Here is a 115,343-nt window from a genome sequence, read left to right on the forward strand (position 1 = left end):
ATCAACCGAAATTTTAGGTGCTACCATTATCTTCTCCGGTGCAGTAACCATGTTTTCAACAATCTCGATTGGTTTCTCTAAAGGGATCTGATCGGTAATGGATAATAATTTTTCATTTTTACGAACAGTGGCCGACGAAAACACAATGAGTAAGGCAAACAGGGGAATAAAAATTCCATACTTCATAATAGCGATCTTTTTAGACCGCTCTTTATGAAGCATGAAAATTCTTTTTTTGATCAATGATTTATCTAAAAAGCCATTGGTTAAGGTATTTGGTGAAATACCAAACGACTTACTTAATAATAACATGGCATATTCAGCTTTATCACCCTGAAATTCGGCGGCTAGTTCATCAGCTAAAAACTCGTGGATATTTTTAATGGCTTTTTTATAAAGGTATATAACCGGGTTTAACCAGGTAATAATGCCTATGATTTCGAAAAACAAAATATCTGCTGTATGCCATTGTTTGATGTGTGCTTCTTCATGAATATCAATCACATCCATTTGTGGTAATTCCTGATCAATTACTTTTTTGCCAAAAAAGGAGAAAGCTGAACCAGCTTTATTTACATTAATGAGTTTTTTAACTGCAAATAAGTTAAATACCAATCTACCTAAGAAGAACAAAATACCTGCGCAATAAATATAAACGAATGCATTTCCCCAGTTAAAACCGGTATTATGCTCTGTTACAATTGTTGCCTGTGCTAATACGGCTTCCCAATTAACTGAAGTATAAACCTGTTGCGCCGCTTTCTGCTCCGTTAGCCATTCTAAACGGATAAAAGGTATGCATAACGACAAAACTCCCGCAGCCACTAAATAAATGCGGTTTAAAGTGAAGTAGGTCTCCTTATCTAACAGTAATTTGTAAAAACCGAAAAAAACAATTAAGTATAAGTTCACCTGTAATAGGTAGTGGGCAAAACTCATTTTGGCTTATGTTTAATTTTGTTAATCATTTTTAAAATTTCATCAACATCACTTAAATCCAGTTTTTCTTCTTTAACGAAGAAAGAGAACATACTCTCTACCGAATTCTCGAAGTAATTGCCCAGCAGTTTTTCTGTTGCATGGCGTTTATATTCTTCTCTGCTGATTAACGGATGATATTGGTGGGCCTTACCGAAGGCTTCGTGGCCAATAAAACCTTTGGTTTCTAAAATTCTAATAATGGTTGATACCGTATTGTAGGCAGGTTTAGGGAGGGGTAGCTCATCAATCACTTCTTTGACGAATGCTTTTTCCAATTGCCATAAAACCTGCATAATCTGTTCTTCGGCTTTGGTTAAATCTTTAATTTCCATAATAGTTAATAATAATAAGGATGATAGCAAATAAATTGCCTTAACTAAAGTTAAAACTAATTAGTTAGTTATCCAAATTTTATTTAATAAATTATCAGAAAAAATTAATGCGCGAAATCCTTTGTTCTGCTTTAGGACTTTTCTCAGCAAAAAGCAATAAGACTTTATTATTTAATTTGTTGTATTACAGTGTTTTGTGTTGCTTTGTTGTGGGGGAGCTTAGATCGTGATCAGGTTGTTTTTGATACCATATACCACTAATCCGGTGCGCGATTTAATATTCAGTTTGGCAAAAAGAGATTCGCGATAGTTATCTACAGTGCGCGGACTAACATTCATGAGGTCTGCAATTTCCTTATAAGTAAGTTCTGTGCTGCAATATTGTAAAAATGTAAGTTCCCTTGCGGTGAATACAGGCTTTTGATCGCTGTCTTTCAGTGCCACCAAAAGTCTTCCCGATACCAGTTCGTTTACATAAAAGCCTTTATCTACAATTACTTTAATGGCAGTTAGCAGATCGGATGGTGTTGATTCTTTAAGCATGTATCCTCCGGCGCCTGCTTTAAGCATTCCAATAATCGCTTTTTCATCTTCAAGCATACTTAAGGCAAGCACATGTACATGCGGATGATTTGTTTTAACCCATTTGGTTGCTGCAAAGCCGTCCATTACAGGCATATTGATGTCCATTAGTACCAGTTGAACCTGCTGATGGTTGTTCATTTTGGCCTGGAGATCTAATCCGTTTACCGCCTCAAACGTTATATTTATTTCATCAAATTCTTCCAATAGACTTGCCAATCCGGAACGGAAAAGCGTGTGATCATCAACAATAGCGATAGAAATACTTTGTTCTTGCATACAATTAAGGGTATGGAACTTCTATTGAGATGGAAGTGCCCTCGCCTGGAGCCGAATTTAATATTAATTTTCCATTGATCATCTCAATTCTTTTATAAATAGAATTTAAGCCCATCCCTGATTTTTTTGATTTAATTTCTTCAGGCTCAAAACCAACTCCATTTTCTGCAATTCTCAGGTATAAAATATTGTCTGCCAGGTGTGAATCGATCTGGATACAGGTTGCCTGGGCATGTTTGATGATATTATTGATAACTTCCTGTAATAAACGAAGAATGATCAAATCCTTATCTGGTGATGCAATTTGCAGATCAACAAGCAGGTTGTTAATCTTTAATTCATAAGTACCAGCTTTATTCAACCAGTTAATTTCCTGATCGATGGCATGGCCAAGGCCATTTTCGACCAGCTGCTCTCCATGTAATAGTTTAGCCAACTCCCTTAGTTCTTTAATGGATTTATTAACAAGTGCCAATGAATTGTCGATTTTCTTCCTGGCTTTTTCGCCATCATTTAAGTTTACAGAATTTAAGGTGAGTGTGGTAAGGCTGAGTAACTGGCCAACGTTATCATGTAATTCTGTGGCGATACTCTGCATGGTTTGGTCTTGTACTTCAACCCGGGTTTGAAGCATTTCGGACTCAAATTTTTGCTGCATATTCTGTTTTTCCAATACATGATTCTTTTTATGCCGATTGTACGATCGGATGTATAAAATCAAAAACACAGGTACAAGCAGGAATATTAGTGTTGAAATGGCAACTAAGATTGCAATTTTTGCTGTTTCATTCTGCATATAAAGGAATATAACCAAAAACTATATAAAATAAGGTTTAATACGATGTAAATACAATATCTTAAGGTATAATAACTTATAATCTTAACGGTAAACAATCCATCAAAGATGTTCGACATGGTGCTACCAAAGTAGTAAAATAAAACGCCTGTTACCCACCAAAATTGGGGATGTGTTTTGATCTCGATAAAGTGTTCGTCTTTTAACAATAAATAATAATAGTACAGACAATAAAGTGTGAAAAGGACCGACATCACACTAATGGTAATCGTATTTAGATCGGTAAAGGGATGGGTGATAAAAAAGCTAAAGTATAATAAGTACACAATACCCGAACCTATAATAAATATAGGTTTGGGATTGGTATACTCTTTTAAGCAATGGTAAAGGCCATATAATATTGTGCTGATTTCAAAAAATATAAAAATATTAAAGAGCCATAAATTGTGTATACTTCTTATTGCAAAATAAGTCACTGCTTCTTCAGTAACCAATGCAACGGCCAAATAACAGGTAATTACTTTCCCAAAGGCATTTTTATCTTTCCATATTGTAGCAATGGCAACTATTAAGCAGATCAGCTCTGCTATAAATATAGAAGATAAATACCTCATTATTTATAAATCTGTTCCTCCACACATATCAGGGCAGCCCTGCCCTCGGTTTCCAATATCATCAAGATTATCCTGGTGTTCGTCGTCATTGCTTTCAGCTGGAGTAGTTGGAACCAGTAATAAGGTGTTTCTACCTGTAGATCCACTTTTTACACCTTCAGGCAAAACATCGGTATATTGCGCAAAATAAAGCCTTAACCCATCATATTTTCCTTCGCTCATTGCTTTTGCAATTTCTAAGATCTGTTCTGCCGGAAACCATACTGCTTTGGTGAAAGATTGTGGAAACTTTCTTGCTTCTACGGCATAGGCATCAACCATGGCCTGCGCAACCTTCTTATCGATAGGTTCCGAATTTAATTTTTGACTCATAAATTTATTGTTTGATTTTCTCTAAAAATCGATAATAATTCGGAGTAAAGCAACATTTAGATTAATTAAGCGAGAATCCAATTCTAAACTGATGTTTTATTTCAAAATTTAGATTGAATCAAAGCCAAATTGGATAAAAAAAATGAGCCCAACTTTGAATCGGGCTCATGAATTATTGTATTCTTTCTCTCTTAAAGTGGATAGCTGCCAAATATTATGTTTAAATTGTTATAACATCCATTCCACTAACAGTCATTGATGGTGGGCAAATGTCTCCTCTATTTTCTAGGTATACTTGGTTTTTTGTGGATTTAAATGTAAAAGCAGTAGTTGCTTTCAGCTTGTTGGTTTTAGGTGTAGATTCAAAATAATCGGTTTTGGGAATTCCATCGACGTTTTTCGTAATTGAAAAAATAAGAGTGTCTAAGTTTTTATAGTTTTCTGGCACTTTCTTGCCATATGGAAGTTCATTGATCTGACTAATTATTTCTTCATTATATCTTCCAAAATGGATTCTTAATCCATCACCGCCGTGTTCAATAATGTTTTGCGCTAATTGAAGAATTTGACTAGCAGGGAACCAAGCAGATTCTGTATAACTACCTCGTGGTAGAACTTGGTTGTTTTTATATGCCGCTGTCATTTGCTTAGCAATGTCTAATGTAAGTGAATTAGAGACTCCTTCCTCTAATTTTTCATTTGATTTGATTAATTCACTAGAAATTCCTTCTATTTCAATCAGGTCTTTTCTCAACAACTGATTCGTTTGGTTTTCCACTTCATCAGTCAGAGCATTGGTTTCAAGTTCTTTTATCATAATTTAAAAATTTAAGTTATTCATAAATTTATATAATTCAACTGAATTTACCTAATCCTAAAATAATCAAAAATACCGTAAAAATACCCTTTTATTTAGGGTTTTTTGTGCTAACACCCAATTACGGCCTACCACTACTTTTGGTATACAATAGCAACTCAATAATTTGTTATTGTAAACAATGAATACGGTCTATCCTATGAAAACAAATATTTTGGACTTATTTTAAAATAAGTCTGTTTTTATCAAGGCTTGATTATTAGAAACATTAACCATTTAATTCTTTCAAAATGATAAATAATATCCTACTACAGGAAAATCATAGTTCGATTAGCGAAAGGGAGGTCGAAATTGTACACCTGTTATCAATGGGTTACAACAGTAAAGAAATTGGTGAAATGCTTTTTATCAGCGAGCATACAGTTAATACGCACCGGAGAAATATGGTAAGAAAACTTGATCTTAAAAATTCTTACCAATTAATTGTTTGGGCGTTTAAAGAAAGAATATTATCTCTTTAGAGATTTTAAAATATACCATAACCTCTCACTTTTAAACAATATAGCCTGCTATTTGATACTAAAGTCAAATCAGCAGGCTTTTGTTTATACTGTATTTTGGTTTAAGGTCTTGCGGGTTGTGGGGCAGGTAGTTCTTTTCTTGGAATCTGTCCCTCGCGCTGCGAAGTATTATAAACAAAAGAAGCAATAATGGTTGCTGCTTGTTTTAAATCATCCTCAACAAGTCTATCATAAGTATCCATATTGCTATGGTGGGTACGGGTATTGTAATCGGCAGGATCCTGAATAAATTGGAAACCCGGGATGCCTATTGCATCAAAGGCCTGGTGGTCAGTACCGCCTGTGTTATTGATCGTGATGGTGGTTGCGCCAAGATCGTTAAATGGGGTTAACCAACTTTGGAAAATCGGACCAGCCGCTGCATTGCCTTGTAAATAAACACCGCGGATTTTTCCTGTTCCGTTATCGAGGTTGTAATAAGCTGATATTTTTTTCTGATCTGGCGTTAATACCATAGTTTTCGGATCGCCAAAGTGTTTTGCTACATAACCCCTTGAGCCAAATAAACCTTGCTCTTCTGAGCTCCAAAGTGCAATACGGATGGTGCGCTTTGGTTTAAAATCTATCGCTTTTAAAATACGCATGGCTTCCATCATTACCGTAGAACCTGCCGCATTATCTGTTGCACCAGTTGCCGCATGCCACGAATCGAAGTGCCCGCCAATCATTACCACTTCATCTTTTAGTTTTTTATCTGTCCCAGGTATTTCGGCAATTACGTTATACCCTTGAGTATCCTGGTCGTAAAAAGAGGTTTTGATATCGGCTTCAACTTCTACAGGCTTGCCAGCGCGTAAAAGGCGCAATATATGCAAGTAATCTTCTGCTGCAACTTCAAGTTCAGGTGATACTGGTTTTGCGTCTAAAGCATAAGAAGCACCGTTGCTGGTGAAAAAGGTCCCCTGTCCTCCACGGGCATAAGTTAAAATTAAACCTACTTTCTCTTCAACCAACATGGCACTCATTGCCGCACGGATTTCGCGCATTTTCGCCATCTGCGCCATTCTATCGGCCATTGGTCCCCCGGCCGGGCGTTGTCTTGGGCCTGCAGTTTGAGGTTTTGCTGCGGCCATTTGTGCCAATGTAGTATCGGCATAGCGCGAAAAATCAGGTTTAATGCCACTGGTAAGTGGGGTGCCCTGATCCATCATAATGATTTTTCCGGCCAATTTACCTTTATATTTCGCTAAATCGGCAACACTATCGGCCTTGATTAAAATGACCTGCGATTTGATCGGGCCATTTGTGCCAGGTGTCCATGCTTTAGGAGCGGCAATAATGGCGTGATAGTAAGGTAGTGTGGTGGCTGCATAGTATTTATCAATCTGCCAGCCTTTTCCGAAAGTTCCCCATGCTTCGAGGTGCGCATTTTTTAATCCCCAATCGGTTAGTTGTTTCACTGCCCAATCTTGTGCTTTTTTTAATCCCGGAGAGTTTGATAAGCGGGGACCGCTTACATCTGTTAAATTAAAAGCAATATCCATTGCCTTCGAATTTTCTAAACCTTCCTTTCTTATTTTTTGTACTACAGCTGCATCAGGGGTGTCTTGTGCAAGCGCTGAAAAGCACAGGCCAAAGACCAATGCCGTGATTGTAAATCTTTTGATCATTTTATGAATAATTTGGTGGTTGATTTGATCTAAATTACACTTTAAACCACTTCAAATTATTATCCAATGAGATTTTTACATGATTACCTTATCTAAGACAAGAAATTTACAGATTGATACTATTTTATACTCTTTTTGGTTACGATAAAATAGCCTATAATGAAAAGAATAGCCGCATAAATTAAACTTGTCCATATTTCCTGCGTAAAAACCGGAAAATCCAGCGGATCGCCTCCTTTTTTTACCCTGGTCATTTTTAAAGCCAAGGCAGGTAGTGAATAAGGAATCAGATAGGCGTATTTCCAGCCTACATTTGCCGTAATAATGCCCATTATAGTTCCAACAAAACCAATGCCCATCGGTTTAAGAAAATCGCCCCATATCAAACTCAGGATAAACTGTAGCGATAAAATGCCTAATGATGACAGGAAAAGTTTAGCATAAGAGTTGATGAGGATGTTTTGTGGGTTATATTGATTGAAATTATATTTTGGCACCAAAACTTGTAGTAAATGGCCAAAAGCAAAGGTTAAGGAAGCAAAAAGGAATAAACAGATAAATATTAAAAATATTGCATAAAGGTATTTCGCGGCATAAATCGAAAATTTATTTAAAGGCTGAGCAAATAACATTTTCCAGGTATCGTTTTTATGTTCGATATTATTAACTGAAAAAGCCATAAATATGACGTAAAACGGCATGACCAAAAAGCCCATTACGCCTAGTGCTGCACCACTATACTGTGCCCACAATATCATGGGAGGATAATGATTGGCGAGAACTTTTTCGGAACTGGAATAAAAACCAAAAGTGATTAAGCCGCATATGATCAGCGGTAACAATATCGCTGCCCAGAAAGCCAGGGTCTTTCTTGATTTGTAAAATTCTGAAACTAAGGAAATATAAAGAGCGTGCATGTTAGTTTGTTTTAGTAATATCAAGGAATAAGTTTTCAAGATCTTTTCGTTGCTGATAAAGACTGCTCACTGTAAAACCGTTTTGAATGAGTAAAGTATTTAACTCGCCGCTATTTTGCGATGAAGTAAATGGTATAGTAATTACCCTATCGGTTTTTGCCGCAATTTCGTAGCCCGACTTTGTTAAAAAGGAACTTGCACTTTCAATCTTGTCTACCTCGATTTCGAGCATAGGTTTACTCAGTAAATGAAGTTCGTTAATCGTGCCCTGAAATAATAATTGCCCCTTGTTTATAATACCAACATGAGTTGCTGTTCTTTCTATTTCTGCCAATAAGTGGCTTGAAACCAATATTGTTTTTTGATGTTTTGTGGCTAAATCGATCATCAGATTTCGAATCTCAATGATGCCATTTGGATCTAAGCCATTAGTAGGCTCATCCAGTAGTAATAATTCCGGGTCTGAAATTAATGCCTGAGCAATGCCCAGCCGTTGTTTCATGCCTAATGAATATTTATTGGCTTTTTTATTGGCTGCCTCAGTTAAGCCCACCAGGGCCAGCATTTCATCAGCCTTATTTTTTTTAATACCCAGTAGAATACAGCGGTTAATCAGGTTTTCTTTCCCCGTTAAATGACCATAAATGGCCGGTTGTTCTACTAAAGCGCCTATACGTTTAAGGGTCGCTATGCGGTTACTGTTTATTTCTTTACCAAATATAAAAACCTGATCGGATGGCGACTTCAGCAGGTTCAGCAGGATTTTTATGGTGGTTGTTTTTCCAGCCCCATTGGGGCCTAAGAAACCATATATACTGCCTTTTGGTACTTGTAAGGAAAGATCTTTTACAATAACCTGGTTGCCGAAGTTAAAGTTTAAACCTACTGTTTCGATAGCGTAATTACCCATAGTTCTATTTGAAAATAGCACTAACTTGTTTCACAACAGAACCAGATGTTTTGGTTGGTTTTACAACTATTTCTGCATCATTCTGATTGGTGTTAACGGTAAGGGTTAAGATAATCATCATAAATACAGGTAATAATAAAAGTAAAAATGGTGATGTGTTTGCTAACTTTTTCATGATCGATAGTTTTATTTGAGAGGCTGTGAAGTGATCATCAGCCATTACTGCTTGATTGTTTAAGTTGATTGCTGATGATGTTTTCATTTTGTTTTCGTTTTGATGATTCAAAGAAACTCAAGAAAATCAACCTGCTAAAATCTATTATACCAAGTGTTCAAGATTCTAGATCAACAGACATTTTTGGCGTTTGTCGATAAAATTTGCCTATTGGGCCGTTGGTAGAAAAAAAATGCCCGTTGGTAGATTGTGTAAGTAAATCGATAAAACTTTATTTATTTTGGATGCATGAAGTTGATATGCGTCTATTGAACGGATATCTGCTCCATAACCATTTAATATATTTCTAATGAAACAGAGTAAAGGGCCTTTAATATTACATGCTATTTTTTGGACAATTATCTTAATGATTATCGTTGGTGGCAATATATTCGATACCACCAAGCATACGATGAAAGATTATTTTATTAGCTATGTGGTTTATGGTATAATCAATATTTCTATTTTCTACATTAACTATATCTTTTTAATTCCTTCGTTAATCAAAAAGAGAAAAAAATACCTCATATATGTTTTAGCATTCTTATTATTGATTGCCGTATCGGTTGTTGCTAAAACCGCCATCGCAGTATTGTATCCAGATGATGTATTGACTACGGTAAGTGCCAAAGGAAAACGAATGGAAATACCTGTTCACAACTTTGTGATTCTGGTTACATTTTTATCGGGTTTTTTCTTAATCTGTAGCTGCATTATCAAATTTACGATCGATTGGTTTGCAAGCGAAAGGATTCAACGTAACTTAGAAAGTGAGCGCCGTGAAATGGAACTTCAGTTTTTAAAGTCGCAGTTAAACCCTCATTTTCTTTTTAACTCGCTTAATAATATCTATTCCCTGGCTTATCAGAAATCAGACAAAACCGCCGATGCCATTATGAAGCTTTCGGAGATTATGCGCTACATGATTTACGAGAGCAATACGCCAACCGTAGCGTTAAGCAAAGAAGTAGATTATTTAACCAGTTATATCGAGCTGCAGAAAATAAGATTTAAAGATGGTGCCTATATCGAACTTACCTTAAACGGCGAAATTGATAATCAAAAAATTGTGCCCCTGATGTTGATTTCGTTTGTAGAAAATGCTTTTAAACATGGTGTGGTGAATGATCCGGCCGAGCCTATTAAAATCAATATCATTGCCAACCAGAAGATTTTGCATTTTAGTGTAGTTAATAAAAAGAACCAGCAGAATAAAGATGCTCAGGGGGGAGTTGGTTTAACCAATGTAGAACGACGATTACAATTGGTTTATCCTGATAGATATAAATTAAATGTTGTAAATTCGGCTACTCATTATACCTGTGAACTGATGATTGACATATAATCCAAAAACCGGATATAAAAATCATTAATTAAAATAATAACCTAAAATGAACCTAAACTGTATTGTTGTTGATGATGAGCCTTTAGCGCTTGATATTTTACAGGATTATATTTCGAAAGTACCTTTTTTAACCATGGTTAAAAGGTGCGAAAACCCAATTGAGGCTTTGCAGATTGTTCAGGGCGGAGGGATTGATCTTGTGTTTTTAGATATTCAAATGCCTGAGCTAACCGGAATCCAGTTTTTAAAAATTGCAGGCAGTAAATGCCACTATATATTAACTACCGCTTACCCGCAATATGCTTTAGAAAGTTACGACCTTAATGTATCGGATTATTTGTTAAAGCCAATTGCATTCGACCGTTTTTATAAAGCGGTAGAAAAAGTACACAATCAGGTAAAACCAGTTGAGGCGCCAGCAAGTGTAGCACAACCCATCGTTACACCTGCACCATTTTCTGGCTCGCCAAATCCTGTTCAAGATTATATTTTCGTAAAAACTGAGCATAAGATTCAAAAGATCTATTTGCACAATATTCTATTTATCGAAGGTTTGAAGGACTACATTTCGATATTTACGAAAGATGAGCGTGTAATTACGCTACAGAGTATGAAGAAAATGGAAGAAGCCTTACCTCAAGGTCAGTTTATCCGGGTGCACAAATCTTATATTGTGGCTGTTGATAAAATTGAAAGTATCGAGCGTAGCCGCATTACCATCAACCAAAAAATTATCCCTGTTGGCGATACCTATCGTGATGAATTTTTCAGGGTGATCGGGAATAAGAATATTTAGGGAATAGGTAAGATGTAAAATGGGTGATGGAAGGTTAAGCGTTTAGCATTCACCGATAACCAATTCTAACGATTAATCGGTTAACCTTACAGTGTAGCAGGCTGTGCCATTGGCTGGCCTAAAACTTTCCTGATTTCGTTTTCTACTTCCAATGTAATCTCATTTGGTGTTTTTACGCATGGTTCAATTGGCTTTAAAACCGTCCATTTTAAGGCATTTCCTGTGGTTAAGGGAAACATGCCAAAGCGAACAATTTTCCACGAATTTTCTATAGCGACCGGAACTACCAGCGCATTGGGTACTACTTTTAATATGGTAGCGATGCCTCCAAACTGGAATGTTTTCAATTGACCGTCTTTCGACCGCGTTCCTTCTGGGAAAATAACAGTGCTCCAATTATTCTCTTTCATCCTACGGCCCAGTTTGATGATTTCGGAAATCGCCTGCTTGTTGTCTTTCCGGTTAATGTTTGCTCCACCGCCAAGGCGCAGGTTAATGGATATAGATGGAATGCCTTTGGTAAGCTCAATTTTCGAGATGAATTTTGCGCTGTGTTTTCTTAAAAACCAAATTAACGAAGGTATATCGTACATACTTTGGTGGTTAGCGGCAAAAATAATAGGCCTGTCTGTAGGTAAATCGTATTCATTCTTAAAACTGATCGAATTGAACAGAAAAATCTGGCAATAGGTTAGGAAAAAGTTGAGGATATCTACCGAAACTTTATGCGCCTTATAACCAAAAAACTTATAACAGATCCATTGGACAGGATGGAAAATGCAAAGCATTAATCCAAAGAAAATATAAAAAACAGGGGTTAAAATATATCCGAAAAGCTTGCTCATCTTGTTGATTGAATAGGTGGCAAAGATAATAATAAATTATTCTGGTTTAATTACCTCGAAAACAATAAGAGTATATAACAAATTGTACAGGGTTTAAAGCTGTAGACATATTTTTGGTGTCGTTACGATAGTAGTGGAGGAATCTTTAAAATTGATTTAATATTTATGCACTGAAAGATTTCTCGACTACGCTGCACTGCGCTCGAAATGACGGAATCTTAATATATTATTCTACAATTCACCATTCAACATCATCAGTTTGGCTTTTAAGATTGCAGCTACGCTCATCGAATCGGTAATTTCTCCATTCAGAACCATTTGATAGGCTTCATCAAAAGGCAATTTTTTAACCACAAGTTCCTCTGTTTCTTCAGGCATGGCAATGCCTTGTAGGAGATCGGTAGCTATATAGATAATGCTTAATTCGTCGCTTACCGAATTAGAAAGGTGCATTCTTTGTATCTCTTTCCAGTTTCGGGCACTCATGCCTGTTTCTTCTAACAATTCACGCCGAGCACTTTCCAATGGTGCTTCATGAAACGGCCCGCCACCTTCTGGAATTTCCCAGCTATATAGGTTAATTGGGTATCGGTATTGACCAACCAACCAGGTATTATAATTTTCATCCAAAGGAAGGATGCCAATAGCGAGATTTTTAAAATGAACCGTGCCGTAAATCCCTTGTCCGCCAGACGGATTGATTACCTGATGTTCGGTTAAACGAATCCAGTTGTTGTCGTATTTTACCTCGCTCTCTAGTGTTTTCCAGGGGTTAATCTCTTCCATGCCGCAAGATAACAAATATGATTTATTACTGTGGTTTTACAGCTGGGGGCGGAGGAGGGATTTTATTTACAGTAATTTTAGTAAAACGGTAATTCAGACTAAAGGTGAAGTTTTGGGTGTTGTTTGTCGAATAATTCTCCAGTCTGAAATTCTGCCCTTCATTGTAAAAGGTATTGGTTCTGTTCCCTAAAATATCATTTATCGTGATGCGAAGGTTTAACCGGTTACCAAAAAAGACTTTCCGTGCCGAGAAATTAGATGTCATTGAACCTTTGTTCCGGCCCTGGGCATTGGTGTTGTTGGCATAATTTAAGTTCGATTCAAAGGCGGTTTTAAGTGGTAATTGCATCGATAAGCCTATTGCTCCTCTAAAACTCAGACCATCCCGATTTAACGAACTGTTTAACTGTGATTTATAATTACTCTGGATCACACTGAAATTTCCATTGGCCGATATCTTATTGGTAGGGCGATAATTTCCAATTAAGATAAGCGATAGTGAATGATTAGTTCCCACATTATCATAAGTGCTTTCAGATCTCGCGGTATTGGAGCCCGGAATTAAGGTAACCGTGCGGTAACGCTCTATAACACCTTGACTGGTTGAATAAGAGAGCCGTGGATTAAACGACCATTTCTGGCCAAAAGCCCCAAAATTAATATCAAACTGGTGGGTATAAGCCGGCGATAAATTAGGATTTCCGTAGGAAATATTTAGCGTATCAACATTGTTTACCTGAGGATTTAAGGTGTTTTCCCTTGGACGGTTAACACGGATACTATAAGTGGCGCCAATATTATATCGTTTGCGGTAAAACCGGTTTAAAGATACATTAGGAAAAACACTCAAATAGGGTTTCACATTGTAATTCTGACCAGTAGATAAATCGAAAGCTACATCGGTAAGTTCTGCTCTAACGCCTGTTTTAACACCCCAGCCTACTTTTCGGTAGTTATAAGATGCGTATGCTGCAGCAATATTTTCATTGTATAAAAACTGATTCGATAATTTGTTATTACGCACAAACTGTTGCGTTGCAAAATTAAAATTCTCGATCAGGAGATCATTGTCGTTCTCTCTGTAATTAAATGCCAGGCCTGCCTCAATGCGATCGCGTTTGTTGAATATTGGTTTTTCGTAATCTAAGGTTGCGTTTAAGCCCCTGTTCCCGGTATTGTTATTGTTTTGCTGTAAAGTTGGGGCCGATGTGCTGGGTTGGGCATAAGTGGTGCTGTAATCCCTAAAATCAATGCTTTTGTTGGTGTTGAAGTTTAGACCTAAAGATATTTTACCTCCACTGGTATCGGTCTGGAGATCGTAATCGGCATTAAAAACAAAGTTATTGCTGTTGCCTTTGCCCGTATTATGCTGGTTGCGTAAACGGTTTTCTATCTTTTCTTCGCTTAAATAATGAAGGTCGGCGGTAGAATTTGAATTCGAATTGTTGAGGTTGTAATTGGTTGATAACCGTAAACTTTGCTTTGGACTAATGGTCCAGTCTAAGCCCATTCTAAAATTTCCACCGTTGTTATGGTTGCGGTAAGCGCCATACTGGTCATAATAGAAAGTTGTATCAGGGAAAAAGTTTTCGCGGAAATTATGACTATCACCTTTGCCAACATTATAACGGTATGCTGCACTTCCGTTTATGGCATAAGATTTTCCTCGGTAAGAAGCATTTGCATTGGTATTGCCATTGCCTTGCAAGCCGCTCGAAATGCCAACATTTCCATTAAAACCAACTTTGAAGCCTTTTTTCATCACAATATTGATGATGCCTTCGCCATCTCCGCTGTATTTTGATGGTGGATTGGTCAGGACTTCTATCTTATCAATGGCATCAGAGGGAAGCACATTCAGCAGGTCGGCAATGTTGGAGGTCATATAGTCTGAGGGCTTGCCATCAATAAAAATTCTGGTATTTCTTTTTCCGGCAATGGTTGCATTGCCATCAATATCTACCTGTACCATGGGTACATTTTTTAGTACATCTGTTGCCGTACTGCCTTCGGCCAATAGTGTTGAACCCACATTGTAAGTAACGCCATCGGCACCAAATTCGATAGGTGGTTTCTGAACGGTAATGGTTACCTCCTGCAGAGAATTTTGATCAGAACTTAATTTTAATGCGCCAAGGTTTTTATCGAAATCTTTTTCTGTGATGGCTATTCCATTTACTTTTAACGGCGCATAACCCACAAAACTTACCCTAATACTATAATTCCCGGTTTTTAGATTTTTAATGCTAAAATGGCCGTCCTCATCTGTAGCGGATGTAACTACAGGTTGTTCAGATCCATCAATATAAACAGATATGACGGCCGATGGTATGGATAACCCACCAACTTCTTCAACCACTTTTCCGCTGATTACGCCTTTTTCTACAGCAAACGCCGCAATGGCGTTGAGTAAAATTAATAAGGTAAAGCAAAGCTTGGGTAAAAGTTTTTCCAATATCCGATTAGTTAAAAAAAGGTGCTTAGCAATATTTTTCTAAGCACCTTGGTTATTAAAATGATCCCTCATCAGGACGGTTATCCTGCTGATCGTCTTTCTTCTTTTTAGCACCCGTAAATGTTGTTTTTCCAAACCGGTAAGAGAAGGTTAAGTTACCCATTGTTCCCTGCATCTGTCGTTCAAAATCAACAATAGTTGCTTTGTCTTCTGTGGTCATGCTCCATCTTCTGGTGTTAAATACATCCCGAACATTGAAGCTTAAAGATGCTTTTTTGTTTGGGAAATCGTATTTGGCTCCACCATCAATGCCGTACATGGCGTTGCGTTTTCCCTGTGCCATTACTTCTGGTGCACGGTAATCGCCGCGTAATTGTAATGAAACATCTTTAACAACCGTTAAATTAGCCGTTATGTTGGCATTCCAGCTAAATCCACTGCTCGATGCAATATCAAATCTCGCATCTCCGGCAAATTTTGCCTGGTATAAGTTTACATTGGTGGTAAAATTTAAAGCTTTAATCAGATCAAAACGGCCAATCAATTCTACCCCGCTGTTAATCTGGTGTGATAAGTTTTGAGGGGTTGACGTAATGATCCCGTTAACTGGCGTACTTCTTACCCTTTGAATGACATCATTGGTTTGACGGAAATATAAACTCGATGTTAAGGTTACTTTTTTCCAGTATTTGCTATAACCCAATTCGAAAGAGTGCACATCCTCAGGCAATAAATTTGGGTTACCACCTCTGTAGTTTAAAGGATCTGAAACGTCTAAAAATGGATTGGTATCCCAGGGACGAGGGCGGTTTACGCGGCGGGTATAACTCAATTGAAGCTGATTATCGCCCTTTAGTTTTTGTGTTAAGAAAACACTTGGATATAACCTTTTGTAGTGGATATTTCCTTCTGCAGTAGTTAATACATTGTTTGTATAACCTTCCAAGTGGGTGTCTAAACGCGCATCTTCAGCCCTTAAACCCAATTGGTAACCAAAATCTTTAATCTGGTTTTGGTAGTTTAAATAAAGTGCATGCACCTGATCTTTGCTATCGAAACCATTAATCAACTTGTTGTTACGTACATAAACCTCCGTATTGGTTGGAATTGAATCGGCATATTGATCGTTATTTCCTAAGCGGATCTGACTGCGGTAACCTACTTCAACTTTACCCGCTTTACCAACAGGTAATGCATAATCAGTCTGGATGTTGTAATTGGTGTTATCGCCTGTATTAAAAACCCGTTGTAAACTTAAAGTTTCATCAATCGGCACGCCATTTCGGTTCGTGGTATTGGTGCTGTAAGTCTGGTCGTTGTTATTTGTTCCGTGCGAATAGCCAAAGTTGAACGTTAACTCCTCTTTAGGCTTACTAAACTTCTGAACGTAATCTAAATTCAAATCATAACTTTTTCCGTAACCATCATTATTATTGGTTCTGTTGCTCAATAAAACTGGCGACTGGTTTGAATTTAATTGTCTGATGTCAAGCAACTCATTCCGCTCATTTTCCCTCGAGTTAAAACCGCCCGATAAGCTAACGACGCTTTTTGGTGCCAGATAATAATCTAGCCCCGCTTTGGCATTGTGCCCCTTATCATTAGAGGTAGAAACCGTATTCTGATTGGCGAAAGCTGTTGAGCTGGTTGGTGTTTTGTATGTGATGTCTTGAAAACCACCGCCCACACGGTTGCCGTAACGGTAGCCATAATTGCCATAAAGGTTAACTTTGCTATTCTGAAAGCTTAAGTTGGTGTTGGCATTATAGTTATCGCGGTTACCTGCAGTTAGTGCAACTGAACCGTTAAAACCAAGTTTTGTGTTTTTCTTCAATACAATGTTGATGATGCCTGATTGCCCTTCAGCATCATATTTAGCTGATGGGTTAGTAATTACCTCCACACTTTCGATAGAGCTGGCTGGGATTGATTGAAGAATCTGCGCTACATTACCGCCGGCAATTAAAGATGGTTTTCCATCAATTAATACTTTAACGCCTGTAGAGCCACGTAAACTCACATTACCATCCATATCGGTAGAAACAGAAGGAACATTCTGCAATAAATCGCTGGCTGAGCCACCTTCGCTGATTACGCTCTGGTCTACCGCGAAAATCTTTTTGTCGATACCCATTTGCATCGCCTGTTTCTGGCCTGTTACGGTAATTTCACTCAGCACATTTCCTTTTGCAGGATTCATTTTAATCTCGCCGAAGTTTAAGGTGCCGGTTGCAGCGGTAATGGCAACATTATCCCTAACCATGGTTTGGTAGCCTACAAAGCTTATTTTAAAGGTAAAGTTTCCGGTAGGGATATCGGCCATTACAAAAGCACCGTTAACATCCGTTTGCACAATTTTTGCATTTTTGGCCGTAGCCTTATCAATTAAAATTGCAGTAGCAAATGGAATGGTTTCTTGTGTTTTTGCATCTTTAAGTATTCCGGTAATTTTTGCTTTTCCACTTGTTTGTGCGAAAAGGTTAAATGATAAGCTTAAAAGTAAAAGGGTGATCTGTATTGTTCTCGATTGTAAAAGTCTCATTAAAAAATAAAATTTCGTATGTTTTTATAAAGGGAGACAAAGTAACGGCAACTTAGTTTAATTAAGGAGCCGTAACTATTTTATTACAGCCATTTTATAGTAATATTTTTGTGGGTAATGCACAGTTGACAGCTAACAATTTGCGGTTTTCAGTTTTGCGGAAACAATAAAAGAATATTACAATTGAACAATCAGCAAAATGTTACTTTTGTTCATTATGAATAAGATATTAATTGTTGATGATTTACACCCTGCATTTAAAGAGCAGGCTATTGCCATGGGCTACGAGGTTGATGATGAACCACAAATCACCCGTCAACAAACATTAGATAAAATTAAAGATTATACCGGTATTGCTGTCCGGACAAAATTTAGGATCGATGCCGAAATTTTTGCTGCAGCCCCAAATTTAAAATTTGTGGCCAGGGCAGGAGCAGGCCTGGATAATATCGATGATAAAATCGCTTTTGAAAGAAATATCGAACTGATTAACGCACCCGAAGGCAATTGCGATGCCGTTGGCGAACATGCTACCGGTTTACTGTTATCATTGATGAACAACTTCCGTAGGGCCGATATCGAAATCAGAAATGGCGTATGGGATAGGGAAGGTAACCGTGGCTACGAATTGAAAGGCAAAAAGGTTGGGATTATTGGTTATGGTTTTATGGGACAAAGTTTTGCAAAGAAGCTGGCGGGTTTCGAGGTTGATGTAATGGCCTATGATAAATACAAAACCGGCTTTTCTGATGCTTTTGCCCGCGAGGTAAGCATGGAAGAAATTGTGAAACACAGCGATGTGCTGAGTTTGCATATTCCCTTAACCGCCGAAACCAAACAGATGGTTGATGATGAGTATTTCTATCATTTTAAAAAGCCCATTTTCTTTATCAATACGGCAAGGGGTGAAATTGTAAATACACCGGCAGTGTTGAATGCCATTAAAAGCGGAAAGATTTTAGGTGCCGGACTGGATGTATTGCAAACAGAAAAATTCCCGGCCCTGGGTGAACAAGCTTGGTACAATGAACTTAAAAACAACGACAAAGTGATTTTAACGCCACATGTTGGCGGCTGGACATTCGATTCGTACCGTAAAATTTCGGAGGTTTTGGCCGAGAAGTTAAGCGGGCTTAGTTTCGATTGAGCATAATGCTGAATTATTTTGGTTTTGGAAAGCAAGGGCACTGCTAGTAGTCAAGGTTCTGTCCTGCTTTCCATTACTTCCGATGAAGAATCGGAATCATTACAATCAGGTTTATATTTTGCGGTTGCAACCTGCAAACCCTAAAATGAACTACTGTATCTGCCATCTAGCCCCGGGTGAAGCGTTACCCTGCAGGGCTGAGGTACGAAGCCCAAAGTGTATTAGCGAAACACGGGAGCCAATTCATTTTCTTGTACTGGCAATGCGCTCAAAAATAAAAGTTAATCGCTATTTAAACTTAATTTTTATAGTCTTGGGCCTAAAAAAAAGGTATAAATCTCAATTTTATTTTCTTAAATTGGCTATACAATCTAACCAATTTTATCATGCCGAAAGATCATTTATATTCAACTACAGTTACTTGGACAGGCAATAAAGGCTCAGGTACAATGGATTACCGTTCGTACGATCGCGATTATGTAATTTCAGTAAAAGGAAAAGCCGATATTTCCGGATCGTCTGATTCAGCTTTTCTGGGCGATAAATCTAAATATAATCCTGAAGATCTGTTGCTGGCATCTATATCAAGCTGCCATATGCTCTGGTATTTACATTTATGCTCTAAAAACGAAATTGTAGTAATCGATTATAAGGATGAGGCTGTAGGCACCATGGAAGAATCGGCCGATGGCAGTGGCAGGTTTAGAGAAGTTACGCTACATCCCCAGGTTTTAATAGCTGATAAAGCACATTACGAACTGGCAGCATCGCTGCATCACGAAGCCAATAAAATGTGTTTTATTGCCAATTCGTTAAATTTTCCGGTTAAACACGAACCGGTTCTCAGTTATTAGTTAACAGTTTTCAGTTGGTCGTCATATCGAACGGCCACTTATTTCATTACCCCTTATCGTCCTCGTTTGTAACGAGGATGCAGGAGAATGGCGATTTTATCGCCATATGTATGCTTAATCGCATTACAAATGCGGATCTCGGTAATCCCCGTTGCAAACGGGGACTATAAAGCTTGTCGCTTACAATAACAGTTTTCAGCTGGCCGTTTACAGAACTGCCAACTGAAAATTGCGAACTGTCAACTATTTAGCTGACCAAACATTATCTTTTGGTGTAGCATCCATGTAAATGCCGTTATCCAAACTGATCGATTTTACTTTTTTAGTGGTATTAAGCGTTACATTCACTTCTTTTTGGTTTGCCTTCCAAACTGCTGGTGTTTTGTGGATGGTGTCTGTTTTTCCATCGCTATACGTAACCACCACATTAAATGGAATGGCAAAACCGCCAACATTTTTAATGGTTACGGTCGATTTTTCTTGAGCTGGCGTTACTTTGGTAATGGCTAAATCGAGGTAGTTGTTGGTGAAGAACCAATTCTGGAAAAACCAGTTTAAATTTTGTCCGGATCCTGCATTCATCGAGTTAAAATAATCCCATGGAATAGGGTGTTTGCCATTCCAATTGCTCATATAGTTATGTAGTGCTTTTTTGAATAAGTCATCTCCTAACATATCTTTAAGCGCCAAATAAGATAGTGAAGCTTTTCCGTAAGAGTTATTCCCATAACCTGCACCCGAAACCTGGTCAGACATCGAAATAACCGGCTGGTCTTCTTCTGTAGATTTATCGTTAATGTATTTGTTTACCCTGAAACTTTTGTAAAATTTATCGGCGGCTTCTTTTCCATGTTCTGCAATGCCGATTAAATATTCGAATGTGGTGGCCCAGCCTTCATCCATATAAGCATAACGGGTTTCGTTAATGCCCATGTAAAAAGGAAAGTATGTATGCGCCACCTCATGGTCTTGAACCAATTGTGCGAACACCGGATCACCAAATTGAGAATCGTTAACCATCATAGGGTACTCCATATCGGCAAAACCTTGAAAAGCAATGGTTTTTACATAAGGATAGGGAATGCCGGGCCAATTGTTCGAGAACCAATCCAATGCATTAAGGTTGTATTTAACCGAGTTGATAAAATCTGTTCCGGTAGTTGGGTTGTAGGCAGCCTGTGCACTTGCACGGCGGTTGGTTTTTTTATCTACAATTACACTTGCTCCGTCCCAAACATAGTGGTTGCTCAGTGCAAAGGTGACATCCGTAATGTGTTTTACTGCAAATTTCCAGGTGTTCCAGTCTTTTTGCTGCGTTACTTTGCCGTCTTTCATTTCCTGCTCGGTAGCGATGTGGATGACTTCATCACCATTATACGATTTTTTTAAACGGGCAGAAATTTCAGGCTGTAACACTTCATCAGGGTTCAGAAAATCGCCGGTTGCATAAACCACATAGTTTTTAGGGGCTTTAATAGCGAATTCATAATCGTTAAAGTCGTTATAAAACTCAGCCCTATCGGTGTGTGGGATGCGGTCCCAGCCGTTATAATCATCATACACCGATATGCGCGGATAGCTATAAGCCACAAAAAAGGAGTTTGGATCAATCTGCCCCTCGCGACCGCTTTCTTTTGATAAGGGGTAATCCCACTCAATTTTAACAGTGATTTTCGATTTTGGTAACAAAGGTTTGTTCAACTTTACGTTTCCTACTGTTCCCCAATCTTTGCTGTCTACCTGATAAGTTTCGCCATCAACCGAAAAGGAGATGATGTTTAGACCTGTGCTTAAAAAGCCTTCACTTACCGCACCACCTCTTGGCGAAGTGGGTTTATGTAAGTTGTTTACAAAACGGATAGCCAGGGTTTTTAAGGTATCGGAACTGTTGTTGCTGTATAAAATTTCTTCTTTACCGCTCACCACTTTGGTTTCGGCATCTACCTTAATATCCATGTTGTATTTACCATGGTTTTGCCAATAATTGGGGCCAGGTTTTCCATTCATCGCACGCGTGCCCTTGGTATATGCTGCTTTAATATTTCGGGGCATATAAAGCTCTTGGGCAGAAACGGCATAAGCACCCAAACCAATGAGCAGGGCAATAGAGAATAACTTTTTCATTTTTACGAATAATTTTAGCTAAAATATAACTAATGCTTGAATTTTGGATAAGTGTATAAATGAATGTTACCATTGTGGTGATTCTGGCATATTATATAGCCTGATTTAGCTTTAACGATTGAATGAGCGCCTGATTAATTGAAAAAGCTTAATTTTTCATCATTTTAAGGGGTTAATTGAAGTTCCGAATTGATAGTTGGAAGTCATAAAAGCTTAAAATCTTGGTCACTTCTTAATTTTTTATTTGCTTTTGTAATTTCCACATTTTATCTTCGTTATAATTGAAGCAAGACTATGTAGCAAACCAACTATATAGTCTTGTTTGTTTTTTATAGCGTTTGAATAAAATTAATAGAGCAATGACAGAGGTAACATACTACACCCAAGAGGGGTTAGATAAATTAAAAGAGGAAGTTCATTATTTAACAACCACCGGTCGTCAGCTAATATCTAAAGCAATTGCAGAAGCAAGGGATAAAGGTGATTTATCGGAGAATGCAGAGTACGATGCTGCCAAAGAAGCACAAGGTTTGCATGAAGCAAAAATTTCAAAATTAAAGAATACCTTGGCAAACGCACGTTTAATTGATGAGTCTAAATTAGACTTATCGAAAGTACTTGCCTTATCGATTGTTAAAATAAAAAATGTTAAAAACGGCGCAACCATGACTTACCAGTTGGTAGCCGAAACAGAAGCCGATTTAAAAACAGGAAAAATTTCTGTTAAATCGCCAATTGCACAAGGTTTGTTAGGTAAATCGGTTGGCGAATTTGCCGAAATCGAAGTGCCGGCAGGTAAAATGCAGTTCGAAGTTTTAGAGATATCAAGATAAGGTAGAAGGCGGAGGGTTTAAGGCTTAAGGTCTGTTCTCCGCTCTAAATCCTAAACCTTACACCCTACACCTTTAACCCTATACCTTAATGACTATCTTTTCAAAAATTGTTGCTGGCGAAATCCCTGCACATGTTGTTGCTGAAACTGTAGAATATTTAGCCTTTTTAGATGTTCAGCCTTTAACAGCAGGCCATGTTCTGGTTATTCCGAAAATTGAGACTGATTATATTTTCGATATGGATGAAGATCTGTATGTGGGTTTGTGGATGTTTGCCAAAATTGTAGCGAAAGGTGTTAAAATAGCTTTCCCCTGCAAAAAAGTGGGCGTTTCGGTAATTGGACTGGAAGTGCCGCATGCACATATTCATTTAATCCCGATGAATAATGTAAGCGATATGAATTTCAGTAAAGAAAAACTGAAGCCAACAAACGAAGAACTGGCTGAGGCTGCCGAAAAAATTAAGCAAGCCTTACTGGAAGTATAAAAAGGGCCGGCTGTGAAAACACCAGCCGACCATTCTACCCGCCTAACCCAAATATTTTTACGGCGCCGGAGCAACTGTAGCATTTAGCTGTAATACCGGCCAGGTTAAGCCTAGCCCCTTTCCGATTACGATGCCGAGGTTATCTCCTCTTTTTACATCTGATATCCAGTAATACAAAGGCCATCCCTTATAGGTTAATTGTTTTTTGTTGATGGTGGCTACGGTAATTACGCCTACATCAGCTTTTACTATCGCTGACGGAACGTTAAGGACTTCAGATTCGTACACCGGCCAAATACCTTCTTGTGTTGCACTCTTGGTATAAGTATTTACACCATTTTTATCTGGCGCAAAAGCATACAAAGTACGTCCTTTGTTATCAGTTAAGTAAATGGTTTTGCCGTCACCAACTGCATAGGTGCTGGTATAATTGATATTGTTCGCTGTCAGTTGTGCATTGGCCAGCATTAATGAATAATCGGGTTTAGCTACAAACCAGATTCCAGCAACACCATCCCCTTTAATTTCGCCTGCTGCAGCATCATTTGCATAATAATAAAGCGGATAACCACGATAAGTACTTTGTTTACGTCCATCGGCACGGGTAACTTCACCAACTTCGGCCTTGTTCAGGTTTAAATCTGTACTGGCATCGGCAGAATAATAAAGTGGCCAGGTGGTTTCGCAACCACCGGTACAGGTTGGCGTACCGGCAGCATCAGAGGCAAAAAAGTATAAAGTTTTGCCATCTTTATCGGTTAATACTGATCCGAATTTAGCATCGGCTGCCAGTTGAATTCCCTTTTTGTTAGATGCAGGAGGCGTTGTCGGTTCATCTGAACTATTTTTTTTGCAGGCACTAAATACCATGGCCACACACAATACAGCCAATAGGTTTCTTTTTAAGTAGATTAGCATAAGATTTTTTTGTTTTTAGTTTTAACTTTAATCATTAATATGCCCGTATTACGCCATCAGGTTGTAAATGGTTGCTTGCAGAAACGAGAATTTTAGCCAAACCGAACGAATCATAATTATTTTAAAAAAAAATATTTTTTTTAGGCAACCTTTTGTAAATCCTCATCGTAATGTGTTTTGAAAGGAGAACTTGTGACCGCTAACCGCGACAGAGAAGATATTATTATACAAAAGCATATTCAGGGCTGCATTAGAAATGAAAGGGATAGTCAAAAAGCGCTATACAAACATTTCTATAGCTTTGCTATGGGTATTTGTTTGCGTTATGCAAACGATCGGTTGGATGCTGCGGGAATACTGAACGACGGCTTTTTTAAAGCTTTTAAAAACATCACTAAATACGAACCTAGCAAGGCTTTTTTGCCCTGGCTTGGTCGTATAATAACCAATACAGCTATCGACTATTATCGTGCTAATCTGAAATTTGCTGATCACGTAGATATTCTGGATCATGAAAATATTGCGCAGGTAAGTTCTGTGTACGATAAGTTAGCTTACCATGATTTACTGGCATTGGTGCAAAAGTTAAGCGCGGGTTACCGTACCGTTTTTAATCTTTTTGCCATTGATGGATATACACATGAAGAAATTGCCGAAATGCTGGGGATATCGGTAGGTACATCAAAGTCGAACCTGTTTAAGGCCAGGCAAAAATTACAGGAAATGTTAAAAGCTACAGAGGCGACAACTTACCAGGTAAGGAATTCGGAAGTAGATAGGAACCTTTTACAGGTAAGGTTAAACACAAATATGCAATGAAAGAGGGAAAAGATATAGATAAATTATTTAAGGATGGGTTGGAAAATCCCGATCTTCCTTTTAATGATTTAGATTGGGATAATCTGGAGGAGAGATTGCATCCAGCACCAAAAAGGAGGGTAGTGCCGCTGATTTGGTTAACGGCTGTGGCTGGGATAGCCGCAATGTTACTGGTGGTGTTTTTATTGGCTAAGCCAAATGGCGATCAACCTAAAAACAATCCGCTGGTGAAAACAGATACAAAAATTAACAATAAAGAGCATAACAAACCTATAGAGGATAAGGGAGATTTAATCAAGAAACCAACAGAAAATAATACTTCTTCCGGGAATGGTGAAGGAAGTTTATTGGCCGGGAATAAAGAAAATAATAAAGATACGAATGATGATAAAGTGGCTGAAACAAGCCAGGTTAATGCTGGTTTTTCTAAAGTTTTGGAGAGTAGTTATATCCATCAGAACCTTTTAGCCAATACCTTATATAATCCACAAATAAGCATTCAAACTAAACGAGTAGAATTAGAACAACAAAATCTGGTAGCTGCCCTTCCGCAAAGAAAACCGGAGAAAATGCCAACGCCATTGGTTAGGAAGACGCCAAGGTTTGTTTTAAGTATCCTGGCCGCACCCGATTTAACCAGTGTGCAAAATTCAGGTAAAAGTAGCTTTAGTGGCGGTTTTGGTGTAGAAGCTACGCTTTTCTTAACCCGGAAATTAAGTGTTACGACCGGCGCAGTTTATGCCAAGAAAATTTACGATTCAGATTTTAGCCAGTATAACCCTAACACCAATTATGTTTTTAAGGTAGATCCGGCAAATATCCACGCCAATTGCGATGTAATCGATATTCCAATCAATGTGAACTATAAGGTTTTTGATGGCCGTAGAAATTCGGTTTCGCTAAGCACAGGTTTATCCAGTTATTTAATGCTGAAGGAAAAATACAGTTATTCTTATAACGGAGCTTATCAGGGCCCTCAAAGTTTCGAAGTAAAAAACCAGAATCAGCACTATTTAGGTGTAGCTAATGTTGGGGTGGAGTTTCAACACAAAATAAATAATAATTTAAGCATCAGCGCTAAACCTTTTATGAAAATCCCTTTAACGGATATAGGTTATGGAAACTCTAAATTATCATCTACAGGTGTGGCTGTTTCGGTAAATATGAACCTGTTCAGAAAGAATTAATGTTTAATGTTGCGAATGGGGTCGGGCAGGGGTACAAAGCCTGTTTCGCCGGGAACCGGTTTAAAGCTTTGCTCCAGCCATTTAGTTTTGGCTTTTTCAATCAATTCCTTGTCTGATGCAACAAAATTCCAGTAAATAAAACGTTCTTCAGGAAAAGCTTCACCACCGAATATGTAAACCGTGGTGTTTTCGTGCATGGTAAATTCGCAGAGTTTGGCATCGTTGGCAATTAAAATTAAACGCGGTTCAAAAATATTCCCTTCACTTTCAATCGCACCTTCTAAAATATAAAGTGCACTTTCGCCAAACAGGTAATCGCCAATGTTTAACTTTTGCTGCTTAGTGCTTTTTAACTCTAAAAAATATAAGGGACTGTACACCGGAACCGGAGATTTATAACCAAAAGCTTCTCCGGCGATTAATTTAAAATCAACACCATCTTGTGTCCAGCCTGGAATGTCTGCCCCCTCTACGTGGCAAAATTCAGGTTCCATTTGTTCTAAATCTTTAGGTAAGGCTACCCAGATCTGTAAGCCATGGAGCATTTTGTCGCTATGACGGAGGTATTCAGGAGTTCTTTCTGAATGTACGATACCGCTGCCCGAGGTCATCCAGTTTACCTGTCCGGGTTTAATCACAATATCCGAACCCAAACTGTCTTTGTGTGTAATTTCGCCCTCGAACAAAAAGGTTAAGGTTGATAAGCCAATATGCGGGTGTGGTGGAACATCGAGGTTTTCATGATCGCTCAACGCGGCAGGACCCATGTGGTCGATAAAGGAAAAAGGACCAACCATGCGTTTCTCTCTGAAAGGCAGTAATCTGCCAACCATAAAATTGCCAATATTTGCAGGCCTTTCTTCGATAATGAGTTTAATGTTCGACATGGGATAATCAATTTTTTGATGACGTGAATTTAAGGAAAAAAATGCTAAAGCAGATGGTTTGGTAATATCTGTTGGCGCGAAAAACTAGTTTGTTTTTGGAAAGCAATAACAGAAGCTTTTAGGTTGTTGTTTTTCCGCTCCCGCTTCTCCCGACTTCATCTCGGGATTTGCTTTGATCGGGTTTAGGTGGCTAGGGCAATGCTACTGTCAGAAGTGAAATAAACCCGACCGACAGCGTTATCCTGATTTTTTCTATCAGGATTAAGCAAAGGGCGGGGCTGGAACAACCGAAGTAATACGGGTACTGCTTTTCAAACTATCAAGAAAATTTCCGTGCCCTCTGTGCTTCCGTGGCAGAAAATTTATTCCTAAACTGAGTTCTATGGTAACATCTGATGTCACGGGAAGATCTCTTCATTTCGTCGCGCTTCAGTAGAGATGACGGAATTATTGTAACAAAAAAGCATCCCTTTCGAGATGCCTTTCTAAACTTAAAAAGAAAAATTAAGATTTTTATACCAGTTCCATTAAAGCCTCTTTGCTAAAGCCTTTTAATTCTTCTGTGCGGTTATATTTAATTTTTTCTACCCAGTTCGGGTCTGCTAAAAGCGGACGGCCAACTGCTACTAAATCGAAATCACCGCGATCCATTCTGCGTACCAGTTCTTCCAATGAGCTAGGTTGTGAACTTTGACCAGCAAATGCGCCAAAGAAATCGCCATCCAAACCAACAGAACCTACTGAAATTGTTGCTTTTCCGGTTACTTTTTTGGCCCAACCGGCAAAATTTAAGTCAGAACCTTCAAATTCAGGTTCCCAGAAACGGCGTTGCGAACAATGGAAAATATCGATTCCGGCTTCGGCTAATGGGGTTAACCATTGCTCCATTTCCTGTTCGTTTTTAGCCAGTTTGAAATCGTAAGCAGCAGGTTTAAACTGCGATAGACGTATAATTAAGGCGAAGTCTTCACCAACTCTTTTGCGTACTTCCTTAATTACTTCAACACCAAAACGGGTACGCTCTGCTAAAGTTTTGCCACCATAAATGTCGGTACGGTTATTTGTACCCTCCCAGAAAAACTGATCAATCAGGTATTGGTGTGCACCATGTATTTCAACCGTATCAAAACCCAAAGCTTTAGCGTCGGCTGCTGCCTGGCCAAAAGCTGCAATGGTATCAGCAATGGCTGCATCGGTCATCGGTACGCCATTTTCAAAACCTGGTTTGTTTAGGCTTGATGGACCTTCGAAAGGTGTGCCTGGTAGCCAACCCGATGCATGGTTATCCATAATGCCCTGGTGCCAGATCTGCGGACCCATTTTACCGCCAGCCTGGTGTACACTTTTAATTACGTTTTCCCAGCCTGCTAAAGCTTCGGTACCGTAAAAATGTGGAATATTAGGATCTGCAGAAGATGATGGACGGTTAATTACGGTTCCTTCTGATAAAATTAAACCCACTTCACCAGCTGCTCTCTTTGCGTAATAGGCGGCAACTTCGGGAGTTGGTACGCCACCAGGAGAAAATGAACGCGTCATTGGCGCCATTACGATTCTATTTTTGATATTTAATGTTTTAAGGCTAAAAGGCCTGAATAAACTATCTGTGTTCATATGTTTCTAAATTATAATTCGGTATTGATGATTTCGCTTAATTTTTCTAAGCCTTCTTTATTGCGTTTGTAATAAGTCCATTGACCTAAGCGTGTTGAACTGATTAAATCAGCACGTTGTAAAATAGACAGGTATTCGGAAATGGTACTTTGCGACAGTCCGCTTTTAAGCTGAATTTGCCCAACGCAAACACCAACATTTTCAAAATCGGCATTGGGTTGTTCCGGAAAATGTATTTCTGGCGCTTTTAACCAGCCTAAAATCTGTAAACGTGTTTTGTTCGAAAGTGCTTTAAATATTTCTACCTGATCCATGGCACAAATGTATATCGACTTTTCCCGATATGCCAATTAAAAGAATAAAGTTTACAATTGCATGTAAAACTTAGCGATAAGTAAAATGAATGATGTTATGAGCGGAAAGATTTTTGTTGAATATTATTATCGATTTTAGAGAAGGGGCGTCATTCCCGCGCAGGCGGGGATCTTAATGCAGCATACAAAACCTAGATCGTGATCATGTCTTCTGTGCTTCCGTGGTTAAGATTAACCTTAGAGAAAAAATGGCCAAAAAAGAACGGGGATAAATCATACCGACCTATCCCCGTCATCTAAATTAACGCTCTCATATATATAAACAACCAAAAAGGTGATTTATTATATTTGATGTAAAATATTTTTTTATTTTTTTGCTGCAGGCTTTTTTGTGGCTGCTTTTGCTTTCTTTTCCGCTACTGGAGTCTCTTCAATCGCTTCCACTTTTTTCTTTGCAGGTGCTTTGGCTTTTTTAACTTCTACAGTCGGTTCTTCAATTTCTTCAGCTTTCTTTTTAGCAGGTGTTTTTGCTTTTTTTACTTCGGCAGGTGCTTCTTCAGCTACAACTTCTTTCTTCTTAGCCGGAGCTTTCGCTTTTTTAACTTCCGTAACCGGAGCTTCAGCAACAGGTTCTTCTTTAACTGCTACTGCTTTCGGCGCATGGTCTTGTTGCAGGTAGTTGGCCAGGATCTGTCGTAAATATACCTCTGGTTTAGGCATATTGATGATGGTTCCAGGTTCTTTATCCTGAGATTGCTTGATGTAAGCCGATTTAATTTTGCCCCAATCTTTAGAGTAAAGTCTGATAAACATCTCTACAAATTGTTCGTCTGTATATTTTTTAGGCAACCTACCCAGCACTGCCTGAATTTTTTCTTCTTTTTTATGTAATACCGCCATCGATTTTATTTTGTACAAAGATAGCCGAATTTTATCATTATCAGTTTTTTGCTTTTTTCGGTAAAAATGGATGGTACAGGCGATTAGATTTAGTGATTAAATTGGCGTACTCATTTCTACTTCAACCGATTCGGTTCGCCTGTTTTTAACTAACCTTTCGCGATGTTTTAGTCCCCAATCCCTTAATTCATCAATTACTCTTTCAAGTGATTCGCTGTAAGGGGTAAGCTCGTAAGTTACCGTAACCGGAGTGGTAGAAAATACCTTGCGGATTACAAATTCATTTAATTCCAGATCTTTAAGTTCTTTCGATAATATTTTGGGCGTAATTTCTCCAAGCGATTTCTGGATTTCATTAAAACGCTGCGGTCCTTCCTGTAAAGAAATAATCAAAGGGAGTTTCCACTTGCCATTTAACACATAGAGTGCATCTTTTACCGCATTTAAACTTGCAGTACAGGTTTCCTTATTTCGGTGTTCTTTTCTTGGGCCCATGGTACAAAGGTATAAGCTTTCGTAAAGGATAGCACTATCCTTTGGGATACTAGTATCTTTTAGATAGTAAAACTACATAAGTTTGCATCAAAAAAATAATATGAAAACAAAAACAATCAAAATTATTTATTGGATATCAACCGCTTTAGTTTCGTTAATGATGACTTTTTCGGCCTACTCGTATCTGACCAATGAAACCATTAAACAAGGTTTTCATCACCTTGGCTTTCCTGATTATTTCAGGGTAGAATTAGCCATTGCCAAAATTTTAGGTGCTGTTGTATTATTGTTACCGATAAAAGGGTTATGGAAAGAATGGGCATATGCCGGTTTCGCATTTACATTTATTTCGGCATTTATCGCACATACGGCATCGGGCGATCCGATCAATAACCGCGTTGGTCCGCTTGTATTTTTAATTGTGTTATTGCTGTCGTATTTTACCTTTCACAAAGCGAAAACAGCATCCGTTTAGATGAAACATTGAAATTTTTAAGCGCTTATAAAACGATTTAGCTGTGTTTGCAACAAATTAATTGATAAAGACGGATCTTCCGTCTTTTTATTTTAATTTAGGTTACTATGCGCATATTTACCCAATATTCTGGCCTGTTTTTAATCTTTATTGTAGCTGCTTTAAGCGCTTTTACCGATAGATCCAAGCACAAGAAAGCCGCTGATAAAAGACCTAATATCATTGTCATCCTTGCCGATGATCTGGGGTTTTCTGATATCGGCTGTTATGGCGGAGAAATTAAAACACCAAATATCGATTACCTGGCTAGCCAGGGTATCCGTTTTAAAAATTTTTATAATACCTCACGTTGTTGTCCAACACGTGCCGCCTTATTAACAGGGCTTTATAACCACAATGCTGGCATTGGTGAAATGACTACCGACCGTGGTGTAGCAGGATACCGTGGTGCCATTACAAAAAATACAGTAACATTGGCAGAGGTTTTAAAAGATGCGGGATATAGAACGGCAATGTCGGGTAAATGGCATGTTGCAAATACCATAGAACAACCTACACCGCAAGCGCAGTTAGATTGGCTAAACCATAAAACATCTTTTCCTTTGTTTTCTCCAATTGATCAATACCCAACCAGCAGAGGCTTTGAGAAATTCTTCGGAACACTTTGGGGCGTGGTCGACTTTTTTGATCCATTTAGTTTGGTAAGTGGTACAACGCCGATTAAAGATGTACCTAAAGATTACTACCATACAGATGCCATTAACGATACCGCCGCAACTTACATCCGTGAATTTAGCAAAGTTGATCAGCCATTTTTTCTCTATGTAGCTGAAAATGCGCCGCACTGGCCATTGCAGGCAAAACCAGAGGATATCGCGAAATATAAAGATACCTATAAAGTTGGGTGGGATGCCATTCGCGAGGCGAGGTATAAGCGAATGGTTGCGATGGGATTAATCGATCCTAAAACAGCTCCTTTATCTCCACGCAAATCGACTGTGAAATGGGAAGTTAATCCTACAAAGGCATTTGATGAAATGGCGATGGCTGTACACGCAGCAATGATTGACCGGATGGACCAGGGCATTGGGCGGATTATTAAAGCCCTAAAAGAAACCAATCAATTGGATAATACTTTGATTGTATTTTTGAGTGATAATGGTGCAAGCCCTGAAGATGCGATGCGCTATGGGCCAGGTTTCGACCGTCCAAGTGAAACGAGGGCTGGCGAAAAAATTGCTTACCCCATTTATAAGAAAGTAATGCCGGGTCCGCAAACCAGTTATACCTCAATCGGCCCAATCTGGGCAAATGTAGCCAATACGCCCTATCAACTGGCAAAAGCACAATCGTACGAAGGTGGTGTGCATACGCCGATGATCGCCTTCTGGCCAAAAGGTATCGCTGCCCAAAAAGGCAGTTATAGCAATCAGGTAGGGCATGTCATGGATTTTATGAGCACTTTTGTCGAACTTGCCAACGCGAAGTACCCCGCCAGCTATAAGGGTAATACCATTAAACCAATGCAAGGCATGAGTTTGGTGCCTGCTTTAAAAGGAAGGGTATCAAACGGACACGAAATCTTATTTAACGAACATTTTAACGCCAGTTTTGTGCGCTCGGGCGATTGGAAAATGGTTAATCTTTCTGGCGATTCTACCTGGCATCTCTATAACATCAAAAATGATCAGACCGAATTGAACGATGTTGCTGCTCAGCATCCTGATAAGGTAAAAGAGCTGAATGCAAAATGGCAAAGCTGGGCAAAGGAAAACCATGTACTACCTAAGAAATAAATTAAAGTTGATCATCCTTGCCTGAAGGCTTTTTTATCAACTGCTTGCCCGGATTCTTGAGTAGGTAGACATCAATAATTACTTTTTCCAGTCTTTTTGCATTTTTTTATAGGCTTTCTTACTAATTTTTGATTTCTTCTTAGACCTCGACTTCCCTTTCTTCTTTCGGGCATTAATATTGTTTACCAATGAATTTTTAACACCGAGCTTATTCTTTTTTCCGCTTTTCTTTTTCTTTTTTTTATTTTTTCCTTTTTTCTTTTCTTTCGCCATAACGCAGGTATTTACTAATTAATTAACAGCAGATTGTAATAAAAGTTCTGATAAACCAGTTGAGCTTTTTAACAAAGTAAATTGAGCCTTAAAGCAAAGCGCTGACTTGGTTATCAACCTACCTTTGATTCATAAAATATAGAAAAAATGAAAAAAGTTTGGTTTATAACAGGAAGTTCCCGTGGATTGGGTCGCGACCTAACCGCACAGGTATTGGCAAAAGGTGATTTGGTTGCTGCAACAGCAAGAAATACCGATGCCTTAAAAGATTTGGTTAAAGAATATCCGGATCAGATTTTTCCGCTTACTTTAGATGTGACCGATTACGATCAGGTACATTTGGCGGTAGAATCGGCTGTAGCCCATTTTGGTAAAATAGATGTTTTGGTTAATAATGCCGGCTTTGGTATTGTTGGTGCAGCAGAAGCTTTTACTGAAGAGCAGGTACGCAGCCAGTTGGAAACAAATTTATATGCACCGATCGAAATTACGAGAGCGGTATTGCCATTTATGCGCAAGCAACGTTCGGGCAGAATTCTTCAAATCAGCTCAATAGGCGGGCGGGTAGGTAATGCCGGAGTAAGTATTTACCAGGCAGCAAAATTTGGGTTAAGCGGCTTTAGTGAAGCCCTGGCAAAAGAGGTAGTGGATTTAGGGATTTATGTAACCTGTGTAGAACCTGGTGGTTTTCGTACCGATTGGGCTGGTGCCTCAATGTCATATGCACCTCGCGTTGAGGGCTATGAATCTACCGTAGAAAAACGCTCAGATTTTTTCCAAAGTGGTCACTTCATACCGATGGGCGACCCGCAAAAAGCAGCGAAAGCTATGCTGGCACTGGTAGAAAACGATGAGCCGCCGGTACACCTGGTATTTGGAAGTGAAGCCATTGGCATGCTTAAACATGCTGATGCTGCCAGAACTGCCGAAATGGAGAAGTGGATGGAGGTAAGTTTATCAACAGATCATGATGAGGCGGAGAATTTCCTGGCAACAGACCTGGGTAAATCTTTTACAAAGGGATAATTTGGTACGTCATTCCCGTGTCGACAGGAATGATAACCTTTCACCATAAATCCATAAATTTGATCAAGATGTCAAATCAAGAGAAACGTCCCAATATCCTGTATTCCTGTTATGCCCAGAAAAGTAGCGAGGGCGAACAGTTTATTCCCAATCATTCGCTGGGTTTGGTTATTGCAGGAACATCAGAAATTTTTATCGGAGGGGAGAAGTTTGTGTTTTCGGATGGCGATTTTCGTTTTTTCAGGCGGAATCAATTAGCCCGGTATACCAAATATCCACCAGTTGGGGGAGAGTTTAAATCCATCAGCATCAACATTGATCAGGATATTTTGCACAGCATCAGCAATGAATATGATCTGCACCTGCAAAAGCCCAATCACGATCTTAAAGGTTTGGCACTTGAAGCAAACAGTTTGCTGAAGAATTATATTGATTCGATATGGCCGTATTTAGACGGAAATAATGGATTTAACCAGGCTTTAATCGATTTGAAAGTTAAAGAGGCGGTAATGATTTTACTGCAAACCAACCCAATATTAAAAGATGTGCTTTTTGATTTTTCGGAACCCGGAAAAATAGACCTGGAAGCCTATATGAATGCCAATTATAAGTTCAATGTAGATATAAGCCGTTTTGCTTACTTAACCGGAAGAAGTTTGGCTACGTTTAAAAGAGATTTTGAGAAGATTTTTAACCTTTCGCCTAACCGCTGGCTGCAGAAAAAACGCTTGAATGATGCTTATTATCTCCTAACCGAAAAAGGCTGGAAATCATCAGACGTATACCTGGAAGTTGGTTTTAAAGACCTGTCTCACTTTTCTTTTGCCTTTAAAAAAGCTTATGGCACGGCGCCTTCAAAGATTGGTGTGTAGTACGCTGTTTTCCAATATAAAAGAGGTTGTGTGATAAAGATGATTTTACCTCAGATGCTGTTATGTTGAGCCTGTCGAAACACCTTAAGGAGTAACTTAAAAGGCCCTTCGACAGGCTCAGGGTGAGAATCTATATCTATGATATAACCTCTTTAAAAATTTAATTTCGTTATTAAACCTTTTTTGGAGGAAGATCGAAGGCTATTGCCTCGTGTTCGAAATGGCCGTTATGTGCACCGTCGCAAAAAGGCTTATTTTTTGATAAACCACAACGGCAGATCGAAAGTACTTCTCTGCCCTGTAAGCCATAAGTATTTCCGTTTCTATCTACAATTTCGAAATCGCCCTCAATTTTAACAGAGCCGTTATTGTTAATGGTAAGTTTTGTTTTAGACATGTATGTGTTAGTTTAGTGCAAAACTAAAACATAGAAACCGCAATTTTTGCTCAGTTTTCTATTTAGAAACATTCTCTTCTTAACCTAAGCCTCTTTTTTGATGACGTAGGCAATCATGTCTGTTCTGATTTCAAATCCCAGTTTATGGTAGAGTTTAATGGCTCCTTCATTATCATTTCTAACGTGCAGAAAGGGTATTTCTGAGCGGAGCAGGATCCGTTTAATCTGTTCCTGTAAAATCTTAAAGGCATAACCCTTGCCTAAGTGATCAGGATGGGTACAAACTGCACTTATTTCGCGGTAAGGACTAGGGTGAAACCGGTGCCCCGCCATAGCAGCCAATTTCCCATCCACAAATATGCCCGTGTAATTGCTAAGGTTAATGGTTTTGGCCAGAAAAGGTCCTGGTTTGGTTAACTCCACAAGATCGAGCATTTCTGTAACATGGTCTACATCAAGATCAGTTATTTCCGTTGCATCTGCTATTGGCATTTCCTTGCCCCGGAAAATAAATTGGAACATGTCGATATGGGTTAGTAACCTCCATTGCTTCGGTATTTCGACCGGTGTTTTGGAGAAAAACACGAAAAGGCTATTCGGAGCGCTGATCTGATATAGGGTGTTCAGATTCTCCTGCGAATTATCTTTTAAGCCGGCAAATGCGGTGATATCTTCATGATAATATTTTACCTCATCACGGCCTTTTGCAACAGGGCTATGACCAGATGTTAAGGCATAATAAATTGGATTATCCAATAGGTGTTCCATTGGTCAAAGATATTAAAAGCTAAATCAGACGAGGGTAATTTTTGGAACGATTCATCCAAAATACGCCTGGTCGCGCAACTATTGGTTTAAAAAAGTTTCCACCAAATGTGCCGTCATCTCAATCGTTTTGTCGCTTACATCCGGATTAAGGTTTTCGCCAATCATAGCGCCATGCACACCAGGTAAAATAACCAGTTGCGCATTTGCAATTAATCTCGACATTTTTACCACATGTTCTGGCCTGATCACATCCCGATCGGCCACCATTAAAAGCGCATCGGAAGTAATTCCCCTCAGATCATCATCGCTCAGGTCGGTAAAATCGAGCATGCGCTGTTTATCCTTCTCGAACATCGTTTGCAGTGCATTTTGATCTGGGTTTACGGCTAAAAAAGCTGTTTTAAGCGGCTCCGGCATATGATCGATGGTGGCATCTCCAAAGCCATTATAAAAGCCTTCAATTAAACCTTCCCGTTGGTAATTGGCCGAAATAACAATGATTTTATTCACCACTGCGGGATGATGTGCTGCGATATGCAAAGTGGTTGTTCCGCCGTTACTAAAACCCAGAAAATTGGCTTTTGCTATTTTTAACTGATTTAATAAAGTGGCCACATCCTTTGCATCCTGTTCAAAAGATTCAGCCTGGTCACGGTCGCTGGTGCGCCCATGGGCCTGAAGTTCAACTGCTAAAACCTGACCGGATTTTGCCAAATGCGGAATAAGTCTGCCAAAGGTAGATTGAATGGTAGAACCACCGCCATGTATTAGTACAAGCGGGATTTCTCCCTCGCCGTAAATTTCATAATACATGTTAATGCCATTTACCTTTTCATGTCCTGCTTTTTTATATGTTTCCATCGGTCTCGGTTTAAATTTTTGCTATACAAATCTAAATAAGCTATCTGAAAATAAGGTGCTGATAACAGACAAATTTAGGGGGATTTGAGCCAGGTGGAATCTTACTTTCTGAGCTTTTTTGCTTTTTTGATGTAGGCACCTAAAAATTGGTCAATACCAGTTGCCGCATATCCCAATAACCGGGAGTTTTCGCCCAGCTCAGAAGAAACTATGGTTGTTTTTTCTCTAATTTGCGTCATGCAATAAGTGTTTATGGCCTGTTGCATGGGTAAGGTGATATATTGTTTGGCCCCGGCAATTTTGCCGCTTAAAATAATCAGTTCGGGATTGAATAACTGGATTAGCACAGCTATTCCTTTGCCCATGTGCGTGCCAACATTGGAGAGCAGCTGAATAGCGTATTGGTCACCTTTATTCGCGGCCTTAATAATCAAAGCGGGTTCAATTCTTTCGAGTTCTTCGTTAGAAAGTTTATTTAGCATCGAGTTTTTACCCGATAATATCCCTTCTTTTGCCATTTCTGATAAGGCGTTTCCCGATGCAATGGTTTCGAGGCAGCCATGTTTCCCGCAGTAACAAAGAGCGCCATTCTCTACAAAAGGCATGTGGCCCAATTCGCCTGAAAAGCCACAGGTACCTTGCCTCAGCTTCCCATCCATTATAATGCCTAAACCCACGCCCCAATCCATTAACAATACGAGTACATTTTTTTTGCCCTTCGCCATTCCGTGCGTAAACTCAGCCATTGATGAGCCATTCACATCATTTTGGATTACTACAGGCATATTTAGCATTTTTTCAAATGCAGCAGTTAAAGGTATGTTTTCGCCATCGCTTAAGAAATAACTGTAGTTTTCTCCTTTTTCCGCATCGATTAAGCCCGGCATACCAACACTACAGCCAATAAACTGTTCACGCTGAATGCCTGCAGATTTTAGAATATCCTGAAGGTGGCTGTGTAAAATATTGAAGAAATCGGTCCTGCTTTTTGAAATGGGTACCAAAACCGTTTTAACATCGAGCACAAAATTATAGTTGTTATCGATGATGGCTATTTTAGTATGAAATAATTCAATATCGATACAGAGAATCAGAATCTTTTTATCCTTTAAACGGTATAGATCGGGCTTTCGTCCGCCAATGGATAAACCATAACCCTTTTTTTCTACCCAGCCTTCGTCAATTAAACCAATCAGAAGTTTCAATATACTCGGGGTACTCATTTCCATGATTTCGCATAAAGTAGAAACTGATGAGGCCCCTAAATTGAAAAGATATTTGATGAGCTTGTGTTTTTGAATAAACTGTTTATCGCTGGTGTTTGATGTTAGGTTATTTAATAGATTAAGATTCATGTCGTTAATTGCACTATTTTGATAAATATAGATAACTTCTATTAAAATTTTATTAAAGTTTTTTTAATTCGTAAAGAAATCAACGATGTTTTGTCTTTATAATAATTTCTTATTAACATTAACCTTGTAATTTTAATCTAACCAAATCGATAAACCAGATGTTCCGGCACCCTAATGCTTTTGGAACCAAACTATCGTATAAGTTTTTTTTACAACACCAATAAACAAATGAAAACTAAAGAAGAACCACAAAAAGACCAGAACACCAGACGCGATTTTATCAAAAAAACTGCAATTGGCCTGGCAGCATTTACCATTGTCCCTAGGTATGTATTGGGTGGGCAAGGCTATCTTGCCCCAAGCGATAAATTAACCAAAGCCGTAATCGGTGTCGGCGGAATGGGTAGAGGCCATTTTGGCTACGAGGGTACCCAGGTTGTAGCCATATGTGATGTAGATCAGAACCACCTTAAGCTAGCGGCATCAATGTTAGATAAAGGCGTAAAAACATTTAGCGATTATAGAGAACTTATACAATTACCTGAAGTCGATATTGTACACATTGCTACCCCGCCTCACTGGCATGGTATAATGGCAGTAGATGCGGCAAATGCAGGAAAAGATATCTGGTGCGAAAAACCAATGACCCATACCATAGGCGAAGGAAAACGAGTGGTAGAAGCGGTAAAACAACATGGTAGAATGTTTAGGTTAAATACCTGGTTTAGGTTTAAAGATACTTTTTACGGAATGGGTACAACTGTAAAACCGATTAAAAAACTGGTTGATAGCGGCATGTTGGGCTGGCCATTAAAAGTAACCGTAAGTAAACATACCGGCTACGACTGGAAGTTTTATTGGGTGGGCAAAGATCATTTAGAGCCTCAGCCCGTACCACCGGAATTAGATTATAATGCATGGTTAGGTCCTGCACCCTATAAACCTTACAATGCCCACCGGGTTCACCAGACTTTTAGAGGTTACTGGGATTATGATGGTGGTGGATTAAGTGATATGGGACAACATTATATCGACCCGATACAATATTTTCTGGGTAAGGATGATACCAACCCGATTTCTGTTGAGGTTGATGCGCCACAACAACATACCGATGCGGTAGGCATTTGGCGCAGAATTACCTATACCTATGCCGATGGCTGCCAGATTATTCTGGATGGTGAAGGTAAAGATGCCAATGTACCTTATATAGAAGGACCAAAAGGTAAATTATATCCGGGTTTTAAATCCGACATCCCTGATCTCGAACGTAAACTGGCGCAATTCCCTGATCCTGATCCGGAGATTGTAGAATTTTCAGAATCGGTAAGAACGAGGAAAAAATTCGCTTTAAATGAAGAGAACGGACACCGTTCATGCAACATTGTAAATATTGGTTTGGCTGCATTAAGATTGGGAAGATCGCTAAAATTCGACCCGGTTAAGCAAGAATTCGTAGATGATGAGGCGGCTAACAGATTGATTAATCCCGTAATGCGTGCACCATTTTCTATTTAAAACATCCCAAAATACGACGATCATGAATAAAAAAATATTATTGGTGCTGTTAACCATTGTAATGCTTTCCAATGCATTATTTACGGTAACGGCCCTGGCTCAGGATAAAAAAGACGAAAGAACGACCACCACACGTATTGCCGATTTACTGGCTCAATTACCAGCCAGAGATGCTGCCCAACTGGAACGTAACATGAAAGAAGTGGCCGATTTAGGTGAGGAAGGATACGTAACCTTAATTAGTGGTTTAACCGCTTCAGCAAAAGGAAATAACGCGCTTATTGAGTACGCCGTAGGCGGTTTTACGGCCTACGCTACAAAAAATGGCCAACAGAACTTAAGGACTATGGCTGTTAGTGCCTATTGCAAATCGCTGGCTAAACTATCCGATAAACAGAATAAAGCATTTATCATCAGTCAGTTCGATTTAGTAGGAAATGATGCTGCGGTATCTTGTTTAACAGATTACTTAACTGACGAGCAATTGGCAGATGAATCATCGAGAGCACTAGCCAAAATTGGTACGGCTTCTGCTACAAATGCATTAATTAGTGGCTTGAGTAAAGCCAACGGTCAGGCCAAAATTGCTATTGTAGAAGCATTGGGGCATACTAATGCTAAAACAGCATCAACCGCTATTGCGCCATTGGCTACCGGAACAGATAAAGCATTAACCAAAGTAAGTTTGTATGCTTTGGCCAATATTGGCGATGCATCTGCTAAAGAAATTTTGGTAAAAGCTGCTGAACAAGCAGGTTATAAATACGACCAAACCAATGCGGTTGCAGCATTATTGGTGTATGCACAAAAGACCCTGGCAACAGATAAAAGCGGAGCAGAAACGATAGCTAAAACAATATTAGAAAAAGCAACAGCTGATGATCAGGTAAATGAACGCATTGCGGTCTTAAAATTACTTTCTGCAGCACAAATCGATCAACAGGTTTTGTTAGCTGCCATGGCTGACAAACAATTCGAATATCGTGCAGCGGCGGTTAAATTTGCCGCTGATGGTGTAAATGATACCAATAGTGCAGCCTGGGTAAACCAGTTAAAAAAGGTGGATGCCCCAACTCAGGTTTCTATTTTAGATATGCTGGCGAATAGTAAAGCAAAATCTGCATTGCCGGCCGTACTCAAATTAATTAAAAGTGACGATCAGCAGGTAAAACTGGCTGCAATTAATACAGCCGTAAAACTAGGCCAGGAAGAGGTTATAGACGACCTGTTGAAGTTAATGAGCAAAGGAGATGCTGCAGATATTGCTGGCATTGCTAATGGTATTTTAAGAATAAAAGGCGAAAGCGTAGCCACTAAAGTTGGCGCTTATCTTCCGAAAGCTAAACCAGAAGTTCAGGTTGCTTTGATTAATATTTTAGCTGCCCGTGCCGCAACAAGCCAAACTGAAGTAATTTATGCTGCATTAAACAGTAAAAAACCTGAAGTGAGAAAGGCAGCATTTCTTTCTTTAAAAGATGTTGCAGCAGCGGAAAATAAAGTACAATTATTTGATCTTTTAAATAAAACCACCGATGCCACAGAACTAACTGCTGTACAAGATGCCATTATTGCTTCGGTAAAAGGATCAGCAGATAAAGAGGCGCAAACCAATGCTATCCTTCAGCAAATGGGTAATACACCTGCTGATAAAAAAGTGCTGTTTTATAAGGTGCTGGGTAGTTTGGGCGGGCAGACGTCGTTAAAGTCGGTATCAGAAGCTTATGCCACAGGTGACGATGCGACCAAAAAAGCTGCAATCGAAGCGCTTTCTTCATGGTCGGATGCAGGCTCAACGGATGCATTGATTAACATTGCCCGTACGACGACCAATCCAGACTTTTTGAACCAGGCGATTGTGGGTTACTTAACTTTGGTAAGGAATACAAAGTATCCTGCCGAGCAGCGTTTACTACTCTTACGCAACGCAATGGCAGTGGCCAAAACCCCTGCACAACAACAGCAGATCCTTAAAGATACCGAACAGGCCAAATGTTTTAATGCCATCGTATTTGCAGGTCAGTATTTAGATAATGCTACTTTACAACAGGCTGCGGCCAATGCGGTGATGAACATTACCATGGCCGGAACCTACAACGGCGACATTGTAAAAGGCCTGTTAAATAAAACCATTGCTGTAATTACCGGAGGCGATGCAGGTTATCAGAAAGAGGGTATGCGTAAGTATATTTCTGAAATGAAAGCCGGCGAAGGCTTTGTTCAGGTTTTTAATGGCAAAGATTTATCGGGCTGGAAAGGACTTGTGGCCGATCCGATCAAAAGATCTAAAATGGATGAAAAAACTTTGGCCGAAGCACAAACAAAAGCTGATGCCGAAGCAAAAGAAAGCTGGAAAGTAATTAACGGCGAACTGCAGTTTCAGAGTCATGGCAATAACCTGGCTACTGTTAAAAAGTATGGCGATTTTGAAATGCTGGTAGATTGGAAAATCATCGACGATAAAAAAGGAGAAGGCGATGCAGGCATTTACCTGCGCGGTACACCACAGGTACAAATTTGGGATCTGGCCCGTACAAAAGTGGGTGCTCAGGTAGGTTCTGGTGGTTTGTATAATAACCAGACGAACGAAAGTAAGCCACTTAAAGTAGCCGATAATAAGTTAGACGAGTGGAATACCTTCAGAATCTTAATGAAAGGCGACCGCGTTACCGTTTATCTGAACGGACAATTGGTTACCGACAATGTAATTTTAGAAAATTACTGGAACAGAAATTTGCCAATCTTTGCTGAAGAGCAGATTGAATTACAGGCACATGGATCGCCTGTAGCTTACCGCGATATCTACATCAAAGAAATTCCCCGTCCAAAACCTTTTGAGCTGAGTGCACAAGAGAAAAAAGAAGGATACAAAGTATTATTCGATGGAACCAACATGCATAGCTGGACAGGTAATACCACCGATTATGTAATTGAAGATGGAAATATCGCCATTCGACCTAAACCAGGAAAAGGATCAGGTGGTAATTTATTCACTAAAGAAGAATTCAGCGATTTCGTTTACCGTTTCGAATTTCAGTTAACCCCGGGTGCAAATAACGGTTTAGGAATCAGAGCACCTTTAGAAGGCGATGCAGCTTATGTGGGTATGGAATTGCAGATACTGGATAATGATGCGCCAATTTATAAAGACCTGAAAGTGTACCAGTACCATGGTTCGGTTTATGGTACTATCCCGGCCAAAAGAGGATTTTTAAAACCTACAGGCGAGTGGAACTACGAAGAGGTAATTGCAAAAGGATCGAAGATTAAAGTGATCTTAAACGGCACCGTAATTTTAGATGGCGATATCGAACCCTTTAAGAAAAACGGAACGCCAGACCATAAAGAACATCCGGGTTTATCACGTGAAAGCGGACATATCGGCTTCCTGGGCCATGGTTCTCCTGTGCAGTTCCGTAACATCAGGATTAAAGACCTGAGCAAGAAAGCGACAGATCAGAAAGAAACAGATGTAAAAGCTGCGGGTAAAAAGAAATAAGTTAAATTAGCATCATAACAAGTTAATAATGATAGAAGATAAGGCAAATTCGAAAACCGAAAATTCGAGAAGAAACTTTATTAAAACAACAGCACTTGCCGCCGCTGGATTTATGATCGTACCCCGCCATGTATTGGGTGGGCCGGGTTTTCTGGCACCAAGCGATCGTTTGCAATTGGCTGGTATAGGCGCAGGTGGCAAAGGAGAGAGCGATATTGCCAGTATTGTTAGGGGAGGGAAAACTGATGTTGCTTTTTTATGCGATGTAGATGATAGAAGGGCGGCAAATTCTTTAAAAAACTTCCCAAAGGCAAAATATTATAAAGATTACCGTGAGTTATTGGATAAAGAAGGTAAAAACATTGATGCCGTAACGGTATCCACGCCCGATCATACCCATGCGCAAATTGCCATGGCTGCTATGCAGTTAGGCAAACACGTGTATGTTCAAAAACCTTTAACGCACGATATTTATGAAGCCAGGATGTTAACCGAAGCGGCAAACCGCTATAAAGTGGTTACGCAGATGGGTAATCAAGGTGCTTCGGGAGATGGGGTAAGAAGACTTCAGGAATGGTACGATGCAGGCAGGATAGGTAAAGTACATACCGTTTACTGCTGGACTAACCGGCCTGTATGGCCGCAGGGTATTTCGTGGCCAACGGGTAAGGCCGAAATACCAAAAGAACTCGATTGGGATTTGTGGTTAGGTAGTGCACCATACAAAGAATATGTAAATAAACTGGTTCCCTTCAACTGGAGGGGATGGTGGGATTACGGTACCGGTGCCATTGGCGATATGGGCTGCCACTTAGTAGAGCCTCCTTTTAGGGTATTGGGTTTAGATACACCCATCAGTGTAGAATGCAGCGTGGGCAGCGTGTACGTAGATGAATTTAAACGTGCCTATTTACCGGAAAGTTGTCCGCCATCAAGCCATGTTATTTTAACTTTTGCCAAAACGCCAAAAACCAAACATGAGGTTCAGGTGCATTGGATGGACGGTGGAATCAAGCCCGAGCGTCCGGAAGAATTAGGTCCTAATGAAAGTTTTGGCGATAACGGGGTGCTTTTTATTGGTACCAAAGGTAAAATGATCTGCGAAACCTATGGCAAAAATCCAAAGTTACTGCCACTGTCGCGTAATGAATCAGATAAAACGAAAATCACTATTCCACGTATCGCTAATCAGGAAGAAGGCCACTATACTCAATTTGCCGAAGCTGCCATTGCCGGTTACGGGAAAATGGAACTGAGTTCGCCATTTGAAATCGCCGGGCCACTTACTGAAACTTTATTGATTGCCAATCTGGCCATTAGAGGAACAGATGTACAGCGCAGAGATGCAGCGGGTAAAATCAGTTACCCGGGCAGAGATATCAAAATGCTTTGGGATAAAGTAAAAATGAAGGTGACCAATTTTGATGAGGTAAACCAGTTTGTGAAACGCGAATACCGCAAAGGTTGGACTTTAGGCGTTTAATTTTGAAAGCCATTACTTTCAACTTTGAAACTTTCAACCTTAAAACGGTACAACTTTAACTGTATGTCGACAGGAAATAAGAATTTAAAAGTATTAGTGGTAGGCTGTGGCAATATGGGTGCTTCCCATGCCACAGCTTATCATACCTTACCAGGTTTTGAAATATGCGGCTTGGTTTCGACGGGTAAAAGCAAAGAAAAACTTAATGAAAAATTAGGTGGACAATATGATTTGTATACTGATTTTTACGAGGCGCTCGAAATAACCAAGCCCGATGCCGTTTGCATCTCTACCTATCCCGATACACACGAAGCTTATGCTATCAAATCTTTCGAAAGCGGTTGTCATGTGTTTATCGAAAAACCATTGGCTGATAGTGTAGCAGGTGCAATAAAGGTAGCAGAAGCCGCAAAAAAAGCAAACAAAAAGTTGCTCGTAGGATATATTCTCCGCTACCATCCATCCTGGGAAAAATTTACTGAGCTGGCTCAGGAAATGGGAAAACCTTTAGTCATGCGCATGAATCTGAACCAACAGAGCCATGGGCCTAAATGGACGGTACACCGTAACCTGATGAAAAGTTTAAGTCCTATTGTAGATTGTGCCGTACATTACATCGATATCATGTGCCAGATGACCCGATCGAAACCTGTACAGGTGAGTGCCATTGGAGCAAGACTGACTGACGATATTCCCGAGTGGAATTATAATTATGGCCAATTGCAGATCCGTTTTGAAGATGGTTCTGTCGGATGGTACGAAGCTGGCTGGGGCCCAATGGTAAGCGATAATGCTTTTTTTATTAAAGATGTTTTTGGCCCGAAGGGATCCGTTTCCATCACGGCTAAAAAAGCAGGTGCTGCAGGGAACTCTGATAACATTGATGCACATACCAAAACCGAATCGATTAAAATACATCATGCCGATTTAGACGAACATGACGAATTCAGCAAAGCCGATGAGTGGGTAGACCTTACTGATGAACCCGATCATCAGGAATTATGCAACCGTGAACAAAGGTATTTCTTAAAAGCAATTACAGAAGATATCGATTTAACCAATGCCACTGACGACGCTGTAAACAGCCTGAAGATTGCTTTTGCCTGTGATGAATCGGTGAAAACTGGAGAAATGATCCGACTGGAATAATACTTAAAATATTCTTGGCTGCGCTACTTTGTGTTATTGTGTAATCTGCTGTTAATTATCATTTTATTTATGTATTTCCGTCCAGCTAGGCCATAGCACCTTATCCTCGTTTCACTCAAGGCCGGCCTAACAAATTTTTCGGGCTCCACTGGACTAGCCGTACCACTAGCTTCGAAAGAAAAATTTTCAGCCGGTGTTTTTTGTTTCTTTTTGACACCAAAAAGAAAGAGCCCATCGGCGGCGGAGAGCCGAGGCAAGGATGAGCCATGGGCAAAAATCAATTAAATACTCCACTCTTATTGAGTTTTACCCAATAAAATTCCCTTCGAAATAACGAAATTATTGCGTGTGTATCTTCAAAAGGTATTCCCCAAGTCTATCCATATTTTCCTTTAACCCCTCCTCCGCTTTATGCACTTTAACTATCGTTTCGCGCATCTCTGCGGTATCGAATAACATTGTCCAGTTTATCCGGCTATCTTCAACCTGTGCTTCAAAAAGAACTGTTGTAAAGAAATGTGGGTTAAAATGTTCGAACACAATTTTTTTAAGTGGAATAATCTCTTTAAAAATACTGCGGTTAGCATAGTCTTTACCATCAGGTCCATGTAAAGTCAGTTTCCATTCACCGCCCGCCTGCAAATCCATTTTATGGATGGTCGCACTAAAGCCTTTTGGCCCCCACCAGTTTTTAAGGTGATCGGGTTTAGTCCAAACCTCCCAAAGCAATTGAATATTTGCTTTGAAAGCTCCCTTAATCTGCATCGATCTGTTTTCTGTTTTTTCCATTACAGCAATTTTTTACTCTGATCATCTAAGTTAAAAAATATTGCACAGACATTAACGCAGTATGTGCGTGGGTATTTCTCACTTATTTTTAATCTAAATTGCTTTGATTCAGATTTGTTTTTTTTATATAATTACAAAATGAAATTTAAACTATTAATTCTCTCAATTCTTGTTTCTTCGTCTATTCAGGCACAAACAAATTTGAACCCAGGTTGGGAATATTTTTTTAAAAACAACCGGACAGCAGCACGCGATTTTTTCACTAAGGCAGCACTTAAACCCACATTTTCTGATGAAGCGAATGTTGCGCTATCTATGATGACAGAAATGGATCGGCCGGCCAATGAAGGTTTTAACTACCTAAATAAATTATCCAATACTTCTAAAAACCCACAGTCATACCTAGTTGCACTTTGGAGCGATTTACCTAATAATGCTTCGAGGATAAAAACGGCGGAGCAATTGGAGTTTTATAAAAAACTGGCAACACGAAAAGATGTTGATGGTACCATTAATGCATTGGCTTACGCATCATTAGGTTCGCATTTCGAAGAAAAAAAACAATATACCGAAGCCGATAAGTATTTCAATAAAATAGGTGAAATCGAAAATTGGTTAATCACGGGCGAATATGAAAATATTTCGACCAGTGGTTTCGATAAACCTTATGATGATATTATAGCCCACCCGGAACTTAATTATGTTTTTACCGGTAAAAAGAACCGCAAATTTAGCTGGAGAACGGTGCCTTATGTAAGACATGATAAATGGTTCGATTTTACCTATTATAACACTTACGAAAATGCATTACAGTTTGCCCAAACTTTTGTTAATGCACCCGCAAGTACCACCGCACAATTAAGAATTGGCGTATCCGGATCGGTAAAGGTTTGGGTAAACGATCAGCTTTTAATCAGTGAGTCTGAAGAAAGAAATAACGACCTTGATGCCTACATCGTACCGGTTAAATTAAACCAGGGCTACAACCGCGTTTTGGTGCAGATAGGCGAGAGTTATGCTGGCCGATCGAATTTTATGCTGCGGTTAACTGATGCCAACGGAACGCCATTAAACAATCTTTCTACTACGAGCACGCCGCAGACATATTCAAAAGAAACAAGTCCGGTTCCTGCGCAGCTAAAACCAGTTGGCTTTAAATATTTCGAAGATGCCCTAAAAGCAAAACCACAAAGCTATCTAAATCAGTTAATGATGGCTAAGCTTTATTTGCGTTTGGGAAATGTGTTCGATGCAAGATTGATCCTGGAGAAACTTAAAAAACGTTTTCCTGAAAGCACCTATCTCAACCTGATGATGATAGAACTGTTTGTTAAAGCCGATAACAGAACCGGTATTGAAACACTCAGGGAAGAAATTAAAACACACGATCCGGAATGTTCTTTAGCTTTGGAACTTGTATACACGGAGCACTTTCAACAGAATGATTATGTGCGTGCAAAGGAAGTTCTTGCTAAACTGGAGAAAATTTACGGAGAGGATGAAGCTGTGCTGCTGAAAAAACTCAATATACTCGGTCAGGAGAAAAAGCAACCTGAAATTATAGCTTTAGTGGAGAAAATTTATCCTCAATATTTAAGTTCAGCTGATATTGTCAATTTAAAATACCTGATTGAAGTACAGATCAGGAAGAACCCTAAAGCGATTGATATTTTGCAGAAATATATTGATGAGAATAACGATTACAAAGCAGCTAAATATGTAGCAAAGTTACATTTAGATAAAGGGGAAACCGACGCCGGTATTGATATTTACAAAAAGGAATTAGCGAACGATCCGGTAGGATTTGCAATCTACACTGACCTTGCAAGTATTTATTATCAGTTGCAACAATACGATGAGGCAGAAAAATTATATTTAAAAGTACTCGAAATTGATCCTAACAATGCATTTGTATATTCTCAGTTAGGTACGCTCTACAATGCAAATAAACAGAAGGAGAAAAGTGTTAAAGCGTACGAAAAGAGCTTACAGATTAACCCTAATAATTACACGGTTATCCAGTTGTTAAGAACACTTCAGGATAAAAAAGCCGTATTCGATTATTTCGACAAACCCGATGTTAAAACCCTGGTGAGCAAGGCGCCGTCTAAAACCGAATATCCTGATGGGCAGGTTGTGGTTTTAAATAATGAAGTGCAGAAAGTTGTATACGAAAATGGCGGATCGGAAGAGAAGCACTTTTTTACAGCAAAAATATTAACCCAAAAAGGACTGGAAAGCTTTAAAGAATATTCGATTTCATACAACAACGATCAGAATTATGCTGTAGAAATAGCGGAGGTGATAAAAGCAAACGGAACAAAAGTTCCTGCCGAAACCAATAACAACGAATTGGTGTTTACAAACCTCGAAATTGGCGATGTGATTAATATCCGTTACAAAATCGAAAATTTCCATGTTGGGGCAATGTCTACTCACTTCTGGGACTCTTTCTATTTTAGCGATGGTTTAGATAACCTTAACATTAAATACTCACTGTTAATCCACCGTGATAAAGCCTTTAAATATGTTTTTTCACAACAGGATATTGCGCCGGTTAAAACAGCGAAAGATGAGTTTGACCTGTATGTATGGGAAAAGAATAAACAGGAAGCTTTGAGGTATGAGGATAAAATGCCTCCAATGGATGATGTAACCAATATGCTTTATTTATCATCTATACCCGACTGGAAATTTATTGCAGATTGGTACGACAATATTGCATCGGCTAAAGCGCGGAGCAGTTATGAAATAAAAACAGTAGTAAACGACTTGTTTGCCGGTAAAAGTAATTTGGATGATTTAACCAAAATCAAGATGATTTATAATTACATCATTACCAACATCGCATACAGTTCAGTATCGTTCAGGCAAAGTGGTATTATTCCTCAAAATCCATCAACGGTTATTAACACCAGAATTGGCGATTGTAAAGATGTATCTACGCTTTTTGTGAGTATGTGTAAGGAGGCTGGAATTACAGCAACGCTGGCTTTGGCTAATACCAGAGATCGCGGACAAAATACGCTATTGTTGCCTAGTATCGAATTTAACCACTGTATCGCCAAATCTACCATCGGAGGGAAAGATTACTGGGTTGAGCTCACTTCCGGTACCTTGCCTTTTAATACTTTCAGCAATACATTTTTGGGTTCTAATATCCTCGAAATTAATAAAACAAGCACAGCGTTGGCCAAGTTTAATCCGGGTATAAGAGGAAGAAATATGATGGGCTACAAAACCGAGGTTAAACTGGAAAATGCCGACATGACGGTTAAAGAGACCAATTGGAATACGGGATCAATGTCTAGCTATATCAGAAGTGTTTTTAACGATTTGAGCAGTGCAGATCAAATCAAGAAAATGAAAGAGGACCTAACCAGTATTTATCCTGAAAACGAGATTTATAACCTTAGTTTTACCAACCTCAATACCTCAAAATCGAGTTCAGATACTGTTGGAACAGCCTGTTCATATAAATTGCTCAACGTAAGTAAAAGTGTAGCGGGCATGTCGATATTCTCTATTCCATGGTCAAACAAGTCTTATGCAACAGCCTTGCAGGTGGTTGCACCGCGGAAATTTGGTATCGATCTTACCCAGCTTTTTGGTGTAGATGAGTCTAATCAGGAACTATCATTAGAACTTCCGACCGGAAAAGCAATGGTTCAGCCTTTTAAAGCTGTTCAACTGAGTAATGATTTTGTCGATTTTAAACTCGAAAGTGTACAGCAGGGGAATAAACTTGTTTTAAAACGGACTTTTGCACTAAAGAAAGATTATGTTCCTTTAGATAAGATCGATCAGTTTAAAGCTTTTTATAAAGAAATGGCCGACGCCGATGATCAGCAACTGGCCATGAAATAAAATGAGCTATTTGTAATTCACTTCGAATTTGTCACGTTAAGCTTGCCGAAATGCTCTTTAAGATGTTTAAAACAGGTCCTTCGGCAAGCTATTGTGACAGATCACAAAAAAGGTCGTCATTGCGAGGAGGAATCCCGAATGTTCGGGAAAGCAATCTTTCAAGCCCATGTTCCTTGCCATAAAGATTGCTTCCCCGAAAGTCATCATCGTGTGCACACATCTTTGTTAGCGTGTATTTTTTGACATATTCTAAAGGCGATCGTCATGCTGAACTTGTTTCAGCATCTTTTTTGCTATTAAAAACATTATAGCCCAAAAAGAACTATCGTTTACGCACAAGTATTAATTTTTTCCGCTCTCTGCCGCGGGGCATGGTAGTTTTTCGCAGATCATGCTGTTTTTATTTGTGCTCAAGTCCCGATTTTCATCGGGGTTGGAGCGCCAAAGTACCCAAAGCGCTTTGTCAATCCGGCAAGGTGGCTTCTCACTGCCCTAGGCTCATCAAAAAAACAGCGGCACTTCGTTTAATCAGGAATTGTTTTTATTTCTTTAGCCTGATTGAGCCCTTCGGGTTTTGTGTTCAATACCTTTTAAAAGCTGAGAATCATGATTATTGAACACAAACCACTGCGTTTAAGGTTTGGTAGTGCTATTTGTTCTATTCCGCAAATGTTTTTTTTGATTTTTCTGCCACTTTGGATTGAAGAAGTTCTTCGGCAAAGCCTGAACTTTATTAATGTTGGTTAGCAAAAATGCCTAAAAAAACCAAATCAGAAGATCTGCCCACACGATAACAAAAGTTCGGGACAGACAGTCGGCTGAAAAGTCCTTCCCGCAATGACGATTCCTCACAGTCTATCACTGCAAAAAAATTATACCTCTTTATTTTTTTCTCTTATTTCTATATGCTTTAGGCGACATCCCCATTTGACGTTTAAAAAAGCGGGAAAAATAAAACGGATCACTCATGCCAATTTCTGTTGTGATCTCTTTTATGCGCATAGGAGTAAACATCAAATACTGACAGGCTTTTTGTAGTTTAAGGTGATTTACATATTCCATAGGCGGGTACCCTGTTTTTTGCTTGAACAAAAAAGATAAATGAGAAGCAGAAATATTTAAATCAGTGGCCATCTGCGTTAATGATAATGTTTGCTGAATATTATTCGTCATATAATCAATCGCTCTGTTTACAATACCCAGGTCCTGGTTAGTTTTGTCGATATCGAACTTATTTTGGTAGGCAAAGCTTCCTAAAAAGTGATAGAAGCAAAGGCTGGAATACTCCATGTTTTCGACACTGTAACCACGCTCAAGCTGATGGTATATCGTGTCGAATAGTGCTATTCTTTTTTCAGAATAATGGATAAATTCTTTGCCGTTATTTAGTCTTAAACTGATGTCATTTACGATAGAATCGGCATTTTGGCCGGTAAAGTGTGCCCAATAAATAGTCCATGGATTATTTCCAACGGTACCATAAACATGTTCGGTGCCTTTAGGGATGATGAAAAAATTATTGGGTTCTATCTCATAAACTTTTTTGTCTATTTTAACCGTTCCCCGCCCTTCTGTACAGTAAATAAGGATATGTTCATTTGTGCCATTTGCCCTTTTTCGGTAATGAAAACGTGCTTTAGGGTAATAACCTATACTGCTTACACACATGCTGTTGATTACACTGTTGCTTGCGCAAGTTTTGGATAGTATTTTTTTTGGCACTATTACGGCCTTTTGCCCCTCAAAACCATCATTTTTTTTTATCATTCTATTTTTTTACAAGAAAGTAAGAAAATCCATTATTATCCTCAATCCGTGCATTGAAATGTTACCGCGGTATACTGATGTTTGTGTATGTTTTGTATTTATCAATAACCAAATATATGCACACAATGTCTCAAAGCAAATTTAATACGGCTTACATCACTTTCATCTCCTTACTTGCGGCAGGCGGGGGCTATTTATTTGGCTTCGATTTCGCCGTAATATCAGGCAGTTTACCCTTTTTAGAGAAACAATTTCAGCTTACCCCTTACTGGGAAGGTTTTGCAACCGGCAGTTTAGCTTTAGGCGCCATGGTAGGCTGTTTGATTGCCGGTTATGTGTCTGATGCGTATGGACGTAAGCCGGGGTTAATGATTGCAGCATTTGTGTTTTTAGCTTCGTCCTTAGCGATGGCTATGGCGCCAAACCGTGATTTTTTTATTGTTTCCAGGTTTTTTTCCGGCATAGGGGTTGGCATGGCGTCGATGTTATCGCCGATGTATATCGCCGAATTGGCGCCTCCAAAATTTAGAGGCCGTCTGGTTGCCATTAATCAGTTAACGATTGTTTTGGGGATATTGATTACGAATCTGATCAATTATACGTTAAGAAATACTGGCGAAGATGCCTGGCGCTGGATGTTTGGGCTTGGGGCAATCCCTTCAGGTATCTTTCTTATAGGCATTTCAATACTCCCTGAAAGTCCGAGGTGGCTGGTACAAAAAGGTAAAAACGAAAAAGCACTTAAAGTTTTAAATAAGATCGGAAATCATGAATTTGCTGCCGATGCTTTAAAAAATATAGAGCAAACCTTGCAACGCAAATCCAATGTGGAGCATGAGAGTATATTCAATAAAATGTATTTCCCTGCAGTGATGATCGGTATCGGTCTGGCTATTTTTCAGCAGTTCTGTGGCATTAATACCGTTTTTAATTACGCACCTAAATTGTTTGAAAGCATAGGTACCTCGCAGGATGACCAGCTTCTACAAACAGTGTTTATTGGAGCGGTAAATGTGATATTCACGATTTCGGCCATGTTTTTAGTCGATAAAATAGGAAGAAAACCATTAATGCTGATCGGGGCAGGTGGTTTGGCCGTTTTGTATGTGCTCATCTCTCAGTTGTTGGCATCTGGCTCTACCATGGTTTCCTGGTTTTTATTGAGTGCCATTGGCGTTTATGCCGTTTCGCTTGCACCGGTTACCTGGGTGCTCATTTCGGAGATATTTCCAAACAAAGTCCGTGTAAAAGCCACTACCTGGGCTATACTATGTTTATGGGGTGCATATTTTGTGCTTGTATTTACCTTTCCAATTTTATTCGATTGGCTCAAAGAAAGTATTTTTTACATCTATGCAGCGATCTGCACTTTAGGCTGTATTGGGATCTGGAAATTTGTTAAAGAAACCAAAGGAAAAACCCTCGAAGAAATCGAAGATATACAGATAGTACATTAAACCTGGTTTACAATAAAATAATTACCGCACTCAACAAACCATGCAGATTAAACCTGCAATGCAATAATATTACTATTTACGATTAACACTTTATATACAATATGGAAGTAAAAGCCTGGGAAGAAAAAGTAATTATCCCTACCTATAAAACGAGCGGGCCAGACAAGAATCCAATGTTTCTTGAAAAGAGAATTTATCAGGGAAGTAGCGGCACGGTTTATCCGCACGCTGTAATAGACCAGGTATATGATGAAAAGGTAGATCAGGAATATCTTGCTGTTTTTCTGGAAAACGATTTTATTAAAATCATGATTTTGCCAGAACTGGGTGGACGCATTCAGATGGCCTACGATAAAACAAATGATTATCATTTTGTTTATTACAACCAGGTTATAAAACCAGCGCTTGTGGGTTTAACTGGTCCCTGGATATCGGGAGGAATAGAGTTTAACTGGCCCCAGCATCACCGTCCCAGCACTTTCGATCCTATAGATTTTACGATTGAAGCACACGCCGACGGGAGCAAAACCGTTTGGGTAAGTGAAATTGAAAAAATGTTCCATACCAAAGGGATGGCTGGTTTCAAATTGTATCCCGAAAGTGCTTACCTCGAAATTACCGGTAAACTTTATAACAGAACGACATTACCGCAAACTTTTTTGTGGTGGGCAAATCCGGCGGTTGCAGTTGATGAACATTATCAATCTGTTTTTCCGCCAGATGTAACAGCCGTTTACGATCATGGAAAAAGAGATGTCTCACTTTTTCCGATAGCTAAGGGGACTTACTATAAAAAAGATTACGCACCAGGTACCGATATTTCATGGTACAAAAATATACCTGTGCCTACCTCATTTATGGCCGTAGGTTCTGATTTCGATTTTGTTGGCGGCTATCACCATCAAAAACAAGCAGGAATTTTACACATTGCCAATCACCATATTTCGCCGGGTAAAAAACAGTGGACCTGGGGATCTGGTAACTTTGGACAAATGTGGGATAAACATTTAACGGATGAAGATGGACCCTATATCGAAATAATGACAGGCGTTTATACCGATAATCAGCCAGATTTTTCGTGGATTATGCCCAATCAGGAAATAACTTTTACCCAATATTTTCTGCCTTACAAAGAAATCGGTTACGTTAAAAATGCTACAAAAGATGCCTTAGTTAACTTAACATTTAACGGCGACACCGCAAATGTTAAAGTTTATGCTACAGCCATTCAGGATCAGGCCAATATTACCTTGAAGTTAAAAGGACAAATCCTTTTTAGCAGCCAGGAGAACCTATCACCACTTAAAGCTTTCGAAACCACCATTAAACTGCCCGAAAACTATGTTGAACAAGATATAGAATTGATGGTCAGTAATTCGGCAGGGGAAAAATTAGTGGTTTATTCGCCAATAGCGGTAAAGGATGTAGATGTTTCGCCAGAAGCAGCCAAACCCTTAGTGGCGCCTAAGGCGATGAAAACGAATGAAGAACTTTACATGGCCGGACTTCATTTAGAGCAGTACAGACACGCCACCTATTCGGCCAAGGACTATTATGAAGAAGCGCTGAAACGGGATGATACCGATATCAGAAATAACAATGCATTAGGCTTATATTATTTTAGAAGAGGGCAATTTGCCGTTTCTGAAAAGTATTTTCAAAGTGCAGTTAACACCTTAACCAGGCATAATCCAAATCCTTACGATGGTGAACCCTTATATCATTTAGGATTGAGCCTGTTATATCAGGATAAGCTTAACGATGCTTATGATAAGTTTTACAAAGCAGCCTGGAATGTAGCACAGCAAGACAACGCTTATCTGCAGTTAGCCAAAATAGAAACCATTAGAAATAATTGGAATGAGGCCCTGCAATTGGTAGATCGGGCCCTGATCCGTAATGCACATGGTTTTAAAGCAAGGCACTTAAAAACATTGCTGTTACGCAAATTGCAAAGATTCGACGACGCGGCGAAACTAGCCGCCGAAACGTTGTCGATTGACCATTTTGATTTCGGTTCTATCTATGAATTATCTTTAATCCATCAGCAAAACCCTGCTGAAAGCCAGAAATGGGTAGAGATTTTAAAAGAAAGATTAAGAGATAATGCACATAGCTATATTGAAATCGCCATCGATTATGCGGCCTGTGGCAGGTATGAAGAAGCAATTGCTTTATTGCTGTTATGCGAAAATAAAGAGCAGCAACCTTTATACTTTTATTACCTGGCTAACTATAACGCCCGATTGGGTAATAGAGAAAAAGCTCATCAGTATCTGTCGAAAGGCTTTGAACTGGGGCCGGATAAAGTATTCCCCAATCGCTTAGAGGATATTGAAATCTTAAAATTTGTGACCAAAGAAAATCCGCAGGATGATAAGGCATTTTATTATCTCGGCAATTTATGGTACGATAAAAGGCAATACGAAGAAGCCATAAACTGCTGGAATGCGTCGGTAAGTATAAATCCCGATTTTGCCTCAGTAAACCGTAATTTAAGTATCGCTTATTATAATCGGGATAACAATGAAGAGAAAGCATTGTCTTTCATGGAGAAAGCATTTTTTAACGACCCCACAGACGCCAGGGTATTGTTGGAATTGGATCAGCTGCATAAAAGATTAAATTATTCCATTTCTTACAGATTGACTTTTCTGGAAAAATATAAAGCACTCCTATTAAACAGGGATGACCTGTACCTGGAATACCTTACGTTAAAAAATCTTAACGGAGATTTAGATGAAGCCTTAGCCTTATTAACCAGCCGTAAATTTCATCCATGGGAAGGTGGAGAAGGTAAAGTAAGTCAGCAGTATGTTTTTGCAAAAGTAGGTTTAGCAAAAATGGCCATTACACAAGACGATTACACTGGGGCGATAAAATTACTGAATGATGCGACTGTATATCCTGAGAATTTAGGCGAAGGCAAGCTGTACGGTACCAGAGAAAACGATATTGATTATTGGCTGGGCGTAGCATACCGTCATTTAGGTGATCAAAAAAATGCAGAAGCATATTTTACCAGTGCAAGTGCAGGCGATATGGAGCCAACTGCGGCTATATTTTACAATGATGCACAACCCGATGCCATATTTTACCAGGGATTGGCCTACCGTGAGCTGAAGAATAATCTTGCTGCAAATGAAAAGTTTAACAGCTTAATCGATTATGGAAAACGCCATATGGATGACAACATTAAGCTGGATTATTTTGCCGTATCCTTACCCGATCTGATGATTTTTGATGATGACCTGAACAAACGCAACAAAGTGCATTGCCTGTACATGGCCGCATTAGGATATACTGGCCTGGAAGAAAACAACCTTGCAGAACAAAGTATAAATGAAATATTGATGCTGGATAACGGACATCTGGGTGTAAGGGCAATAACCAATCACACCAATTCAGTTAAAAACTGATCTTATATATTACAAACCAAAGCATCATGAGCATACTTTCCACAAAAAGGAATGGTAAATGTTCATGATGGCTTAAAACCATAAAAAACAACAGATAAAAAATGAAAAGATATTTTCATATAAAAGGGTTTTTGATTTTTATAATTTTCATCTTTCTCCACTTAAATAGTAGCGCCCAGCATATCATTTCATTAGCCGGTAAATGGTCTTTTGAGTTAGATCCCGATAGCTTAGGTTACAAACAAAACTGGTCAAAAAAAGTACTCCAAAAGTCGATACAACTACCCGGCACTACCGATGAGGCTGGATATGGAACAGTTACCAAAGGTTCTGATTATGGAATACTTACCCGTGCACATAAATATGTCGGACCAGCCTGGTATCAAAAAAAAATAACCATTCCTGCGGCATGGAACAATAAAAAGGTTAACCTTTTTTTAGAACGTGTTTTATGGGAAAGTAAAGTATATGTTGATGGCAGGGAGGTTTCAGCCCTATCACCATTATATATTGCACACCAACATGCTTTGGGTAGGCTAAGCAAAGGTGTACATACCATTACCATCTGTGTCAATAATGATATGGTTCATAATATTGGCGATAAAGGCCACGGCTATTCAGAATATACGCAAAGTATCTGGAATGGGGTGGTAGGCCGTATCGAGCTGCAAAAACAGGAAGATGTTGCCATTCATACGGTTAAAACTTATCCCGATCTTTCGGCAAAAAGCCTGCGGTTAGAGGCCTTGATCAACAACTCGCTGCAAAAGAAAATGCCACTCATCCTTACAGCTACCCTAAAAGATCAAAAAACAGGGAAGGTAATCCGTACGCAGCAACAGCAGGTAGTGGCAAAACCTGGCCAAGCGAAATACGATATGGTTCTTGATCAATTAAAAGGAGTTAATGCCTGGGATGAATTTGACCCTGCTTTATATCAGGTTGCCCTGCAAATTAAAAATGGCATTTCGGCTGCACCCTGGACTGATGTAATCGGATTTAGAAAATTAAGCACCACGGCACATAAAATTTTAGTAAACGACAAAGTTTCATACATCAGGGGGAATTTGGATTGTGTACACTTTCCGCTAACCGGTTATCCCTCTACCAATGATAAAGATTGGGAAAAGATTTTTCAAAAGTACAAAGACTATGGCCTGAATACCGTGCGTTTTCACTCCTGGTGCCCGCCTGAAGCTGCCTTCAGGGTTGCCGATAGAATGGGTATTTACATACAGGCGGAAGTCCTGTGGATCGATTGGTGGATGTCTAAACCCAATCCAGACCGCCCGGAAATGGACACGAAAGGTTTTCCACAGGGTTTAGGGAAAAACCCAAGTGCCGATAAATTTGTACAGGAAGAAATGAAGCGTATAGTAGATACTTATGGCAATCATCCATCTTTCCTTTTCTTCTGTATTGGTAATGAACTCGGAAATTCTGATTTTACAGTAATGCAGGAATGGATTAAAAAAGTAAAACAAGAAGATCCACGTCGCTTATATGCTGTTTCTACGGCCAGAAAAATCACTCCGGTTGACGATTATATGGTTACCCACAATATCCCCGGCGTAGGTGGAACCTATGGTAACAGCATCAATAAAACCGATGCCGATTTAGAAAAGAATTACAGCAAGGCAACTATTCCCATCATTGCACACGAGGTGGGGCAGTATCCTGTTTATCCGGAATGGAAAGAAATTGATAAATACAAAGGCGTTTTAAAAGCACGTAACCTCGAAGGTTTTAAAGAAATGGCGCAAAAAAATGGCATTGCAAGTCAGGATGCCGATTTTCATCAAGCCAGTGGCGCTTTGCAACAATTGTTATATAAAAATTTAATAGAGAATGTACTGCTTGCACCATCGAGTGCTGGTTTTCAGCTGCTGAGCATGCAGGATTACCAGGGACAGGGTGAGGCTTTAATCGGTTGGTTAGATGCTTTCTGGGAGGATAAGGGGATAGCCGATCCTAAAGTATTCAGGCAACATTCAAACGCCGTTGTACCATTAATCCGCATTAACAGTTTTACATTTACGCAAAGCGATACCATCAAATTATCAATGGAGGTGGCCAATTATTTCAAACAAGATATTGGTGCAAAACTGAACTGGCAATTAACGGATGATGGTGGAAATGTAATTAAAAGTGGTACAGCTTCAACAGATCGTTTTCCACAGGGCACATTAACTGCGGCCGGACAGTTGACCATCGCCTGTAACAGCTTTCCTGCGCAAGCAAAAAAATATATGTTCAGCCTGCAGCTGGCGGGCACAGAATACCGCAATTCATGGCCTTTGTATGTATTTCCAAAAACGCCTGAAATCATAGGTCATAATACTGTTTATGTAGCTTCCGAATGGGATAATAAAGTTGATAGTGTTTTAAATAATGGTGGTAAAGTATTACTTCTGGCCAGCAAACTGGGCACCAAGAATACAGCTAAACCAGTTTCTTTTACACCACTTTTTTGGTCGAGTAGTTTTTTCCCTGGACAGGGAAATGAAACTTTAGGTTCACTGATTAATACCCAAAGTGAAGCCTTTAAAAATTTCCCAACTGATGGTTTTGCCAGTTGGCAATGGTATAAAGCGGGCAGTGGCGCAAAATACTTCGATCTATCGGCAATGCCCGAAACCTTTAAGCCATTGGTACAGCCCATTTCCGATTTTCATTACAATAAAAAGCTGGGCAGTATATTCGAAACCAAAGTAGGCACAGGTAAACTGCTGGTTTGTGGTTACGATTTCACCAAAAAAGAAAATGCCTATTTACAGCAACTCAGGTATAGTTTAACGAATTATATGCAGAGCAATGCGTTTAATCCAGGCCAGGCACTTCCAGTTGAAAAACTTAAGGTCATACTGGCAAAAGTGCCGACAGCAGAAAATCAGAGTTTATTGCCCGATCAGTTTAAAAATGCCATTCTTTATTTAAACGCCGGAAAAAAAGCAAGTACAGCTAAAAGCGACTGGAATAATACGCTGGATGAAGTTGTGGTAAACAAAGGCTTTACGTATGAAGTAAGTGGTGCTAAGGTTTCGAAAGAGAATGAAAAGGGCAGCTGGTCGTCAAGACGGATGAATATTAATATTGCTCCGCCAAATGGAATAAAAGGTTACATCTACCTGCATTTCACCAACCCAAATGCTTCAAAAACATCCGGCATCGTTTCTTTAGAAGGCAGGGAATTGGCCATTGGTGAAATACCAGCTACGGGCAAATGGATAAAAGTATTTATGATGAGGGAAGATACTAACGATGGAAAGTTAAATATAAACGTAACTGCCGAAGGTGGCGCCAGTATTGAAATAGATCAACTGGTCGTGGTACCAGAAGATTAGTTGCCCTTGATATAACTAAAGAACCGATTACTAAATATATTTTTAGATGAAGAAATTATGGTTTGCCTGTTTTTTTCAACTTCTCCTCATCTCAGGCGTGGTTGGACAAGGCAAAAACAAAACTGCAATTGATGAAGCGCAAATAGATCTTGCCGGAACCTGGTTGTTCCGAATGGATTCTCTTAAAGTTGGGGAACAGGAAAAATGGTACAGCAAGCCTGCTCCATTTTTTCAACAAAAAATACAATTGCCCGGTACTACTGATGATGCCGGTTTAGGAAATCCCCTACAATTGAAACCTGAGCTTAAGCGCGCTGTAATGTTGCATTTGTGGCGTAAATTTTCATATGTTGGGGCAGCCTGGTACCAAAAAGAAGTAAATATTCCTGTATCCTGGAATAATAAACAAATATCCCTGCTGTTAGAAAGAGTAATCTGGCAAACGGATGTATGGGTTGATGGAAAAAGCGTGAATGTACAGGGTGAAAGTCTTAGTGCACCACATGAGTTTGATTTATCAGCTTTTTTAAAACCAGGAAAACATACCATTACCATTAGGATCGATAACAGTAAGAAATTCGATATTGGCGATGGACATGCTTATTCAGCCGAAACACAGATTATTTGGAATGGTGTAATCGGGCAGCTACAGCTGATTTCCAGACCAAGCATTTATATTAAAAATGTACAGGTTTTTACTGAAGAAAAATTAAAAAGGATAAAAGTTGTCAGCGAGATTGAGAATAAGTCTGGTAAAAAAATTACTTCAACCCTCCATTTAACAACCATAAGCAATCAGGTTAAATTTAACAATGCACCTGTTCCGGTATTGCTGAAACCCGGTATAAATACGGTGGTGAATTATGTGGCCATTCAATCGGCCATTAAAAAATGGGATGAATTTAATCCATCATTATATAAGCTAAATGCAACGGTAAAATATGGCACTACAATACATAGCACAAGTACCAGTTTTGCTTTTAGAACATTGAGCAGTAAGGGCTCACAACTGCTCATCAATGATCGGCCTTTGTTTTTAAGGGGAACCTTAGAATGCAATATTTTTCCATTAACCGGGTATCCGCCAATGGAAAAAGCAGGGTGGAAAAAAGTTTTCGAAAGTGCAAAGGCATATGGCTTAAACCATCTCCGTTTTCATAGCTGGTGCCCACCTGAAGCAGCTTTTAGTGCGGCTGATGAAATGGGTTTTTACCTGCAGATCGAATTACCCGCATGGTCGCTTAAAATAGGAACCGATAAATTGGCTGACGATTTTTTCGATAGGGAAGCCAGTAGGATCATCAGGTATTATGGTAACCACCCATCGTTCTGTTTTTGGAGTATGGGCAACGAAATGCAAGGCAACATGAAATGGTTAAGTGATGAGGTTGTTAAATTAAAAGCGCAAGACCAGCGGAGGATGTATACCACTACTTCCTACACCTTTGAGCGGGGATTTGGCGATTGGCCGGTAACAGCTGATGATTATTTTATTACACAACGAACCAAAAAAGGATGGGTACGGGGACAAGGAATTTTTGACGTTGAAGCACCTTCTTTTAACAAAGATTATGCTAAATCGGTAGATAGTTTGCCCGTTCCACTCATCACCCATGAGATTGGACAATATGCTGTGTATCCCAATATCAATGAAATTTCTAAATATACCGGTGTACTTGCTCCATTAAACTTTATGGCCATTAAAGATGATCTGGAAAAGAAAAAAATGGTTTCGCTAGCTGGTGATTTTACAAATGCCAGTGGGAAGCTTGCCGTACTCCTTTACAAAGAAGAAATTGAACGGGCGCTTAAAACCAAAGGAGTAAGTGGATTTCAATTGTTAGACCTACACGATTTTCCGGGACAAGGAACTGCACTGGTGGGTATCCTTGATGCATTTTGGGAAAGTAAAGGTTTAATTAAACCAGAAGATTTTAGGAAATTCTGTGCGCCAGTTGTGCCACTGATCAGATTTGAAAAGGCAACTTACACCAATGATGAAACCTTTAAAGCTAAAATCGAGGTGGCTAATTTTGGCGCGGCTCCCTTAAAAAATGCAAACATAATCTGGCAGATTAAAGGCGATCATAACATGCTGGTTGCATCGGGTAAAATAAGCGGTACAAATATTAATCTGGGAAATAGTTCCGTTGTAGGAGAGATTAATGCTGTTTTAACTAAAGTAGATCGGGCACAAAAATTAACGGTACATGTAAGCATTGAAAATACGCGATATAGCAACAATTGGAATATCTGGGTGTACCCTCAAAAAGTGGAAACAGTAGTTAGAGATGTTATTTTTACTACCGATTACCAGGAGGCTGCAGATGCTTTAGCACAAGGGAAAAAGGTGTTGTTAAATCCAGCTAAAGAAAAAATAAATGGTGTTGAAGGTAAATTTGTACAGGTTTTTTGGAGCCCGGTTCACTTTCCTAATCAGCCGGGTACGATGGGTTTGTTGATCAACCCTCAACATCCTGCTTTTGAAAACTTCCCTACTGATAATCATACAGACTGGCAATGGTGGGACCTTTGCAAAAAATCAACAACGTTGGAGCTCGATAGTATAGGTTTAGCGCCTTCGGCCATTGTGCTGCGAAATATTGATAATTTTTTTAAAAATAGAAATATGGCCAGCATAGTTGAAGCCAAGGTTGGCAATGGTAAGTTATTGCTCTGTACAATGGATATCAATACCAATATCGCCAATAGGCCAGTCGCCAGGCAGTTAAAATACAGCCTGTTGAGGTATATGGAAAGTGATAAATTTAATCCAGTGACCGTATTAGAAAAAGAGCGTTTTAAAAGAATAGAAAAATTGCCAAAGCAAAAATAGTATTAAGAAGAAACGTGTTTAACGGTTATTCGCTGCCTTTTTCCGCCAGAGCCAAATTAAGAAGCCTGTAATGGGGAGTGAAGCCGTAATTAATCCAGCGAAAAACACAAGAAGTTTGCCCCAGAATCCAAAAATACTTCCGGTGTGCAGATCGTAATTAAGTGCTTTTACTTTATCTAATGCAGGTAGGGAAGAAAATGATTTCCCCTTTAATAATAATTTACCGCTGTAGCGATCAAATCTATATTGAACTTTCTGATGGATTCGCTGAGGATCAAGATAAGCTGAAACGTTAACTGTTCCTCCTTTGGTAACCGGAAGATTATAAAGGAGGTAGGAGGCCTCCTTACTCAGCGATTTGGTATTTGAAAGAATAAGGTGATTTGGCGTTGGTCCGGCCAATGATGTGGTATCTGAAAAAATCTTTACTTTTTTGTCGGATACCAGATCAAACGACCACATCAGGCCGGTAAGCGAAATGATTAACAATATTAAAAAAGCATAAAACCCGAAAACCTGGTGCAGATCGTAATTCAGGCGCTTTGCTTTCGCATCCCATTTTACCTGAAGCTTTTGTTTCCAGAAATTTATTTTCCATTTCTTTGGCCACCAGAGTACAATGCCCGAAAGGAGCAATATCACAAAACAAACTACCGACCAACGGATGATAAAATGACCAACAACATCTCCAAGCAGCAAAGTACGATGAATGGAAAGCACCACATTGAAAAACTCCTTGTTGGCGTCTTCATGAAATACAATTTGTGCGGTGTAGGGATTTAGGTATACTTTTTCAAAATATTTCTCTGCTTTGTATGCCCTGAACATGTAGGTTCTATCCGGCGATTGCTGTATTTCTACCCTGGATATTTTTTTAAGCCCACCGAACTTTTTTTGTGCAACAAACAAAAGCTGATCGAATGATTGTTTTTTTGCGCCATGGGGAATATCTACATATAATCTGTCATGATACAGAACAGCTTTTAATTCATCAGAAAACGAATAAATAGCGCCTGTTAAACCGATTACAAACACCACTAGCCCGGATGAAAGTCCGAGCCAGAGGTGTAATAGGTAGATGATTTTTTTAAAACCTGTACGAAACATTGGCAACAAAAGCTCTTGGCATCTGGGCACTCAATACACCCTGGCCGGTAAAGTACAATTGATTAGTAAGATTATCCACCTTAAATCCCAGACGATATTTTCCGGTGTCATAAAATGCGGTTGCATTCATCATCACATACGATGGAAGCGTGAATATCCCGGTTACAGCAGAATTAGAGGTTAAATGTTTGCCTACATAATTTGTGCCCAATCCAAGCCCCAATCCTTTAAGCTCTCCTGAAGGAAGAACATAACTGATCCAGCTATTAATTAAGGTGGCAGGACCAGCAGAAGCTGGTCTTCTGCCTTCGAGCGCGACAGTAGCTTTGGTCAGTTTACTGTCGTTGTAACTATATCCGGCAATAATATTTAATCCCTTTAACGGATTGGCGATCAGTTCTAATTCGACACCTTTACTCCGCTGCGTGCCATTTTGAACCGTAATATTATAAGTTGTTCCACCTACAATCAGGTCCTCGTTGCGGGTTAGGTTATCCACTTTAATATCATATACGCTGGCAGTGAAGCTTAACAAACCATTAAACAGATCGGTTTTTACTCCTGCCTCAAACTGATTAGCATGCTGCGGTTTAAATGTACCCGATACACCAGCGCCTTCAGGCTGTGTAACGGGTGCTACGTTTGCAAAACCGTTCATATAATTTCCAAAAACAGATACCTGATCTTTGATTACATGATAAACTAAACCTAACTTTGGCGATACAGCCGTTTGCATGTATTTGCTATTGGTAACAATGGTATTGGTGGCCTGGTTCAATGTACCTCTGTTCTGGAAACGATCAACACGTAAGCTTAACATGGCCAGTAAACGGTTGGTAATATTCAGTACATCCGAAGCATAAGCGCTATAGATATTGCTCTTTCCAATGTTCTTAGTTGGTGCTGCCGTACTTGCTGCTAATCTGGCCTCAACAGCCGCTCTCGAAAGTTTTACATAATTCGGATCTGATGGATTTAATCCACTTACGTTATCAAATACCAGGTATGGCGAATTGTTATTGTTTATCGTTTGGTTAAGGTAATCGAGACCAACAATTAATCTATTTCGAAGCCCCAGTATCTTAAAATCTCCGATAAAATTCTGCTGGATATCACTCGCGGTATTTGTCGAGTTTTGAAGACTGATATTCCGTTCTAACATTTCATCGCTGGTAGCACCTCTGATAAATTCATATTGGTAAAAGCCATCCGATTTTCTGGAATTGCTAGAATAAATGGTTTGTGAGCGCCATTGATCTGAGATCTGGTAGTTTATTTGTGCCTTAATGTTTACGGTTGGGTTTTTCATGGTCAGATCGTTCGAGTTGTAAGATCTTTTCCAATCAAAATTTAATTCTTCCGGTGTGGTGGCAATAAACTTTCTTACCCTGTTTAAAAAGATTGTTGATGAACTGGTTGCCTCTGTTTGATAGAAACCAGCGTTAAGGCTGAGTGTTAAACGGTTCGATGCACGGTATTCTACCGCAGGGGCAAAAAATGTTGTCCTTCTAAAACCAGCATCCTGAAAGCTGCCCTGGTATTGGTAAGCTGCGTTCATCCTAAATAATAACTTCGAATTCTTTTTAGCTGGTCCGTAAACGTCGGCTGTTATTCTGTTCAGTCCGAAGCTTCCGGTAAGATAAGATATCTCTCCACCTGCCGTATCAATGGGCTTTTTGGTTACAATATTGATGAGGCCACCAAACGATACCACTGCGCCGCCAAAAAGTGTTCCTGACGGACCCTTAATCAGCTCAACCCGTTCGATATTGGATGGATCGATTTCACCATTGGTTTGCGATGGTAACCCATCAACCAATGCAGCTTCGGTTCTAAAACCTCTCATACTATAATACGATGCACCATCAGTATTAATGCCCCTCGATCCCTGAATTTTATAAACCCCGGGAGAATTTTTAAGCGCATAGCTGAAATCCGTAATCATTTGTTCGTTTAACAAGGTTTTTGGGATGGTGGTATAAACCTGAGGGTTATCTAAATTTGCCAAAGGCATTTTTGCTGCCGTAGTGGTTTTTTTTACCGAAAATCTATTGGTTTCACCGCCATTAATCACTACCTCATCCAATTCTGAATGGCTTTCGCGTAAAGTAAAATCTGCGCTAACTTTCGTGCCGGCTTTGATGTTGATTTCTCTGCTCTGACTTTCTAAGCCAATATAGCTAACAAAAAGTGTATGTGCGCCTTCTGGTATATCACGAAACCGGTAATTCCCATCAGCGTCAACAATCGTAGTGCGTAAGCGATCGAGACTAACACTTACAAATTGGGCAGGTTTTCCTTCTGCAGTAATTACCTTACCACGAACTTCGCCCTTAGCCTGTTGTTTAATGGTAATGTCTTTCCCGCTAGCCGTAAAGGTCAGTCCGGTTTTTTTAGCTAATTCGATCAGGATTTCGTTAACCGATAAAGCTGATGGTGATAAGGTAATGGTTTTGTCCAGCTCAGTATTGAGATCACTGTAGATAAAATTCAGGCCTGCCTTTTTTTCAAGTTGTTCGAGTGCGGCACGTAATTTTAGTGTTCGTGGAGAAATGTTTACAGTTGCCTGCTGAGCAAAACTGTTGCTCGAGAGCAGGAGGCATAGCAAAATACAAAAGGCTGAGAGAACAGACTTTAAATTCATAAATTTGTAATTGATCATTGATTGTGAGAATTGATGGTAATTTTAACTACCGGGGTGTTGACGCACTTCCGGTAGTTTCTTGTTTAATTTTTATTTATAGACTTCAATATATTTTCCTGAATTTTTAAAGCGATAATCAGAAGCCCGCTCCATAAGTTGTAGCACTCTGCTTATAGACTGTTCTCCAAACTTTCCGCTAATGGGTTTATCAAGTTGGCAGCTGATTTTGAATTTAAATCCATATCGGTTCTCGAGCGTCTCCAGTACCTCGGGCATAGGTGTATCATTAAAACGGATCGTACCGGTTTTCCATGCTGTTACCCCACTGGTATCTACCTGAGTAATGCTTAAAAGATGTTGATTGTGTTTATTGAAAGTTAAACTTTCTCCTGGTTTTAGGATACTCAGCGCACCATTTTTCGGTTGGAAACTAATCTTGCCCTGGGTAAGGGTAACCTCAAGAACAGGTGCTGATTTTAGATTGCGCACATTAAACCTCGTTCCAAGGACCTTAATTTCACTGTTGGCGCTATTTAAGATAAAGGCTTGTGCGGAATTATGTCGGATAATAAAGAAGGCTTCACCAGAAAATAGCGTTACATTTCTTGTGGTTTTGTCGAATTTACTGGGGTAAGAAATTTTACTTCCTGGTTGAAGTTCTACTTTGCTGCTGTCGGGCAGGGTAATGGTACTGGGTTGCCCAAACGGGGCATTAAATACTATATTTTGCGTCTGGTGTTTCTGCTGGTTAAAGAAGAAAAATCCAGATGCCAGCGCAATACTAGCGGCTATCGATCCATAGATCAGCCATTTGAAATTGATTTTTCTTTGAATCGGCTTTAGGTGAGGCTGAATGGCTGAATAAATCTCCGCCTGAATACGCTCATCCTCAATTTTTGATCCTTCAGGGAATTGCTCGTCGGCAAGCCATAACTCAACCTGTTTTTGCTCCGAAGGACTGCATTTGCCTTTAGCATACCTTTCCAGTAAGTCGGCATCGATATCTTCCATACCTATATCTACCCTTAAGATGGGATTACCCTACGCGAAATCTGAAAAATATTTTATTTGAGGATGATTGGATACTTTAAGCAGGGTTGAGAACTGCCCTAAACTCCTTAAGTACACGCGAAATATGTTTTTCAACCGTTTTTACAGCTATTCCCAATTCTGATGCAATTTCTTTATAACTCAGCTGCTGTTCTCTGCTCAGTAGAAAGATGCTTTTAGTTGGTTCTGTGAGGTTTGATATAAACACTTCAAGTTCTCCTGAAAGTTCTTTATCAAGCAGCATCGCCTCCGGATTGTATCGTAAAGCTTCAATCTCGCTGCCAAAGTTTACATCCGTAATTTCTTCCTGTTGTTTCTTGTTCCTGAAAAAATTAAGAATCTGATATTTGGTACACCGGGCAAGATATTTGGATGCTTCCACCTCATTTTCAAATGTGATTTCCCTTTTCCAGATGGATAAGAATATATCCTGACAGATATCTTTGGCGATTACCTCGTCGCCACATTTTGATAGCGCTAACCCATAAACATTGCCCCAATGTAGATTAAAGAAATCGATAAATTGCTGGTTGTTCATATCTGTTTGGAGGATATGCGGCAAATATAAGCTTATTTAGACTTGTTACAAATAGTGGCTGTGTTTTTATTTGAATGTTGGCAAAGATTATACCCATTGCTATTTCATGGAGCAAAAAAAAGCACCAATCTTTATCAGATTGATGCTTTTCGTAGCCCGTAGGGGAATCGAACCCCTGTTTCCAGAATGAAAATCTGGCGTCCTCACCCCTAGACGAACGGGCCATTTTCAGTATTTTAATTTCCAGTTATCATTTGCAATTAAAACTGCCAATTGATAACGACCAACTGAATTGGTAGCGGGGACACGACTCGAACGTGCGACCTTCGGGTTATGAGCCCGACGAGCTACCAACTGCTCCACCCCGCACTCTATGTTGTCATTTTAACCTTCGGGTTATGAGCTCAGCGAGCGTACTCCCGAAGTTTCGGGACTCCACCCCGCACTCTCATGTATTTTTAAGGAATACCAACCTTCAATTTTGCAGTGTTGAAACTGATAAAAAAAACTGCTCAGCTCTTGTAGCGGTTTCGTAGCCCGTAGGGGAATCGAACCCCTGTTTCCAGAATGAAAATCTGGCGTCCTCACCCCTAGACGAACGGGCCATTTTCAGCATTTTAATTTCCAGTTTACAATGTGCAATTAAAACTGCCAATTGTAAACCACCAACTGAATTGGTAGCGGGGACACGACTCGAACGTGCGACCTTCGGGTTATGAGCCCGACGAGCTACCAACTGCTCCACCCCGCACTCTATACAACTCGTTTTTTTCTTTGAATTAAATCCTTAACTCTGTTTCCGAATTGGAATGCAAAGATATAATTCGTTTCTTTGTGCTGCAAATTTTTTTTAAAAAATATTTTAATGGCGCATAAAGCAGGTTTTGTTAGTATAATAGGTAAACCAAATGTAGGTAAATCTACCCTCATGAATGTGCTTGTAGGCGAGCGACTTAGCATTATAACTCCTAAGGCACAAACCACAAGACACCGCATTTTAGGGATCGTAAATGAAGAAGAATATCAGATCGTTTTCTCTGATACTCCGGGTATAATTAAGCCAAAATACAGTTTACAAGAGAGTATGATGAGCTTTGTTAACGGATCTTTGACTGATGCGGACGTACTTTTATTCGTAACCGACATTAATGAAGAGCATGATGAGGAAGACGTTCTGGAAAAAATTCTGAACCGTAATATCCCAACAATTGTACTCATCAATAAAATCGATAAAGCATTACAGGAACAGGTTGACGAGAAGATTGCCTACTGGCAGGAGAAGCTAAATCCGGTTGCTATTTATGCCATTTCGGCTTTACATAAACACAATGTCGACGGATTATTGGACCGCGTACTGGAAATGTTGCCAGAACATCCACCATATTATGATAAAGAAGATTTAACCGATCGCTCAGAACGTTTCTTCGTTTCTGAGATTATTCGTGAAAAAATCTTCCTTAATTATCAGAAAGAAATTCCTTACAGTACCGAGGTCATTGTGAAGAGTTTTAAAGAAGAAGAAATGAAAAACGGTAAAGGTGCCATGATCAGGATTACTGCAGAAATTGTGGTAGAACGCGATTCGCAAAAGAACATTTTAATCGGTACGGGCGGGAGTATGTTGAAAAAGGTGGGTACCGAGGCACGTTTAGAAATCGAGAAGTTTTTAGATAGCAAGGTTTTCCTGGAAATGTTTGTTAAAGTAATCCCTGACTGGAGAAGCAAAAAGAATTATTTAAAAAGCTTCGGTTACGATAATTAATTTCGAATTTTAGGAGATGAAGAAAAGTTTAACGTTTCTCTTGCTGTTGATCGGTACAACAGTTTTTGCCCAGGAATCAAACAATGGTAAAAAATTGTGGGCAAAATCTATCCTGAATGAAAAAGCACCGGATTTGGTTGTGGAAAAGTGGATTTCGAAACAGCCCGATACCAAAGGCAAGTTTGTCTTAATCGATTTTTGGGCAACCTGGTGCGGGCCATGCCGGGCATATATCCCTACATTAAACGATATTCAAAAGAAATATGCTGATAAAATGGTAATTATTGGTGTTTCTGATGAAGCAGCAGAAAAAGTAGAAGCTTTTAGTAATCCTAAAATCAACTATTTTGAAGCTATTGATACGAAGGGAACGGTAAAAGACTCACTTCAGGTTAAAGGTATTCCGCATGCTATTTTAATTGATCCGAAAGGAATAGTAAGGTGGGAGGGTTTCCCATTATTGCAGGGAAATCAATTAACCGAAGAAGTCATAAAAGGACTTTTAGAGAAGTATAAAAATTAATATTAATAGAGGTTACGAAAAATAACCGTACCTTTGCAGCCCGAAATAAATCGGTTAGTAGTTGATAGTCAATGGCTGATAGCCAAATAGTTTGAGCAGCTTGCCTAAACACCACGACCATTAACTATAAGCCATTAACTATCAAAAGAACACCCATGAGTAATATTATAGCCATCGTAGGCAGGCCAAACGTAGGCAAGAGCACCCTTTTTAATAGACTAACAGAAAGCCGTAAGGCCATTGTAGATGATATGAGCGGCGTAACCCGCGATAGGCACTATGGTGTGGGCGAATGGATAGATAAACAATTTACCGTAATCGATACGGGTGGTTACGTAGCCAACTCAGAAGATGTTTACGAAGCCGCAATCCGCGAGCAGGTAATGATCGCCATCGAAGAAGCCAGTGTTTTGGTTTTTATGGTCGATGTAACTACAGGCATTACCGATTTAGATGATGATATTGCGCAGGTATTGCGCAGAAGTAACAAACCGGTTTTTGTTTGTGCAAATAAAGTAGATAATACCGCTTTATACAATGAAATCCATACTTTTTATGGTTTTGGACTAGGCGAAGTATATCCATTGTCATCCATGACAGGTTCTGGAACAGGAGAGTTATTGGATGAAATTGTTAAAAATTTCGAAGATATTGCGGAAGAGGAAAACCAGCTGCCTAAAATTACCATTGCAGGTCGTCCTAACGTGGGTAAGTCTTCTTTGGTTAATGCATTAATTGGTAAAGAACGTAATATTGTTACCGCAAATGCAGGTACAACCCGCGATTCGATTAAAATCCATTATAACCAGTTCGGTCATGAATTTATGTTGATCGATACCGCCGGATTACGTAAAAAAACAAAGGTTAAAGAAAACTTAGAGTTTTATTCGGTTATGCGTACCATTAAAGCTTTAGAAGAGGCTGATGTGGTAGTATTAATGATTGATGCGGTAGAAGGAATCGAAAGTCAGGATATTAATATTTTCCACCTGGCCGAGAAGAACAAAAAAGGGATCGTAATTCTGGTTAACAAATGGGATTTAATTGAAAAAAATACCCAGACCATGAAAGCTTTCGAGGAGCAGATTCATGAGCGTATCCGCCCGTTTACCGATGTGCCGATCATTTTCACATCTGTATTAAACAAACAACGTATTTTCAAAGCCATTGAAGCGGCTTTAGAAGTTTATAAAAACCGGAGCAAGAAAATTCCTACATCTAAATTAAATGATGTGATGTTGCCATTGATCGAGAAATTCCCGCCACCGGCATTAAAAGGAAAACACATTAAGATTAAATACATCACACAAATTAATGCCACTTCGCCAATGTTTGCCTTTTTCTGCAACTTGCCTCAGTACATTAAAGATCCGTATAAACGTTTCATTGAGAATAAATTAAGGGAAAACTTTGATTTTTCCGGTGCACCAATCCAGATTTATTTCAGACAGAAATAAGGTAAGGTTGAAGGTTTAAAGGTGGAAGGCGTAAGGTCAATATACCTACAAATCAACGTATTTAAAACAGGGCTGTTTCTTTGAGAAATAGCCCTGTTTTTGTTTGCTTGTCAAGATTTGTAATCTCGTCGCAGGGTGTTGTGGATTTTGAAATCCACCAAAAGCCAGGATTTGTCCATCCCGGCTAACAGATAAAAATTTACCCTTACCTTTGCCTCATGCAATTACAAGTTCTAAATAGCCAGACAACTGATATCGATACCATTTTCCAATTTTATGATATGGCTATAGCTCATCAAAAGAAAGTGTTTAACAAACACTGGCAAGGCTTTAGCAGGGAAATGGTACAGGCCGAAATTGATGAAAACCGTCAATATAAAATTCTGGTAGATGGCTTAGTGGCCTGTGTATTTGCTGTTACCTTTAACGATAGCTTGATTTGGGGTGATCGCGACCACGATGCAATTTATATCCATCGGATTGTAACCCATCCCGAATTTAGAGGTTATTCTTTTGTGAAAGAGATTATCAAATGGACCAAAGATTACGCAGCAAAAAACAACATTAAATTTATCAGAATGGATACCTGGGCCGACAATGAAAAACTGCTCGAATATTATACGGGTTGCGGTTTTGATTATGTTGGTGTAGTAACCATGGAAAAAACTGATGGATTACCAAAACACTATGAAGGAATTAGTTTAAGTCTGTTTGAGATTGTGCTATAAAAACTGGAATTTTTATAAAGCAATCGTCTTGCTGAAATAAACGATCCTCATGCTGAACTTGTTTCAGCATCTCTCATGTAAAAAAATAACCTTTGGGTAGATCCTGAAATAAATTCAGGATGTTGGTAAAATTTACCTCAATTCAATTTTCCAGCTTAACATATCATCAACTTCTCCAATATGGGTAAAGTTGTTTTTTTCCAATATAGAATAAGAGGCTACATTATCTTTCGTGGTGGCCGCAAAAACAGATTTTACCTTGGGCTGCTCCTTTGCCCATTCTATTATCCTGCCAACGGCTTCAGTCATAAATCCTTTTCCTCTAAATTCTTCGTAGGTACCATAACCAATTTCGATTTCGCCATTGGGATCGGGCTCACCAACAAAACAGATATCGCCTACCATTCTATGATCGGGTTTGGATATAATCGTCCATAAAGTATGGTACAGGTAATCTTTATCCTTATCGAAAACGTTAGGTAAAATGGTTTGTTCCAGCGCATCGTGAAGAGAAGGCGAAATGTTTTTCTTTGTTGGCAAAAGGCCTAACTCCTGTTCAAGGGAATGATCATCTTTAATATATTTTAAGAGCTGATTGTGTGTTAAGGGTTTTAAAATGAGGCGTTGTGTTTCTATCATTATTGAGATTGTTAGACAGACTAATATAATACTTTGAGTTTTGAATAACCAAAATTTTAGAACAAGCTTTTGTTAAAAAACGATGTCCTGGATTTATTAAAAATGAGGGGCGAAATTAATAAACCTTTATTACCTGGCCTGTTACAATACCCAGCACGCTTTTCTCGTAGGCTTTGACTACTTTATCCATGGTAACTGGAATTTCGCCGGGAAATGAATCGAAATAAGCGGGCGAATCTTCAACCACATTAGGGCTGATGGCGTTTAAACGAACCCCGTTTTTAAGTTCCGGAGCAGCCGCGAGGACAAAAGAATTTAACCCTCCATTTACTGCGCTTAGTGCGGCGCCTGCTGCAACCGGATGATCGGCCAATATGCCCGATGTTAGCGTAAATGAGCCACCTTTATTAATGTAGTGCTGACCGATAAGCACCAGGTTAACCTGCCCCAATAGTTTATCCAGCAGGCCACGCTTAAATACTTCCCCTGTCATTTCACTTACAGGTGCAAAAGGACCTTTTCCGCTGGTACTAATCAGTGCATCGAAAGGACCTATCTGCTCAAACATGGCTTTAATCGATGCTTCATTGGTAATATCTACCTGAACATCGCCCTTGGTATTTCCTACGCGGATTATCTCATGTTTTTGCGCAAAAGCTTCGGCTACTTTTTTGCCCAGTGTACCTGTTGCGCCTACAATTATTATTTTCATATAAAGCAGTTTAATGTGCGAATACTAATTTAGCATCGTTATTAAACATCAGCTTTATTAAAATGTTTGTATAACAGGTTAATCCTGCAACATCATTTCAGCTTTAAGATCAGCAATTAAAAGATCGATATGTGATTGCATGACGTTTGGCATACAGATGATATGCGAATGTCCCTGTTCTGCTGCCAGCTGCCATTTTTTACAGATGTTTGCAGATGGGGTAGGGAAGTTCACGGTGATGGCATTTACATTCCGCCAGGCTGCAATACCAATCGCTTTAAGTTTGTTTTCTGTATAAGCTGCTGTTGCCAAACTGTGCATCGCCCTGCTTTTTAATCCTGCTAAGCCCAAGCGTTTAATGCTGTGCCATAGAAATAAGGGACTATGGCCATTTCTGGATCCGGTAATGGTGGTATCAACACTTCCGATATAAGCTACTGAACGGGCAATGCGGTCACGGTTCGATTTTTTGGCCACCACCACTCCGCAAGGCATCGGCGAGCCGAAAAACTTGTGACCACTAATGGCAATGCTGTCTGCACCATCTTCAAAGTCGAATGCTGGTCTTGGCTCAATTAAGGCACTGTACGTGCCAGACAGTGCCGCATCGGCGTGAATATAATAATGTTGGATAGCCAGTTTTTTTAAAATGCTTTTAATTTTGGCCACATCATCACGCGCTTCGGTCATGGTGGTGCCAATATTGGCCATAATAATAACAGGCATATGGCGGTTCATCCTGATGGTGTGTTCAAGGTCTTCGTAATCGATTTCTCCGTTTTCCTGTGTGCGGATCACGATGTTCGACATATTGAGTAGATGCAGGTTTTTTTGAACGCTATAATGTGTAGCTTCAGAATAATAAACCATTCCTTTAGGATGTAATTCGCGGGCGAGGTATAAGCCATATAGATTGCCTTCTGAGCCACCATTGGTTACATAACCCCACCAATTATCAGCAGGGGCACGGAAAAGTTCGGCAAAAAACTGCACGACTTCTTTTTCCAGTTCACGAGAGCCTACGCCATAGGTTGAAGTAACAAAAGGATCGCCCAGGTTGTTCATCGGATATTTTAAAAAATCGGATAATGCCTGATAGTCGAAGTCTTTTGAAACAGGATAACCTAAAAATAAATCGGTCTGTTCCTTAACCTTTTCTAATAGATCATTTAATACCTGTTGATCCTTTTCCTGTAATTTGCTCGCTTCCATAAAAAATATGATTTACGGGCAAAATTAACAAAACAAAATATAGTATTATGGTTAGTGTTTAATTAAGAATATTATGTTGTATTATTTGGTTTGGTCGAAATTAAAATTTAATTCTAGCTATGCATTTATCCTCCATGAAATATAAAATATGGCTACTGAAGGTTAAGGAGTGCTTGCCTTACCGCATTGTCGGTCTGGTTTGCTGCCTTGTAGTAGCCCACATCGCCCAGGTAATAGCGACAAAGCAAAGCTTTAAGGTCGTTTAAGATCACATTTTTCGAATTGTATAACTGGAAACGATCTATTGTTACATTTTTGCGTTGTAGAAACCCGATAAAGTCTTTAAAGTCGTTATCGTTCATGGTAAAAATATTGATGTTCTGCTCTACAAAACTGGCGCTGTACTTATTGGTGAGGACATTAAATACATAATCAGAAAGTACTTTCTTGCTCACCAGGTTACTGTAAAACTTATTGTAGCCTGTTGTATCTAATTTCACAAATACATCTGGCTGGATACCACCAATGGGCTTAATTTTTCTGCCAGGCTGAACATTTACGCCTTCAGCTTTCTCAATAGAATCCTGAAAAGAGGTACGGTCTCCGGTAAGCTCTCCATCCATCATGCGTTCGTCTAATTCATGTTTGTAGGCATCATAACCTTTCTTGTACGATTTTTGAATGCTACGGCCGGATGGGGTATAATATCTCGCGATGGTTAAGTTCAGCGCTGAGCCATCGCCAAAGGCAAATTGTTCCTGTACCAAACCTTTACCAAAAGAGCGGCGGCCAACTATAATCCCGCGCCCCAAATCCTGAATGGCCCCAGCTACAATTTCGCTGGCAGATGCGGTATTTTCATTAATCAACACCGCCAGTTTACCATTTTGAAAAGCACCTGTTCCGGTAGAGAAATAATCGGTACGTGGTTCGTGTTTGCCCTGTGTATACACGATAAGTTTATTCTCTGCTAAAAACTGGTCGGCCAAACCTGTAGCTGCGGTAAAATAACCACCGCCATTATCACGTAAATCAAGAATCAGTTTTTTCATGCCCCTTGCTTTCAGGTTATTGGCTGCAGCAGAGAAATCGTTATCGGTATTGGCGCCAAATTTACTAATCCGCACATAACCTGTTTCGTTATTGATCATGTAGGCGGCATCAATGCTACTGATGTTTACTTTTCCACGGGTAACCATAATGCGGTTACTTTGCGGAGCGCCCGGGTGTAAAAGGACTACACTCACACCAGTACCTGATCTACCTTTAAAACGACCGGTAAGTTGATCTTTGGGCAGGTTTCGTCCGCTTACTACAGCCGTATCAATACTCAGGATTTTATCGCCCAATTTAATGCCCGCTTGGTAAGCCGGTCCGTCTTTAACCACACCGGTCACCATCATGGTATCGTTAAGCATGTAATATTCTATGCCTACACCTTCAAAGTTCCCTTCCAGGTTATCGGTCATATCTTGCGCATCAGTTGGTGGCAGGTAAACACTATGCGGATCGAGTTGGTGTAAAACGCTATCGATAGGTAAATTCTGAAGCGAATCGGTATTGATGTCATCAACATAATTGCCGTTGATGATGTGTAGGATTTCGTTTAATTTTTCGTCGCTATTGCTGGCTAGCTGAGGACTCTTTTTAATGCCAAAGCCTTGATCTTTAATAAATTTTATGCCCAAAAACATACCCACTATTAAAATTACAGAATAGCTTACAGCGATCAGTATGTTATTTCGGGTATTTTTTTTCATCAGCGTTACTGCAAATTTATGAAAATTAGCGAGTTGATATATTTTTTAACTGCATTTTCATGTCTTTTGTTTATAATATTTAACATTAATTAACGGGGGGAAGGCTTCACTTGAAATTTATGACAGATATTTTTGGGTTTTTAGCGCAGTTTTTAGAAAGAATTTACCGAATTTTATCAAAATTAAATTTATGAATAGAGTTACCGAGCAAGAATCTAACTATGACCACATCGATCAGATGTCGGTGTTAGAAGTTTTGCAGGGCATTAATAACGAAGATAAAACTGTAGCATTTGCAGTTGAAAAATCTTTGCCTCAGATCGAAAAATTAACTTCGGCAGTTGCCGAGCGCATGAAAAAAGGTGGTCGTCTTTTTTATATTGGTGCAGGTACGAGCGGCCGTTTGGGTGTAGTAGATGCATCAGAATGCCCGCCTACATATGGTGTTCCTTTTGATTGGGTTGTTGGGATAATTGCCGGTGGCGATACTGCAATTAGAAGAGCAGTAGAATTTGCTGAAGATGATGCCGAACAAGCCTGGAAAGATCTTCAGGAATTTGAAATTAATGAAAAAGATTGTTTGGTTGGCCTGGCCGCATCGGGTACTACACCGTATGTAATTGGTGGTTTAAACACGGCACGTAAGCATGGCATTTTAACGGGTTGCATTGTTTGTAATACCGGCGGACCTATTGCTGCAGAATCGGATTTTCCGGTTGAAGTGGTGGTTGGACCTGAGTTTGTTACCGGTTCTACACGGATGAAATCGGGCACTGCACAGAAACTGGTGTTAAACATGTTAAGCACTACTGTTATGGTTCAACTGGGGCGTGTTGTGGGTAATAAAATGGTTGATATGCAGTTAACCAATCATAAACTGGTAGACCGCGGTACACAAATGGTTGCCGATGAGTTAAATATTGGTTATGAGGAAGCCGCCGAATTGTTAACCCGTTACGGAAGTGTACGTAAAGCTGTTGCAGCAAGACATTAAAAAGGAGAGCATGTTTGAGTGATAGAATTAAAGAATGATTGAGCTTAGCACAATACCAAACATTCACTCATTCATAATTAGAAAGAAGTATGCACGAAATTGAGCCTTATTATCAGTGGAGAGATGATTACATTTCGGCAGAAGATGAGCGATCGCCATTTTACAATACCGAATATTCAGAACTTTACTTCGATAAGCAGATTTATAACTTTTTATTGCACCCGCAGTGGGACGAATTTGGTTCGAGTACCCTGTACATGAAGGTGTTATATGCCGATTACGATCGCAGTTATGCCATTATCGAGTTTATAGGCGAGTGGAATGATGCCATTAATAACGATATTATGCTGCTGAAACGCGATATTTTAGAGCTGATGATGGATGAAGGTATTAATAAATTTATCCTGATCGGAGAAAATGTGCTAAATTTCCATGCTTCTGACGATAGTTATTACGAAGAGTGGTTTCAGGAAGTAGAAGACGGCTGGATTGTTGGGGTAAATTTTCAGCAACACGTTATTACCGAGTTTCGCGACAATAACATCGATTATTACATTAACTTTGGTGGTGCTTTTGACAACCTGCCATGGCGCACCTTAAAACCTTTACAGTTCTTTAAAAAAGTTGAAGAACTACTGACAAAAAGATTAAACTAAATATTTATTTTTATATAGTTAAATACATAAAATTTAAAATGGAACAACAAAATTATCAATATCAGGACAACAGTGTTTTTGTACAGGAAAAATCTGCATCTAAACGTTTCTTCGGAAATGTTTTCTTATGGATGTTCGTCGCATTAGCTGTTTCTACAGTTGCAGCTTATTTTATCGCCAGTACACCGGCGGTATTGGATTATCTTTTATCCTATAACCCACAAACAGGTAAGGGCGGCTTTACCGTTTTAGGATACATCGCAATATTTGCTCCTCTAGGATTAGTATTCTTAATGGGTGCTGGTATGCAGCGAATGTCTTATCAGGCATTAATCGGTGTGTTTTTGCTTTATTCTATATTAACAGGAGTAATGCTCAGCTTTATCTTGTTAACTTATTCCTTGCCATCAGTTGTAATTAGTTTTGCTGCGGCTGCTGCGATATTTGCGGTAATGGCAATAATGGGATATACCACAGATACCGATTTAAGTAAATTTGGCCCTATATTATTTGCAGGTGTAATCGGTTTGGTGATCATCAGCATAATCAATATGTTTTTAGGTAGCTCAACATTGGGTTACATTATGGGTTTTATCGGAGTGGCGATTTTTACTGCATTAACTGCGTACAAAGTTCAGGAGCTTAAAAGAATTGGTGAAGGATTAGATGAAAATGGAAACACTTTAGGTGTAAATGAGAGCAAAAAGCTAGCAATTATGGGTGCGTTGTCGCTTTATATCACTTTTATCAACTTGTTTTTGTCGCTGTTACGCATTTTCGGTAACAGAAGATAAACCTAAATAACAGAACAATATTCTTAAGGCTGCGCAGTTTTGCGTGGCCTTTGTAATTTTATTTGGTAGCGAAGCGATAATTTTTGGAATTGATGTTGCTTTGTTGCATTTTTGTATGCTTATTAAGAAAGACGGAGGGATTAGACCCAACGAAGTCTTAGCAACCTGTAACCATACAAGGTGCTAAATTCTATTCTGCAAATAGCGGAAACAGATAAGTTTAGGATTACGATTCACGTACCAACTTTTTAAATAAGCCTTTTAGGATGTAATAATGTATAATGGAAGATGTATGATGTGTCTTGCCATTTTCCATTTTCCATCCCACATTTTACACAACAAATGGGTATAAGAGAAGAATTAGAAAAACGTATTTTGGTGATTGATGGTGCAATGGGTACCATGATTCAGCGATATACCTTAACCGAAGAAGATTTTAGAGGGGAGCGATTTAAAAACCATCCCTGTGATGTAAAAGGCAATAACGATTTGCTCAACATCACACGTCCGGATATTATTAAAACAATACACCTGGAGTACCTGGCGTCTGGTGCCGATATTATCGAAACCAACACATTTAGTACACAGCGCATTTCCATGGCCGATTACCAGATGGAAGACCTTTCTTACGAAATGAGTTTCGAAGGTGCACGTGTAGCAAAAGAAGCCGTAAACGAGTTTATGGCTGCAAATCCAGACCGTAAATGTTTTGTGGCTGGTGCTATTGGCCCAACCAACCGTACCCTTTCCATGTCGCCTAATGTAAACGACCCTGGTTTTAGGGCGGTTTATTTTGATGAGCTGGAAGCCGCTTATTACGAGCAGGTACGTGGTTTGGTTGATGGTGGTTCGGATGTATTATTAATCGAAACCATTTTCGATACTTTAAATGCTAAAGTGGCCATTGTAGCCATTAAAAAATATGAAGAGGTAATTGGCCGTAAACTGGAGATCATGATTTCCGGCACCATTACCGATGCTTCCGGAAGGACACTTTCAGGTCAAACTGCCGAAGCTTTCTTAAACTCTGTCATGCATGCAAAACCATTAAGTATTGGTTTTAACTGTGCTTTGGGTGCTAAAGAAATGCGTCCGCATATTGAGGAACTCGCTGCAAAAGCAGGTTGTTATGTTTCGGCTTATCCGAATGCAGGCTTGCCAAACGAATTTGGTGCTTATGATGAACAACCGCACGAAACGGCACATTTGGTTGATGACTTTATTGCATCAGGTTTTGTGAACATCGTGGGAGGCTGTTGTGGTACTACACCAGAACATATTGGCTGTATTGCTAAAAATGCAAGGAAAGCCGAACCCCGCAAAATTCCGGTACTGGAGCCTTACATGCGTTTAAGCGGATTGGAGCCTGTAACCATTACCCCGGAGAGCATTTTCGTAAATATTGGTGAAAGAACCAATATTACAGGATCTCCTAAGTTCTCCAAGCTGATTTTGGGTGGCGATTACGAAGCTGCACTGGCTGTTGCCTTACAACAGGTTGAAGGTGGTGCGCAGGTAATTGATGTGAACATGGATGAAGGGATGTTGGATTCAGAAGCCGCGATGACTAAGTTTTTGAACCTCATTGCTTCTGAACCGGATATTGCCAAATTGCCAATCATGGTCGATTCATCTAAATGGTCGGTTATCGAAAATGGCTTAAAATGTTTACAAGGAAAAGGCATCGTAAACTCCATCTCATTAAAAGAAGGTGAAGATAAATTCCGCGAAAGCGCCCGCAAAATTATGCAATACGGTGCTGCTGTGGTAGTCATGGCTTTTGATGAGCAAGGTCAGGCCGATAATTACGAGCGCAGGAAAGAGATTTGTAAAAGAAGTTACGATATCCTGGTAAACGAAATTGGTTTTCCGGCAGAGGATATTATTTTCGACCCGAACATCTTAACCGTAGCAACAGGACTCGAAGAGCATAACAATTATGCTGTCGATTTTATAAATGCCACCCGTTGGATCAAAGAAAACCTGCCTCATGCTAAAGTGAGCGGAGGGGTTTCTAACATTTCTTTCTCTTTCAGGGGGAATAATACCGTTCGCGAAGCGATGCACTCTGCATTTCTTTATCACGCCATCCAGGCTGGTTTAGATATGGGGATTGTGAACGCCGGAATGTTGGAGGTTTATCAGGAAATTCCACCCGAATTGTTAGAAAGGGTAGAAGATGTGCTCTTAAACCGCAGAGACGATGCCACGGAGCGTTTGGTAGAATATGCCGATACCGTAAAATCGAAAGGTAAAGAGGTGGTTAAAGATGAAGAGTGGCGGAAAGGTTCTGTTGAAGAGAGATTATCTCATTCCTTGGTTAAAGGAATTGTTGAATATCTGGATGATGATGTGGAAGAAGCCAGACAAAAATATGCCCGCCCGATTCAGGTGATCGAAGGGCCATTGATGGACGGGATGAACATTGTAGGTGATTTATTCGGTGCGGGAAAAATGTTCTTGCCTCAGGTGGTAAAATCGGCAAGGGTAATGAAAAAAGCCGTGGCTTATTTATTGCCGTTTATCGAACAGGAGAAACTGGATAATCCGGATCAGGATCAGAATTCGTCAGCAGGAAGAGTATTGATGGCGACTGTAAAAGGTGATGTGCACGATATTGGGAAAAATATTGTGGGCGTAGTACTGGCTTGTAATAATTTCGAGATTGTTGATATGGGCGTAATGGTTCCGGCACAGGAAATCATTAAAAAAGCCAAAGAAATAAATGCCGATATTATTGGATTAAGTGGATTGATTACGCCATCACTAGATGAAATGGTTCACTTTGCTAAAGAAATGGAGCGCGAAGGTTTTACCATTCCATTAATTATAGGTGGTGCCACAACCTCAAGAATCCACGCTGCAGTAAAAGTAGCGCCAAATTATTCAGGACCTGCTATCCACGTGTTAGATGCTTCCAGAAGTGTTACCGTTTGCAGCACCTTGATGAATCCGGAAACAAAAGATGAATATGTAGCAGGCATCAGGGCTGAATATGATAAAGCCCGTGAAGCGCATTTAAATAAACGATCGGATAAACGTTTTAAAACACTGGAAGAAGCCCGCGAAAATAGGTTTAAGATCGATTTTCAACCCAACTTACCTGTTCCGGAATTTACAGGAACAAGGGTTTTCGATAATTATCCTTTAGAAGAACTGGTTCCTTACATCGATTGGACACCATTTTTCCATACCTGGGAACTTCGTGGCAGTTATCCGAAAATTTTCGACGATAAAAATGTAGGCGACGAAGCGAAGAAACTTTTTGATGATGCACAGACCTTATTAAAACGCATCCTCGACGAAAAACTGTTAACAGCAAGAGCCGTAATCGGTTTCTGGCCAGCAAATACAGTAGGAGACGATATTCAGTTGACAGTTGATAGTTCCCAGTTATCAAACGATTCCAAACTGAAAACTGAAAACTCCCAACTGGTAACTATTCACACCCTCCGTCAGCAGGCCGAAAAAGTAGATGGTCAGCCTTATTATGCTTTATCTGATTTTATTGCGCCGAAGGAAAGTGGCATTCAGGATTATTTTGGTGGTTTTGCAGTAACGGCAGGTATCGGGATTGATGAACTGGTCAATGAGTTTGAATCGAATTACGATGATTACAACAGCATTATGGCCAAAGCGCTGGCCGATCGTTTGGCAGAGGCTTTCGCAGAACGTATGCACGAACGTGTCCGTAAAGAATATTGGGGTTATGCACAGGATGAAAATTTGAGCAACCAGGAATTGATTAAAGAAGAATATGCAGGTATCCGTCCGGCACCTGGTTATCCTGCCTGTCCGGAACATACTGAAAAAGGAACTTTATTCCAGTTACTTGATGCGGAGAATAAAATCGGATTGCACTTAACCGAAAGTTACGCCATGTATCCAACAGCGGCGGTAAGCGGATTTTATTTCGCGCATCCCGATTCGAGGTATTTCGGTTTAGGGAAAATCACCAAAGATCAGATTGAAGACTATGCCATCAGAAAGAATATGCCGGTTGAAGAAGTGGAGCGGTGGTTAAGTCCGAATTTAGCTTATTAACCCCCAGCCCCTACAGGGCAGGGAATTGTATACAAATTAAAATTTAAAGTCCCGATTATTCGGGATTAGGGTTATGAAGATTACAGACCATATAAAAAACGCAAAGGGTAAAACCTTATTCTCTTTTGAATTATTACCGCCTGTAAAAGGACAAAGCATACAATGGATTTATGATGCGATTGAACCACTATTGGAGTTTAATCCACCTTTTATTGATGTGACTTCACTCCGTGAAGATTACATTTATAAAGAACAAGCCAACGGTTTGTTACAAAAGGTATCTTATCGTAAGCGTCCGGGTACCATTGCCATTTGTGCGGCCATTATCCATAAATATAAAGTTGATGCTGTTCCGCATTTAATTTGTGGTGGGTTTACCAAAGAAGAAACCGAAAATGCATTGATCGATTTACAGTTTTTGGGTATTGATAATGTGCTGGCCTTACGAGGCGATGCACGTAAGGCAGATGGAAATTTTGTTCCTACACCAGGCGGGCACTGTTATGCTACAGATCTGATTGAGCACATTAAAAACCATAATGAAGGTAAATTTTTGCACGAAGATGTTGAAACCTTTAAAAGCGATTTCTGTATTGGCGTTGCCGGTTATCCTGAAAAGCATTTCGAGGCACCTAATATGAGTACCGATTTTAAATACCTGAAAAAGAAGGTAGAGGCAGGAGCTGAATTTATTGTAACGCAGATGTTTTTCGATAATCAGAAATATTTCGATTTCGTAAAGAAATGCAGGGAAAACGATATCAATGTACCGATTATACCAGGATTGAAGCCCATCAGTACCTTGTCGCAGTTGAATGTGTTGCCTAAGATTTTTCACATCGACTTACCTGATGAGTTGACCGATGCGCTATCGCATGCTAAAAACAATAACGAGGCAAAAGAAATTGGTACGGAAGCGATGATTAAACAATGTAAAGAACTGATTGATTTTGGCGCTCCGGTATTACATTTTTATACGATGGGTCGCCCTGAGCAGACGAAAAAGATTGCGAAGGCTATTTTTTAGCCTAAAAAGCATCGTCATTGCGAGGCACGAAGCAATCTTAAAGCGCTGGGTTAATTAGCGATCGTTGTAGGATTGCTTCGTGCCTCGCAATGACGTATTTTTCTTTATTCCATAAACATTATCATCATGAATAATTTAAATACCGACCAACAAAACCTTGATGCCATCTTAACAACGGTTAAACAGCAGGGCATAGATTATTTAAATCATATTCATGAACGGCCAACAGCCGGTAATACAGAAGTTGAAATCATCCGCGATTTAAGCGATCAGGGTTCTGGTGCCATCGAAGCACTGAAGCAGTTTAACCAACGTTTTGAACCTATTATGGTGGCCTCATCTGGTCCCAGATATTGGGGCTTTGTAACCGGTGGAACAACACCTGCGGCTATCGCCGGCGATTGGTTATCAACGATATATGATCAGAATACGCAAAGTGCAAAAGGTAATGGCGATGTTTCAGCGATCATCGAACTGGAAACCATTCAGTTATTACTTTCGTTATTTAACCTACCCAAAGATTTTTTCGGTGGTTTTGTAACAGGTGCTACACTTTCTAATTTTACCTGTCTGGCTGTTGCCAGACAATGGATTGGCAAACAATTTGGGAAAGATTTCGCCAGGGAAGGCGTGTCGGGCAATGTAAAAGTGTTATCTGCCACACCACATTCATCAGCCATTAAATCCTTATCGATGCTGGGTTTGGGAAGTGGCAATTTTATCCAAGTAAACGTCCTGCAGGGCAACCGCGAAGCCCTGGATGTTAGCGATCTGGAACTTAAAATACAGGAACTAAAAGGAGAACCTTTTATCTTAATTTCTAGCGCCGGAACGGTAAATACGGTGGATTTTGATGATTTTGAAGCCATCAATCTCTTAAAAGAAAAATATAATTTCTGGTGGCATATCGATGCCGCTTTTGGCGGTTTTGCCGCTTGTTCGCCTAAATACAGTCATCTGCTTAATGGCTGGGGAAATGCTGATAGCATTACCGTCGATTGCCACAAGTGGTTAAATGTACCCTACGAAAGCGCTGTGTTTTTGGTGAAAGAAAAACACCAGTTGCTGCAGGTAGAAACTTTTCAGAATTCAAATGCAGCCTATTTGGGCAATCCGATGGAAAATTTTAGTTATTTAAATTTCCTGCCTGAAAACTCCCGCCGCCTAAAAGCTTTACCTGCATGGTTTACACTGACCAGCTACGGAAAACAAGGCTATCAGGAAATTGTAGAAAGTAATGTTGAAGTGGCTTTACAGTTTGGCGATTTCATTAATGAAAATCCAAACTTCGGATTATTGGCACCAGTGCGTTTAAATACCGTTTGTTTTTCGCTAACCGATGAAAGTTTAGTGGCAACATTCCTGAATAAATTAAATGAAAGCGGAAAAGTATTTATGACTCCTACCTTTTATAATGGGAGGAAAGGAATCCGTGCTGCGTTTGTAAACTGGAGAACGTCAGCTGCTGATGTTGAGCTGGCCATTGCCACAATGCTCGAAATTCTTACAGAACTTTAACCTTAAAATTATTGTTTTTAAGGCCTAGGGCTTATATTTGCAGGAATGAAGTTTTATGTCCTTAAATACATCCTCATTAGCTGCATAGCACTAGCTTTTTTCTTGAAAGTGAGCCATGTGGTTTCGTATTTAAGTTATTCTGCCGACAATGTTGAACATTTGTCTACAAACGACGACGCAACAGAGAAAGAAGAAAAGAAAGTGGAACCCGAATATGCCATTCAGCAGATCATGTTTCACGGCGATATGAATTTTACCCTTCAAACTTCAAAAAAGGTAGTTATTCCTGATCATTCGTTTCAGCTGGCTTACTTTCCGGAAGTTTTAACACCGCCACCTTCCGTATAAACTCATCTTTTTAAGTTTATTTTCTGTTTCGCAAACGCGGAACCAATTTTCTATTTCAAAAATTACAACCTAATATATATGAAACGAGCAATTTCATTCGCAGTGCTGTTAATCGCTGCCTCTTTAAAAATCAGCGCACAAGAAGTGGTGCAAAACAATGTTAAACCGGTAGAAAATGCCTTAGGCCAGGTTACTAAACTCGAGCCGGTAAGTTTTACCTATGATAAAGCCTGGGCTGAGAAGTTGAAGTTATCTGCTAAACCACAGTATGGTTTTGTGGGTGCCGATGCAAAGGCAGCCGTTCCAGGGATCGTTTCGGTGCAGTCAAAAGATTACAGTTCCGGAAAAAATGCTTTTAAAAGCGCCACCATTACCAAGGTTGATTATGAAAGTTTAGTGCCGCTTTTGGTGGCCAGTATAAAGGAACAACAGTTACAGATTGAAGAATTGCAACGCGAGTTGAAAACATTAAAATCGCAAGGCGCTAAATAATAGAAATGAGTCGTCATCTCGACTGAAGCGCAGTCCCGAACGTTTGGGAGAGAGATCTATCTCTTTAGATTTCGTTCAGAAGTTGGTCCGGATTTGTAATCCGGACCTTTGTCCTTCGGATTTATAATCCGATTTAAGCTTTAACATTGGTTTTTTATTAAGGATTAAAAATCCTTAGCTCTGTAGACGGGATTGCAAATCCCGCCTAGCAGTGAGTATGAAATAGGCATACTAATCTTATAGTACGTCATTCCCGCGTAGGCGGGAATCTTAATGCCTGTTACCTGCATTAGGATTCCCAATCAAAGTTGGGAATGAGTAACTTTCGAAATAGATTATATTTTACTTACTACCCTTTAAGCAAATACTTTTTAAACCCTTCAAAATCCACACCTAACTGATCAGCATGTTTCGGTTTGCTTTCTAAGGCTTTTACCTGCTCAGGGATTTCTATTTTAGCGGCGATATCTGCAGGGAAAATATCAGGGAATTTACAGGCGTGTGCCGTAGATAAGAAAACAGCTGCACTTTCGTCTGATGGGTTTTCCCTTCTGTATTTTTCAACTGCCAAATAAGCAATCGCGGTATGCGGACAAGCCACATAGTTTAATTTGCTGTTTATTTCTTTAATGCCTGCTAATGTTTCATCATCAGTAAAACGGTAAGCAGTAACCACTTTTTTTATGGCTTCCACATCCTTATGAAACAGATCCATAATGCGCACCCAATTGCTTGGCGCGCCAACATCCATGGCATTCGAGTAGGTTTGGGTCGATGGCTTGGTTTCATAAACACCGCTTTCTAAAAAGCGTGGAACGGTATCATTAACATTGGTAGCTGCGATAAATTGTTTAACAGGTAACCCTAATTTATAGGCCAGTAAACCTGCGCCAATATTCCCGAAATTTCCGCTTGGTACAGAAAACACCACATCTTTAAAACCTTGCTTTTTCAGTTGCGCATAGGTGTTGAAATAGTAAAATGTTTGTGGAATCAATCTCGAAATATTAATTGAATTGGCTGAAGTCAATCTAAATTTAGCATTCAGCTCGTCATCAGCAAAAGCCTGTTTAACCAAAGCCTGGCAATCATCAAAAGTTCCTTTAACTTCAACAGCCCTGATATTTTCGCCGTTGGTGGTTAACTGCAGTTCCTGTATCGGACTCACTTTCCCTTCCGGGTAAAGTATGGTTACCCTGGTATTGGGTACACCCAGGAAACCTAAGGCTACTGCGCCACCAGTATCGCCGGAAGTAGCAACCAGCACATCTAAAAGTTGTTCGCCATCTTTTAAGAAATAAGCCATCACACGGCTCATAAAGCGGGCACCAAAATCTTTAAACGCTAAAGATGGACCATGGAACAATTCGAGAACATAGGTTTTGTCATCTAATTTAACCGCTGGTGCTTCAAAATTTATGGCATCATCAATTAAAGCTTTTAAATCTTCAGCTGGAATTTCATCCTTTAATAGGGTTGAAGCTATTGTGTAAGCAATTTCAGGTAAAGCATATTTTTCGATATTCTGTATGAATTCGGGGTCAAGCTGTGGGATTTCAATAGGCATATATAAGCCTTTATCCTGCGGCATGCTATTAAAAACGGCTTCTTTGAAAGAAACACGTAAATCTTTATTGTTGGTTGAGTATAGTTTCATTTTTAATGAGGTTGGAGGGTTGAAAGGTTGAAGGTTGGAAGGTTTTGGATGCTTAGCCCTCCACCTTTAAACCCTCTACCTTCCAGCCTTACTTAAAGTACTTTTGGTCCTTCGGCGTTAACCGGAGAAACAAAAGCTTTGCTGTTAATATTTATTTTGTGTAAATGTTGCTGTTGCGATTTGGTTATTTTTCTGGCCGTTTCTTCGTCTTTGGTTAATGAGAAGACAGATGGACCAGAACCTGAGATTCCGAAACCGATTGCGCCGTTTTCCATTGCGAGTTTTCTCATTTCTTCAAAACCAGGAATCAAAATCGAACGTGTTGGCTCTACCAGAACGTCTTTCATGCTTCTGCCAATCAGATCAAAATCATTCATAAATAGTCCACTCACTAAACCTGCAACATTTCCCCACTGGGTAACGGCATCTTTTAAGGCCACTTTGCTGCGGATCATTTGTCGTGCATCTTTAGTCGGTACATCTACTTCAGGGTAAACAATTGCGGCATACATGCCGGCAGGAGTAGGTAAAGAGATTACATCAAGTGGATCGTAACTTCTCACCAGTACAAAACCACCTAACAAAGCAGGGGCAACATTGTCGGCATGACCATACCCACAGGCAAGTTCCTCGCCTTTCATCGCGAAAGGAACCAGCTCTTTAGTGCTTAATAAATCGCCCATTAATTTGTTAATGGCAAATAAGCCAGCAACCGTACTGGCCGAACTTGAGCCCAGGCCGCTGCCAATCGGCATTTTCTTATGCAGTTCAATTTCTACGCCTACATCTAAACGGTTGATATGCTTTAAGTAATGTTGTACACTCGCACTTACGGTATTTTTCGCTGCATCTAAAGGCAATCGACCATCATCGCCGGTAATTCCTTTGATCACCACGCCAGGTGTATCGGTAAATCGCATTTCAACTTCATCACCAGGTTCATTTACAGCGAAACCCAATACATCGAAACCACAAACTACGTTGGCAACGGTTGCCGGGGCGAAAACTTTTATACTATCTTTCATTATTAATTGCCTTAACTATTTATTTAATGTACCTACATTGATGATATCTGCAAAAACGCCTGCCGCGGTCACTTCTGCACCTGCACCCGGGCCTTTTACCACCAATGGACGCGATTTATACCGGTCTGTAGTAAAAGAGATAATATTATCGCTTCCCGATAACATATAAAAAGGATGACTGTCATCAACCATTTGCAGACTGATTTCTACATTACCATCTTCCAGTTTGCCGATGTAGCGTAAAACTTTTCCATCGTTGGCAGCTGTTTGTTTCAGGTTCTCAAAATAAGCGGCATTAGCCTGTAATTCTGAATAGAAATCTTCTACTGAAGATGCATTTAAACAAGCTTCTGGCAAAATGTTATCGATTTTCACATCACTGGCTTCTAATGGATAACCGGCATCGCGGGCAAGGATCAGCATTTTACGCATAAAGTCTTTTCCATTTAAGTCGTCGCGTGGATCTGGCTCGGTATAACCCAGTTCCTGCGCTTCTTTTACCGTTTCGTAAAAACCGGCCTCGCCTTTGAAATTATTGAAGATGTAAGAAATCGTACCGGATAAAATGGCTTCAATCCGCGCTACTTTATCACCACTCATCATCAGTTCGCGCAGCGTACGGATAATAGGCAAACCTGCACCTACATTGGTTTCGTAATAAAAATCAACACCGAATTTTCGGGCCGTATCTTTAAATGATTTATACTGGGCATAATCGGCAGAGTTTCCCTTTTTATTACAGGTTACCACAGAGATACTGCTCTCGAATATGCCTTGATAAAATTCAATTGGCGATTCTGCAGCGGTATTGTCGACAAAAACACAGTTCGGTAAGTTTAGGGCTTTCATTTTTGCCACAAAACCTGCTAAATCTGCGGGTTCACCATTTGTATTCAACTCAGTTTCCCAGTTTTCTAACGAAAGACCATCGGCGCTGAAAATCATTTTGCGTGTATTGCTAATGCCAGTTACCTTAACTTGTAAATCGTTATTGGCTGCCAGAAATGGCATCTGCTCCTTTAACTGGTTAAACAAAGTTTTGCCGATATTTCCGGTTCCTAAACAGAAAACGTTCAATGTTCTTTTCAGGTCGGTAAAAAAGGCATCATGCACTGCATTTACTGCTTTCGATAGGTCATCTTTGCTGATAATTACCGAGATGTTATATTCTGATGAACCCTGAGCGATAGCCCTTACGTTGATACCGTTGCGGCCAAGCGCATTAAACAAACGTCCGCTCATGCCTGGGGTACGTTTCATGTTTTCACCCACAATGGCCAATACCGCCAAATTATTTTCAACTTCCGGCAGTTCTAGTTTTTTAGCATCCAACTCCAGTTCAAATTCTTTTTTGATTAAAGAAATGGCCTGCGAAGCATCTGTTGGTTTAACCGCGAAAGTAATGCTGTGTTCTGAAGAGGATTGCGTAATCAATACGACATTGATCTGTTCGCGCGAAAGCAGTGAGAATAACCTCCCGCTAAAGCCTGCCTTACCCACCATGCCACTTCCGGTTAGGTTAATGATGCTGATATGATCGATAGAAGAAATTCCTTTTATGGGTAAACTGGATGCTTTTACATCGCTTTTGATATAAGTTCCTGCGAAATCAGGTTCGAAAGTGTTTTTGATCACAATCGGAATCTTTTTCATAAAAGCAGGGATCATGGTTGGCGGATAGATCACCTTTGCACCGAAATAACTCAGCTCCATGGCTTCGGTATAACTCAGCTCAGGTAAAGAGAAAGCCTTTTTCACCATGCGTGGATCAGCAGTCATCATGCCATTTACATCCGTCCATATTTCAATCTCTTCTGCATTTAAGGCTGCACCCCAAACCGCTGCGGTATAATCAGAGCCGCCACGACCTAAAGTTGTTACCCTGCCGGCAGCATTGCTCGCTATAAAACCAGTAACAAAAAGTACTTTGTCTTTATTTTCCTGGTAAAAATTGTTGATCAGCATTTCGGTCAGCTCAGTTTCAACTTTCGCTTGCCCAAAATTACTGTCGGTTTTAATCAGGTCAGATCCATTAACATAAATTGAATCGCCGATGTTTTTCGAGGCAATATGGCTGATCATAAAGGTAGAACAACGCTCACCATAGCTTAAAATCTGATCTTTGGTCTGCAAGCTCAGTTCGCGCAGATTGGCTACTGCCTGTAACAGATCTTCCAGTTCGTTAAAAAAGATCTTTAATCGCGTAAACACAGGGTTTTGTGCAGCCGCAGGTAAAAGCGAGCGGATGACAGCAAAGTGTTTTGCTTCGATTTCTTTTAAATGGGTATCGTAATCTTCACCACGCTCAGCCATTTCGGCCATTTCGGTAAGTAAATTGGTTACACCACTCATTGCCGATAATACAACTACCGGGCTGTTCTTCTGTTTTTCTTCGCCAACCAGGCGTAAGAGGGTTTTAATGTTCTCGGCCGAACCTACGGATGTGCCGCCGAATTTGAGTACTTTCATTAGTTTATATTGGTTTTAACTGTTTGGTACTGCGCAAATTATTTCATCGTTTGTATTGTTGCTTGTGCAGGTTTCATTCAGCATGGGTTAAAAAAAAAGCGTCCCGATTTTCATCGGGACGCTCTCTGTGTTTTATGTTTTTTCAATTTACAACAAATTAGCCCCGCTGGTTTATACCGGTGGTAATAATAATTGTTGTAATAATTGAAGTGTTAAAATTCATCTCGTCTTGGTGTACTTTGTACACCGTAAAGTAGAAGATTATTTTTTTAAAATGCAAATGTTTTTTGAATTTTATTTCGAAATTTCTATTGAAACGTTTAAACAGATGAAATAGCTGTATTTTTTGAACCCGAAACCAAATCATTCCCCTTCTTGAGCGGTATCAGCAAGGCAGTTTATAAGTAGTTTTAAAATCTTTAGAAAAGGTGCTTTGGTAATGCTTCGGTGATGGCAGCCCTGCTAACCGCTATAGTCCCGATGGCAATGCTTTTTCATCGATGGAGAAATCGGGAGCTGCCGCTTTTATCAGGTTTAGTTAAATTTGGGTTGAGGTGTTATTTGGGTTTGCTAGCTTTCTGGCGCATATTCATTCCCCTCCTTTGGAGGGGTGCCTGCAGGGCGGGGTGGAAATGAGTAAGTATAATTAATTCAAAAAAATATATACTCCATGAATACAAAAGGCAATACTACCCATAATAACCACTGGTAAATATTTCTTGAGAAAGAATAATATAAATGCTATAATGTTAGCAAAAACCAAAACCGAACTGATGTAGATATAAGGTTTGGCTACTTCATAAATAATGTCGTTAGGGATAAAATCACTAACCAACTGCATTCTAATCTGTATTATTGGGACTATATTCCAGACTAATAGCAGGAATAAGATTGTTAATGAGATAATCGATAAGCTCTTTAAGCTATTATTGCCTGTCATTTTTTTGATATTCGATATTTTTACTTTCAATAGCATGATCTGTCTGGCTTTCAATTTCACCCGAAAGCACATTATAAAATTTCACTTCATATTTAGTATTGACGAGATCTATCCATTTTTCCCAATCTTCCATGCTTGTATCTTTAATATAGACATCCCTTAAGGAGCCATCAATATAATATATCTTTTTTCTAAGTAGTTCCCAGTTCATTATGATCATGTTACTGCATAAAAATATAATCTTTAATTCATTTCCAAATATTATGTTAATCTTTTAAAACTGTTATTAAAGATTGTGAGTACTTAAACCCTTATCAATTAAAAGTTTAAACAAGCAAAACCGTTTTAGCAGATTTTACTTAGTGTAATTTTTTAATTTTTTTTACCTTGTAAAATGGATTGTAAATATCTGTAAATAAAATGTTTACATAATAGTGTATTTGCTACAATATGTAAAAAATTACGCTTCAAAACTAGTTTTTGTGGAAGATAAGTATTTACCTTTGCTGTACTAACTAACTTATTGTTATGAGCAAAAAGAAACTGCAAACGCCAGATTTAAGCTATTTAAATCTAGGTGGAAACATTGCTGTAAAGTACCAATTATCTCCAGCGGAATTAATTGATGATGCCTTATTAAATAAAGAAGGTACGCTGGCCGCTTCAGGAGCGCTGGCGGTTGATACCGGAAAGTTTACCGGACGTTCTCCTAAAGACCGTTTTATTGTATGCGACGAAGTAACTGAAGATCAGGTTTGGTGGGGCGATGTCAACATTAAAATTTCCCCGGAGAAATTCGATCAGCTGTTTTATAAGCTAACCAATTACCTTGAAGATAAGCAAATTTATGTCCGCGATTCTTCGGCTTGTGCCAATCCGGATTATTCAATATCGATCAGGGTAATTACAGAAACGGCTTATCAGAATCTTTTTGCTCATCATTTGTTTATTCGCCCGGATGAAGATCATTTGGGTATAACACCACCAGAGTGGACCATTATTGCTGCACCAGGTTTCCTGGCCGATCCGGCTATTGATGGAACCAGGCAGGAAAACTTCTCCATCATCAATTTTACCAGGAAAATGATTTTGATTGGAGGAACAGGTTATACTGGCGAAATTAAAAAGGGAATTTTCTCTGTTTTAAACTTTATCCTGCCAGTATATAAGAATACCCTTTCCATGCACTGCTCGGCCAATGTGGGTAAAAATGGCGATACCGCTATATTCTTCGGTTTGTCAGGAACAGGAAAAACGACCTTATCAGCCGATCCCGAAAGAGGATTAATAGGCGATGATGAACATGGCTGGGGCAAAGATTCGGTATTTAACTTTGAAGGCGGTTGTTATGCAAAATGTGTAGATTTAACCGAAGAGAAAGAACCTCAGATCTTTAAGGCGATCAAATTTGGCTCCTTGCTAGAAAACATTAATTTTTTTCCAGGTACCCAGGAGGTTGATTATAGTAATATCAGTAAAACGGAAAATACCCGTGTGGCCTATCCTATAGATTATATTGACAATGCCATTTTACCATCAATAGCGGCTGTTCCGAAAAATATCTTTTTCTTAACTGCAGATGCGTTTGGGGTATTGCCACCCATTTCAAAATTAAATGTAGAACAGGCCATGTTTCATTTTATGAGCGGTTATACCGCCAAAGTTGCAGGAACAGAAACAGGGGTAACAGAGCCTCAGTTAACGTTTTCGGCTTGCTTCGGTAAGGCATTTTTACCACTGCATCCATCTAAATATGCCGCATTATTAGGCGAGAAGATGGAAAAACACCAGGTAAATGTATGGTTGGTAAATACAGGTTGGAGTGGCGGGGCCTACGGTGTAGGTAAAAGGATGAAATTAAGTTATACCCGGGCAATGATTACAGCTGCGTTAAACGGAGATTTAGATCATAATAAATATAAGCAGCACCATGTATTTAAATTGATGATGCCATTAAATTGCCCGGGAGTACCAAACGAAATTTTAGACCCCTCTAAAACATGGAGCAATCAGGAGGAATACTTTTTAAAAGCCTACGAACTGTCTGATGCCTTCGTCGAGAATTTCAAGCAATTTGAACTGACAAAAGTACCAAAAAGCAGACACGAAGCGTTAAAATTATGTTAAATGCACTTTAAAATGCATTTTTTGAGCGAAAAATTTGCAATTCGATTTTTTTTTAGTTTTTATTGTGAAAGAATTGCCTCGGCTGGGGCAATTTTTTTGTTATACACCCTTGGTGATTTACCGAAACTAAATTCTAAGTAACGATTTAATTGCTTATTGATTTATTAATTTGTAATTTAAAATCAATTTATAAATTTGTTTTTCGCAACAATTTCGGATATGAAACGTTGAGTGTATTACAAAAGAAAAAAACAGCTAAAAATTAAAAACAAGAACTAAAACTAAAATTTCAAAAAAAATGGCAAACGCACCAAAACCAACAACTGTTAAAAAAGAGAGCTCTTCTAGTGCTTCAAATGTATTTGCAACATTCGTTATTCCAATTTGTATTATCATTGGATTCTGTGTTTGGAGATTCGTATTCGGAGAAGGAAGTAACTTTATCGATGGTGACAGAGAAAAATTACCATTACCTGGTAACTATCTTGGAACAGCTTACAAAGGAGGTCCTATCGTAGCGATCTTAGTTGGATTACTATTAGTAGTAATTGTATTCTCTATCGAACGTTTCATCGTTATTGGTAAAGCAAGTGGAAAATCTAGCTTAGATACTTTCATTCGCAAAGTACAAGGTTTATTAAGCGCAGGTAACATCGAGGCTGCAAAAGCTGAGTGTGATAAACAACAAGGTTCAGTTGCTAACGTAATTAAATCTGGTTTGAAAAAATACAGCGAAGTTGAAGCAGATACTAATATGGATGTAGAGCAATCTATCGTTGCTATCCAAAAAGAAGTAGAAGAAGCTACAGCTTTAGAAATGCCAATGTTAGAGCAAAACTTAACTGTAATTGCAACTTTGGTATCAATCGGTACATTGGTAGGTTTATTGGGTACAGTAACAGGTATGATCCGTGCATTCGCCGGTTTAGCAAACTCTGGAGCACCAGATCAGTCAGCATTAGCGGTAGGTATCTCTGAGGCATTGATCAACACTGCAACAGGTATCTTGGTTTCTACTGTGGCAATTATCATGTATAACGTATTAACTTCTAAAATCGACAAGTTAACTTACGCTATCGATGAGGCTGGTTTCAGCATCGTTCAAACATACGCTAGTTCGCATAAATAAGAATTTTGAAAAAATTTTTACCGGCTTTATGGAAAACCGGAAAAAAGATCATCATTATTAAAAACTAGTAAAAAATATTATGCCTAGAATTAAAGTTAAAAGAACAAGTACAGTAACAGATATGACTGCCATGTGTGATGTGGCATCATTGTTACTTACTTTCTTCATCTTAACTGCTACAGCAAGGCAACCAGAACCTCTAGCCGTTTCTACACCCTCATCTACGTATGAGTTTAAAGTACCGGTAGAAAACAATGCGATTTTAACAATCGGACAAGGTAAGGTATTCTTCGAGGTAGCAGGAAATAGAGTAAGAGCAAGAACATTAGAACTAATGGGCGAGCAGTACAGCGTGAAGTTTACACCTGAAGAAATTCAACGTTTCTCAGTAATCTCAACTTTCGGTGTGCCTTTTGCAAACTTAAAAGGTTTTATAGCCATGAACGGATCTGACCGTATGAAACCAGGAGTACAAAGAGGTATTCCTACCGATTCTACAGACAATCAGTTAAATGCATGGGTGTTAAATGCTCGTAAAGCAACTAAAGAGATCAACAACGTAGACATGCGCGTTAGTATCAAAGGTGATGCTAAAGAAGAATATCCAGTTGTGAAAAAGATTATTGATGTGCTTCAGAAGCAAAGTGTAAACAAATTTTTATTGGTTACTAACTCTGAAGCTAAAAAGAAATAAGAAATGGCAGAATTAAATACAGGCGGGAAGAAAGCCACACCAAGGGTTGATATGACTCCAATGGTGGATCTAATGTTTCTTTTGGTAACCTTCTTTATCTTAACAACATCAATATCTACACCACAGGCGATGGATATTGCAAAACCAGATAAAAACGAAAAGTTACCTGAAAACAGATTAGAACTGAAAGCAAGTAAAACCATGACCATCTTATTGGGTAAAAAAGATAAGGTAGCTTGGTACATGGGCGTAGCAGGTGAAACTGCACCAAATATCGAATCTGTATCACAAGTTGGAGAATCTATTGTTAAAAATAGAAAAACAGCTGATGCTTCAGGTGTTCCGGGAGACTTTGTTGTGTTGGTAAAGCCAACCTCAGGATCTACTTTCCAGAACTTCGTTGATATTATGGACGAATTGGAAATTCTTAAAGTTAAGGTTCGTCAGATTGATGATGATAATATCCTTGATAACGAGAAGCAGGCCATGAAGGAACAAGGAATTTTATAATCAATAAAAACCAATAGTTATGTCGAAGTTAGATATATTCAGAAAAGAATGGCTTGAAGTGGTTTTTGCGGATAAAAACAAAAGCTACGGTGCGTACCAATTGCGTAAAACCAATGGTGCAAACACCACAAGAGCATTAATTATTGGCTCTGCAATATTTCTAGTGTTATTTTTCTCACCTAAAATCTATAGCCTGATTAAAGGCTCAATGGACCATGAAGATGAGCAGTTAAAAGCACAGGAAGTAATTTTAGCGCCACCACCACCAGTAGATCCTAAAACACCACCACCACCACCGGTAGAGCCACCGCCACCGAAAGTTGACCAGGTGAAAATGCCACCTCCAATTGTAAAACCTGATATTGAGGTTCGTGATGAACCACCTACAGTTGAAAAGTTGAAGGAAGCTGATCCAGGTCAGAGAGATATCAAAGGTGATCCAACAGCTGATATTGTTATCGCTGAACCAGTAGGTGAAGGACCAAAAAGAGAAGCTGCCGTTGCGGTTGATGATAATAAAGTTTACGACTTTGTTAGTATCGAAAAACAACCAGAATTCCCTGGAGGTATCTCTAAGTTTTATGGATACTTAAGTAAAGCAATTAAGTACCCACCAATGGCACAAGAAAACAACGTTCAAGGTAAAGTGTTTTTATCTTTCGTTGTGGAAAAAGATGGTAAATTAACTGATATCACAGTTACCCGTGGTTTGGGTAGCGGAACTGATGAAGAAGCCATCCGTGTATTAAAAGCGAGTCCACGTTGGAACCCAGGTATCCAAAATGGTAAGCCTGTAAGGGTAAAATACAACATCAACGTTAACTTTACATTGAACTAATAGTAGATGTTAAATTTTGATATCTTTAAGCAAAAATCGCCTAAACAGCGGTTTTTGCTCATTTTAGGCCTTATCATGTTTGTCTTTTATGTGGTATTGGGGCTTGCATTTATCTTTTGGGAACCCATAGCGTTACGCTTAAGCTCTATTCCGCACTGGGGTAGGATCGCAATTGGAATCTTCTTAATTATTTATGCTTTTGTAAGACTATTAAGCCTAAGCAGGCGAGACTAATCCATGAGAAATTTCCTTTTTATATTCTTAATCCTGGCCCTTGTAGGCTGCAAACGTAAAAACAAAAGCGAAGCAGTTAAGGAAACCCGTACCAGCGGTACACTTAAAATGCTGGTTGATGAAAGCGTTGGCCCTATTGTGCAAAATCAGATTGATATTTTTAGTCTGGACTATCCACAAGCAAAATTCGAAACCACAGTAAAGCCAGAGGAAAAACTTTTACCTGCATTTTTAAACGATAGCGTAAGGGTAATTGTGTTGCCAAGGTTATTAACCAAGGCCGAAGAAAAATATTATAACCAGCGAAGTATAAAAATAAACACCTCACGATTTGCTGTAGATGGTATTGCTTTAATTACAAATCAGGGCAATATCGACAGTACAATTAACGTTAAAGATGTGATTGATATATTACAGGGGAAGAAATCAGATAAAAAATTGGTCTTTGATAACGCTTATTCAAGTACCTTTCAATATTTTAAAGAGTTGGCCCATATCAGCCAATTTCCAGCCTCAGGTGTTTACTCCAAAAATTCTAGCAAAGAAGTAATTAAACTTATTGCAGAAGATAAAAATTTTATTGGTATTTTGGGCGTGAATTGGATCACGGGCAAAGATACGGAGATGAGTGAATACCTTTCTCAGATAAAAGTGTTGGGGGTAAAGAATGTAAAAGGCAAGGTAGGAGACGATCAGTACTATAAACCAACTCAAGATAACTTAATCAATGGTGTTTATCCTTTCCTAAGAAATATAAATATTATAGATTGCGAAGGAAGAGATGGTTTAGGCACAGGATTTGCAACATGGTTAAGAAGTCAGAGGGGACAATTGATTGTACTTAAATCTGGACTTGGCCCGCATAAATTAATGCCAAGACAAATTAACCTGACAAAAGGAAATTAAATTAAAAATTATAAATTGAACCACGAAGTAAATCTAAAGAGACACTTCATTTTTATTAAATAAAAAAACAGAATATCCGATGAAAATTTTAAAGAAAGCAATAACCTTAAATGTAGGTTTGGTGTTGATGGGTTCTGCAGTTTTTGCTCAAGATTTAAATGACGCGAAAAAAGCCATCGACGCGGAGCAGTATCAAAAAGCATCATCAATGCTTAAATCGTTGGTGAGCTCAAAAGCATCAGATGGTAATAACTATTACAATCTTGGTTTGGTTTACTTGAAAACTGGTTATATCGACTCAGCTAGAGCCGTATTTACCAAAGGTGTTACCGCTGATCCGAAAAACAACTTAAACTTAATCGGTTTAGGTGAAGCAGATATGTTGTCTAATAACCCAAGTTCTGCTAAAACTAATTTCGACAAGGCAGTAGCTTTGGCGCCTAAAGATTACAAAACTTATTTGTATATCGGTAAAGCCTATTTAGCGCAGGATAAACCTAGTGATGATGTATCTAAACCTGATTTCACTAATGCTTTGGCTAACATTACCAAAGCAGATGAATTAGATTCTAAAGATAAAGATGCAGAGGTTTTCCTGGCACAAGGTGATGCCTATGCTTTGCAAAAGAAAAATTCTGAGGCATTAGGTCCGTATATGCGTGTTGGTGATGTTGATCCTAACAACAGAAGAGCTAAAACGCAGATTGGTAAAATGTACAAAGAGTCTAGGGCTTTTCCTGAAGGCGAAAAAGAATTACAAGATGTAATAGCTGCTGATGCAAACTATGGCCCTGCTTATCGCGAGTTAGGTGAATTATACTTACAATGGAGTAGCTTTGGTACAGATAAGGAAAAAGCAAAAAAAGCGATTGAGAATTACAAAAAATACATGGATTTAACAGATAAATCATTAGAATCTCAATTACGTTATGCGCAATTTTTATTTTACGCAAAAGACTTTCCAACTTTGGAGCAAGTAGCATCGGCGATACAAGCACCTGCTAATGATCCTAAGAGTGCTATTGTATCTAGGATGAAAGGTTGGGCAGCATATGAGAATAAAAATTATCCAGCTGCACTTACAAGCATGAGTGATTTTTTTGCTAAAGAGAAAGATCCAAACAAAATTCTTGGATTTGATTATTTATATTTAGGTAAAGCTCAATTAAAAGCTGGTCAAGATAGTTTAGCATTAATCAACATCACTAAGGCTGTAGAAAAAGATTCAACGAATGCTGATGCATTAGCTGAAGTTGCTAAAAGTTTTTACGATGCTAAAAAATATGCTAAATCATCTGAAATTTATGAGAAAGCTATAAAGGCTAATCCTAACGGAAAAGGAGCTTTATATAACTATTACTATAATGCAATGGCAAATTATTTTGACTATGCAGCAAAATTAACTGCAAAACAAAATCCTTCAAAAGATATTTTAGTAAGAGCCGATTCTTCAATTGCTAAAGTAACGCAACTAGCTCCTGAGACTTATGATGCATACTTAACAAGAGCACGTATTAATAGCTTATTGGATGATGAAAAAGAGCCTAAAGGCCTGATGCTTCCTTTCTATGAGGAATACATTAAAAAGATAACTGAAAAACCAGAATTAGCTACCGCAAATGCTAAAAAACTTTCTGAAGCTTATGATACTATTGGTGGTTTTTACTACTATAAAGACAAAGAAAAAGCTAAAGAATATTTTAACAAAAGCGTAGCTGTATATCCTACTGGAACTTTCGCAGCAGCTAAACTAAAAGAATTAGCAGCTCCAGCCCCAAAAGGTAAAGGCAAATAATTAAAAAGTTAAATAATTTAGAAAAGGCAGAGTTTGGTTACTCTGCCTTTTTCTTTTACTTTTGCATCATAAAATAAATAATATGCAAGCGCAAAGTTCGGCTATAGATTTTTTACCAATTATATTTCAAGTAATTGTTGCTTTAGGTTTTGTGGTAACCACGCTGGTTGCTACCCACTTTTTAGGTCCAAAACGTAAAACGAGCGATAAATTAGAAACTTTTGAGGCTGGTATTAAATCAGTGGGTAATGCACGTCAGCCTTTCTCTATTAAATATTTCGTAGTAGCCATCTTATTTGTACTGTTCGATGTAGAGGTTATCTTTATGTATCCATGGGCGGTTAATTTCCGTACCTTACGGATGGATGGAATGATCGAAATGTTCATTTTCATGGGGACATTATTGCTAGGTTTCATCTACGTGATCAAGAAAAAAGTTTTAGACTGGAACTAATCAGTTAGCAATTTTTAGTTTACAACAGGAAGTTTTTAGTTCAATTTTAGAACTGGTAACTGCTAAATGGCAACTGCAAACTGAAATGTGTATCACTTACACTAACTCATCGCAATTTTTTTATTTAGAAAGGTTCTAAATCGAGTAAAGCTAGTTTGTTTGCCTTTAAAATATTGTAAATTTGTTGCTCATTCTGCAAAAGGATGAGCATTTTTTGTTTATAAACATGAGTGAAATTAATATAGTTGATGCGCCTCCAGGAATAGAAGGATCTGGCTTTTTTGCCACTTCTCTTGATAAAGTGATTGGTTTGGCCCGCTCAAATTCATTATGGCCTTTACCTTTCGCAACCTCTTGTTGTGGAATCGAGTTTATGGCAACCATGGGTTCTCACTACGATTTAGGTCGTTTCGGTGCCGAACGCTTAAGCTTTTCTCCACGTCAGGCAGATGTTTTAATGGTTATGGGTACCATCGCTAAAAAGATGGCCCCGGTATTAAAACAGGTTTATATCCAAATGGCAGAGCCACGTTGGGTGATGGCAGTTGGTGCTTGCGCAAGCAGTGGTGGTATTTTCGATACTTATTCCGTATTACAGGGTATTGATGAGGTTATCCCAGTGGATGTTTACGTTCCGGGTTGCCCGCCAAGACCTGAAGCTATTTTAGATGGTTTTCAGCGTATTCAGGATTTAGTGAAAAGCGAATCGGGTAGAAGAAGAAATTCTGATTATTACAAAGAACTTTTAGGTCAATACGGCATTAAATAATGGAAGAAACGACACTAAATAATAATATTCTGGCAAAGCTTAGCGATAAGTTTGGCGAAAAGGTAACCGGAGTTTCTGAACCTTATGGTTTATTGACTTTTGCAACCACTAAAGATGTTATCATCAATGTATTATCGTTCCTTAAAAACGATTTAAGTTTTAATTTCTTAACCGATATTACCGCGGTTCATTATCCTGGTAAAGATCATGGTATTGCAGTGGTTTACCATTTGCACAACATGGTGGAGAAAGTTAGGATTAGGATTAAGGTTTTCATCTCAGAACAAAATCCAACTATCCCTACGGCAACAGCCGTTTGGAAAGGTGCCAACTGGATGGAACGCGAAACTTATGATCTTTTCGGGGTTAAATTTGAAGGTCACCCGGATTTACGCCGTATTTTAAATATGGACGATTTAGGTGTTCACCCAATGTTGAAACAATATCCATTGGAAGATCCGAACAGAGTAGATAAAAAAGACGAATTTTTTGGAAGGTAAACTATGAATCATAACCATCCGGTATTTACAGATAACGACCCGCAAAGTGAGCTGGTAACCCTAAATTTAGGCCCAACACACCCTGCAACACACGGCGTTTTTCAAAACGTTTTGCAATTAGATGGCGAACGTATTGTAAGCGGCGTTTCTACCATTGGGTACATTCACCGTGCATTCGAAAAGATTGCCGAACATCGCCCGTTCTATCAAATTACACCACTTACCGACCGTTTAAACTATTGCTCATCGCCTATTAACAATATGGGCTGGCATATGACGGTTGAGAAGTTGTTAAATATTCAGATGCCGAAACGTGTAGATTATCTTCGGGTAATCATCATGGAGCTTTCGCGTATTGCCGATCACATTATCTGTAACACGATTATTGGTCAGGATACCGGAGCAACCACCACTTTCTTATATCTTTTTCAGTTTCGTGAGCATATTTACGAAATTTTCGAAGAAGTTTGTGGTGCACGTTTAACCACAAACATTGGCCGTATTGGTGGTTTCGAAAGAGATTTCAATGATATTGCCTTTGCCAAAATCGATAAGTTTTTAAAAGAATTCCCTAAAGCGTTAAAAGAGTTTGAAAATCTGTTAACACGTAACCGTATTTTTATTGATAGAACGGCTGGTGTTGCAGAAGTAACAAAGGAAACCGCTTTAGAATACAGCTGGACCGGCCCGTTATTGCGTGCTACCGGTGTAGATTATGATGTTCGTGTAAGCGATCCATATTCTTCTTATCAGGATTTCGACTTTGAAGTACCCGTGGGTACAAGCGGCGATATTTACGACAGATATTTAGTGCGTAACGAAGAGATGTGGCAAAGTGTCCGCATTATCGAACAAGCACTGGTGAAGTTAAAAACAGAACCAAAAGGTATTTTCCATGCCGATGTTCCTGAATTTTATCTTCCTCCAAAACAAGAAGTTTACAACAATATGGAAGCATTGATCTATCACTTCAAAATTGTGATGGGTGAGATTGATGCACCAAAAGCAGAAGTTTATCACGCTGTAGAAGGCGGAAATGGTGAGTTAGGGTTCTATCTGATTAATGATGGAGGCCGTACGCCTTACCGCTTACACTTCCGCAGACCAAGTTTTATAAACTACCAGATGTTTGCACCAATGAGCGAGGGCATGTTATTGTCTGATGCCATTATCAACATGAGTAGTATGAATATTATTGCAGGAGAATTAGATGCTTAAAGTAGAAGAACAAACACCTGTAGTGTTTTCATCAGAATTGCTGGCCAAATTTGATGAGGTAAAAAGCCGTTATCCTGAAGGTAAGCACAAATCAGCTTTGTTGCCATTATTACACTTGGTACAGGCCGAATACCTTTGGGTGAGTACACCAGCCATGGATAAAGTAGCCGAATATTTAAATATTCAGCCAATTGAAGTTTATGAGGTGGCAACATTTTATACCATGTACTTTTTAAAACCACAAGGTAAATATGCCTTAGAGGTTTGTCGTACTGGTCCTTGTTGTCTGGTTGGTGCCGAAAAAATATTAAGCCACTTGGAAAACAAGTTAGGTGTTAAAGAAGGTGAAGTTACTGCTGATGGTTTATTCAGCTTTAGAGGCGTTGAATGTTTAGCCGCCTGTGGTTTTGGTCCGGTATTGCAAATAAGTCCGGAATATACTTTCTACGAAAACCTTACCGAAGCCAGTGTAGATAAATTGATTGAAGATTTGAAAAATAAGTCCTAAGTCGAAAGTCTTAAGTCGAGAGTCGTTTTGACTCATGACTATGGACTACAGACTATAGACTATAGACTAATTAAAATGTCTCGAAAACTGTTACTTGAGCATATAAACGTACCAGGCATCAATACACTTGAGGTCTATCGCCAAAAAGGCGGGTACCGTGCTGTGGAAAAAGCCCTTAAAACTTTAACACCTGAAGAGATTGTTGAAGAAGTTAAGAAATCGGGCTTACGCGGTCGCGGAGGTGCGGGTTTCCCAACCGGGATGAAATGGAGCTTTTTAGCTAAACCAGAAGGTGTTGCACGTTATTTGGTGTGTAATGCTGATGAATCTGAGCCTGGAACTTTTAAAGACCGTTATTTAATGACCTACATTCCCCATGCTTTAATTGAGGGAATGATTGTATCAAGTTTCGCATTAGGTGCCAAGGTTTCATACATCTATGTACGTGGCGAGATGATGCCTCAGATCCGCATTTTAGAAAAAGCAATTGCTGAAGCTAAAGCAGCCGGATGGTTGGGTAAAAACATTTTAGGAACAGGTTACGATTTAGAATTATATGTTCAGCCAGGTGGTGGTGCTTACATTTGCGGCGAAGAAACTGCTTTGTTAGAATCGCTCGAGGGCAAAAGAGGGAACCCACGTATTAAACCACCATTTCCGGCAATTGCAGGTTTATATGGTTGCCCTACAGTGGTGAACAATGTTGAATCGATTGCTGCAGTGGTACCAATTATCAACGATGGTGGTGATGAATATGCAAAAATTGGTATCGGTAGAAGTACAGGTACAAAATTAATATCGGCATCTGGTAATTTGGTAAAACCAGGTGTTTATGAAATCGAATTGGGTTTACCAGTAGAAGAGTTCATCTATTCTGATGAGTATTGTGGCGGTATCGCCAATGGTAAACAATTAAAGGCAACGGTTGCGGGTGGATCATCTGTGCCTATTTTGCCTGCTAATTTAACCTTGAAATATGCTAACGGAGAGCCTCGTTTAATGAGTTACGAATCGTTATCAGAAGGTGGATTTGCTACAGGAACAATGATGGGTTCGGGCGGTTTTATTGCCTTTGATGAAGATCAGTGTATCGTTAGAAATACCTGGAATTTTTCACGTTTTTATCACCACGAAAGCTGTGGACAATGTTCACCTTGCCGTGAAGGTACAGGATGGATGGAAAAAGTGCTGCATAAAATCGAACATGGTCATGGCAGCATGGAAGATGTTGATTTATTGTGGGATATTCAACGTAAAATTGAAGGGAATACGATCTGTCCGCTGGGTGATGCAGCAGCCTGGCCGGTAGCCAGTGCCATCCGTCACTTCAGGGATGAATTTGAATGGCATATTAAAGAACCTGTTAAGAGCCAGAGCCAAAATTACGGTATCGCAAATTATGCAACACCGATTGAAAAAGCTCCGGTAACAGAAGAGAAATAAAATCTTAAGGTCACATTTTGCGACCTTAGAAAAATAACTTAACACAACGAGTATATGTAAATGAAAGAACCGATATCACCCGAAATCATCCCCAACGAAGTAATAGTTAATAAAATATATCTTTTTAGAGGAATTAAGGTGATGTTAGATTCTGATTTGGCAGAACTCTTTGGCGTTGAGACTAAGAAGTTAAAACAACAAGTTAGAAGAAATATAGAGCGTTTTCCGGAGCACTTTATGTTTGAGCTAACAAAAGAAGAAAACGATGTCTTAAGGTCACAAATTGTGACCTTAAGACATGGACAACACTCAAAGTACCTTCCGTTTGCATTTAGCGAACATGGTATTTTGCAACTGTCGAACGTTTTGAAAAGCAGTAGGGCAGTAGAAGTAAGTATTAAAATTATTGATGTGTTTGTACAACTTAGAACGATGGTTTTAAGCAATACAGAAATAAGGCTGGAATTAGAAAAGATTAAAAAGAAGGTAGATAATCAAGATAAAAACATTGAAGTGATCTTCAGATATTTTGATGAACTATTGGAGCAGAAAGCACAGCCAAGAAAGCAAATTGGCTACAAAATCTCGAAAGAGAAATAATAAATAAAAAAGATTGCTTCTTGCCTCGCAATGATGGTAGAAGTAGAAAAAATAAAAAGAATATCATTAACCATGAGTGAAAAAGTTAAGGTTACGATAGATGGGATAACAGTAGAGGTTGATAACGGAACAACCATTCTGAATGCTGCAAGGCAAATCGGAGGGGATATTGTTCCGCCAGCAATGTGCTATTATTCTAAATTACAAGGCAGTGGCGGTAAATGCCGTACCTGTATTGTAAAAGTGACTAAAGGTTCAGAGAAAGATCCTCGGCCAATGCCTAAGTTGGTGGCTTCTTGCCGCACAACCGTAATGGATGGGATGGAAGTGCTTAACATTACTTCACCTGAAGTTTTGGAAGCACGTGCAGGTGTTGTAGAGATCTTATTGATTAACCACCCTTTAGATTGCCCTGTTTGCGATCAGGCAGGAGAGTGTGATTTACAGAATTTGGGCTACGAACATGGTTTGCAAAAAACACGTTATGAGTTTGAGCGCCGTACTTTTGAGCGCATCGATATAGGTGATAAAATCCAGTTGCACATGAACCGTTGTATTTTGTGCTATCGTTGTGTTTTCACAGCAGATCAGATTACCAACAAACGTGTACATGGTATTTTAAACCGTGGCGATCACTCCGAAATTTCTACTTACATCACCCAGGCGGTTGATAACGATTTCTCAGGAAACGTAATCGATGTTTGTCCGGTAGGTGCTTTAACCGATAAAACTTTCCGTTTTAAAAACCGTGTTTGGTTTACCAAACCAGTTGATGCACACCGCGATTGCGATCACGAAAAATGCAATGGTAAAGTAACCCTTTGGTATAAAGGAGCAGATGTTTTACGTGTTACGGCTCGTAAAGATCAGTTTGGAGAAGTAGAAGAATTTATTTGCAATACTTGCCGCTTCGATAAAAAAGCAACTGCTGATTGGGTAATTGAACACCCAACACACATTGATGATACTTCGGTAATTGCATCAAACCACTATGAAACATTAAAACCTTTGCATGTTATTCAGCCAAACGAGGCGCTACAAGCTGCAAATGAAATTGAATTACATAAAACAGTTAAATACTAATGGATAGCGCTTTTGTTATAGAAAAATTTATCCTGGTAGCTGTAATTTTCGGCATCAGTTTAGTTATTGCCATGTATTCTACTTATGCAGAACGCAAGGTTGCTGCATTTTTACAAGATCGTTTAGGACCAGATAGAGCTGGCCCCTTTGGTATTTTACAACCATTGGCTGATGGTATCAAAATGTTTATGAAGGAAGAAATTATTCCTACAACATCAAACAGATTTTTATTTATCGCTGGTCCTGGCCTGGCTTTGCTTTGTGCCTGTATTGGTACTGCCGTTATTCCATGGGGTAGTCCTGTTTTAATTGCGGGCAAAACTATTCCGCTACAAGTTTCAGATATCAATGTTGGTGTTTTATACATTTTCGGCGTAGTATCTTTAGGTGTGTATGGTGTGATGATTGGTGGTTGGGCGTCGAACAACAAATACTCTTTGTTAAGTGCGATTCGTGCAGCTTCTCAGAACATCAGTTATGAAATTGCAATGGGATTATCGATCATCGCTTTGCTTTTAATGACGAATACCCTAAGCTTAAAAGAAATCGTTGATCAGCAACACGGCTGGAGATGGAACGTGTTATATCAGCCACTTGGATTTTTAATCTTTATGGTTTGTTCATTTGCCGAAACCAACCGTGCGCCATTTGATTTACCTGAATGTGAAACGGAATTGATTGGTGGTTACCATACTGAGTATTCGTCAATGAAATTAGGATTTTACCTGTTTGCAGAGTATATCAATATGTTTGTATCATCTGCGGTAATGGCGGCTTTATACTGGGGCGGTTATAATTATCCTGGTATGGACTCAATGGCGGTATGGTTAGGGCCAACCTGGGCACCACTTTTTGGTACCGCAGTTTTCTTCGGTAAAATATGTGCTTTCATCTTTTTCTTCATGTGGGTACGTTGGACCATCCCTCGTTTCCGTTACGATCAATTGATGAATTTAGGTTGGAAAGGTTTAATACCTTTGGCTATTGCCAATATTATAATAACAGGTGTTGTGATTGCGATTATTGAGAAGTTTTAATTATGGAATCATTAAGTAATAAGAAAAAAGTACTGGAACAAAAGCCATTGAGCTTTATGGAACGGATGTACCTGCCGGCAATTGCCAAGGGCATGGGCATCACCATCAGTCACTTATTTAAGAAAGAGGCTACTGTAAGATATCCTGAGGTAGAACGCGAATTCTCTACCAACTTTAGGGGGATGCACTCGCTAAAACGTGATGAGAACGGTAAGGAACGTTGTACTGCCTGCGGTTTATGTGCACTATCTTGCCCGGCTGAAGCCATTACCATGATTGCTGCAGAGCGTAAACCCGAGGAGAAAGATTTATACCGCGAGGAAAAATATGCTGCAACTTACGAAATCAATATGTTGCGCTGCATTTTCTGTGGATTGTGTGAAGAGGCTTGCCCCAAAGAAGCAATTTACTTAGATGGACCGATTGTACCTGCTGATTATTTACGTAAAGATTTCATTTACGGAAAAGACAAGCTGGTAGAGGCGCCATTGGAAATGAAAAAATAATGAGATAGAATCGTCATGCTGAACTCGTTTCAGTATCTATCAAGCCAGATCCTGAAATAAATTCAGGATGACGAAGACATAAATAAAATTGCCCTCCCAATAATTGGGATAACAGTACCACCGTAATGATGGTAAAAACAAATAAATAAATAAACAATTAATGAGTACACAAGTATTCTATTTCGTAGCCACATTAAGTATCATCTTTTCGCTGATGGTGATTTTTGCAAAAAATCCAATCCACAGTGTATTGTACTTAATCCTTACCTTTTTTACCTTCACCGTTCACTATGTGTTATTAAACGCACAGTTTTTAGCGGTGGTAAACTTTATTGTTTACATGGGGGCGATAATGGTATTGTTCCTTTTTGTACTGATGCTGCTTAACCTGAACAAAGAAACCGAACCGAGTAAATCGCCACTGATCAAAATCGTGGGTGTAATTGCTGGCGGTTGTTTAGTTGTAACCTTAATCGGTTCTTTAAAATCAGCCAGTATTACCAGTCCGTTGATTTTGAAAAATCCAGGATTAGGATTAGTAGAAAATCTGGGTAAGGAGCTTTTTGGCCCATTCTTATTACCATTCGAATTGTCATCTCTATTACTATTGGCAGCAATGGTTGGAGCCGTTTTATTATCTAAAAGAGATGAGGTAGAAGCATAATGGAAAATTTATTTACACAAGCAGCAGGCGTTCCGCTAAACCACTACATCTATTTAAGTGCCATTATTTTTTCTATTGGCGTAGTAGGTGTACTTACCCGCAGAAATGCCATTGTAATTTTTATGTCGGTTGAGCTGATGCTTAATGCGGTTAACTTACTTTTAACAGCATTTTCAGTTCATAATAATGACCCATCAGGGCAGGTTTTCGTATTCTTCATTATGGCTTTGGCAGCTGCAGAGGTTGCAGTAGGCCTGGCAATTATTGTAATGGTTTACCGGAATACGAAATCAGTAGATATTAATGTTTTAAATCGCCTTAAGTGGTAAATATATAATAAGAATGACAATAGAACAATTGATTTGGTTGGTTCCGTTACTTCCTTTTTTAGGGTTTGTAATTAATGGACTGGGCAGAAACTCTTTATCTAAAGGACTTGTTGGTATCATCGGAAGCGGCGTGATCTTAGCCTCCTTTATCATCAGCGTAGTTATTTTCTTTAGTTTACAAGGCGATACACAAAAATCTCACGAAGTATTTTTATTTGATTGGATCAGCGCAGGTGCTTTACACATCCCATTATCTTTCCTGGTTGATCCTTTAAGCTCAATCATGCTTTTGATCATCACTGGAATCGGTTTCCTGATCCATTTATATTCGACCAGCTATATGCACGATGATGCCGGATTCGGTAAATTCTTCGCTTACCTGAACCTGTTTGTATTCTTCATGCTTTTATTGGTATTGGGTTCAAACTATATTGTGATGTTCATCGGTTGGGAGGGTGTAGGTTTATGTTCATACCTGTTAATCGGTTTCTGGTATACGAACAGCGCTTATGCATCAGCAGCTAAAAAAGCTTTCGTAATGAACCGTATCGGCGATTTAGGCTTTTTATTAGGGGTGTTCTTAATCTTCACCACTTTTGGTAGTGTAGAGTTTGCTAAAGTTTTTCCTCAGGCTGCGAATATGTTGCCAGGTAATGATACTTTGGTTTTAATCACCATTTTATTATTTATCGGTGCATGCGGTAAATCGGCACAGTTGCCATTATTTACCTGGTTACCTGATGCAATGGCCGGACCAACACCAGTTTCGGCTTTGATTCACGCAGCAACGATGGTAACTGCTGGTATTTATATGATTGCCCGCTCGAGCATATTGTTCGATCTTGCACCGCTTACCCAGCACATTATTGCTATTGTTGGTGCAGCTACAGCTTTAGTTGCTGCAATTATTGCTTTAACGCAGACTGATATTAAAAAGGTATTGGCTTATTCAACGGTATCTCAATTGGGATATATGTTTTTAGGTCTGGGCGTTGGCGCTTATACAGGTTCATTCTTCCATGTTTTAACCCATGCATTCTTTAAAGCATTATTATTCTTAGGTGCAGGTTCAGTTATTCATGCCATGCATCATGAGCAGGATATGCGCCACATGGGTGGATTGAAAGGAAAACTTAAAACTACTTTTACCACCATGATGATCGGTACCATTGCTATTGCAGGTTTACCACCATTCTCTGGTTTCTTCTCAAAAGACGAAATTTTGGCCCATGCTTTCCAGGCTAGTCCAATACTTTGGGGAATTGGAGTTTTAACCGCATTCTTAACGGCATTCTATATGTTCAGAATGATGTTCCTGACTTTTTCTGGAAAATACCGTGGTACACACCATGCAGAAAGCCATATCCACGAATCGCCAACAGCGATGACTTTACCGTTAATCATTTTAGCAATTCTTGCTGCAATTGGTGGAGCAATCAATCTTCCACATGTTTTTGGTGGAAACGAGTGGCTGGCACATTGGTTAGCAGGAGCAGGTGTTGCACAACATGAATTAGATTTAAGCCATGCTACAGAATATACTTTAATGGGCGTTTCGGTAGCCGCCGCGGTAATTGCTTTACTATATGCTTATACCCGATATGTAAAAGGTGCACATGTTCCGGTTGCTGATGAAGCGCCACGTTCGGCATTGGCAAAATTATCATACAATAAATTCTATTTGGATGAGATTTATGATTTCCTGATCACTAAGCCATTAGATGCACTTTCTAAATTCTTTTACAGGATTATCGATAACAAGTTTATTGATGGAATTGTGAACGGACTGGGATGGAGCACAAACGAAGCCAGTAAAGGCATCCGTTTGTTGCAAAGTGGAAACGTAGGTTTCTATATATTTATGATGGTATTCGGTATCATCGCATTACTATTATATACATTTAGTTACATATTATAAAAAGGGTTCAAAATTAAATAATGGAACAACTTTTACTACTTATATTTCTTCCGCTTGTAGGTGCAATCGTTACTGCATTTGCGGGTAAATCGGCTAAAATAGTTTCGACCGTATTTTCGGTTGTTTCTTTAGGTTTAGCTTTGGTTATCGCCTGTAATTTCATCCCAAATGCAAGTACCCAGTTTGAGGTTAATTTGCCATGGATTGCAGATTTGGGTATCAATTTCCACGCTGGTATCGATGGCATTAGCATGCTTGTGGTATTGCTAACCAATTTATTGGTGCCGATCATTATTTTATCGAGCTACAATCACGAGTATAAAAATCCGGCTGCATTTTATGCCTTGATTTTATTTATGCAATGTGGCCTGTTATTGGTGTTTACGGCATTGGATGCTTTCTTGTTCTATATCGGATGGGAAGCAGCATTAATTCCAATCTATTTTATCTGTGCCATCTGGGGAGGAAAAGACCGCATAAGTATCAACATGAAATTTTTCGTGTATACCATTGCAGGTTCATTATTTATGTTGATGGGTATTATTTACCTATACCTTCAAAACCCGGCACACAATTTTGATATTCAGGCTTTTTACGCTTTAAACTTAGATAGTGCACAACAGGGATGGATTTTCTGGGCTTTCTTTATTGCCTTTGCCATTAAGATGCCAATTTTTCCTTTCCACACCTGGCAGCCTGATACATACACCGCGGCTCCTACACAGGGAACGATGTTATTATCGGGTGTCATGTTAAAAATGGGTATCTATGGTGTAATTAGGTGGTTGTTGCCAATTGTTCCCGCAGGCGTTCATGATTGGGGACAAGTAGCGATTGTTTTGTCTATCATCGGTATCGTTTATGCTTCGATAATTGCTTTTACACAAAAAGATGCAAAACGTTTAGTCGCTTATTCTTCTATCGCCCACGTTGGATTAATTTCTGCAGGTATCTTTGCTTTCAACCAGCAGGGGATGCAAGGTGCCATGGTGCAGATGTTGAGTCACGGTATTAACGTAGTAGGTTTATTCTTCGTTTTAGATATTATCTTTTCTCGTGTTAAAACAAATAAAATTGAAGAGTTGGGTGGAATTGCTAAAGTAGCACCTCAGTTAGCCCTTACTTTTCTGATCATCGTATTAGGCACTGTAGCACTACCGGGAACAAACGGATTTATTGGCGAATTTTTATTACTGATGGGCGTTTACAACTACGGCATTTGGGCTGCAGCCATCGCAGGCTTAACCATTATTTTTGGTGCAGTTTACATGTTACGCATGTACCAAAATGTAATGCTTGGCGAAACCAACAGCTTAACCATCACCTTCACCGATATTAAAGGAACTGAAAAATTGGTTCTTTATATTATATGTGCATTAATTATTGTTTTGGGCATTTATCCAAAACCGGTTTTGCATTTAACAGAGGCATCTGTACAACATTTATTAGAACAGGTAAATCAAAAATTAAACACAGTAAATTAAGCAATGAATATTATTATAACCATTAGTATAACAGCTTTTATAGTGCTTTATGCAGGTTTGTTTAAGGCAAATAAAGCATTATTACCACTTACCGTTGTTGGCTTACTTACTGCACTGGGATTTACTTTTTGTGCATGGAATAGCAATGCTGTTCATTTCGGAATGATGCAGACGGATAACTTTGCCCTGGCATTTTCCGGAATCTGTATTATCGGTACACTTTTGATCTTTTTATTAACACAGAACTATTTCCACGCTAAAAGCGATAACATAGCCGAATATTATACCCTGATTCTTTTCGCACTGGCCGGAATGATCATGATGGTATCGTATAAAAATATGGCCATGTTATTTGTAGGCTTAGAAATCATGTCGGTGAGTTTATACATTTTGGCAGGTATCCGTAAAAAGGATTTTGCCTCTAACGAAGCTTCCTTAAAGTATTTCTTAATGGGTGCTTTCTCAACAGGTTTCTTATTATTTGGTATCACCTTGATTTATGGCGCTACAGGGTCATTTGATCTAGACAAGATACAGGCTTATCTTGTAAATAGTCAGGCCATTTCTCCAATATTCTATCCAGGTGTTATCCTGATGATGATTGGTTTAAGCTTTAAGGTTGGTGCTGCCCCTTTCCATTTCTGGACTCCAGATGTATACGAAGGTGCTCCATCTTTAATTACCACCTTCATGAGTACGGTGGTTAAAACTGCAGGTTTTGCTGCTTTCCTAAGATTATTTGCTGGTGCACTTGCTCCACTTCACGATTTTTGGGTTGCACCCCTGATGGTGATTGTGTGTTTAACCTTATTCATCGGAAACGTAACTGCGCTATTCCAGAAGAACTTCAAACGCATGCTGGCTTACTCGAGTATCTCGCATGCTGGTTACCTGTTATTTTCGCTTATCGTGTTAACCAAAAACTCTGGAAACAGCGTATTGGTTTATGCGGCAGCTTATACCTTCGCATCAATTATCGCTTTTGCGGTGTTAATATTAGTGAAACAAAAAACGGGTAGCGATAGCTTCGAAAGTTTTAATGGTTTGGCTAAACGTAATCCCCTAGTTGCATTATGTTTAACTGTAGCCATGCTTTCATTAGCAGGTATTCCTTTAACAGCTGGTTTTATCGGGAAATATTTAATGTTCCTGAACGTAATGACCGAATATAAAACCTTACTGGTTGCATTTGCGATTTTAAAT

At 39.3% G+C, this 115,343-nt stretch carries 99 protein-coding genes, 4 tRNA genes, 1 pseudogene and 1 riboswitch (2 of these 105 only partly in view); of the genes and pseudogenes, 57 read left to right on the forward strand and 47 right to left on the reverse strand.

All coding sequences use genetic code 11. From position 1 onward, the window contains the following. The 7 genes from CA265_23085 to CA265_23115 all read right to left on the reverse strand — a co-directional run. Positions 1–939, reverse strand: partial view of a hypothetical protein gene (locus tag CA265_23085; GenBank protein ARS42385.1) — the start only. It extends 1,044 nt beyond the left edge of the window; only the first 939 of its 1,983 coding nucleotides appear in the window; it begins with the start codon at positions 937–939; its stop codon lies off the left edge, out of view. Next, positions 936–1,313 (reverse strand): transcriptional regulator, encoded by a 378-nt coding sequence (locus tag CA265_23090; protein ARS42386.1) that lies wholly within the window; start codon positions 1,311–1,313, stop codon positions 936–938. Before CA265_23090 ends, CA265_23085 begins: the two co-directional genes overlap by 4 nt. A gap of 219 nt (positions 1,314–1,532) precedes the next feature. Further along, complete coding sequence (locus CA265_23095; GenBank protein ARS42387.1) at positions 1,533–2,174, reverse strand: DNA-binding response regulator; 642 nt, start codon at positions 2,172–2,174, stop codon at positions 1,533–1,535. A gap of 4 nt (positions 2,175–2,178) precedes the next feature. Next, on the reverse strand, positions 2,179–2,970 hold the full coding sequence (locus CA265_23100; protein ARS42388.1) for a hypothetical protein: 792 nt from the start codon (positions 2,968–2,970) through the stop codon (positions 2,179–2,181). Then, the gene (locus CA265_23105) at positions 2,937–3,584 is read right to left on the reverse strand and encodes a hypothetical protein (protein ID ARS42389.1); all 648 of its coding nucleotides are present in this window, start codon (positions 3,582–3,584) and stop codon (positions 2,937–2,939) included. Before CA265_23105 ends, CA265_23100 begins: the two co-directional genes overlap by 34 nt. 3 nt (positions 3,585–3,587) lie before the next feature. After that, positions 3,588–3,956 (reverse strand): hypothetical protein, encoded by a 369-nt coding sequence (locus CA265_23110; GenBank protein ID ARS42390.1) that lies wholly within the window; start codon positions 3,954–3,956, stop codon positions 3,588–3,590. Positions 3,957–4,176: 220 nt separating this feature from the next. After that, positions 4,177–4,773 carry a hypothetical protein gene (locus CA265_23115; protein ID ARS42391.1) on the reverse strand — a complete coding sequence of 199 codons (597 nt, stop codon included), beginning with the start codon at positions 4,771–4,773 and terminating at the stop codon, positions 4,177–4,179. A gap of 290 nt (positions 4,774–5,063) precedes the next feature. Between CA265_23115 and CA265_23120 the strand changes: the two genes are divergently transcribed. Then, entirely contained in the window at positions 5,064–5,294 is a 231-nt protein-coding gene (locus CA265_23120; GenBank protein ID ARS42392.1) for a hypothetical protein, read from the forward strand. 101 nt (positions 5,295–5,395) lie between these two features. Here CA265_23120 and CA265_23125 read toward each other — a convergent pair whose 3' ends face one another. The 4 genes from CA265_23125 to CA265_23140 all read right to left on the reverse strand — a co-directional run bounded on the left by CA265_23125 (position 5,396) and on the right by CA265_23140 (position 9,053). After that, positions 5,396–6,961 (reverse strand): peptidase M28, encoded by a 1,566-nt coding sequence (locus CA265_23125; GenBank protein ARS43106.1) that lies wholly within the window; start codon positions 6,959–6,961, stop codon positions 5,396–5,398. Positions 6,962–7,083: 122 nt separating this feature from the next. Then, entirely contained in the window at positions 7,084–7,881 is a 798-nt protein-coding gene (locus CA265_23130) for an ABC transporter permease (protein ID ARS42393.1), read from the reverse strand. Position 7,882: 1 nt separating this feature from the next. Further along, positions 7,883–8,791, reverse strand: a complete 909-nt coding sequence (locus CA265_23135; protein ID ARS42394.1) for an ABC transporter ATP-binding protein — start codon at positions 8,789–8,791, stop codon at positions 7,883–7,885. 4 nt (positions 8,792–8,795) lie between these two features. After that, the gene (locus CA265_23140) at positions 8,796–9,053 is read right to left on the reverse strand and encodes a hypothetical protein (protein ID ARS42395.1); all 258 of its coding nucleotides are present in this window, start codon (positions 9,051–9,053) and stop codon (positions 8,796–8,798) included. A 319-nt stretch (positions 9,054–9,372) separates the two neighbouring features. Between CA265_23140 and CA265_23145 the strand changes: the two genes are divergently transcribed. Both CA265_23145 and CA265_23150 read left to right on the forward strand, forming a co-directional pair. Further along, entirely contained in the window at positions 9,373–10,350 is a 978-nt protein-coding gene (locus tag CA265_23145; protein ID ARS43107.1) for a hypothetical protein, read from the forward strand. 46 nt (positions 10,351–10,396) lie between these two features. Then, positions 10,397–11,146, forward strand: a complete 750-nt coding sequence (locus CA265_23150; protein ID ARS42396.1) for a DNA-binding response regulator — start codon at positions 10,397–10,399, stop codon at positions 11,144–11,146. Between the two features lie 86 nt (positions 11,147–11,232). Here the strand turns inward: CA265_23150 and CA265_23155 are convergent, their stop codons facing one another. The 4 genes from CA265_23155 to CA265_23170 all read right to left on the reverse strand — a co-directional run bounded on the left by CA265_23155 (position 11,233) and on the right by CA265_23170 (position 17,774). Then, on the reverse strand, positions 11,233–11,991 hold the full coding sequence (locus CA265_23155; protein ID ARS42397.1) for a 1-acyl-sn-glycerol-3-phosphate acyltransferase: 759 nt from the start codon (positions 11,989–11,991) through the stop codon (positions 11,233–11,235). 231 nt (positions 11,992–12,222) lie between these two features. Then, a complete protein-coding gene (locus CA265_23160; protein ARS42398.1) occupies positions 12,223–12,777 on the reverse strand; it encodes a DNA mismatch repair protein MutT in 555 nt (184 codons plus the stop codon). Positions 12,778–12,802: 25 nt separating this feature from the next. Continuing rightward, positions 12,803–15,232 carry a TonB-dependent receptor gene (locus tag CA265_23165; protein ID ARS42399.1) on the reverse strand — a complete coding sequence of 810 codons (2,430 nt, stop codon included), beginning with the start codon at positions 15,230–15,232 and terminating at the stop codon, positions 12,803–12,805. A 55-nt stretch (positions 15,233–15,287) separates the two neighbouring features. Beyond that, positions 15,288–17,774: a TonB-dependent receptor gene (locus CA265_23170; protein ID ARS42400.1), complete on the reverse strand. Its 2,487-nt coding sequence runs from the start codon at positions 17,772–17,774 to the stop codon at positions 15,288–15,290. A 217-nt stretch (positions 17,775–17,991) separates the two neighbouring features. Here CA265_23170 and CA265_23175 point away from each other — a divergent pair, with 217 nt between their 5' ends. Beyond that, positions 17,992–18,921, forward strand: a complete 930-nt coding sequence (locus tag CA265_23175; GenBank protein ARS42401.1) for a phosphoglycerate dehydrogenase — start codon at positions 17,992–17,994, stop codon at positions 18,919–18,921. A 386-nt stretch (positions 18,922–19,307) separates the two neighbouring features. Beyond that, the gene (locus CA265_23180) at positions 19,308–19,775 is read left to right on the forward strand and encodes a peroxiredoxin (GenBank protein ID ARS42402.1); all 468 of its coding nucleotides are present in this window, start codon (positions 19,308–19,310) and stop codon (positions 19,773–19,775) included. A gap of 243 nt (positions 19,776–20,018) precedes the next feature. On the opposite strand, the gene CA265_23185 is transcribed toward CA265_23180, so the two are convergent. Continuing rightward, positions 20,019–21,899, reverse strand: coding sequence for an aminopeptidase (locus CA265_23185; protein ID ARS42403.1), 1,881 nt, complete (start codon positions 21,897–21,899; stop codon positions 20,019–20,021). A 359-nt stretch (positions 21,900–22,258) separates the two neighbouring features. Between CA265_23185 and CA265_23190 the strand changes: the two genes are divergently transcribed. Together CA265_23190 and CA265_23195 are read left to right on the forward strand one after the other, a co-directional pair. Continuing rightward, the gene (locus CA265_23190; protein ID ARS42404.1) at positions 22,259–22,732 is read left to right on the forward strand and encodes a transcription elongation factor GreA; all 474 of its coding nucleotides are present in this window, start codon (positions 22,259–22,261) and stop codon (positions 22,730–22,732) included. An 88-nt stretch (positions 22,733–22,820) separates the two neighbouring features. Then, a complete protein-coding gene (locus tag CA265_23195; GenBank protein ID ARS42405.1) occupies positions 22,821–23,219 on the forward strand; it encodes an HIT family protein in 399 nt (132 codons plus the stop codon). A 57-nt stretch (positions 23,220–23,276) separates the two neighbouring features. Here the strand turns inward: CA265_23195 and CA265_23200 are convergent, their stop codons facing one another. Then, positions 23,277–24,137, reverse strand: coding sequence for a hypothetical protein (locus CA265_23200; GenBank protein ID ARS42406.1), 861 nt, complete (start codon positions 24,135–24,137; stop codon positions 23,277–23,279). A gap of 192 nt (positions 24,138–24,329) precedes the next feature. On the opposite strand from CA265_23200, the gene CA265_23205 reads away from it, so the two are divergent. Continuing rightward, positions 24,330–24,956: a hypothetical protein gene (locus CA265_23205; GenBank protein ARS43108.1), complete on the forward strand. Its 627-nt coding sequence runs from the start codon at positions 24,330–24,332 to the stop codon at positions 24,954–24,956. After that, positions 24,953–26,143 carry a hypothetical protein gene (locus tag CA265_23210; protein ARS42407.1) on the forward strand — a complete coding sequence of 397 codons (1,191 nt, stop codon included), beginning with the start codon at positions 24,953–24,955 and terminating at the stop codon, positions 26,141–26,143. The genes CA265_23205 and CA265_23210 overlap by 4 nt, the downstream gene beginning before the upstream one ends. Here CA265_23210 and CA265_23215 read toward each other — a convergent pair. The 5 genes and pseudogenes from CA265_23215 to CA265_23235 all read right to left on the reverse strand — a co-directional run bounded on the left by CA265_23215 (position 26,140) and on the right by CA265_23235 (position 30,353). After that, on the reverse strand, positions 26,140–27,030 hold the full coding sequence (locus CA265_23215; protein ID ARS42408.1) for a hypothetical protein: 891 nt from the start codon (positions 27,028–27,030) through the stop codon (positions 26,140–26,142). The genes CA265_23210 and CA265_23215 overlap by 4 nt on opposite strands. 513 nt (positions 27,031–27,543) lie before the next feature. After that, positions 27,544–28,644, reverse strand: coding sequence for a 12-oxophytodienoate reductase (locus tag CA265_23220; GenBank protein ID ARS42409.1), 1,101 nt, complete (start codon positions 28,642–28,644; stop codon positions 27,544–27,546). Between the two features lie 11 nt (positions 28,645–28,655). Further along, on the reverse strand, positions 28,656–28,958 hold the full coding sequence (locus CA265_23225) for a transcriptional regulator (GenBank protein ARS42410.1): 303 nt from the start codon (positions 28,956–28,958) through the stop codon (positions 28,656–28,658). A gap of 669 nt (positions 28,959–29,627) precedes the next feature. Then, positions 29,628–29,858, reverse strand: a pseudogene (locus tag CA265_23230) (hypothetical protein). Positions 29,859–29,954: 96 nt separating this feature from the next. Continuing rightward, positions 29,955–30,353 carry a transcriptional regulator gene (locus tag CA265_23235; GenBank protein ARS42411.1) on the reverse strand — a complete coding sequence of 133 codons (399 nt, stop codon included), beginning with the start codon at positions 30,351–30,353 and terminating at the stop codon, positions 29,955–29,957. A gap of 100 nt (positions 30,354–30,453) precedes the next feature. On the opposite strand from CA265_23235, the gene CA265_23240 reads away from it, so the two are divergent. Together CA265_23240 and CA265_23245 are read left to right on the forward strand one after the other, a co-directional pair. Next, positions 30,454–30,828, forward strand: coding sequence for a DoxX-like family protein (locus CA265_23240; GenBank protein ID ARS42412.1), 375 nt, complete (start codon positions 30,454–30,456; stop codon positions 30,826–30,828). A 107-nt stretch (positions 30,829–30,935) separates the two neighbouring features. Continuing rightward, the gene (locus tag CA265_23245) at positions 30,936–32,624 is read left to right on the forward strand and encodes an arylsulfatase (protein ID ARS42413.1); all 1,689 of its coding nucleotides are present in this window, start codon (positions 30,936–30,938) and stop codon (positions 32,622–32,624) included. A gap of 78 nt (positions 32,625–32,702) precedes the next feature. Here the strand turns inward: CA265_23245 and CA265_23250 are convergent, their stop codons facing one another. After that, entirely contained in the window at positions 32,703–32,897 is a 195-nt protein-coding gene (locus CA265_23250) for a hypothetical protein (GenBank protein ID ARS42414.1), read from the reverse strand. A 147-nt stretch (positions 32,898–33,044) separates the two neighbouring features. Between CA265_23250 and CA265_23255 the strand changes: the two genes are divergently transcribed. After that, on the forward strand, positions 33,045–33,923 hold the full coding sequence (locus CA265_23255; GenBank protein ID ARS42415.1) for a short-chain dehydrogenase/reductase: 879 nt from the start codon (positions 33,045–33,047) through the stop codon (positions 33,921–33,923). A 68-nt stretch (positions 33,924–33,991) separates the two neighbouring features. After that, complete coding sequence (locus CA265_23260) at positions 33,992–34,795, forward strand: AraC family transcriptional regulator (GenBank protein ID ARS42416.1); 804 nt, start codon at positions 33,992–33,994, stop codon at positions 34,793–34,795. Positions 34,796–34,967: 172 nt separating this feature from the next. Here the strand turns inward: CA265_23260 and CA265_23265 are convergent, their stop codons facing one another. The 4 genes from CA265_23265 to CA265_23280 all read right to left on the reverse strand — a co-directional run bounded on the left by CA265_23265 (position 34,968) and on the right by CA265_23280 (position 38,176). Continuing rightward, a complete protein-coding gene (locus CA265_23265) occupies positions 34,968–35,192 on the reverse strand; it encodes an iron-binding protein (GenBank protein ID ARS42417.1) in 225 nt (74 codons plus the stop codon). Between the two features lie 84 nt (positions 35,193–35,276). Then, a complete protein-coding gene (locus CA265_23270) occupies positions 35,277–35,960 on the reverse strand; it encodes a hypothetical protein (GenBank protein ARS42418.1) in 684 nt (227 codons plus the stop codon). Positions 35,961–36,038: 78 nt separating this feature from the next. Continuing rightward, positions 36,039–36,821: an alpha/beta hydrolase gene (locus CA265_23275; GenBank protein ARS42419.1), complete on the reverse strand. Its 783-nt coding sequence runs from the start codon at positions 36,819–36,821 to the stop codon at positions 36,039–36,041. A 101-nt stretch (positions 36,822–36,922) separates the two neighbouring features. Next, positions 36,923–38,176 (reverse strand): sugar kinase, encoded by a 1,254-nt coding sequence (locus CA265_23280; GenBank protein ID ARS42420.1) that lies wholly within the window; start codon positions 38,174–38,176, stop codon positions 36,923–36,925. Between the two features lie 228 nt (positions 38,177–38,404). Here CA265_23280 and CA265_23285 point away from each other — a divergent pair, with 228 nt between their 5' ends. The 4 genes from CA265_23285 to CA265_23300 all read left to right on the forward strand — a co-directional run bounded on the left by CA265_23285 (position 38,405) and on the right by CA265_23300 (position 45,819). Next, complete coding sequence (locus CA265_23285) at positions 38,405–39,691, forward strand: oxidoreductase (protein ID ARS42421.1); 1,287 nt, start codon at positions 38,405–38,407, stop codon at positions 39,689–39,691. A gap of 22 nt (positions 39,692–39,713) precedes the next feature. After that, entirely contained in the window at positions 39,714–43,187 is a 3,474-nt protein-coding gene (locus tag CA265_23290) for a hypothetical protein (protein ARS42422.1), read from the forward strand. Positions 43,188–43,215: 28 nt separating this feature from the next. Beyond that, complete coding sequence (locus tag CA265_23295) at positions 43,216–44,670, forward strand: oxidoreductase (GenBank protein ARS42423.1); 1,455 nt, start codon at positions 43,216–43,218, stop codon at positions 44,668–44,670. Positions 44,671–44,733: 63 nt separating this feature from the next. Continuing rightward, positions 44,734–45,819, forward strand: coding sequence for an oxidoreductase (locus CA265_23300; protein ID ARS42424.1), 1,086 nt, complete (start codon positions 44,734–44,736; stop codon positions 45,817–45,819). 23 nt (positions 45,820–45,842) lie between these two features. Here CA265_23300 and CA265_23305 read toward each other — a convergent pair whose 3' ends face one another. Together CA265_23305 and CA265_23310 are read right to left on the reverse strand one after the other, a co-directional pair. Further along, a complete protein-coding gene (locus CA265_23305) occupies positions 45,843–46,076 on the reverse strand; it encodes a hypothetical protein (protein ARS42425.1) in 234 nt (77 codons plus the stop codon). Between the two features lie 82 nt (positions 46,077–46,158). Beyond that, positions 46,159–46,608 (reverse strand): polyketide cyclase, encoded by a 450-nt coding sequence (locus CA265_23310; GenBank protein ARS42426.1) that lies wholly within the window; start codon positions 46,606–46,608, stop codon positions 46,159–46,161. 138 nt (positions 46,609–46,746) lie between these two features. Between CA265_23310 and CA265_23315 the strand changes: the two genes are divergently transcribed. Next, the gene (locus tag CA265_23315; protein ID ARS42427.1) at positions 46,747–50,475 is read left to right on the forward strand and encodes a hypothetical protein; all 3,729 of its coding nucleotides are present in this window, start codon (positions 46,747–46,749) and stop codon (positions 50,473–50,475) included. A gap of 882 nt (positions 50,476–51,357) precedes the next feature. On the opposite strand, the gene CA265_23320 is transcribed toward CA265_23315, so the two are convergent. Further along, positions 51,358–52,242: an AraC family transcriptional regulator gene (locus tag CA265_23320; protein ID ARS42428.1), complete on the reverse strand. Its 885-nt coding sequence runs from the start codon at positions 52,240–52,242 to the stop codon at positions 51,358–51,360. A gap of 125 nt (positions 52,243–52,367) precedes the next feature. On the opposite strand from CA265_23320, the gene CA265_23325 reads away from it, so the two are divergent. From CA265_23325 to CA265_23340, 4 genes are all read left to right on the forward strand, one after another. Continuing rightward, complete coding sequence (locus tag CA265_23325) at positions 52,368–53,699, forward strand: MFS transporter (GenBank protein ID ARS42429.1); 1,332 nt, start codon at positions 52,368–52,370, stop codon at positions 53,697–53,699. A gap of 101 nt (positions 53,700–53,800) precedes the next feature. Beyond that, positions 53,801–57,118, forward strand: coding sequence for a DUF5107 domain-containing protein (locus CA265_23330; GenBank protein ARS42430.1), 3,318 nt, complete (start codon positions 53,801–53,803; stop codon positions 57,116–57,118). A 101-nt stretch (positions 57,119–57,219) separates the two neighbouring features. Next, positions 57,220–60,462 carry a hypothetical protein gene (locus CA265_23335; GenBank protein ID ARS42431.1) on the forward strand — a complete coding sequence of 1,081 codons (3,243 nt, stop codon included), beginning with the start codon at positions 57,220–57,222 and terminating at the stop codon, positions 60,460–60,462. A 46-nt stretch (positions 60,463–60,508) separates the two neighbouring features. Next, positions 60,509–63,298, forward strand: coding sequence for a glycoside hydrolase family 2 (locus CA265_23340; GenBank protein ARS42432.1), 2,790 nt, complete (start codon positions 60,509–60,511; stop codon positions 63,296–63,298). 18 nt (positions 63,299–63,316) lie between these two features. On the opposite strand, the gene CA265_23345 is transcribed toward CA265_23340, so the two are convergent. The 8 genes from CA265_23345 to CA265_23380 form a co-directional block, all read right to left on the reverse strand. Next, positions 63,317–64,405, reverse strand: coding sequence for a hypothetical protein (locus CA265_23345; protein ID ARS42433.1), 1,089 nt, complete (start codon positions 64,403–64,405; stop codon positions 63,317–63,319). Further along, on the reverse strand, positions 64,386–67,067 hold the full coding sequence (locus CA265_23350) for a TonB-dependent siderophore receptor (GenBank protein ID ARS42434.1): 2,682 nt from the start codon (positions 67,065–67,067) through the stop codon (positions 64,386–64,388). Before CA265_23350 ends, CA265_23345 begins: the two co-directional genes overlap by 20 nt. Positions 67,068–67,139: 72 nt before the next feature. Beyond that, a complete protein-coding gene (locus CA265_23355) occupies positions 67,140–68,060 on the reverse strand; it encodes a hypothetical protein (protein ID ARS42435.1) in 921 nt (306 codons plus the stop codon). Between the two features lie 76 nt (positions 68,061–68,136). After that, positions 68,137–68,637 (reverse strand): hypothetical protein, encoded by a 501-nt coding sequence (locus CA265_23360; protein ARS42436.1) that lies wholly within the window; start codon positions 68,635–68,637, stop codon positions 68,137–68,139. Positions 68,638–68,786: 149 nt separating this feature from the next. Next, a tRNA-Glu gene (locus CA265_23365) sits at positions 68,787–68,861 on the reverse strand. 69 nt (positions 68,862–68,930) lie between these two features. Then, positions 68,931–69,006, reverse strand: a tRNA-Met gene (locus CA265_23370). 161 nt (positions 69,007–69,167) lie between these two features. Further along, a tRNA-Glu gene (locus CA265_23375) sits at positions 69,168–69,242 on the reverse strand. Positions 69,243–69,312: 70 nt separating this feature from the next. After that, positions 69,313–69,388: transfer RNA gene (locus tag CA265_23380), tRNA-Met, on the reverse strand. Positions 69,389–69,502: 114 nt separating this feature from the next. Between CA265_23380 and CA265_23385 the strand changes: the two genes are divergently transcribed. The 4 genes from CA265_23385 (at position 69,503) to CA265_23400 (ending at position 73,107) form a co-directional block, all read left to right on the forward strand. Beyond that, positions 69,503–70,399, forward strand: coding sequence for a GTPase Era (locus CA265_23385; protein ARS42437.1), 897 nt, complete (start codon positions 69,503–69,505; stop codon positions 70,397–70,399). A 16-nt stretch (positions 70,400–70,415) separates the two neighbouring features. After that, positions 70,416–70,922, forward strand: a complete 507-nt coding sequence (locus CA265_23390) for an alkyl hydroperoxide reductase (GenBank protein ARS42438.1) — start codon at positions 70,416–70,418, stop codon at positions 70,920–70,922. A gap of 155 nt (positions 70,923–71,077) precedes the next feature. Further along, complete coding sequence (locus CA265_23395; protein ARS42439.1) at positions 71,078–72,379, forward strand: ribosome biogenesis GTPase Der; 1,302 nt, start codon at positions 71,078–71,080, stop codon at positions 72,377–72,379. A 218-nt stretch (positions 72,380–72,597) separates the two neighbouring features. Continuing rightward, positions 72,598–73,107 carry a GNAT family N-acetyltransferase gene (locus CA265_23400; GenBank protein ID ARS42440.1) on the forward strand — a complete coding sequence of 170 codons (510 nt, stop codon included), beginning with the start codon at positions 72,598–72,600 and terminating at the stop codon, positions 73,105–73,107. A 132-nt stretch (positions 73,108–73,239) separates the two neighbouring features. Here the strand turns inward: CA265_23400 and CA265_23405 are convergent, their stop codons facing one another. The 4 genes from CA265_23405 to CA265_23420 form a co-directional block, all read right to left on the reverse strand. Beyond that, positions 73,240–73,746 (reverse strand): GNAT family N-acetyltransferase, encoded by a 507-nt coding sequence (locus CA265_23405; GenBank protein ARS42441.1) that lies wholly within the window; start codon positions 73,744–73,746, stop codon positions 73,240–73,242. 115 nt (positions 73,747–73,861) lie between these two features. Then, entirely contained in the window at positions 73,862–74,458 is a 597-nt protein-coding gene (locus tag CA265_23410) for a short chain dehydrogenase (GenBank protein ARS42442.1), read from the reverse strand. 78 nt (positions 74,459–74,536) lie between these two features. After that, positions 74,537–75,670: a histidine decarboxylase gene (locus tag CA265_23415; GenBank protein ID ARS42443.1), complete on the reverse strand. Its 1,134-nt coding sequence runs from the start codon at positions 75,668–75,670 to the stop codon at positions 74,537–74,539. Between the two features lie 152 nt (positions 75,671–75,822). Continuing rightward, positions 75,823–77,430, reverse strand: coding sequence for a peptidase S41 (locus CA265_23420; GenBank protein ARS42444.1), 1,608 nt, complete (start codon positions 77,428–77,430; stop codon positions 75,823–75,825). Between the two features lie 190 nt (positions 77,431–77,620). Here CA265_23420 and CA265_23425 point away from each other — a divergent pair, with 190 nt between their 5' ends. The 8 genes from CA265_23425 (at position 77,621) to CA265_23460 (ending at position 87,303) form a co-directional block, all read left to right on the forward strand. Beyond that, on the forward strand, positions 77,621–78,424 hold the full coding sequence (locus CA265_23425) for an N-acetylmuramic acid 6-phosphate etherase (GenBank protein ARS42445.1): 804 nt from the start codon (positions 77,621–77,623) through the stop codon (positions 78,422–78,424). Positions 78,425–78,513: 89 nt separating this feature from the next. After that, positions 78,514–79,080, forward strand: coding sequence for a hypothetical protein (locus tag CA265_23430; protein ID ARS42446.1), 567 nt, complete (start codon positions 78,514–78,516; stop codon positions 79,078–79,080). 38 nt (positions 79,081–79,118) lie between these two features. Further along, entirely contained in the window at positions 79,119–79,874 is a 756-nt protein-coding gene (locus CA265_23435; protein ARS42447.1) for a hypothetical protein, read from the forward strand. Positions 79,875–79,990: 116 nt separating this feature from the next. Continuing rightward, positions 79,991–80,095, forward strand: a riboswitch (SAM riboswitch). Between the two features lie 121 nt (positions 80,096–80,216). Then, complete coding sequence (locus CA265_23440; GenBank protein ID ARS42448.1) at positions 80,217–83,918, forward strand: methionine synthase; 3,702 nt, start codon at positions 80,217–80,219, stop codon at positions 83,916–83,918. A 73-nt stretch (positions 83,919–83,991) separates the two neighbouring features. Continuing rightward, a complete protein-coding gene (locus tag CA265_23445; protein ARS42449.1) occupies positions 83,992–84,945 on the forward strand; it encodes a methylenetetrahydrofolate reductase [NAD(P)H] in 954 nt (317 codons plus the stop codon). Positions 84,946–85,071: 126 nt separating this feature from the next. Then, on the forward strand, positions 85,072–86,463 hold the full coding sequence (locus CA265_23450; protein ARS42450.1) for an aspartate aminotransferase family protein: 1,392 nt from the start codon (positions 85,072–85,074) through the stop codon (positions 86,461–86,463). A 45-nt stretch (positions 86,464–86,508) separates the two neighbouring features. Then, a complete protein-coding gene (locus tag CA265_23455) occupies positions 86,509–86,811 on the forward strand; it encodes a hypothetical protein (GenBank protein ID ARS42451.1) in 303 nt (100 codons plus the stop codon). Positions 86,812–86,889: 78 nt separating this feature from the next. Beyond that, positions 86,890–87,303: a hypothetical protein gene (locus tag CA265_23460; GenBank protein ARS42452.1), complete on the forward strand. Its 414-nt coding sequence runs from the start codon at positions 86,890–86,892 to the stop codon at positions 87,301–87,303. A 349-nt stretch (positions 87,304–87,652) separates the two neighbouring features. Here the strand turns inward: CA265_23460 and CA265_23465 are convergent, their stop codons facing one another. The 5 genes from CA265_23465 to CA265_23485 all read right to left on the reverse strand — a co-directional run bounded on the left by CA265_23465 (position 87,653) and on the right by CA265_23485 (position 93,614). Then, the gene (locus tag CA265_23465; protein ID ARS42453.1) at positions 87,653–88,960 is read right to left on the reverse strand and encodes a threonine synthase; all 1,308 of its coding nucleotides are present in this window, start codon (positions 88,958–88,960) and stop codon (positions 87,653–87,655) included. Positions 88,961–89,052: 92 nt separating this feature from the next. Continuing rightward, positions 89,053–89,985, reverse strand: coding sequence for a homoserine kinase (locus CA265_23470; protein ARS42454.1), 933 nt, complete (start codon positions 89,983–89,985; stop codon positions 89,053–89,055). 15 nt (positions 89,986–90,000) lie between these two features. Continuing rightward, positions 90,001–92,454, reverse strand: a complete 2,454-nt coding sequence (locus CA265_23475) for a bifunctional aspartate kinase/homoserine dehydrogenase I (protein ID ARS42455.1) — start codon at positions 92,452–92,454, stop codon at positions 90,001–90,003. A 646-nt stretch (positions 92,455–93,100) separates the two neighbouring features. Next, a complete protein-coding gene (locus CA265_23480) occupies positions 93,101–93,295 on the reverse strand; it encodes a hypothetical protein (GenBank protein ARS42456.1) in 195 nt (64 codons plus the stop codon). An 85-nt stretch (positions 93,296–93,380) separates the two neighbouring features. After that, a complete protein-coding gene (locus CA265_23485; GenBank protein ID ARS42457.1) occupies positions 93,381–93,614 on the reverse strand; it encodes a hypothetical protein in 234 nt (77 codons plus the stop codon). A 308-nt stretch (positions 93,615–93,922) separates the two neighbouring features. On the opposite strand from CA265_23485, the gene CA265_23490 reads away from it, so the two are divergent. From CA265_23490 to CA265_23600, 23 genes are all read left to right on the forward strand, one after another. Continuing rightward, complete coding sequence (locus CA265_23490) at positions 93,923–95,521, forward strand: phosphoenolpyruvate carboxykinase (ATP) (protein ID ARS42458.1); 1,599 nt, start codon at positions 93,923–93,925, stop codon at positions 95,519–95,521. A 298-nt stretch (positions 95,522–95,819) separates the two neighbouring features. Next, positions 95,820–96,650, forward strand: a complete 831-nt coding sequence (locus tag CA265_23495; protein ID ARS42459.1) for a flagellar motor protein MotA — start codon at positions 95,820–95,822, stop codon at positions 96,648–96,650. Positions 96,651–96,729: 79 nt separating this feature from the next. Further along, the gene (locus tag CA265_23500; GenBank protein ARS42460.1) at positions 96,730–97,344 is read left to right on the forward strand and encodes a biopolymer transporter ExbD; all 615 of its coding nucleotides are present in this window, start codon (positions 96,730–96,732) and stop codon (positions 97,342–97,344) included. Between the two features lie 3 nt (positions 97,345–97,347). Next, positions 97,348–97,854 carry a biopolymer transporter ExbD gene (locus CA265_23505; protein ARS42461.1) on the forward strand — a complete coding sequence of 169 codons (507 nt, stop codon included), beginning with the start codon at positions 97,348–97,350 and terminating at the stop codon, positions 97,852–97,854. Between the two features lie 19 nt (positions 97,855–97,873). Beyond that, entirely contained in the window at positions 97,874–98,692 is an 819-nt protein-coding gene (locus CA265_23510; protein ARS42462.1) for an energy transducer TonB, read from the forward strand. A gap of 6 nt (positions 98,693–98,698) precedes the next feature. Next, on the forward strand, positions 98,699–98,926 hold the full coding sequence (locus tag CA265_23515) for a hypothetical protein (GenBank protein ID ARS42463.1): 228 nt from the start codon (positions 98,699–98,701) through the stop codon (positions 98,924–98,926). A 3-nt stretch (positions 98,927–98,929) separates the two neighbouring features. Then, positions 98,930–99,832, forward strand: coding sequence for a phosphate ABC transporter substrate-binding protein (locus CA265_23520; GenBank protein ID ARS42464.1), 903 nt, complete (start codon positions 98,930–98,932; stop codon positions 99,830–99,832). A gap of 79 nt (positions 99,833–99,911) precedes the next feature. Then, positions 99,912–101,627 (forward strand): hypothetical protein, encoded by a 1,716-nt coding sequence (locus CA265_23525; protein ARS42465.1) that lies wholly within the window; start codon positions 99,912–99,914, stop codon positions 101,625–101,627. An 82-nt stretch (positions 101,628–101,709) separates the two neighbouring features. Beyond that, positions 101,710–102,081: an NADH-quinone oxidoreductase subunit A gene (locus CA265_23530; protein ARS42466.1), complete on the forward strand. Its 372-nt coding sequence runs from the start codon at positions 101,710–101,712 to the stop codon at positions 102,079–102,081. Between the two features lie 226 nt (positions 102,082–102,307). Next, positions 102,308–102,850, forward strand: coding sequence for an NADH-quinone oxidoreductase subunit B (locus CA265_23535; protein ARS42467.1), 543 nt, complete (start codon positions 102,308–102,310; stop codon positions 102,848–102,850). Further along, the gene (locus tag CA265_23540) at positions 102,850–103,350 is read left to right on the forward strand and encodes an NADH-quinone oxidoreductase subunit C (GenBank protein ARS42468.1); all 501 of its coding nucleotides are present in this window, start codon (positions 102,850–102,852) and stop codon (positions 103,348–103,350) included. Before CA265_23535 ends, CA265_23540 begins: the two co-directional genes overlap by 1 nt. Before the next feature lie 3 nt (positions 103,351–103,353). Further along, a complete protein-coding gene (locus tag CA265_23545; protein ARS42469.1) occupies positions 103,354–104,568 on the forward strand; it encodes an NADH dehydrogenase subunit D in 1,215 nt (404 codons plus the stop codon). Next, positions 104,561–105,076 carry an NAD(P)H-dependent oxidoreductase subunit E gene (locus CA265_23550; GenBank protein ID ARS42470.1) on the forward strand — a complete coding sequence of 172 codons (516 nt, stop codon included), beginning with the start codon at positions 104,561–104,563 and terminating at the stop codon, positions 105,074–105,076. The genes CA265_23545 and CA265_23550 overlap by 8 nt, the downstream gene beginning before the upstream one ends. Before the next feature lie 75 nt (positions 105,077–105,151). Beyond that, positions 105,152–106,519, forward strand: coding sequence for an NADH-quinone oxidoreductase subunit F (locus CA265_23555; GenBank protein ID ARS42471.1), 1,368 nt, complete (start codon positions 105,152–105,154; stop codon positions 106,517–106,519). 60 nt (positions 106,520–106,579) lie between these two features. Further along, positions 106,580–107,119: a DNA-binding protein gene (locus CA265_23560; GenBank protein ID ARS42472.1), complete on the forward strand. Its 540-nt coding sequence runs from the start codon at positions 106,580–106,582 to the stop codon at positions 107,117–107,119. A 72-nt stretch (positions 107,120–107,191) separates the two neighbouring features. After that, on the forward strand, positions 107,192–108,202 hold the full coding sequence (locus tag CA265_23565; GenBank protein ARS43109.1) for a Fe-S-binding domain-containing protein: 1,011 nt from the start codon (positions 107,192–107,194) through the stop codon (positions 108,200–108,202). Then, positions 108,202–109,239, forward strand: coding sequence for an NADH-quinone oxidoreductase subunit H (locus tag CA265_23570; protein ARS42473.1), 1,038 nt, complete (start codon positions 108,202–108,204; stop codon positions 109,237–109,239). Before CA265_23565 ends, CA265_23570 begins: the two co-directional genes overlap by 1 nt. 2 nt (positions 109,240–109,241) lie before the next feature. Beyond that, positions 109,242–109,745, forward strand: coding sequence for an NADH-quinone oxidoreductase subunit I (locus CA265_23575; protein ARS42474.1), 504 nt, complete (start codon positions 109,242–109,244; stop codon positions 109,743–109,745). A 160-nt stretch (positions 109,746–109,905) separates the two neighbouring features. Next, on the forward strand, positions 109,906–110,409 hold the full coding sequence (locus CA265_23580) for an NADH-quinone oxidoreductase subunit J (GenBank protein ID ARS42475.1): 504 nt from the start codon (positions 109,906–109,908) through the stop codon (positions 110,407–110,409). Continuing rightward, positions 110,409–110,738, forward strand: a complete 330-nt coding sequence (locus CA265_23585) for an NADH-quinone oxidoreductase subunit K (GenBank protein ID ARS42476.1) — start codon at positions 110,409–110,411, stop codon at positions 110,736–110,738. The genes CA265_23580 and CA265_23585 overlap by 1 nt, the downstream gene beginning before the upstream one ends. Before the next feature lie 13 nt (positions 110,739–110,751). Next, a complete protein-coding gene (locus CA265_23590) occupies positions 110,752–112,656 on the forward strand; it encodes an NADH-quinone oxidoreductase subunit L (protein ARS42477.1) in 1,905 nt (634 codons plus the stop codon). A 20-nt stretch (positions 112,657–112,676) separates the two neighbouring features. Continuing rightward, complete coding sequence (locus CA265_23595; GenBank protein ID ARS42478.1) at positions 112,677–114,140, forward strand: NADH-quinone oxidoreductase subunit M; 1,464 nt, start codon at positions 112,677–112,679, stop codon at positions 114,138–114,140. Between the two features lie 3 nt (positions 114,141–114,143). Then, positions 114,144–115,343 carry the 5' portion of an NADH-quinone oxidoreductase subunit N gene (locus tag CA265_23600; GenBank protein ID ARS42479.1) on the forward strand. The gene runs 171 nt beyond the window's last position, so only the first 1,200 of its 1,371 coding nucleotides appear in the window; it begins with the start codon at positions 114,144–114,146; the stop codon falls past the right edge of the window.

It is taken from the genome of Sphingobacteriaceae bacterium GW460-11-11-14-LB5 (assembly GCA_002151545.1).
Classification (GTDB): domain Bacteria; phylum Bacteroidota; class Bacteroidia; order Sphingobacteriales; family Sphingobacteriaceae; genus Pedobacter.

Excerpts from the sequence above, each read along its gene's own strand:
- CA265_23090 (ARS42386.1), bottom strand. The coding sequence starts at position 1,313 with ATGGAAATTAAAGATTTAACCAAAGCCGAAGAACAGATTATGCAGGTT.
- CA265_23095 (ARS42387.1), bottom strand. The coding sequence starts at position 2,174 with ATGCAAGAACAAAGTATTTCTATCGCTATTGTTGATGATCACACGCTT.
- CA265_23100 (ARS42388.1), bottom strand. The coding sequence starts at position 2,970 with ATGCAGAATGAAACAGCAAAAATTGCAATCTTAGTTGCCATTTCAACA.
- CA265_23105 (ARS42389.1), bottom strand. The coding sequence starts at position 3,584 with ATGAGGTATTTATCTTCTATATTTATAGCAGAGCTGATCTGCTTAATA.
- CA265_23110 (ARS42390.1), bottom strand. The coding sequence starts at position 3,956 with ATGAGTCAAAAATTAAATTCGGAACCTATCGATAAGAAGGTTGCGCAG.
- CA265_23115 (ARS42391.1), bottom strand. The coding sequence starts at position 4,773 with ATGATAAAAGAACTTGAAACCAATGCTCTGACTGATGAAGTGGAAAAC.
- CA265_23120 (ARS42392.1), top strand. The coding sequence starts at position 5,064 with ATGATAAATAATATCCTACTACAGGAAAATCATAGTTCGATTAGCGAA.
- CA265_23130 (ARS42393.1), bottom strand. The coding sequence starts at position 7,881 with ATGCACGCTCTTTATATTTCCTTAGTTTCAGAATTTTACAAATCAAGA.
- CA265_23135 (ARS42394.1), bottom strand. The coding sequence starts at position 8,791 with ATGGGTAATTACGCTATCGAAACAGTAGGTTTAAACTTTAACTTCGGC.
- CA265_23140 (ARS42395.1), bottom strand. The coding sequence starts at position 9,053 with ATGAAAACATCATCAGCAATCAACTTAAACAATCAAGCAGTAATGGCT.
- CA265_23145 (ARS43107.1), top strand. The coding sequence starts at position 9,373 with ATGATTATCGTTGGTGGCAATATATTCGATACCACCAAGCATACGATG.
- CA265_23150 (ARS42396.1), top strand. The coding sequence starts at position 10,397 with ATGAACCTAAACTGTATTGTTGTTGATGATGAGCCTTTAGCGCTTGAT.
- CA265_23155 (ARS42397.1), bottom strand. The coding sequence starts at position 11,991 with ATGAGCAAGCTTTTCGGATATATTTTAACCCCTGTTTTTTATATTTTC.
- CA265_23160 (ARS42398.1), bottom strand. The coding sequence starts at position 12,777 with ATGGAAGAGATTAACCCCTGGAAAACACTAGAGAGCGAGGTAAAATAC.
- CA265_23170 (ARS42400.1), bottom strand. The coding sequence starts at position 17,774 with ATGAGACTTTTACAATCGAGAACAATACAGATCACCCTTTTACTTTTA.
- CA265_23175 (ARS42401.1), top strand. The coding sequence starts at position 17,992 with ATGAATAAGATATTAATTGTTGATGATTTACACCCTGCATTTAAAGAG.
- CA265_23180 (ARS42402.1), top strand. The coding sequence starts at position 19,308 with ATGCCGAAAGATCATTTATATTCAACTACAGTTACTTGGACAGGCAAT.
- CA265_23185 (ARS42403.1), bottom strand. The coding sequence starts at position 21,899 with ATGAAAAAGTTATTCTCTATTGCCCTGCTCATTGGTTTGGGTGCTTAT.
- CA265_23190 (ARS42404.1), top strand. The coding sequence starts at position 22,259 with ATGACAGAGGTAACATACTACACCCAAGAGGGGTTAGATAAATTAAAA.
- CA265_23195 (ARS42405.1), top strand. The coding sequence starts at position 22,821 with ATGACTATCTTTTCAAAAATTGTTGCTGGCGAAATCCCTGCACATGTT.
- CA265_23200 (ARS42406.1), bottom strand. The coding sequence starts at position 24,137 with ATGCTAATCTACTTAAAAAGAAACCTATTGGCTGTATTGTGTGTGGCC.
- CA265_23210 (ARS42407.1), top strand. The coding sequence starts at position 24,953 with ATGAAAGAGGGAAAAGATATAGATAAATTATTTAAGGATGGGTTGGAA.
- CA265_23215 (ARS42408.1), bottom strand. The coding sequence starts at position 27,030 with ATGTCGAACATTAAACTCATTATCGAAGAAAGGCCTGCAAATATTGGC.
- CA265_23220 (ARS42409.1), bottom strand. The coding sequence starts at position 28,644 with ATGAACACAGATAGTTTATTCAGGCCTTTTAGCCTTAAAACATTAAAT.
- CA265_23225 (ARS42410.1), bottom strand. The coding sequence starts at position 28,958 with ATGGATCAGGTAGAAATATTTAAAGCACTTTCGAACAAAACACGTTTA.
- CA265_23235 (ARS42411.1), bottom strand. The coding sequence starts at position 30,353 with ATGGGCCCAAGAAAAGAACACCGAAATAAGGAAACCTGTACTGCAAGT.
- CA265_23240 (ARS42412.1), top strand. The coding sequence starts at position 30,454 with ATGAAAACAAAAACAATCAAAATTATTTATTGGATATCAACCGCTTTA.
- CA265_23245 (ARS42413.1), top strand. The coding sequence starts at position 30,936 with ATGCGCATATTTACCCAATATTCTGGCCTGTTTTTAATCTTTATTGTA.
- CA265_23250 (ARS42414.1), bottom strand. The coding sequence starts at position 32,897 with ATGGCGAAAGAAAAGAAAAAAGGAAAAAATAAAAAAAAGAAAAAGAAA.
- CA265_23255 (ARS42415.1), top strand. The coding sequence starts at position 33,045 with ATGAAAAAAGTTTGGTTTATAACAGGAAGTTCCCGTGGATTGGGTCGC.
- CA265_23260 (ARS42416.1), top strand. The coding sequence starts at position 33,992 with ATGTCAAATCAAGAGAAACGTCCCAATATCCTGTATTCCTGTTATGCC.
- CA265_23265 (ARS42417.1), bottom strand. The coding sequence starts at position 35,192 with ATGTCTAAAACAAAACTTACCATTAACAATAACGGCTCTGTTAAAATT.
- CA265_23270 (ARS42418.1), bottom strand. The coding sequence starts at position 35,960 with ATGGAACACCTATTGGATAATCCAATTTATTATGCCTTAACATCTGGT.
- CA265_23275 (ARS42419.1), bottom strand. The coding sequence starts at position 36,821 with ATGGAAACATATAAAAAAGCAGGACATGAAAAGGTAAATGGCATTAAC.
- CA265_23280 (ARS42420.1), bottom strand. The coding sequence starts at position 38,176 with ATGAATCTTAATCTATTAAATAACCTAACATCAAACACCAGCGATAAA.
- CA265_23285 (ARS42421.1), top strand. The coding sequence starts at position 38,405 with ATGAAAACTAAAGAAGAACCACAAAAAGACCAGAACACCAGACGCGAT.
- CA265_23290 (ARS42422.1), top strand. The coding sequence starts at position 39,714 with ATGAATAAAAAAATATTATTGGTGCTGTTAACCATTGTAATGCTTTCC.
- CA265_23295 (ARS42423.1), top strand. The coding sequence starts at position 43,216 with ATGATAGAAGATAAGGCAAATTCGAAAACCGAAAATTCGAGAAGAAAC.
- CA265_23300 (ARS42424.1), top strand. The coding sequence starts at position 44,734 with ATGTCGACAGGAAATAAGAATTTAAAAGTATTAGTGGTAGGCTGTGGC.
- CA265_23310 (ARS42426.1), bottom strand. The coding sequence starts at position 46,608 with ATGGAAAAAACAGAAAACAGATCGATGCAGATTAAGGGAGCTTTCAAA.
- CA265_23315 (ARS42427.1), top strand. The coding sequence starts at position 46,747 with ATGAAATTTAAACTATTAATTCTCTCAATTCTTGTTTCTTCGTCTATT.
- CA265_23320 (ARS42428.1), bottom strand. The coding sequence starts at position 52,242 with ATGATAAAAAAAAATGATGGTTTTGAGGGGCAAAAGGCCGTAATAGTG.
- CA265_23325 (ARS42429.1), top strand. The coding sequence starts at position 52,368 with ATGTCTCAAAGCAAATTTAATACGGCTTACATCACTTTCATCTCCTTA.
- CA265_23330 (ARS42430.1), top strand. The coding sequence starts at position 53,801 with ATGGAAGTAAAAGCCTGGGAAGAAAAAGTAATTATCCCTACCTATAAA.
- CA265_23335 (ARS42431.1), top strand. The coding sequence starts at position 57,220 with ATGAAAAGATATTTTCATATAAAAGGGTTTTTGATTTTTATAATTTTC.
- CA265_23340 (ARS42432.1), top strand. The coding sequence starts at position 60,509 with ATGAAGAAATTATGGTTTGCCTGTTTTTTTCAACTTCTCCTCATCTCA.
- CA265_23345 (ARS42433.1), bottom strand. The coding sequence starts at position 64,405 with ATGTTTCGTACAGGTTTTAAAAAAATCATCTACCTATTACACCTCTGG.
- CA265_23350 (ARS42434.1), bottom strand. The coding sequence starts at position 67,067 with ATGATCAATTACAAATTTATGAATTTAAAGTCTGTTCTCTCAGCCTTT.
- CA265_23355 (ARS42435.1), bottom strand. The coding sequence starts at position 68,060 with ATGGAAGATATCGATGCCGACTTACTGGAAAGGTATGCTAAAGGCAAA.
- CA265_23360 (ARS42436.1), bottom strand. The coding sequence starts at position 68,637 with ATGAACAACCAGCAATTTATCGATTTCTTTAATCTACATTGGGGCAAT.
- CA265_23385 (ARS42437.1), top strand. The coding sequence starts at position 69,503 with ATGGCGCATAAAGCAGGTTTTGTTAGTATAATAGGTAAACCAAATGTA.
- CA265_23390 (ARS42438.1), top strand. The coding sequence starts at position 70,416 with ATGAAGAAAAGTTTAACGTTTCTCTTGCTGTTGATCGGTACAACAGTT.
- CA265_23395 (ARS42439.1), top strand. The coding sequence starts at position 71,078 with ATGAGTAATATTATAGCCATCGTAGGCAGGCCAAACGTAGGCAAGAGC.
- CA265_23400 (ARS42440.1), top strand. The coding sequence starts at position 72,598 with ATGCAATTACAAGTTCTAAATAGCCAGACAACTGATATCGATACCATT.
- CA265_23405 (ARS42441.1), bottom strand. The coding sequence starts at position 73,746 with ATGATAGAAACACAACGCCTCATTTTAAAACCCTTAACACACAATCAG.
- CA265_23410 (ARS42442.1), bottom strand. The coding sequence starts at position 74,458 with ATGAAAATAATAATTGTAGGCGCAACAGGTACACTGGGCAAAAAAGTA.
- CA265_23415 (ARS42443.1), bottom strand. The coding sequence starts at position 75,670 with ATGGAAGCGAGCAAATTACAGGAAAAGGATCAACAGGTATTAAATGAT.
- CA265_23420 (ARS42444.1), bottom strand. The coding sequence starts at position 77,430 with ATGAAAAAAAATACCCGAAATAACATACTGATCGCTGTAAGCTATTCT.
- CA265_23425 (ARS42445.1), top strand. The coding sequence starts at position 77,621 with ATGAATAGAGTTACCGAGCAAGAATCTAACTATGACCACATCGATCAG.
- CA265_23430 (ARS42446.1), top strand. The coding sequence starts at position 78,514 with ATGCACGAAATTGAGCCTTATTATCAGTGGAGAGATGATTACATTTCG.
- CA265_23435 (ARS42447.1), top strand. The coding sequence starts at position 79,119 with ATGGAACAACAAAATTATCAATATCAGGACAACAGTGTTTTTGTACAG.
- CA265_23440 (ARS42448.1), top strand. The coding sequence starts at position 80,217 with ATGGGTATAAGAGAAGAATTAGAAAAACGTATTTTGGTGATTGATGGT.
- CA265_23445 (ARS42449.1), top strand. The coding sequence starts at position 83,992 with ATGAAGATTACAGACCATATAAAAAACGCAAAGGGTAAAACCTTATTC.
- CA265_23450 (ARS42450.1), top strand. The coding sequence starts at position 85,072 with ATGAATAATTTAAATACCGACCAACAAAACCTTGATGCCATCTTAACA.
- CA265_23455 (ARS42451.1), top strand. The coding sequence starts at position 86,509 with ATGAAGTTTTATGTCCTTAAATACATCCTCATTAGCTGCATAGCACTA.
- CA265_23460 (ARS42452.1), top strand. The coding sequence starts at position 86,890 with ATGAAACGAGCAATTTCATTCGCAGTGCTGTTAATCGCTGCCTCTTTA.
- CA265_23465 (ARS42453.1), bottom strand. The coding sequence starts at position 88,960 with ATGAAACTATACTCAACCAACAATAAAGATTTACGTGTTTCTTTCAAA.
- CA265_23470 (ARS42454.1), bottom strand. The coding sequence starts at position 89,985 with ATGAAAGATAGTATAAAAGTTTTCGCCCCGGCAACCGTTGCCAACGTA.
- CA265_23475 (ARS42455.1), bottom strand. The coding sequence starts at position 92,454 with ATGAAAGTACTCAAATTCGGCGGCACATCCGTAGGTTCGGCCGAGAAC.
- CA265_23480 (ARS42456.1), bottom strand. The coding sequence starts at position 93,295 with ATGCAGTTGGTTAGTGATTTTATCCCTAACGACATTATTTATGAAGTA.
- CA265_23485 (ARS42457.1), bottom strand. The coding sequence starts at position 93,614 with ATGATCATAATGAACTGGGAACTACTTAGAAAAAAGATATATTATATT.
- CA265_23490 (ARS42458.1), top strand. The coding sequence starts at position 93,923 with ATGAGCAAAAAGAAACTGCAAACGCCAGATTTAAGCTATTTAAATCTA.
- CA265_23495 (ARS42459.1), top strand. The coding sequence starts at position 95,820 with ATGGCAAACGCACCAAAACCAACAACTGTTAAAAAAGAGAGCTCTTCT.
- CA265_23500 (ARS42460.1), top strand. The coding sequence starts at position 96,730 with ATGCCTAGAATTAAAGTTAAAAGAACAAGTACAGTAACAGATATGACT.
- CA265_23505 (ARS42461.1), top strand. The coding sequence starts at position 97,348 with ATGGCAGAATTAAATACAGGCGGGAAGAAAGCCACACCAAGGGTTGAT.
- CA265_23510 (ARS42462.1), top strand. The coding sequence starts at position 97,874 with ATGTCGAAGTTAGATATATTCAGAAAAGAATGGCTTGAAGTGGTTTTT.
- CA265_23515 (ARS42463.1), top strand. The coding sequence starts at position 98,699 with ATGTTAAATTTTGATATCTTTAAGCAAAAATCGCCTAAACAGCGGTTT.
- CA265_23520 (ARS42464.1), top strand. The coding sequence starts at position 98,930 with ATGAGAAATTTCCTTTTTATATTCTTAATCCTGGCCCTTGTAGGCTGC.
- CA265_23525 (ARS42465.1), top strand. The coding sequence starts at position 99,912 with ATGAAAATTTTAAAGAAAGCAATAACCTTAAATGTAGGTTTGGTGTTG.
- CA265_23530 (ARS42466.1), top strand. The coding sequence starts at position 101,710 with ATGCAAGCGCAAAGTTCGGCTATAGATTTTTTACCAATTATATTTCAA.
- CA265_23535 (ARS42467.1), top strand. The coding sequence starts at position 102,308 with ATGAGTGAAATTAATATAGTTGATGCGCCTCCAGGAATAGAAGGATCT.
- CA265_23540 (ARS42468.1), top strand. The coding sequence starts at position 102,850 with ATGGAAGAAACGACACTAAATAATAATATTCTGGCAAAGCTTAGCGAT.
- CA265_23545 (ARS42469.1), top strand. The coding sequence starts at position 103,354 with ATGAATCATAACCATCCGGTATTTACAGATAACGACCCGCAAAGTGAG.
- CA265_23550 (ARS42470.1), top strand. The coding sequence starts at position 104,561 with ATGCTTAAAGTAGAAGAACAAACACCTGTAGTGTTTTCATCAGAATTG.
- CA265_23555 (ARS42471.1), top strand. The coding sequence starts at position 105,152 with ATGTCTCGAAAACTGTTACTTGAGCATATAAACGTACCAGGCATCAAT.
- CA265_23560 (ARS42472.1), top strand. The coding sequence starts at position 106,580 with ATGAAAGAACCGATATCACCCGAAATCATCCCCAACGAAGTAATAGTT.
- CA265_23565 (ARS43109.1), top strand. The coding sequence starts at position 107,192 with ATGAGTGAAAAAGTTAAGGTTACGATAGATGGGATAACAGTAGAGGTT.
- CA265_23570 (ARS42473.1), top strand. The coding sequence starts at position 108,202 with ATGGATAGCGCTTTTGTTATAGAAAAATTTATCCTGGTAGCTGTAATT.
- CA265_23575 (ARS42474.1), top strand. The coding sequence starts at position 109,242 with ATGGAATCATTAAGTAATAAGAAAAAAGTACTGGAACAAAAGCCATTG.
- CA265_23580 (ARS42475.1), top strand. The coding sequence starts at position 109,906 with ATGAGTACACAAGTATTCTATTTCGTAGCCACATTAAGTATCATCTTT.
- CA265_23585 (ARS42476.1), top strand. The coding sequence starts at position 110,409 with ATGGAAAATTTATTTACACAAGCAGCAGGCGTTCCGCTAAACCACTAC.
- CA265_23590 (ARS42477.1), top strand. The coding sequence starts at position 110,752 with ATGACAATAGAACAATTGATTTGGTTGGTTCCGTTACTTCCTTTTTTA.
- CA265_23595 (ARS42478.1), top strand. The coding sequence starts at position 112,677 with ATGGAACAACTTTTACTACTTATATTTCTTCCGCTTGTAGGTGCAATC.